Here is a 115343-nt window from a genome sequence, read left to right on the forward strand (position 1 = left end):
GCGTCATTAAAACATAGTGAATATCTTCTGGCTTTAATCCTAGTTTTTCTAATGATTCATAAACCGATGATTCTTCTGTTACACCTTGATTCCGCTTCATCTTCTCATTCAATTTACCGTTTCCTATTCCGGAATCAATGAGCATATTTCCGTCTTTCGTTTGCAAAAGTAACGGATCTGTTCGTAAATAAATATGATTTGTATCATTATGTTTATACTTACGTGACCAAAGTACTTTCGGCACAACACCAAACATCGCTCCCCCGTCTAAATGTGTATTCCCGCCTTTTAACCACGTTACTTTTATATCTCCAATTTGTAACTGTTCCATTACACATCCCCCTTTCAATTAATCTTAACATAAAATTCTGATTATTTTAGATGTAAAAAAACCTATGCATTACTGCATAGGCTCTGTACGATATTTTGCTTCAACTCGGTAAATACGATGACCTTTACTAGAGAATTTCTCTTCGTATTCAGTCATGATGTTACCTTCAAAGTCGCTGTTATGAAGATCTAAGCTTAAGTACGTTAGTAACATACCATACTCAGCCATACTCATAAGAGAATATTCAAATAGACCTTGGTTATCTGTTTTGAAATGAATTTCTCCGCCTTCTACTAACACTTCTTCGTAATTACGTAAAAATGTTTTATACGTTAAACGACGCTTCGTATGACGTTTCTTTGGCCATGGATCTGAGAAGTTTAAATAAACGCGATCAATTTCACCTTTCGCAAAGAAAACTGTTAAATCTTCAGCATCTTTATTAATTAACTTTAAGTTTGGTAATTCTTCTTCAATTAATTTATCAAGTGCATCTACAACAACACTTGTGAATTTTTCAATTCCAATATAATTAATATGTGGATTCGCTTTTGCCATATCATACATGAAGCGGCCACGACCTGTACCTACTTCAATGTGAATTGGTTGTTCGTTTCCAAATACTTCTTTCCAGCTACCAGCGCGCTCCTCTGGGTTTCCGATTACGATATGTGAATATTCATTAATTCGATCCATTGCATACGGTTTGTGTCTTAAACGCATAGATGTTTCCCTCTCTTTACATAGCTATTTTAAAGGAATAATTCCTTCTTTCTTTTTTAATCAATCTACCAAACAAAAAACCAAGTACGTACGAGCACTCGGTCCGTTTCTTTCAAGTATAAGATGTACCATTTTGATAAAAACTACATACAGCATTAAACATTCCATGACGAAACAGCTTTTTCTCTTACATTTGAAGAGAAAAACAATCGAAAGGATGATCCGTTCATGCCAATTAATCAACAACATCAATTAGAAGTGCTGAAAGATATTTTAGTCAACCACCAAAGTGATTGCTGCGGGACAGTTTCAGAATGCGAGCAATTAGAGCGCCTCATTCAATCGTTACTCGCAAACGATAATATAAGTAGTGACGCTAAAACAATGCTAAACGATGTATATTCTTATAGTCAATCGGGTAAATCTTCCTCTAATTTGGACAACCATATTTCCAATAATCAAGAACAACTTACTCAGTGGATTGCTGGAATGGACAATTTTTCTTAAGTATTATTCTGAAGCAAGTAGTTGCTGTAAATATTGATGCCAATATTCAGCTTCTGCTTGCTGTTTTTTTGTTGTATGCCATTGAATAGACAAAATCGTTTGTGCTATCACATACCATCTCATACGCCTAAGCAGCGATTCATCCATTTCAATATCATAATAACCGAGCCACTCACTCCACTCCTGGCGCGGAATGTACCAATATAATAACATACCGAGGTCTAGAGCTGGGTCAGCAATTACAGCTCCATCCCAATCAATTAAAAACAATTCATCTTCATCCGACAATAGCCAGTTGTTATGGTTTACATCACAATGGCATACAACGAATTCATTGTATTCAATAGCTTTTAATGAATCCATTAAATATTGAAGGCCTTGCTGAATTGTTTCATCATCCCTTATATCTCCTCTTAAAACGAGTTGCAGTTGTTGTAATAACTCTTGTGCGTGAAGCGGCTGCTTCCCAAGTCTTTGAATCATCTGTACAAGCGCTTTAGAGGAGTGTATTTTCTTCAAAAGTTTCGCAACACGTTCTAGTTTCATATCCTCTGGCTCTAGCTTCTGTCCCGGAAGCCATTTTTGAGCAGAAATTACATCACCATTCGTTACCCTTCTTGTCCAAAGTAATTTTGGAACAATTCCTTCTGCTGACAATACCGCTAAAAAGGGCGATGTATTCCGCTTTAAAAATAACTTCTGTTGTCCGTTTTGCGCAATATATGCATCGCCCGTTACTCCACCAGCCGGTACAAGACTCCACTCTTTTCCTAATAATTGTTCCAACCATTCCATATTCATTACCCGTTAACAAATCCTTATCTTTTATAGTTATGAAAAGAAAAACCGCAACATTTCTACACATGTTGTGGATTCATATATTTTACTGTAAATGAAAAGAAAAATTAGCCTAAGCCAAAAATTCTCTATTTTATTTTACAAAACCTGTCATAGAATGACAACTTATCAAAATCGTCACCTTTGTCAATTCTACATTTATTACATTCTCATCGTCAAGTAGCGATTTGTCACATTATCGTCAATATATACGTGCTAATTGGAGCGAGCCTAAGTTCCTTTCCTCTAAATGAAGAAATTGGCTCTATTTTCGCTTCGTTTTCGTTTACTAACACATGCCACGTTGCTTCTTTCGGAAGTTGCACAGTTTTAGCTTCTAAACCGCTATTAAATAAGACGATAATCTCTTTCCACGGCCCAAACGATTCTGCATGCTCTAGGTGATATGCAAGTACTTCTGTAGATGTTTGTAAAAAAGTCATATGTTTTTTTATAAGGTCTGCATTTTGTAATCGGAATGCCCCATGCTCTTTACGAATCGCAATTAAACCTTTTATATAGTTAACGGTCTCTATCTCTTTCTCTTTTTGATCCCAATCTAATTGATTGATCTCATCATTTGCATTATAACTATTTTCATTTCCTTTCTTCGTACGATAAAACTCTTGCCCTGCGTGTAAGAAAGGAATGCCTTGTGAAAGAATAACCATTGCGCTCGCTAATAGGTGACGTTTTTTCAAAATCGTTTCTGATTCTTCATTACTGCGCACTAGTTTATCCCACATCGTCATATTATCATGACATTCTACATAGTTAATGCTTTGCGCCGGCTCTAAAAACAGCCCTGTTTCTTTCATACTTAAAAGACTTCCTGCTGCAATATACTGCAAATGATTACAGTCTACATGCCCACCAAATGCAAAACCACGCTTATTTATATGAAATGTACTCCCTTTTATCCCATCACGAAATTGATCATTAAACTGCGCGATATGTGGCATTTTCTTCGCATTATTTAACGTTGCTTTTTCCTCAAGAGGAAGCGGTGTTTGTAAATCCCATCCTTCTCCTAATAACAAAGCATCTCGTTTTATGTTTCGCACTTCTTTCTCTATCATATTCATTGTATCAACATCTAAAATTCCCATTAAGTCGAATCGGAATCCATCGACATTGTATTCAGTAAGCCAATATAAAATAGACTCTACAATGAATTTCCTCATCATTTTCCGTTCAGACGCTACATCATTTCCGACTCCCGTCCCATTAGAAGGCATACCATCTTCACCATGACGAAAATAATATCCTGGAACAAGCTTCTCAAATGATGATAGCTCTCTTTCATAAACATGATTATATACAACATCTATAATCACCCTAATACCTTGTTCATGAAATGTTTCAATTAGTTGTTTGCACTCAACTATCCTGTTATACGGATCAGAGGGGTTTGTAGCATAAAATCCTGTTGGTGCATTGTAATATAATGGATTATATCCCCAATTATAGGCGGACGAAGGATTCGCCTCATCTACACCACCGAAACAATATAAAGGTAATAATTCAACATGCGTAACGCCTAAATCTTTTATATGAGACAAACCTGTCAATGTCCCATTTCGTCCTGTTGTTCCTTCTTCCATTAGCCCTTTATACGTCCCTTTTTTACTCACTCCACTGTTCGGATGAATAGTAGCATCACGAATATGCAATTCATACAATATGGCATCTGTCATTGCTTGTAATGGTGGTAATTGCTCTCGTTTCGTTACAGTCGTCTTTTCTAAATCGATAACAATGCCATACTTTCCATTTACAGTCACTGACTTTGCGTAAGGATCCACCGCTTCGTTCCATATTAAATTAATACAAACAAGAAATGTATAGCGTGCTCCGTCTAAATCACCTTGTAATGTTTGAATCCAAACTCCGTTTTCTCCCCTGTACATTTCATGATCGGTATATTCTTTATCACTCTTATAAATTCTTACTTTCGCAAGCCTTGCAGTTGGGGCCCATACTTTAAATGTCGTTTCTTGTTTTTGATACATAGCACCTAAATCTGTACCTTCGTAATAATACTTTTCATCGAAAATTTTTGTTCGAATAACAGCACCTATTTGTAAATCAGTTTCTTCATTCCGTTCATCTCGTACTGTATAATACTTCCCCACATCTAGCGGCTCTTCTATAAAGCACTCATACTTCGTTGCATCTGGAAGCGCAATAGTATGAGCAATCGGTAAATCTTTCACATTACTTCCTTCTTGCAAACGAAATGTCCGACTTGTTCCATACGCATGTGGGAGCAAAATTGTAATTTTATTCATTTCATCTAAATAGGCATCAAATGGACGTTTTACTTTCAACATAAAAAAATCACCATCATTCTCAAAGTTAAAATAAAGTGAAACTTTAATGAGCGAGAAAATTTTTCCATCCTCACTTATTATTAGCCTTCACCAATTAGGCGAGATAAAATGAGCTGCAAATGATAAGGCTTTTCTTATCAACAAGACTCTATACAGTAACTCCATTCTTCTCTATAGTATATTCACCTGCATAAAAAACGTTTTCAACATTCTATTTTTGTAATTTTATTTCAGCAATCGATTTATACTTCGGGGTTTCTTTCACGTGGGATTCGTATAAAGTAATTGTATCTGCTTGAAATGATATTTCAGGCACTTCTTTTATACTTTCTAAACGAAACTTTTCTTCTCCTATCCATTTACGAGCAACGGTAATATGCGGGTGATACGGGCGTATTTCTAGAGAAAATCCATTTTCTTCACAAATGGCATGTACTTGCTTTTGCAACTGAAACAAATCGTGATTCTCACTTACCTTCGCCCAAAAAATACGGGGCTGATCTTCCCTACCAAACGTTGAAAAACCTTGTAACGTGAACGATAGTTCTTTTGTTTCTGCAACTGTTTGTAATCCATTTTTTATTCCCTCTAATTGTTCCTCCGTTGCACTCCCTAAAAATGAAAGGGTAATATGATAGTCTTCTTTATGTACCCATGAACGAAATTGTAATTCCTCTTGCATGTCCTTTTTATAGTTATACAGCATTTCTTTTATATGATTCGGTAACGTAATTGCGACAAAATAATGCAGTTCCATGTACATCTTCTCCTTCTTTCTATTGTTGCTTTTCTTTCTTATCTCATTCAGGTAAAAAGAAGCCGCTCTCCAAAATAGAGAGCGGACATTATTTATATATCCATTACTTCGCTAATTCATGAATTGCTTGCGCGTAAATTGCTGTTGCTTTTAATAAGTCTTCAATTTCGATATACTCATCTTTTTGATGTGCAAGTTCTTCTTTTCCAGGGAATAGCGGGCCAAATGCCACACCAGCTTTTAATGAACGAGCATAAGTACCGCCGCCGATTGCTAATAGTTCTGCTTTTTCACCTGTTTGTTCTTCATACACACGTTGTAACGTACGGATTAATACGTGATCTTTATCGACGTGATGTGGGCGAGAATTAGAATAGTCAGCCACTTCAAAACCATGCGTACCAACATATTCTTTCAACTTCACAATTGTTTCTTCAAAGTTAGTTGTAACTGGGTAACGTACGTTTAGCCCTAAGTTACCACCGTTTTCTTTCGTATAAGAAATGCGACCGACATTCACTGTTAACGGACCGCTAATTTCATCTTTATAAGCAATAGTAGCTTTTTCACCAAAAATATCACCAGTAAATGTTTCTGTTGCAAATGTCGCAAATGCAGTTGCTTTTCCATCAAGTGAAACTGTAGTTAAGAAGTTTGCTAATAATAAACCTGCATTTTCTCCTTTTTCAGGAGTAGATCCGTGCGCTGAAATTCCTTCTATTTGCAACGTCACTGCATTTCCTTCTATAGTCGATTTCCCTATTTTTTTAGCAGTTTGTAAATACTCTTCATATGCTACTGTAAGTGCATTTACATCTTCTCCTGTAATAACCGCTTCTGCAAAATCAGGAACCATATTTAAACGGCGCCCTGAATCAAATGAAACAAGTTCATATGTACCTTTTTTCTCTTCACTACCATTTTGCACAACTTGTATGTCAGAAATTCCTTTTTCTGCATTAATAATTGGAAAGTCTGCATCTGGTGCAAAACCGATTGTTGGCATTTCTTCATTTTTAAAGTAGTGATCTACACATTTCCAATTACTTTCCTCATCTGTTCCTATAATCATACGAACACGTTTGGAAAGAGGTAAGCCTAATTCTTTCACAATTTTCATCGCATAATATGCTGCCATCGTTGGGCCTTTATCGTCAATTGCACCACGTGCAAAAATCTTTCCATCGCGAATATCCGCACTATATGCAGGAGTCGTCCAGCCATCTCCTTCTGGTACAACATCAACGTGACAAAGAATGCCTACTAACTCTTCTCCTTGTCCCATTTCAAGATGACCTGCATATCCTTCTAAATTTTTAGAAGCAAAACCTTCAGTTTCTCCTTTATGTAACATGAAAGATAAAGCTTTTTCTACACCTTCACCGAATGGTGCGCCCTCTTTCGCCGATTCTTCTTCCCATACACTTTTAATTTGTAAAAATTGTTGTGTATCACGAATTAAATCATCTTTTCGTTTCGCAACTTCTTCTGTCCAATTAATTGCTGACATCACGCATCCATCCTTCACTATATTGTTTCTTTCATCATAACAAACCGAAATCTCTTATGCCATACACGAAAACTAAATACCGAACAATTGTAATATTTCAGATATTTCTTATTAGTTTTTCTTTTATTTTTTCAAAAAAATTTGCAGGAATTTGGCGTTTTACGTAGAATTTTATGTGTTAGTTGACTGACCATATATACAATGTCAACTACCAATATTTTTCTATATGAATATTTGTTAAATTTCTGTAAAATTTAAGTAGATTAAAGCATGAATTTTATCATGTAGAGTACAATGGTAGTAACGACCTTCTTTCCTGAATGGGGTCAAAAAAACTAGTAGAGGAGTGGTTTTCTCTTGAAACCTACAACTACTCGTATGCTAACACGCATTAAATCAATTTATATGTACATCAATGAAAACGGAACGGTAACGACGAAAGACCTTGTAGATGAGTTCGGGATCACACCGCGAACGATACAACGTGATCTAAATGTGTTGCAGTTTAATGAACTCGTGTATAGCCCTTGCCGCGGTAAGTGGACAACAACAGGAAAGAAAGTGAGAATGACCTCATAACGAAAAATAATTGTATGTAAATAAATACATACCCCTTTCTAATTATTAGAAAGGGGTCTTTTCTGCGCCTATAAAGGTACTACTTGTCAGTATCTACTTGATATGTTTTTAACATTTCTACTTCTTCATCTGTTAGCTCTCGGTATTGTCCAAGTTCTAGTTCTTCATCTAATACTAACGGACCCATCTCTGTTCTCTTTAGGTAGACTACTTTTTTTCCTACCGCTTCAAACATACGCTTTACTTGATGGAATTTCCCTTCCGTAATCACAAGCTCAATTTCAGAAATATCATCGCTTTTCAATATTGTAAGTGCACCTGGCTTTGTTTCATAGCCATCATCTAAAATAACACCTTTAGCAAACTCTTTTACATCCTCTTCTGTTACTACTCCTGCAACGTGTGCATAATATTTTTTCGGCACATGCTTTTTCGGAGATAATAATTGATGTGATAACTTCCCATCATTTGTTATCAATAAGAAACCTTCCGTATCGATATCAAGTCGTCCAACTGGGAACGGATCAAAGATTGCATCTTCTAATTCTAATAAATCTATTACTGTTTCATGATTATCATCTTCCGTCGCTGAAATAACACCTTGTGGTTTATGCATCATTAAGTAAACAAATTCTTTGTATTCCACAACTTCACCGTGAATCATAACTTCTTGCTCTTCTACATTTACATGAACTTTCGCATCTTTTACTGGCGTTCCATCAATTTTCACAACGCCGTCTTTCAATAATTTCTTTACTTCTTTTCTACTTCCATATCCCATATTTGCTAATAATTTATCTAATCTCACGTTTTTCACCTTCTTTATTTATCATAGAAAAGGGGACGTAATTACGCCCCTCTTGATTTCAACTTTATTTTAAATCTACTACCAAGTTTACGTTGAATTTTATCTAATGCTTCTCCGCCAAATACTCTTTCAAGTACTCCTGTGCGAATTGCTAACAATCCGTAAACAAGACCGCCAATACCTGCACAAATTGCAACTGTTATAAGAGCACCAATACGGCCATCAGGCGAAATCATGAAGGATAGAAGCCATTGTGATAGTTTTACAGCAACGACCATTATAAGTGTTAGTACTGCAATTTGGAATGTTCTTTTATATACAACACCGAATGAATAGTGTGCGTATTTTTTAATTTGTTGATTTGTGTACCAAACAGAAGCTAAGAAACCAACTGCTGTTGCTAGAATTGCTCCTACTGTACCGAAATAACGAATAAAGATTACGTTACATACAAATTTCAAAATAACGCCCATTATAAGCGCAATAATCGCATGCTTCTGCTGGTTAATACCTTGCAGGATTGCCGCTGTTACTGTAAATAAAGCGAATAACAACGCAACTGGTGCATACCACATTAATACTTGTCCACCTAGTGGATCTGAATCGTAAAACGCAGTATAAATTGGATATGCCAGTGAAGAAATACCGACAACTGCTGGCAATGTTAAAAACATATTCGCCTGGAATGTTTGTGTAATTTGCAATTTCAAATAGCGGTATTGTTTTTCAGTAAATGATTTTGTAATTGCTGGTACAAGCGTTAAACTAAACGCTGTTGCAAGTGATACAGGAATCATAATTAACTTATGCGTCCACATTGTGAAAATACCGAGAGCTCGCTCTGCGATATCACCTTGACCAATCGCCTGCATAATTGAGTTAAATGTCAATGTATCAATTTGTTGATATAAAGGAATTGTTAACCCAATTACAACGTAAGGAATCGCATATGCAAATAACTCTTTAAACAATTGAACGGTGCTTACTGTTGATTCTGGTACAGTTTGTTCAATTAGATATTGATCCAAATATTTTTTACGTTTTAACCAGTACCAAATTAACACACCGAGTGCTCCAACCGCTGAAACGAACGCAGCAAATGTCGCTACTCCAACTGCTGTTGCAACTGTACCGCCAAGTACTTTAATAACGATAAAACTACCTGCTAATAAAAAGACGATACGAATAATTTGTTCAATAATTTGTGAAACGGTAGTTGGTCCCATAGACTGGTGACCTTGGAAATAACCACGAATTAAACTCGCTGCTGGTACAACAATAAGTGCGAAACTTACAAGACGAATAATCGTCGTAACTTCTCCTACATTATTGTGTATACTTTGTTTACCAAGCATCGCTTCTGCAAACAATGGCGCCGTCATGTACAGTACTAGGAACGAAAGAACTCCTGTTACTATCATCATAACCATTCCCGAGCGGAACATTCTCCGGCTCGTTTTATAATCGCCAAGCGCATTATATTTGGAAACAAATTTTGAAACAGCAAGTGGCACACCTGCCGTTGCGATACTTAAAAAGATCGTATATGGAATGTATCCATATGTATAGAGCGTTCCGCCTTCTGTTCCTACTAATGCATGAAACGGAAAGACGTAAATCATGCCTAAGAACTTTACTAAAAATGTCCCTAGCGTAACAATAAGCGTTCCGCGCAGAAATTTCGAATCGGACATACAAAAATCCTCCTACATCTACATAAAGTGAAACTATAATTAGTTGGAGACTTCTCTCCTACTCCTTATTAGTTGAACCATTCGAGCATTTACAGGCTAACAGACTCCCTATTTACTTCTCCTAAATCTTGAGGTTTTAGTCTTATCGCCTACAAATGGCAGGATAGTGCTGAACTCTAACTTTTGTATTGTACCACAATTCTCTCATTAAGCAGTACTTCACTCTATTTTTCTTTTAAGGGAAAACATGCTATTCTTTTAGGCAGGAAATGTAGAAAATGAGGTCGATATATTATGCATTATGATGTTATTGTCATCGGCGGCGGTCCTTCTGGGCTAATGGCTGCAATTGGTGCTGCAGAAGAAGGCGCAAATGTCTTACTTCTTGATAAAGGAAATAAACTTGGGCGTAAACTTGCAATTTCTGGTGGCGGACGCTGTAACGTAACGAACCGTCTACCACTTGATGAAATTGTTAAACATATACCAGGAAACGGTCGCTTCTTATACAGTGCTTTTTCTATTTTTAATAATGAAGATATTATTACATTCTTCGAAAATCTTGGTGTTAAATTGAAAGAAGAAGACCATGGTCGCATGTTCCCTGTGTCAAACAAAGCACAATCTGTTGTAGACGCACTTTTAACACGATTAAAAGACTTAGGTGTAAAAATTCGTACAAATACGCCTGTTGAAACGATTGAATATGAAAATGGTCAAACGAAAGCAGTTATACTGCAAACAGGTGAAGTGTTAGAAACAAATCACGTCGTTATCGCTGTTGGCGGAAAATCAGTTCCTCAAACTGGATCTACTGGAGACGGATATGCTTGGGCTGAAAAAGCGGGTCATACAATCACAGAATTATTCCCAACAGAAGTACCTATCCTTTCAAACGAGCCGTTTATACGTGACCGCTCATTACAAGGCCTTGCTTTACGTGATATAAACTTAAGTGTATTAAACCCGAAAGGAAAAGCTATCATTTCTCACAAAATGGACATGCTCTTCACTCATTTCGGCCTATCCGGACCCGCTGCTCTTCGCTGTAGTCAATTCGTCGTGAAAGCACTGAAAAAGTTTAAAACGAATACAATACAAATGAGTATTGATGCATTGCCAGAGGAAAATAGTGAGCAACTATTTCAGCGCATGCTGAAACAAATGAAAGAAGATCCGAAAAAAGGAATTAAAAACGTTTTAAAAGGTTATGTTCCTGAACGTTACTTCCTATTCTTATTAGAAAAAAATGAAATTGACGGTAGCGAACAAGCTGGACAAGTTTCTCACGAAAAGATTCGTGCACTTGTGAAAGACTTTAAAGAGTTTACTGTGAATGTAAATGGTACGCAGTCAATTGAAAAAGCATTCGTTACTGGCGGCGGTGTATCCGTGAAAGAAATTAACCCGAAAGAAATGTCTTCTAAATTTACGAACGGCTTATATTTCTGCGGAGAAGTTCTTGATATTCACGGTTATACTGGTGGCTATAATATTACATCAGCCCTTGTTACTGGTAGAATTGCCGGAACGACAGCTGGAGAAAACGCGAAAATGCAGTATTAAAAAAAGAAACAGGGATTCCTGTTTCTTTTTTTATAGGTACATGAAATTATATGAGCAATTCCACAAATATATCAGCGATTCCGCAACTTATATCGGCGATTCCCCAAATTTATCAGCGATTCTGCAACTTATATCGGCGATTTTCCAAATTTATCGACTTACCGACAAGAAGCGACAAATATCTGCTCCATGTAACTTTCCATTGCTTTTTTGTTGCTTTATTTACCTTAGTACCTTTATATTTTATATTGTTGAATATTTAAAAAAGGGTAAGGGGAAAACAAATGAGAAAAAAAGTCATGATGTCTTTAATGTTAATGACGTTTCTTTCTGCGGTAGAAGGAACGATTGTTAGTACAGCAATCCCTCGTATAACGAGTGATTTGTCAGGCGTCGAACTTGTTAGTTGGGTATATGCAATTTATATGCTTGCAACAGCTGTTTCGACTCCAATATACGGAAAGCTCGCTGATTTATTTGGCCGTAAAAAAGTTTTACTGATCGGAGCTACAATCTTTTTAGTCGGTTCTGCACTTTGCGGAGTCGTTACATCGATGGAACAATTAATCTTTTTCCGCGCGCTTCAAGGTATCGGTGCTGGTGCTGTTATGCCAATCACAATGACGATTATTGGAGACTTATATAGCGAAGCGAAAGACCGCGCGAAAGCACAAGGTTGGATGAGTGCCGTTTGGGGTGTATCCGGTGTTATCGGACCGTTAGTAGGTGGATTTTTAGTTGATTCCCTTTCTTGGCGCTATATTTTCTTCCTAAACGTTCCATTCGGAATTATCGCTTGCTTAATGATTGCAATTTACTACAAAGAATCTATTAAACCTGCTAAGCATCATATCGATTATCTTGGTGCAACAGTCTTCTCATTAAGTACAATCGCTCTACTATATGCATTATTAACAGGTAGCAGTAAGCAAAACTGGGGAGACATGACAATTATCGGCCTATTAATCTTTGCCGCTATTTCATTTATTATTTTCTTATTCATCGAGAAAAAATCTCCAGAACCATTAATTCCGCTAGCACTTTTCTCTAACCGTACATTATCTACGATAAATATATTAACTCTTATTGCTGGCGCAATGATTATTAGTATTACAATGTACCTTCCAATTTGGAGCCAAGGTGTATTAGGGAAAAATGCTACAGAAGCTGGACTTATTTTAATGCCAATCCCTGTTATGTGGACATTTGGCGCTATTTTCTCTGGTAACTTAGTAGGCAAATTAAAAACGAAACAAATCATTTTACTTGGAGCTAGCATTTTATCAGTCGCTACGTTCTTATTATTTACACTATCAACAAATTCACCATCGTTCCTTATTTATGTAGCAGTCGGATTATTCGGCTTAGGAATGGGGCTTGCGACACCGATTTACATGGTAACAATTCAAGCAGCCGTACCAGCTCATACACGCGGAACAGCCGTTGGTTTAAACACATTTATTAATACATTCAGTCAAACGTTAGGTGCTGCAATCTTTGGAACAATCTTTAATACGATGATTCATGCACGCGGCATTAAAAACCTTGATCTTGTATCTGGTGGACACGGCGGGACTACAGCAAGTGTAGCCACTGAATCACAATCCGCATTAGCTGCAAGTGTACACGTTATTTATATGAGCACTTTCGTATTAGCAGTATGTACATTAATTATCGGTTGGCTTTTATTAAAGCCAGCTACACAAACAAGTGAGCAACAATAAAAAGGATGACCATTTTGGTCATCCTTTTTTTATTCTTCATTCTCCACAATATGTTTCAGCATGGATAATTTATTATCCCAAAAACGTTCATAATATGAGAGCCACTGTTGTAATTCTTCTAATGGTTCTGGATGCAAACGATATATCTTCTCTCTTCCGCTTTTTCTTCCACTTACTAAATTCGCTTCCGAAAGAATATGAAGGTGCTTTACAACCGCAGTACGACTCATCGGAAAATGATCCGTTATTTTGGAAATCGGTAACTCTTTGTCACTTAATAACCGTATTACTTCTCGGCGGGTTGGATCAGCAATTGCTTGAAATACATCATATTTCGCTGCTGACGAGGACACTTAGCCTTCGACAACCTTTTTCAGTTTTTCATTTACAATTGCTACCCAACCACCGCTCATTCTATCGCGAATAATAGAGCTCTTCGCATTTGCTTTCGGAAGAATTTCATCAGGATGTTTCCAGCCGCCGTGAATTAACGTAAATTCTGTTTTGTTATCTCCTAAGTCTTTCAAATTAAATGAAACAACCCAGCCATCTGTATCCCATGAGAAAGATAAATGGTTTGGCTCATCAATTTCTAACACTTTACATGGTGATGGCCCAAATGGTGATTGCACATGAAATTCATGTCCTACCTCTAATACAAAATCATTTGGCATAAACCATGACGCAATCCCTTCTGCAGTTGATACTACACTCCATACCTTTTGAATAGACGCGTTAAAAACGATTGTTTGTTTAATATCATTTAATGTATTTTGTTGTTCCATTTTCATTCTCCTTTACTCGGCGTTATAACATAACACCTTTTGGTTATACTTCGATAATATAACACCTTTTAGTTTCATGTCAACGCTAATTCTTTTACTGTTGAGAAATTCTCAACATTTTTTCAACAGGACAAACACCCTCTTAGCATTTCCTCATAATATACTCACAAAGGCAATACAAAATAAAAACTTCTCTCAACATGAAACTCCATCATTTATCTTGAGAGAAGCGCCTTACTTATATCATCCGTACTTCGTCTCTCCTCCTTCCCTCAAGGGACAATACGCGAGATATGACAAATCAGAAGGAATATGCCCACCATTTGAGTAGGTAGTTATTTCTCTTCTCCTCAACATTTCCTCAGGAGCGAAATGACTACCGACTCACTTTTTTCAAACAAAAATAAAAAGGGGATGAAAGCTATGTTCTATTGCATTAACTGCTCTGATATTCATCATGAAAAACATCCGAATGATAAAGTATTCAAAAACGGTTTTTATATTGATCCATTTTTAGGTGATCGTTATCACCTTGGTATGTGTAAAGATGCCCAAAATCATGAAACAGGGGAGCCTCTTTTAACGACAAAGAAATTAGGCACACCCCAATCTATTATGAACGTATTACCGACACATGTTGTCCCAACATAAAACATAAAAAAGAGCTGGGTGAGCCAGCTCTTTTTTATGCTTTATAAACGATCATTGCTGAAAAACAATAAATTTGGTTTTCATCGTCGTTAATGGAAACACCAACTTGATACTTAATATCTACAAAGTTGCTATCATCAATCTTTTTCAAAAACACATTCACAGCGTCTTCTAAGTCTTTTTCGTGACTTTCATCAAAAACTTTCACACGAATCATGTTAACACCATCCTAGATCGCAGCCCTCCGCCGCTTGATTATTGCCACGGTGCGTATCTATGATGCGATAAAACTTTCCATTCTCATATATATATCCGTCTTCTAACACATATTTTTTATCTTCAGTATAGACATAAAACTTACCTATCATAAATTTACTCGTATATAATTCCAAATAATTTGGTCTAAATTTAGCTACAACTTTATTTGTAATATCAATTTTTATTGTGCGCCCCACCTTCTCTCCCTCCTTTGCAAAGAACGGATTTAGGTATATTGTATTAGCGCTTTTACATTTTATGCTTAAAAATAAGTGGATATGCCTTCTTTCTCACCTGTACTATTTTTCTAAAAAAATCACTATAAAGTGAAACTTTAATCAGCGGAGGGGTTTATTCATCCTCCACTGATTATCAGCCCGCCCCCCCACCTAACTTCTTTGCTTTCGCTGAATTTTGAGGTGGGGGTCTTATTGCCCGTTAATGCGGGATAAATAAGTTCAAAAAAAACATAAAAAAAAAGCACTTCACCTTATTGACTCTAATATAAATGTTATGTTATTATATAAAATTTGACATTTTTACATGCGTATGCTATCATTAAAAGTGGTTACCACATATGGAGGTGGATGATTTGTTTCAAATTGGTGATAAAATCGTTTATCCAATGCACGGTGCAGGAATTATCGAAGCAATTGAAGAGAAAGAAATATTAGGTACTTCACGTCAATATTGTGTGATACGCATCATTAGTAAAGATATGCAAGTAATGCTTCCGATGGAACAATTAAAAAAATCAGGTATTCGTTATATCGTTGATCGAGGTACGTTAGATGATATACTTCTTGAATTTCAAAACGGGGAGTCAGACCCATCACTCTCATGGAAACAAAGATATACAATGAATATGGAAAAAATGAAAAATGGCAATTTACAAGATAGCGCAGAAGTGGTTCGGGATTTACTTCGCCGTAATAAAGAGAGAACATTAAATGCGAGCGAAAAACAAATGCTAGATAATGCACGAAAAATGATGATCAGCGAAGTCGCGCTCGTACAAAATGTTACTGAACATCAAGCAACAGAATTTCTTCAAGATACAATTAATCATTAATTTTAAAATAGCCGAACGCTATTTTTTTTGTAAAAAAGGACAAAGAGATAAAACTCTTTGTCCTTTTCATATTACCCACGCCCAGCTTGAAACGATGGGTATAAAGTCATTCCACCATCTGCAAATAACGTAATTCCAGTTACGTAACTCGCCTCTGATGAAGCAAGCCAAGTTGCTACTGCTGCGATTTCTTCAGGTTTTCCAATATAGCCCATCGGTATCATACTTTCTACGTCAGCCCGTTTTTTAGGATCAGCAAACTTTTCGGCATTAATTGGCGTATTAATTGCACCTGGCCCAATATTATTTACTCGAATACCTTTTGGCGCATATTCTAACGCTAGCGTTTCTGTCATCAGTTTAATGCCACCCTTACTTGCTGCATAGTGCACAAATAGTGGCCACGGAATTTTCTCATGCACACTAGACATATTAATGACAGACCCTTTAATATCATGTTCTATAAAATATTTAATCGCTTCACGACTTCCTAAAAAAGCACCTGTTAAATTTGTATTAATTACCCTATTCCAATCTTCAAGCGGCATTTCATGCGACGGTACCGCGTTTTCTATCCCTGCATTATTAATCATAACGTCAAGCGTACCAAACTCTTTCACAGCAGATTGAATGAGATTCACAACATCTGATTCGACGGTTACATCACCTTTTACAGCAATCGCTTCGCCGCCTACCTTTTTAATTTCTTCTAACACATCATTCGCTTCTGATTCTCGTGAGCGATAATTAATAACCACTTTCGCTTTTTCCTTAGCAAACCTCACTCCCATCGCTCTTCCGAGACCAGTTGCTGATCCTGTAATAACGACAACTTTCCCTGCTAAATCACTATACATTTCCATACCTCCTTTAACTTTTGGCTATACCTAACATAATTCCGGCTGCGATAATAAAAACGATACCGACAACGATACCCGTTAATTGACGTTTCGTTTTCTTTTCACCTAATATAAGGATCCCACCAAGCGTGGAAATAATAATTCCCATTTGCGATAGCGAGAAACTTGTTGCGACTCCAACACGCGGCTGTGAAATGAATAAAAACATATTTCCAGCTGCCCAAATTAATCCTGGAATAATATTGCGAATTGCATATTTATTAAATGGATGATGTTTAAAGGTAAGCAAAATCCCACCTAACACCATACCAACTGCTTGTGGCAACAAAGCCGACCAGCCATCTACGTTAAATAACCTAATTACTACTACGTAAACTAAATAACCGACTGTTGAAATTAATAAAATTACGATACCTCTTTTAAAGTTTGCTGCTTGCTCTGCATTCTTTTCTTCTTCACTTTGAAGCGATGTTAAAATAACACCGATAATAATACAAACGAGCGCTAAAACCCCAAGAACGACCGATATTGTCGTGGACCATTCATGAAATACGATAACGCCAAATAAAGTCGTCGCGACTAATTGAAGTCCTGTTGAAATTGGCATCGTCCTCGAAACACCCATTAAATCAATACTTTTCAATTGATTCGCCTGACCAAGCGCCCAAAATAAACCTGACACAACTCCAACTCCGATAACGGTAGGTGTTAATACTGGCTTCATAAAAATATAAACAACAATTGAAAAAATAAGTGCTCCAAATGTTGTTCCGAGCGTTTGACTATACGGGCCCCCGCCCAGTTTTACGTTAAATAGCACAATACTTCCCCAAAATATAGCTGGTAAAATCGCTAAAAATATATCCATCACTCATTACCTTTCTTTACTAAATGCCATAGATTATCACTCTAAGTCGTTAGAGTGAGCTTTTATTTTTTCTTTTTCCCGTTCACAAACTTTTTCTGCAATAGCGTCAGAAACATTCTTTTCTCGCTCCACTTTCTTTATCTTTACGTGATCTAAATGATCTTCCAAAGTAAGCGTAACTTTATCGTTCGGCGGATTATGCGCTCCTTGAAATGTAAGAAATTGTAGCTTCAATTCGTATCTAGGAACAAATTCATCTTTCTTGCCGAGACGCTTTATATCTATAACTGAAGCACATTCATATTGATCTTCTGTCACTTGTCTAATAACTGAATAGTACCTATTTGATAATGCACTCTCTAAAAGCTGTTCTCTTGATTCTTTCGCGAAAGAATCGCTTGGAGAAGAGAAAAAGGCCACACATAGCATTGTGATAACGACACATATTTTTTTCATAGTTCCCTCCTTGTTCTATAGATTAGTGTTCTCAAAACTGCCATAAAAAAACGACTTTCCCTATGTAGGAAAGTCGTTTTAATAAATCCAATATTAACCACCGCTCACTGGTGGAATTAGTGCAACAACATCACCAGATTGGACCCTGTCATCTTCATTTGCGTATTCTTCATTAATCGCAACCATAATTGGCTCTGAAACTGGTACATTATATTCGTTCGCAACAACATCTTTTAACTGTGCAACCGTAATATTTTCTTTCTCTATTTGTAATTCACTTGTCCCTGCTTCTTCTTGCAAGTGCGCAAATAACAATACTCTAATCATACTTATAGCTCCTTCCCAGGCTCTCCCGCCGGATATGGTGTTTTTTCTAATTGATCACCAATCCATGAGTCACCATCTTCCCAAAACTCCTTTTTCCAAATCGGAACAATTTGTTTTATGCGTTCCATAATATATTCGTTCGCTTCATAAGCCGCTTTACGGTGTGGTGTTGAAACAGCAACAACAACCGCTATATCAGAAATTTGCAACGTACCGATGCGATGTGTAATCGCAACATATGTACCTGGCCATTTCTCTTTCACTTCCAAGCCAATTTTCTCTAGCATCTTTTCTGCCATCGTCTTATAAGCAACATACTCTAAGTATAATGTACGACGCCCTTTCGTAAACTCTCTAACCGTTCCAATAAATGTTGTAACAGCACCGCATTCACGTCGAATTACTTTCTTCGTTACTTCTTCAATTGAGATTTCTGTATCAATTACTTCATAATATGTATTTATCATTTCGCACTCCTAACCGTTTGTAAAAACCAGTCTATGTACAACTCTTCTTCTGTTATATGAAATACTTTATATTCTTCTCGTATATTTGCCGGAACATCATACCACGTAATAACCGCCACTATATTTTCTACTTTATGTAAAAGCTCAATGTCTTCCGCAGAACGAAGTAACACTACTTTCGAGTAATTCTCTTTTTTATAGCCTTCTATTAAAATTGTATCCACTTCAAAAAACTCATATAAGCGAATAATTTCTTGCAAGGACCATTTCTTTCTTAGTGAAGAAAGTGAAAGCAATCCAGCACCTTCTACACTACTTACGACAGCACCAGCTTTACGGTGTCTTTCGCTATCTTTTTGCGCTACTTCTGGAAAGCCTCCGTGCCCGTGATGTTTAATTGTAGCAACTTTCATTTTTCGTTCAGCTAATGCATGCACCACTTTCTCAACAAGTGTTGTTTTCCCGCTATTTTGATATCCTACTATTTGTAAGATTGAAGGGGCTTTGCCCATGGCCAATCACATCCCTCAGAGTGCTCTAACAATAATACGGATACTTTCATTCCGGTCTCAAATCCTCTCGTTCCTCCAGGTAACACGATAAAAGCATTCGCATCTGCAAGTGAAGATACCGCACTCGATTTATCTAAACCAACTGGCATCGCTTGTAACGCCCCGTCCACAATTGTTACGTTCGCTCTTACGAAACGAGTAAATGGATTTGGCTTTGGAAAATCTTTTTGTAAAATAGCATCCGCTCTATATACGTGAGGTTCCTTCGCATACAAATACGTTTTTATAATTGGATGCACAAATAATTCAAAGCCTACATAACAAGCAGACGGATTTCCTGATAAACCAAAGAGTAACTTTCCATCAACTTCAGCTACTGTCGTTACACTTCCGGGCCTCATGGCTATCTTATTAAAGAGTACATTTGCCTGTAACCTTTCATAAATAGCTGGTAAGTAGTCATAATCTCCTACTGATACACCGCCTGTTGTAATTAAAATGTCGACCTCATCCACCGCTGATTGAACAGCTGTAAAACATGCATCTAACTCATCCGCGAGTTGACCATAATAACGAACTTTCCCGCCAGCTTTCATAATTTGAGCTGCGATCATATACGAGTTACTATTTCTAATTTTCCCCGGTTCTAACGGCTCATGTACTTCTAATAATTCACTTCCTGTCGTTACAATACCGACAACAGGCTGTTTTACAACTTTCACAGTGCTATATCCAAACGTTGCTAATAAGGCGGCAACACCTGGATTAATTGCAACGCCTTTCTGAACGAGAACTTGATTTTGTTTTATATCTTCTCCTTTAAACGACACATTGTCACCGTTATTAAAAGGGCGTTTTAACTTCATATATGTTTTCCCGTTCTTCTCAAACCCTTCTGTCAGCTCTAGCATTACGACTGCATTGCAATCTTGTGGAATAGCTGCTCCTGTCATAATACGAACCACCTGAAAAGATCCTACTTCTTCTGTAAAAACAGAACCTGCCCCGATTTCTCCTATTACTTCAAATTCAACTGGATTCTCTTGAGTTGCTTCTTTCGTATCTTCTGCTCGAATGGCGAAACCATCGTAAGGGGAACGATCAAAATGAGGAACGTCATGATCTGAGACAACATCTTCCCCGAGAATTCTCCCGTAACTTTCCGTAATAGAAATTTCTTCTACTTCACCATGCTTTGCATATTTCATTACCCGTTCTACTGCCTCAGCAACTTGAATTGGAATTCGTTTTTCTACCATCGTTTCTCACCTCATATTTGCAATTTTTTTTATCTCGATTAAACTTTATATATTCAATAGAAATTACTTCAAGGAGGAATTCCATGTCTTCATTTACACACTTTAATGACCAAGGACGCGCGAAGATGGTTGATATAAGTGACAAAAAAGCAACCGTTCGAACAGCAATTGCGTGCTCTAGCATTGTCGTTACGAAAGAAATTTACGATAAAATCTCTCACAATGAAATTGGGAAAGGTGACGTATTAGCAGTTGCGCAAATCGCAGGCATTATGGCTGCGAAACGAACTTCTGATATTATCCCAATGTGCCATCCTTTACTATTAAAAGGTGTTGACGTTTCTTTCGATTGGAAACAATCAGAAGAACAATATCGTTTACTCATTGAAGTAAAAGTTAAAACAGAAGGTAGCACCGGTGTTGAAATGGAAGCTTTAACAGCTGCTTCGGCTACCGCTCTTACTGTGTATGATATGTGTAAAGCTGTCGATAAAGGTATGATTATCGGCGAAACCTACTTACTTGAAAAAACAGGCGGAAAAAGTGGAGATTATACGAGAAATTCATAATCCTTTCTCCGTTGAACCTAAAGGATTCCCTTTAGGTTCAACCTATATATCTTGCATATAAACTTTTCGCTACATTTATATCATTCGTCCCATGAATGAAAGCTCTGCCATCTGTAAATAAAACAAAACGATATTCTTCTACCGGAAACGACAATAAATAAGGTGTCGCCTTTATCTCTACGCTTCTTTGTAAGCGCTTTTTAATTTCTTCCAAATTAAAATTCTTCCGCACACCTGGACGAATTTGCACTGTATTTCGCCCACATAACACTTCTGTTTTCGTTTGTGCTTCAAATGTTAAACTCGGATATGTACGTAACCTTCCGCAAGATAAACAAGTATCTTTTTTCTGCCTATTCACTTTAAATGCCATCTGTTGATTATTCCAAAGATCAAATGATAACATCGTTTCACGAAGCGCTCCGTAGTCTTCTACTAATATTTTCAGCGCTTCCGTAGTTTGATGCGCAACTACTAATTGTACTGCCGGTTGTATAATACCAGCTGTGTCACACGTTGCTCCGCTCGCCGGATGCTCCATTAAACAGCGAAAACACGGTGTTTTCCCTGGTAAAATTGTATACGTTACTCCGTAGCTTCCAACGCACCCACCATATATCCACGGAATATTATACTTTTGTGAAATATCATTAATGAGAAGACGCGTTTCAAAATTATCTGTCGCATCTAATATTAAATCTACATCATTCACTAATTCTTCCATTTCTTGCACCGTTACATCTGTCACAACCGGATTTATTTCCACTTCAGAATTAATCGCTCTTAAATGTTCTGCTGCCGCTACCGCCTTCGGTTTATACTGCTTTGCATCTTCTTCTGTATATAGTTGTTGTCTTTGTAAATTACTCCATTCTACATAATCACGATCAGCAATCGTTACTTTTCCAACACCCGCTCTAACAATCGCTTCTGCATTTGCCGCACCGAGAGCACCAGCACCAATAATAAGCACATGCTTCTCTCTTATTTTTCTCTGTCCTTCTTCTCCAACACCAGAAAATAATATTTGTCTTGAATATCGCTCCTGCATGCGATACCCCCCTTTCTTATCCTCCTATATAAGACATTTCGATTTTTGGACGATTTTTTGCACTTTCTTCTGTTCGTTCATCCGAATACCTATCTTTTCTATTCATCCATACATCTTGTATAACACTTAATAACTCCTCATCCGAAAGATTTCCTCTAAGAAGTTCTCTTACATCCAAACCCTCTGTCGCAAATAAGCACGTATAAAACTTTCCATCTGCCGAAATTCTCGCCCTCGTACAAGAGACACAAAATGACTCAGAAACAGATGTAATAAAACCAACTTCAACATTTGTTCCAACGTACCGATATCGCTTCGCAACTTCACCAAAGTAATGCGCTTCAGCTGGCTCAAGCGGATACACCTTATGAATCATCTCAATCAATTCTCGTTTTGTAACGACTTGATCAAAATTCCACCCATTTGTACTACCAACATCCATAAACTCAATAAACCGAAGCGTGATTCCTTGCTCTTTAAAATACGCAGCCATCGGTAGTACTTGATGATCGTTCATCCCTTTTTTCACAACCATATTTACCTTTACTTCCAAGCCCGCCTCTTTAGCTGCTATAATTCCCTTAATTACCGGTTTCGTATTAATATTTCGACCATTAATATTCTTAAATATGTCATCATCTATCGCATCTAAACTAACATTCACTCTATGTAATCCAGCTTCTTTTAATGCCTTCGCTTGTTTCGTTAAATGAATAGCATTTGTCGTTAACCCTATATCTATTAGCCCATCAATTTTCACAAGACGTGCAATAAGTTTTGTTAAATCTTTACGAAGCAGTGGCTCACCGCCAGTAAGTCTAATTTTCCGTACACCGATGCTAACAAATAATTTTGCCAAACGCTCAATTTCATCAAAAGTTAGTAAAAACTCGTCTTTCAAAAAAGCATATTCTGGCCCAAATATTTCCGCTGGCATACAATATGTACATCTAAAATTGCAACGATCAATGACAGATATACGTAAATCTTGAAGTGGGCGTCCAAAAAAATCTTTAACCATCTCCTGCATCGCCACCCTCCCTTTCTGCCAAATTTCTTTCTTTTCATTCTATTATAATATATTTTCGAACTGCGATGTTTTTGCTCAAGTGAATAAAGTGAAACTTTAAATAATTAGAGGGGATTCACTCCCCCTGGTTAACGAGGTTTACTTACAAATACAAAGATAAAAAAACCTTGAAACATAAAAGCTTCAAGGTTCTCTGCTTATTAACTTAATCTAATAATAGTCAGGGTAGCCCCTGGCGTTGCTGTAGATAATGTAGCTATTGCAACTACTCCAAATAACTGTAAGCTAACAGCAGCTCCAGCAGGCAAGTTAGCAATTATTGTTGCACTAAATGAACCAGTAGCAACTGTCGGAGCATTTATCGTTCCCGCAAGCGGACTGCCATTTACAGTTATACGAGAACTTACAAGTAATCCTGCCGTTAGATTAATTGTATAAGCTATATAATAATTCCCTGCATTCGCAACTGTAAATACAGTATTTCCTCCACTAACAGTAATTCCTGGACCAATATTTTGATTGTTCGGTAATGGTACATTCGTGCCACCTAATAAAACAGAAATAGCGGTTCCTGATGTATTATTCGCAAATGCATATGTTGCAGTTGTACTAACTCCAGTCGCCCCGGTCGCTCCAGTGGCTCCAGCTCCGGTTGGACCTGTATCTCCAGTTGGGCCTTGTGAACCGGTTGCTCCTGTAGCCCCCGTTGGACCTTGGATTCCTTGCGGGCCTTGAATTCCTTGTGGGCCTTGAATTCCTTGGAGACCTGTCGCTCCGGTTGCTCCTGTAGCTCCCGTTGGACCTTGAATTCCTTGCGGGCCTTGAATTCCTTGTGGGCCTTGAATTCCTTGGGGACCTGTCGCTCCGGTTGCTCCTGTAGCTCCCGTTGGACCTTGAATTCCTTGCGGGCCTTGAATTCCTTGCGGGCCTTGTGGGCCGGTCGGACCTATGTCACCTTGTGGACCTTGGATTCCCTGTGGGCCTTGTGCTCCTGTTGCTCCTGTCGCTCCTTGGATTCCTTGAGGACCTTGTGGACCTTGAATTCCTTGCGGGCCGGTTGGACCTATGTCGCCTTGTGGGCCTTGAATTCCTTGGGGACCTTGTGCTCCGGTTGCCCCCGTTACTCCTTGGATTCCTTGAGGACCTTGAATACCCTGTGGACCGGTTGGACCTATCTCTCCTTGAACACCTTGGATTCCTTGCGGGCCCTGTAAACCCGTCACTCCGGTTGCTCCCGTTGCTCCTGTCGCTCCTGTCACTCCAGTTGAGCCTGTCGCCCCGTTATCTCCTGTTACTCCTGTCGCACCTGTTGCTCCTGTCGGGCCAGGTGGTCCACCTGATGGACCTGTCACTCCTGTCGGACCTGATGGCCCCGTTGGGCCGGTCGGTCCTGCTGGTCCTCCTGACGGACCAGTCACCCCTGTTGGACCGGTTACTCCTGTTGGACCGGTAGTTCCTTCTCCCGTCGCTCCGGTTGCCCCCGTATCTCCTGTTGCTCCCGTCGGACCTTGTATCCCTTGAATTCCTTGTGGGCCTTGCACTCCTTGTGCACCTGTTGCTCCTTGAATCCCTTGAATTCCTTGCACTCCCTGTGTCCCCATCGGACCGGTTGGACCAATCACCCCTTGTATACCTTGCACTCCTTGGGGGCCCTCTGGACCGGTTGCTCCTATTTCCCCTTGTATCCCTTGAATTCCAGTTGCTCCTTGTGCTCCAGTTGCTCCCGTTATCCCTTGCACACCTTGGATTCCCTGTATTCCTTGTGGACCTTGTGGGCCTGTTGCTCCTACCGGTCCTTGAATGCCTTGTATCCCCTGAGGACCCTCTGGACCCGTTGCTCCAACTGGCCCTTGAACACCTTGTATTCCTTGCGGGCCCTGAAGTCCTTCTGGGCCTTCTGGACCTGTTGGACCTATTTCTCCTTGTATCCCTTGGATTCCAGTTGGACCTTGTGGCCCAGTCGGACCTATGTCACCTTGCGGACCTTGGATTCCCTGTGGACCTTGTGCTCCTGTTCCCCCTGTCGCTCCTTGGATTCCTTGAGAACCTTGTGGGCCTTGAATTCCTTGTGGGCCGGTTGGACCTATGTCGCCTTGTGGGCCTTGAATCCCTTGCGGACCTTGATCTCCAGTGGCCCCCGTTACTCCTTGAATTCCTTGGGGACCTTGAACACCTTGGGGACCCGTCGGACCTATCTCTCCCTGCACACCTTGGATTCCTTGCGGACCTTGCAAACCCGTCACTCCGGTTGCTCCCGTTTCTCCTGTCGCTCCTGTCACTCCAGTTGAGCCTGTCGCCCCAGTATCTCCTGTTACTCCTGTCGCCCCGGTTACTCCTGTCGGGCCAGGTGGTCCACCAGATGGACCTGTTACTCCCGCCGGACCTGATGGCCCCGTTGGGCCGGTCGGTCCTGCTGGTCCTCCAGATGGTCCTGTTACCCCTGTTGGACCGGTTACTCCTGTTGGACCGGTAGTTCCTTCCCCTGTCGCCCCAGTTGCTCCCGTATCTCCTGTTGCCCCCGTCGGACCTTGGATTCCTTGAATTCCCTGTGGACCTTGCACTCCTTGTGCGCCCGTCGCTCCTTGAATTCCTTGTACTCCTTGCACACCTTGGGGACCCATCGGACCTGTTGGACCAATCTCCCCTTGAGCACCTTGCACTCCTTGGGGACCCTCTGGACCCGTTGCTCCTATTTCCCCTTGTATCCCTTGAATTCCAGTTGCTCCTTGTACTCCAGTTGTTCCCGTTATCCCTTGCACACCTTGTATTCCCTGTATTCCTTGTGGACCTTGTGAACCTGTTGCTCCTACCGGTCCTTGAATACCTTGTATCCCCTGAGGACCCTCTGGACCCGTCGCTCCAACTGGACCTGGCACACCTTGAATTCCTTGCGGCCCCTGAAGTCCCTCTGGGCCTTCTGGACCTGTTGGTCCTATATCACCCATCGGACCTTGTATCCCTTGAACTCCCTGTGGCCCTGTTGCTCCTGATGGCCCTGGTACTCCTTGTATTCCTTGTGGACCTTGATCTCCTGTTGCCCCTGTTGCCCCTTGAGGCCCTATAGCCCCCTGTATACCTTGTGGACCTTGATCTCCTGTTGCTCCCGTTGCCCCTTGAATACCTTGAACTCCTTGTATTCCTTGTTCACCAGTTACTCCCGTCGGACCAGGAATACCTTGAATACCCTGCGGACCTTCTGGACCTGTTGGCCCAATTGGCCCTTGAATCCCTTGGATTCCTTGCAAGCCCTGTGCTCCCGTGCTTCCAGTCGGACCTGTACTTCCCGTTGCTCCTGTTACCCCTGTACTTCCTGTAGCTCCAGTATTCCCAGTTGCTCCAGTCGCACCTGTACTTCCACTCGGTCCACCGCCCGGACCTGTCGCACCAGTCGGCCCCGTCGGACCAGGAGGTCCTCCAGATGGTCCAGTTATCCCAGTTGGACCTGTTATTCCAGTCGGGCCTGTTATCCCCTGACCAGTTGCTCCGGTTGCACCTGTATTTCCACTCGGTCCTTGTGTTCCTTGTATCCCTTGTGCTCCTTGTATTCCTTGTGGACCAGTTACACCCGGTAACCCTTGGACGCCTTGTATTCCTTGAGGTCCCTCAGGTCCCGTCGCTCCAATTGGCCCCTGTAATCCCTGTATCCCTTGTATACCTTGTGCCCCAGTCGCTCCCGTTGGACCAATCGGACCTTGTAACCCTTGCACCCCTTGAGGTCCTGTCGCTCCAGTTTCTCCTTGTGGTCCTCTCAATCCTTGTGGGCCCTGCTGTCCTTCTGGTCCAGTTGCACCTATTGGCCCAACTGATCCTTGTATCCCTTGCACACCTTGAGGTCCTGTCGGGCCCATCTCCCCCATCGGACCTTGTAATCCTCTTGGTCCTTGAGGTCCTGTTGGGCCTTGTGGACCGGTTGGACCAGTAATCCCTATACCTGTAAACCCAGTTGGAACAGGGGGGAAAGTAGGCCCAATAAGTTCGGGTGGAATTCTAAAATTAGAGCTTAACGAATTTTGCTTCCGATTATTATCACGATTCTTCACACTTTCACCACCTACAAACCATCTTTTTCATAATAAATAAGCCTCTTCTTAATCTATTTACAAAAATAATTTCCAAGACTATTTTTATTTTAAATAATAAAAACTCCCTTAATTTCTTAAGGGAGTCCTGCAATTGAATCCATATTATCTGTATTAGGGACAGCTTGCGCTATACTCGATGTATTTACATTTTGCCCCATATTTGCTCCTGTTACAGTACCAGCAGGAGTGCCCCTTGTATACGTCGTCGTCACCGAATCTCCCGGCTGTAAACAAAGCTTCGTCTCCGTCCCTATTACTGTAACAACATCAATCCAAGTACACCCCATTGAACCACTATATGATTTCGAAGCAGTAAATGAAGTGTCACTCAAATTATCACCGGTAAATATATTTCCAGTGTTATTCACAATAACAAACTCTTTTATATGAGCAGGCATAATTACACTCTACCTTTCCTCTATGAACCTAACGTACGTGTACTCGTTGCCAAAGGCGGAAGAAATACTGATGTTCTAATGACCGCTTCTGGCTGCCTTTTTCCATTTAAAAAAATAGCCGCACTTGATCCTCCAGCACCTGCATATACTTTTGCTACAGCTAAAGGTGAGAGATCATAACAGTCACCGACATTAACAGCTCCTGTATTATTAATAATTTTTACTTTACGCAAATTAATCCCCATTTACCCCTCCTCCTTTTTTATACTGTATGCAAAAGAAAAAAACTTGAAACAGACTCGTTTCAAGTTTTTTTCAATTAACTATTTCGTTTCACCTTCATATTGAAGCATACCGCCAACCATGTTCACTGTTTTAAACCCTTGTTCATTTAAATAATGACATACATTTTCACTGCGCATTCCTGAACGACAAATAAAGATATATTCATTCTCTTTATTAAAGAAATCTACTTTATGTGGGATATCGCCCATTTTAATATGTACAGCTTCTGGAATCTTTCCTGCCGCTACTTCTTCATCTTCTCTTACATCTACTAAAAATAACGTTTCTCCATTTTCTAAACGCTCTTGCACCTCTTCTGTAGTAATTGTTTTAACTTCTGTCATATGTAGTTCCTCCTTATATACAATAAAACCTTTAGTTTCTTTTTCACAAACATTCTCTACCAATTTTAGCATGCAAAAGAAAGAACGCAAAGAATCGAAAAGCTATTTCTCAATTTTCTCGTAAAACTTATTCTTTACAAACATAACTAGCACATTGTATCCTCAATATACTTGTTTTATGAAAGGAGTCGATTAAAATGACGCTTTTTCTTTTCATTATAGGCATTGTGTTCTTACTCGCTGCAATTATTGTACTTAGTATGAAAAATAATAAAAAGATAAAATCGCCACAAGAAATGTCATTCTTATTTCTATTGCTTAGCATAGCGTTTTTCGGTATAGCAATTGCTACATATATTTTCCGTCTACAAATCATGTGAAAAAAGGTGCCTACTTCAAACACTGCACCTTTTCCCCATCATTTTCCTTCTACACAAAACTAGATACTTTCCGATTCAAAAATTCATAAACTTTCTTTTCGAATAAATGAATATCCAATGCTCCTGCCATATGCCCATTTATACTTTCTATCTCATATACTTCCGCATATTTTCCTTGTTTTTGCAAAATATCAACCATTTTATAATTATAACGAGACGGCTGAAGCAAATCTTGTTTACACGGAATCATAAGTACATTCGCTTCTATGTTAGAAAGAGATTCTTCTAGTGAAGAAAACCCATGTGCAATATCATGCAATAAAACTGCCTTCGCAGTATATATCCATGAATTTGCATCTACTAACTCCATACTTCTATATGTCGCTTTATTTATTTCTTTTTCAAATGATGTTAGTGTAGCAAACTTTTCATAAGGTTCTATCTCTATACTATTACGAGGAAATGCCATTTCATAAAAATGCTCATCAAACGCGTTCATAAACATCATTCTATTTGCTAAATGAAGCCCCTTTATCGGCTGCTGTTCTCCATATTTCCCCTCTTTCCAACTTGGATCCAGTTGAATTGCTTCAATTGCATTTTGCGCTACGTTTACTGACGTAATAATTGGATTTTGTGGGTTCGTAATAACGCCAATCATCCGCTCTACCATATGTGGATAGTGAACCGCCCATTGTTGTGCAATCATCCCCCCCGCCGACGGTCCGATTACAGCGTGTAACCTTGAAATTCCCATACCTTTTATTAACTCATATTGCACACAAGCTACATCAAGAAATGTAAAAATCGGAAAATCCATAGCATATTCTTCTCCAGTTTCTGGATTAATTGATTTCGGTCCTGTTGTAATTACATATGGATTCCTCACCTGCACATTACAAAGATTATCCGTACATATAACAAAATACTTATTTGTATCAATTGCTTTTCCAGGTCCAATTAGCCCATCCCACCAACCAGACTCCTCATCATGCACTGTATATTTTCCTGCCGCATGACTTGTTGCACTAAAATAATGACAAACCAAAATCACATTTGACCTTTCTCTATTTAAAGTGCCATATGTCTCGTATCCCATTTGAACAGGAATTTCTCTGCCATTTTCAAACGTAAACCCTTTTAAAACAAACTTCTCCTTTTTTACAATTTGCACAGACTCTCCCTCTCCCCGTTATAGTATGAACTGCTTACTAAAGTTTTTTTTCTATGCAAACTAATCTCCTTCTTCTTTTCATAAATAAATGAATAATATACAAAATTAGCCACAAAATAGCACTATATTACAAGATTAAAGAGGGCGTACATATGATTTGGAATTGGTTACGTAAGAAAAAAAAATCAAATAAACCAGAAGCAAACGAAACAGATAATCAGGAGCAGCATTCTAACAATCAAGAGGATGATAACAAAGAACAGACTAGAAGTATGAAACATAATAAAGGTAAAAATAACGAGCAAAAAGATTCTTCTCAGAATAAGCAACAAAGTGCTAAACAAGAGGATTCCTCTCAGGATAAGCAACAAAACGCTAAACAAGATGATTCCTCTCAGGATAAGCAACAAAACGCTAAACAAGGTGATTCGTCTCAGGATAAGCAACAAAACGCTAAACAAGATGATTCGTCTCAGGATAAGCAGCAAAGTGCTAAACAAGATGACCCTTCTCAGGATAAGCAACAAAACGCTAAACAGGATGATTCCTCTCAAGATAAGCAGCAAAGTGCTAAACAAAATGACCCTTCTCAGGATAAGCAACAAAACGCTAAACAGGATGATTCCTCTCAAGATAGGCAACAAAGTGCTAAACAAGGTGATTCGTTTCAGGATAAGCAACAAAGCGCTAAACAGGATGATTCCTCTCAAGATAGGCAACAAAGTGCTAAACAAGATGATTCGTCTCAAGATAAGCAACAAAGCGCTAAACAGGATGATTCCTCTCAAGATAGGCAACAAAGTGCTAAACAAGATGATTCCTCTCAAGATAAACAACAAAGTGCTAAACAAGGTGATTCGTTTCAAGATAAACAGCAAAACACTAAGCAAGATGAACCTTCTCAAAGTAAGCAACAAAGCTCTGGAGGTAATAGTATTTATGACTTTACAAAACCAGAAAAAGATCGTATTCATTCTTTACAAAATTTAATAGAGAAGCTGAAAAAGTCTAGTGATTTTGTAAATTATCATACATCCGACGATGAAACGATGCCTTATTGGATTTCTTACTATCGCCCTTCACTTGATGGAGAAAAATTACAAAAGTATTTAATGCCCACTCTTTTAGAACGACCTAACGCATCACTAGAAGAGCTTAAGGAACATATCCCGATGAGCGGCATTACAATTACGAACGACTTACAAAAAATTGAGGATATGGTTTTAAAGGGGCATGCGATTATTCAATTGAATCAGCAAGATCAAAAATGTATGCTTGCAAACATTGCAATTGATAATTATCGTGCACCAACCCCTCCTTTAAACGAATCAACTGTTATTGGTCCGCAAGAAGGTTTCGTAGAGGATATTGATACAAACATTAATTTAGTTCGAAAACGTCTTCCTGTTTTAGATTTACAAACAAAAGAAATGATTATCGGCGAGTTTTCCAAAACAAAAGTTGTCATGATGTATTTAGACAACCTTGCTGAAAAAGATAATGTAGATTTTCTAGAAGAGTCATTACGCGCTCTTGAATATGATCAAATTAATGATAGTGCTTATTTACAAGAATTAATGGGTGAAAAATCGATTTTCCCTCTCTATATCAATACAGAACGTACTGATAGAGTTACAAAAGCACTAATTGATGGAAAAATCGCTATTTTTGTTGATGGTTCTCCAAGTGTTTTACTAACACCCGTATCCTATTTTGATTTTTTCATTTCACCAGAAGACTATAACGTCTCCTGGATGTACGCTACATTTTCAAGGATTTTAAGATTAATTGCCGTTCTATTTTCAATTTGCGCTACACCGTTATACGTTGCAGTTTTAAATTATCATTATGAACTTATTCCAAGTGATTTACTTGAAACCTTAATTTTATCAAGAGCACAAGTACCATTCCCACCTTTAATTGAAGCACTCTTTTTAGAACTTGCGATCGACTTACTGAGAGAAGCTGGCGCGAGGTTACCGATGAAAGTTGGTCAAACGCTCGGTATCGTAGGGGGTATCGTAATCGGACAAGCATCTGTACAAGCAGGTTTAACGAGTAACATTTTATTAATTATCGTTGCACTATCAGCACTCGCTTCCTTTATTACACCTATTTATAAAATGGGTAATGCGGTTCGATTACTACGTTTCCCGTTTCTCATATTTGCAGAAATAGGAGGACTTTTCGGGATTTCACTTGGATTTATCTTTTTATTTACCCATCTATTTAGACTCACTTCTTTACGCAAGCCGTACGCTTTATTTTATCCAACAAGACAACAATCTGTTAAAGATTCTTGGATTCGTTTTCCTTTAACAATGATTGATACAAGAGATGTACAAGCAAGGCCACAACATGTAAAAAAAGCAGCGAAAGGAATTTCAACAAAGCATAGATCAGACTTTGATGATTAAGAAATGAGGTGCATTCGATGAGTAAAGTTCAAGAAAAATATCAAATATCTCCTATCTTTGTTTTCTTCTTAATTCACGGTGCACAGTTCGGTGCTGGCGTTCTCGGCTTCGCTCGAATCATCGCAAAGGCCGCTGGATACGACGGATGGATGGGAGTTATAATCACAGGAATTTTAATCCACATTCTTATATGGATGATGTATGTCTTATTAAAAGAAACAAATGGGAATTTAGTTGATTTACATCGGCAAACATTTGGAAAATGGCTAGGAAATGGCATTAGCATCATCTTTATGGCTTATTTTTTAATCGTTAGTATTTCAGTCATCCGAACATATGTTGAAATTATTCAAGTATGGATGTTTCCTACCGCTTCTACCTTTATGTTAACACTCTTTTTATGCTTAGTTAGCTATTACATTATCTCTTCTGGATTTCGTGTAATTACCGGTATTTGCGTCATCTCTGTTGGTGGTACATTAGGATATTTATTTCTAAGCTTATTCGTTTTGAAATATTCACATTGGGATAATTTACTACCTATATTCACACATTCTTTTTCAGACATTTTAAAATCCGCTCAACTGTCAATCTACAGTATGACCGGTTTTGAGATTTACCTCATGGTGTATCCATTTGTGAAAAAGCCTATGCAATCTCATAAATACGCTCAGTTTGGAGCACTATTTTCAAATCTTCTATATTTATTTAGCACCCTTTTAGCCTTTGCATTTTTTAGTGAAAAACAATTGTTAAAAACGATATGGGCCCAACTTTCTATGACCCAAGTTATTCAATTACCATTTATAGAAAGACTCGAATATATTGCAATTTCAGGCTATGCACTCGTTATTATTTCAAGTTTTATCCTCCCTTTATGGGCGTCAATGAGAGCAACTCATGAAATATTCCGTGTAAAACAAAGGGGTGTTTTAATTGCTTTTATCTTTATCACTCTCATTGTTTCGCAACTTTTAACAAACAGACACGATATTAATAACTTTATTAGTAATGTATCAAAGGTTAGTTTTTGGCTCATTTATGTATACATCCCAATCCTATTTATTATTGTGTGGGTGAAAAGAAAATGGAAAAAATCAAAAGCACAAGCAAATTAATACTTATTTCTTGTATAACATTCTTCAGTCTAATTGGATGTTTACAAAAAAATATTATCGACGATGTACAACTTATTCAAGGATCCGTATTTGACGTTGCAAAAGATAATAAAGTAAAAGTGACATTCGTTTGTCCCATTCAAAAAAAAGGAAATAAAGTTCAAGTTTTTGAAGGCAGTGCAAATGCGGTAAAACAAGTAAAAGCAGACACATCTTTAGAGTCTTCTCAACCTTTTGCTAGTGGACAAATGCGTGTCGCTCTATATACGATAAGACTTGCCAAAACAGGAATGTCTACTTCATTCGATACATTACTCCGAGATGTGAATATAGGGAACGCTTTATATGCTGCTTTATTAGATGGGAATGGTACTGAACTTTTAAAAGGCAAATATTCGACTTCATACAACGTTGCAATTTATATAAAAAAATTGCTAGAACATAACATGGAGACCGGACCTTTACCAGCGGATAATCTACATATAGGAGCATTTCGCTATTATCAAGAAGGAAAAGACTACTATATTCCCATTCTAAAGAAGCATGGTGATAAAATAAAAATTACCGGAATTGGCCTTTTTAAAAAGGATAAATATATCGGTAAAATTGCGGAAAAAGATATGTTCATATTTAAAGGACTATTAGAGAAACATAAATTAGATTCACATGAATTTAAAACAGATTCTGCGTACGTAATGATTAATAATATTCGTTCTGTTCCAACTTACGATATAAAAATTAAAAACGGAAAGCCTTCTTTTTTCATTCACGTTCGTCTTGATGCACGTATTCAAGAACTATCAAAACAAATTAACTTAGAAAATAACAAGAACACAAAAAACATTGAAAAAGATGTACAAAAACAATTAGATAAACAAGCTGCTAAGTTAATTAAGCAATTTAAATCTTTAGGCGTCGATCCTCTCGGGCTAGGTGCAAAGTATAAACAACATTATCGCCCATTCAAATTAGAAGAATGGAGACAAATGTATAAAGATGTTCCGGTTCATATAAAATACATCGTAAATATTACAAATTCTGGTGTTATTGAATGAGAAATGATTGAACTCCTCTCTCCAGCATGATACAACGGAGAGAGGAGTTTTTTATTATCAAATAGAGAGAGAAGATATTTATGGGGGAGCTTATGTCTAAAAAATTAGTAAAGCCTATTTTAAATGGTATTTTATTTCTCGGCGTCTTTTTATTTGCTCATACATACTTAAAAAATGTTTCCTTCACACGTTACTTACTTGTCGTTATACCAATGTTACTCGTCGGTATTTTTGGCATCGATCTTATTTCATCGCTTTTAATAAAAAAAGAAGAATAACGAGCGAACATCTTATTTCGATAAGATGTTCTTTTCATTTCATAATCACCTTATGTTACAATAAACTTCGGCATAACGTAAGAAAGGATGAAACAACATGACAAACGAAAAAGGTTTAGATAAAGGATACGAACTTGTTGCGAAAATGCATGAAGTATTCGGACATCCTGTGACAAATACTCCAACAAAATTAACAGAAGAGCGTGCAAAAATCCGTGCAAGTTTTATGCAGGAAGAACTAGAAGAATTTCTAGAGGCAACGACTGTTGAAGATCAATACGATGCACTGATTGACCTTATTTACTTTGCATTCGGAACGTTTGCAGAAATGGGCGTACGTCCAGATAAAGGATTCGAAATTGTAAACAACGCCAACATGGCAAAACTATTCCCTGATGGGAAGCCTCGATTCCGTGAAGGCGACGGTAAGATTCTAAAGCCAGAAGGCTGGCAAGCACCGGAACCACAACTTCGTGCTGAAATTGAACGTCAGCGTCAAGAAGCTGAAAAAAACTGCTAGGATTTCCTAGCAGTTTTTTATTATGGCTTTTTTTCTGCCAATCATTAATGACCCACGTGCCCTGCGTGTCCTGCTGCTCCACTAATACTAGCTGCTCCTGCTGCTGCCCCTGCTCCTCCTGCTCCAATTCCACCTGTCCAAGGAGAAGATTGTTGTTGTTGATATTGCTGATATTGTTGGTGCTGTTGGTGCTGTTGACCTTGGTGTCCATGATGTTGACCTTGGTGTCCATGATGTTGGCCTTGGTGCCCATGATGACCGTGTTGGCCTTGATGACCTTGGTGATGGTGGTGACCTTGGTGTCCATGATGTTGGCCTTGGTGTCCATGATGTTGGCCTTGGTGGTGATGTCCATGGTGACCATGTTGGCCTTGGTGAGTTTGATAAAGAACAGCTTGCGGATGAATGTGGTGGTGACCGTGGTGATGTACTTGTTGCCCCTGATGACCATGTTGACCTTGATGATGGTGATGACCATGATGGCCGTGTTGACCTTGATGGTGGTGATGACCATGATGGCCGTGTTGACCTTGATGGTGGTGATGTCCATGATGGCCGTGTTGACCTTGATGGTGGTGATGTCCATGATGGCCATGTTGACCTTGATGGTGGTGATGATGACCATGGTAGCCGTGAACTACTTGCGGATATCCACCTACTCCTCCTGCTACAACACCTACTCCCGGTACAGGAAATCCTGTCTGTACTCCTCCAACGAAAGATGGAAATGCAGTTGGTACGCCTACTGGTACTCCTCCCGCTGCTCCGCCAACAAATGTTGGGATTCCAGTTTGCACTCCGGCTACCGATGATGGAAATCCTCCTGTTAATGTTGGAATTCCAGTTTGTACACCCGCTACTGATGTAGAAAACCCTCCAGGTGTTCCGCCCATCCAGCTCGGAATTCCACCGTATCCTTGTTGTCCTCCTCCCATTAACATCATTTGTTCATAACTATCCGATCCACTCCCGAAGAAACCATGTGGTGCATTATTGTCCATCCCTTTCATTCCTTTCACCTCTTCTACTCAATTTAGCCTACCTTTTTTATCATATTTCCTATAGAAGAATAGGTGTTTGTCTGCACTAGAATTCCGCTTCTTTTTCTTCATTCATGATAAAATTAATTAACTGAATATTTTTTCTAGGAGGTATTTATATTGAAGAATGTAACAAAGGCTTCTATCAATGATTTAGATTCAATCGTCCATATAGATATTGACGTAATTGGAAACGATAGTAGACGAAATTATATTAAGCACACTATCCGTGAAGGCAGATGCATCATTGTAACAGAAGAAAATTCTATCTCTGGCTTTCTAACATACGATACAAATTTCTTTGGTTGTACTTTCCTCTCATTAATCATTGTTTCACCAACTAAAAGAAGGCAAGGCTATGCAAGCTCGTTAATCTCATATATGTTAAGTCATTCTCCTACTCAAAAAATATTTTCTTCAACGAACGAATCGAATGAAAGTATGCAGAAAGTATTTAACTCGAATGGTTTTATACGTAGCGGAATAGTTGAAAACTTAGATGAAGGTGACCCTGAGATTATTTTCTATACAAAAAAGCTCAGAACATAAACGCTCTGAGCTTTTTCAAATGATTTAGTTTGCAACAACGTTAACAAGTTTTCCAGGAACAACAATTACTTTACGAACTGTTTTCCCTTCAATTTGGTCTTGAATTGCTTCAAGTGCAAGTTGTTCCATTTCTTCTTTTGATGCGTCTTTACTCATTGTTAGTTTTGCGCGAACTTTCCCCATAACTTGAACAACGATTTCAACTTCATCTTCTACAAGTTTAGACTCATCAAATGTTGGCCAGCTTGCATATGTGATTGTTTCATTGTATCCAAGTTTGCTCCATAGCTCTTCCCCGATATGAGGTGCAACTGGTGCAATCATTTTTACGAAACCTTCTACATATTCTCTTGGAAGTGTTTCAGCTTTGTATGCATCGTTGATGAATACCATCATTTGAGAAATCGCTGTGTTGAAGCGAAGCTCTGCATAGTCTTCTGTTACTTTCTTCACTGTTTGATGGTAAGCTTTTTCAAGCTCTTTATTTGGTGCGTCAGTAATTTTCTCACTTAATTCACCGTTATCTTGAACGAATAGACGCCATACGCGGTCTAGGAAACGACGAGCTCCGTCAAGACCATTTTCAGACCAAGCGATTGAAGCATCTAATGGTCCCATGAACATTTCGTATAGACGAAGTGTATCTGCACCGTGGCTTGCTACGATATCATCAGGGTTTACAACGTTACCTTTTGATTTACTCATTTTCTCGTTGTTTTCACCTAGAATCATACCTTGGTTGAATAATTGTTGGAACGGTTCTTTCGTTGGAACTACACCGATATCGTATAATACTTTATGCCAGAAACGAGCATATAGTAAGTGAAGTACAGCGTGCTCTGCACCACCGATATAAATATCAACTGGAAGCCATTGTTTTACTTTTTCAGGATCTACAAGTGCTTCGCTATTGTTTGGATCGATGTAACGTAGGTAATACCAACAGCTACCAGCCCATTGCGGCATTGTATTTGTTTCACGACGACCTTTTTTACCAGTCTCAGGATCAACAACATTTACCCACTCGTCAATGTTAGCAAGTGGTGATTCACCTGTACCTGAAGGACGGATGTTTTCTGTTTTCGGAAGAACTAATGGTAATTCCTCTTCTTTCACAGCTGTCATTGTACCATCTTCCCAGTGAATTACTGGAATTGGCTCACCCCAGTAACGTTGACGGCTGAATAACCAGTCACGTAGACGGTACGTTACTTTTTGATTTCCTGCGCTCGTTACTTCAAGCCATTCAATCATTTTTGCGATTGCTTCTTCTTTATTTAAACCATCAAGGAATGCTGAGTTTACGTGTGCACCATCACCTGTGTACACTTCTTTCGTAATATCTCCGCCTTTTACAACTTCCTTCATTGGAAGATTAAATACTGATGCGAATTCATAGTCACGCTCATCGTGAGCTGGAACTGCCATTACAGCACCTGTTCCGTAAGTTGCAAGAACATAGTCAGCAATCCAGATTGGTAATTTCTCACCGTTTACTGGGTTAACTGCGTAAGCACCAGTGAATACACCAGTTTTTTCTTTCGCAAGTTCTGTACGCTCTAGATCACTCTTCATTTTTACAGCGTTAATGTAAGCTTCTACCGCTTCTTTTTGTTCTGCTGTTGTAATTTCTGCAACAAGTGCATGTTCTGGAGCTAGTACACAGTATGTTGCACCAAATAATGTATCAGGGCGCGTTGTGAAAACTGTGAATTTCTCGTCTGTACCATCGATGTTGAAGTGTACTTCTGCACCTTCAGAACGACCGATCCAGTTACGTTGCATATCTTTTAAGCTTTCAGGCCAATCAAGCTCATCTAGATCTTCTAATAGACGATCTCCGTAAGCTGTAATTTTTAACATCCACTGTCTCATCGGACGACGCTCAACTGGATGTCCACCACGCTCACTCTTACCGTCAATGATTTCTTCGTTTGCAAGTACTGTACCAAGTGCTGGGCACCAGTTTACAGGTACTTCATCAACGTAAGCTAAGCCTTTTTCAAATAGTTTTAGGAAGATCCATTGCGTCCACTTATAGTAGTTTGGATCTGTTGTATTTACTTCACGGTCCCAATCGTAAGAGAAACCTAATGATTTAATTTGGTTACGGAACGTATTAATATTATGCTCTGTAAATTCAGCTGGGCTGTTTCCAGTATCAAGTGCATATTGCTCTGCTGGAAGACCAAATGCATCCCATCCCATTGGATGAAGAACGTTATATCCTTGCATACGCTTCATACGAGATAAAATATCTGTCGCTGTATAACCTTCTGGATGTCCTACGTGTAAGCCTGCACCTGATGGATATGGGAACATATCTAGTGCATAAAATTTTGGTTTTTCTGTCTCATCTGGCGTACGGAATGTTTTATTCTCTTCCCAGTACCCTTGCCACTTCTTCTCAATTTCTTGATGATTAAAGCTCATGAGATACCCTCCTTGAAATTCTATTTATTTTCACCGCCCAAAATACAAAGAACCTCTCATCCCTAAAAAGGGACGAGAGGTTATAGATTCCCGCGGTACCACCCTAAATTAATGTACAAATATACATTCGCTTAGATCCGTAACGTGGATTAACGGCAATTGCTACTATTAGTTTCACAACTGCAACTCAAAGGCGAGTTCATAACGAAACGTGGATTGACTTGCACCGACCGTCAACTCTCTAAACCAGCTTCTATTACTACTACTCCTTCTCACTGTTATTACACATATAAGTTACGTGAACTATCCTTCACCTAGTATCTCTTAAGAGCTTACTTAAAGCGAGGACTTCTCGGTTAATCGTTACTCTTAATAACTAACGAATTCATCTTAAGACAGCCGAGCTATCTCCCTTGTTCTAAAGGTTGTTTTATTTAAATATATTCTAAAACATGTTACATGTTCCGTCAAACTAAACTGCAATTTTTTCTTCAACTGTTTCTTCTACTTTTACTCGTTTATCATAAATGCTCGTTGCTATAAGCGCTACTACAAGCATTACCATGATTGCTATAAACAATACTTCCATATTGTATAAATCCACAATTGCTCCGCCAACGACCGGCCCGAACATTTTCCCTACAGTCGCCGCACTATTTACAACCCCTTGATAAAACCCTAATTTATCTTTTGGTGCAAGTATATTTGCAATCGTTGGAACCGCAGGCCATACAAATAACTCACCTATTGTTAATGTTACCATCGCAACGAGGAACATCGTAAATTGTTGCGCTTGACTTAACACAATGAATGAAGCTGCAAAAATGAAGATTCCAATCATAATTTGCTGTTTTAAAGAACGCTTCATCCAGCGAATTAGCATACTAACAAGTGGCTGTGCACAAACAATCATTGCTCCGTTTATCGTCCATAATAAACTATAGTGACGAAGGCTAATATTCAATTCTTGCATATGTGTTGCAATCGCTCCTTGCCACTGTACGTATGTAACCCAGCATAAAGCATATGCTACACACACGATAAGAAGTGCTTTAAATCCAGGTGTAAGTGACCAACCTTTTTTCATTTCCACTTCTTTTTGTACTCCTGGCTCCTTCTTGTCTTCCATACCACGAAATCCAATAAAAGCAATTAAGAAGAAAACAAAGTATAAAATAAAGTTCGCTAAGAAAATATAATCAAAACGATACGATGCAACTAATCCACCACATGCTGTTCCAATCGCAATACCAACATTTTGTCCAACGTACATCGCATTAAATGCCCGTCTTCCGCCTTCTGGCCAAACCGTACCAACCATCGCATACATCGATGGGAAGACCATTCCAGAACCGAAGCCGATTAACGCTAGCCATACAACATATAACGGCCAACCGTGGAAGAACACAAGACCTAAAATTGATACAAGTGTAATCACTATCCCTACTAAAGTTGATTTATAACCGCCCCATTTATCAAATAAAACACCGCCGAGCAAGTTTCCGATTACACCAGTAAGCGAGTTGATCATTAATACCATTCCGGCCACAGATAAAGATTTTCCCAAGTGATCATGTAAATAAATTGTATTAAAAGGCCATAAAAAAGAAGCACCCGTGACATTAATAATCATCCCAGCTACTAATAGCCATACTTTCCTTGGCATAGCTTCCCCTCCTATTCTATTTTTTTCGTTCATATATATAACAGTAAAATTGTAGTCGTTTTTAAATAGGAAGGCAACTGATTAATAGTTGATGAAATTCAGATAATAGTTCGTCGGTAAATGAATTTATATTGGTTGCTTCTTGGATTATATCAGCGATTATCAGAATATATCGGCGCAACTACAAATATATCAGCGATTATTAAAATATATCGACTTACCGACAAAAAACGACAACAGTAACAATATATAAAAGGGTAGACTGCATGAAATTTTCATGCAGTCTACCCTTATTTGTACTATCCAACTTCCTTTTCTCGCTTCACACGTTCTTTAGCACTCCATTTAAACACCTTATCTAGTAGCGAGTATATTCTCCCAGATTCTTTCGTTAACAAAGGTCCTAACGATGCTAATATTAAAACATACAAAGCTGAGAACGGTTTAATCGCTGCCATTAAGCCACCCGCAATTCCAATATTCGCGACGATAATAGAAAATTCTCCGCGTGATACAAGTGTTAAACCGATATTCGTAGAAGCCTTATGCGATAACCCAGCTTTACGCCCCGCAACCATTCCAGCAGTAAAATTACCGATAAGAGTAATGAAAACTGCTCCTAATGCCAACCACACTGCTCCGCCAAGTGAAAATGGGTCTATACTTAAACCGAAGCTGAAAAAGAATATAGCTCCAAAGAAATCACGAAACGGAACGACAAGCTGTTCAATTCGATCACTATGCTCTGTTTCAGAAAAAACGAGTCCTAGTAATAATGCTCCAATTGCCTCTGCAACATGAATCGTTTCTGAAAATCCTGCTACAAAGAACAAAATAGCGAATATTACAATAATAAAAATTTCATTGGACGAAATATCTAACATTTTATTTAAAAACCGTGTAGCTTTTCTAGCAACTACAAAGAATAGTAGCATATAACCTACTGCGATTAAAATAGATGTAAGAGCACCTACAAATGATGTTGCCCCTCCAAGTACTAATCCTGAAACGACTGATAAATATACCGCTAAAAAAATATCATCAAACATAATGATTCCTAAAATTAGCTCCGTCTCTTTATTACCAGATCTTCTTAAATCAACAATTACTTTCGCAACAATTGCACTCGATGAAATTGTTATGATCCCAGCAATAATTAATGTTTCTAATAAGGGGAAACCCATTATATATCCGTAAAGTAAACCTAATATAAAATTAAGCGATATATGAACAGTTCCCCCAAAAGCAATTGATTTTCCTGATTTAATTAATTTTTTAATTGAGAATTCTAAACCTAAGTAAAATAGGAGGAATATGACGCCAACACGGCCGAGGAAGGAAATAACTTCTCCACTTTCAATAAATCTTAAATCGATAAGCCCTAAATCTGGGGCATGAGGCCCCACTAGCATACCGAGTATAATAAGAAACGGAATAATCGAGAACTTTAACTTTGCAGCGAGAATAGCTGCAAAAGCGACTAATACTAACGCAGTTCCAACTTCAAAGATTAAAGTATCCATCGATTATGAATCCCCTCCTACTGAAAGCAACTCATTAATAATTCTTTTCACTTCATGTCTTTCACCTGATAATACGAGCATATCGCCAGCTTCAATGATAGAATCTGGGCCTGGATTAAAGAACTTCTTCATATTCTTTTTCAAAATGGCAATAATCGTTACGTTATATGTGTTTCGAACATGTAAACTACCAATTGTTTTTTGTGCAACTGGTGCATTATTTTCCACCTTAAACCACTCAATTGATAATCCCTCAAAAGCCATTTCAATCGTATCTAAAGCTTGTGGCCTATATACCATTCCGCCCAATATAGCTGCAATTTGTCTCGCTTCAGAATCACGAAGAGAGACGCTTGAAATACTCTCTTCATGATCAGCATCAAAATGGTACATTTCTCTTCGGCCATCATCATGAATAACGATAACCATCTTTTCATTACCTTTTGTAATCACTTCAAACTTACATCCAATACCCGGCAGTTCACTCTCTCTAATATTCATATTTTCCGCCTCCTAATTTTTTAGTTACGGCTTTTATAAATCGACATCAATCTCCGTTTTAAAGCTCTCATCCTTTGAGATACCTAAATACTTTAGTGTCTCTGATGGAGTCGCGTGATGAAAATGTTTTTGCAATAGTGCAATCGCTATCCCTCTTTTGTACGCATGAAATCCGAACGTTTTTCGCATTGAATTCGTTCCGATTTTACCAACAACTCCAACTGCTTCTGCAGCATTATGAATTACACGATACGCTTGTTGGCGCGTAATTGAATTTGGCGTTTTATTAGATTGGAATACGTAATTTTCTCTTTTAACGCCAATAGATTGTACGTAATCTAAAAGCGCTTCTTTTACTTTTGTATTTAAATAAATATCTTGTTTAAATTTTTCATCTTTCACAGGAAGAGCATAAAACTCTTTAACAGTCCCGTCTTCATTTAATACATCTTCAAATTTCATGCTAAGTAGTTCTGTAATTTTTAATCCTGTGTTAATTCCAATAACAAATAAAAGATAATCTCGCTGGGAGTGCTCTTTTAAATATTTTTTCATAGCCTCAATTTGGCTTATATCTTTTAATGCCTCTACAACTTCCATACATGTATTCTCCTCATCTTATGAACGGTAATTTTCTCATTATGTTGTCCATTTTACCTTATCATGCTATGAGATTTCCATGTGTTATCCATTATTTTCACAATATACTCAGGTGGTTCTGAAAACTTTCAATGTGGAAACTTACGATTGTATAAATACGTTGCGGTAAAAAAATGTGGGGATAAAAGTTCAGCTTCTTTCTACAGATTGGATTCCTCCTTTCCTTATACAGCTACTTCTACTTTTATATTACGTTACTTACTTACATTATATTATACATTTCAGTAACATTAAAGTGTTTTTTCTGAAAATAATAAAAACCGAGCGTTTTTGCTCGGTTTTTATTATTAATCTTCTTTCGGAAGAACAATTCCTTTATACAATTGAACTGTAATGAAGTAATAAATCGCATAAATAACTACGAAAATTACGATTGGTATCCAAATACGGAAGTACGGATCGATTAAAATAAATCCGAAAATATTCATACCAACTAATACGTGAGCGATACCCACAATTGCTGGGAATAAGAATACTAAGAATAGCTCTTTATAAATCGATTTCGTTAATAACTCACGGCGCACACCGATTTTACGAAGCATTTGATAACGCGTAATATCTTTTGATGCACCAGAAAGAATTTTAAACATAAGACAGCTTGCCATCATTGCTAAGAACGCAATTCCAAGGAAGAATCCCATAAATACTGTTCCAGTCGCAATGCCATAGAACCCACTATAAGCTTGATATTTACTATCCATTTGTTCAGCTTTTACATTTTTATATTTATCTAGCTGCAACTCGTCAAGTTTTTTCCATTCTTTTTTATATGTTAAAAAATCATCTGTTTTTCCGATAAATGCTATACCTTCTTTACCATTTATCCCATCATACATTTTTTGATCTACAATTTTAATTGCATGATCATTGTATAAATAATATGGATGGATTGTACTAAAAGCATCTGTCCATTCCGCTGAAAGTTCTTTAGTATTCGCATCTTTTTGATTCATCTCTCTAGAAACTGCACCTACCGGTAGTTCCTCTGAAACTTTTTTCGTATTTACTAAATCCTTCATAGACTTCATCTTTGCCATATCTTTTACGAAAGGACGATTTTTCTCTAAATCTTCTTTTACATAGTAAACGTATTTATCATCAACTTTGTAACGATATTCGCTTTTCTCTTTAAATGTAATACCATCTAAAATTTTCTTTTCTTCAGCTGTTGGATTATGAACTACTGAATCATATATTACTAAACCATCTACCATTTTTATAACGTTATTTTTAAATGCCATACCACCTGAAATTGCACCAGCTCCAAGTGCAACTAACATTGCCACTGTTGCAAGTACTTTTGTTAAACTATTAATTCGGAAGTTTAATTGTGCAAATGTAAAAGCATTAAGTCCTTTTTCACTACGCTTTTTATTACTTTTTAACTTTTTAATAATGACTGGAAGAAGTGAGCCAAATAGCATGTAAGTACCAGCTGTCGTTGTAATTAATGCAATAAGGATTCCCATCTCTTTTAGTTTTTCCATATAGATCATAGATGCATAACCTATACCTAATAAAATAACAGCAAGGAATGCCACTACAACTGTCTTTTTACCTTTTACTGCAACACGCTCTGTTTGTGCATCTGCATGTACTAGTTGCAATACAGAAATACGTGACAATTTAATACTGTTCATAATTGCTGATAATACAAATAGTGCAAAGAAGAAGATGCAAGTAACAGTCATAGATGGTAGATAAAATGCTTTATACCCTTCACCAGCAAATTCAAGCTGTTTCATTAATAACTGTCCAATACCTTCTGCAAGTCCTACTCCAACTGCAATCCCGATTGCAAGAGACGCAGCACCTAATACGATTGTTTCAATAAACATAAGTAATGTAACTTTATGTTTTTTCGCACCTAACATCATATACATACCGAACTCTTTTTGACGAAGAGATAATAAGAAAGAGTTTGCATATAAAATGTAGAAGAACGTTATAATTGCTAATAAAAATGATCCTGCTTGGAATACGAATCCAATAGATTTAATCACTGAATTAGATTCTAAAAATGCTTTATTCAGTGCTAACGTTTGGAACATGTAAAAAATTGAAATCGACATGACAAGACCGACAAGTAAGACGATATAATCTTTCAGCTTACTTTTCAGCCCCGACATGGAAAGTTTAAATAACATACTGGAACCTCCTTTCTTACGCCTTTTGTGTACCTAAATCTGCAAGTACATCTAAAATTTCTTTGTAGAACTCTTCACGCGTACCACCGCGATGAATTTCTTTATATAGCTCACCATCTTGAATGAATAAAATACGCTGACAGTAACTTGCACTATATGGATCATGCGTAACCATCATAATCGATACGCCTTGATCTTTATTTAAGTTTGTCATCGCATCAAGTAAACTCGTTGCATTTTTAGAATCAAGCGCTCCTGTTGGCTCGTCCCCTAAAATAATTGCCGGCTCATGCACTAAAGCACGCGCTGCTGCTGAACGTTGTTTCTGTCCACCAGATACTTCAGATGGATACTTTTGAAGTATTTCTGTAATCCCTAACATATCCGCTACTTTTTCTACTTTCGGTCCAATATTACGTGATGCGACACCTTGAAGAGAAAGTGGAAGTGCAATGTTTTCATAAATAGATAAGTTCTCTAATAAGTTAAAATCTTGGAAGATAAATCCTAATTTTTGCGAACGGAAATCTGAAAGCTCACCTTGCTTCATTTTTGTAATATCCGTTCCCGCAATTTCAACAACGCCACCTGTTGCCTTATCTAACGTTGAAATTACATTTAATAATGTCGTTTTACCGGAACCAGATGGTCCCATAATTCCAACAAACTCACCCTCTTGAATTGAGAATGAAACACCCTTTAACGCGTGTGATTGGTTCTCACCTTTTTTACCGTACACTTTTTGAACGTTTTTCACGTCTACAACTGGTTTCGTCATATATATCCTCCTACGCTTGTTTTTCCATTACCTATTTTGCGCTTTTTAGAAGTGAACTGCTATTTGTTAACATTACAATTACCTTACACTTTTGTAAGATAGAAAATGGATGCGTGTAAGGTTGGCTTTTCATACTAGTTCACATTTCGACATAGTAAATCGGTAAATGAAATTATATCGGCGATTGTTAAAATATATCAGCGGTTCTTACACTTTTATCAGCGATTTTTCAAATATATCGGCGATTCTTACACTTTTATCAGCGATTACCAAAATATATCGACTTATCGACAAAAGATGACAATAAAAATAGGCTGTTCCGCGAAAGGAACAGCCCACTGATTAAAGTTTCACTTTATTTCTTTAAAGGTGTTACCGTCCAGTACGTAATAACACGCCAAACCCATTCTAATGGACCCATTTTAAAGATTTTCATCCAAATTACACTAAACACAATTTGAATTGCATAAATTGCGATACATACATATAGCGTCTGCATGTATGTTAAGTTACCTGCAAAGTTAAATACACTACCAGCAATTAAAATCATTGCCGTTTGTCCGATATAATTTGTTAAAGCCATACGACCGTAGTATTTCAATGGTGCTAATAATGTTTGAACTGGTTTTAACTGAAGTAATAAAATTAATGCTCCTACATAGAAAGCTGAAATAATTGGTCCAACAGTAATACCAATTTTTAGAAACTGGCTTGCAGCATCCATTGTTCCATCTTCATTCATCAATATCATATTTACAAATGGGCCAGCAGGCACGTGTCCATATTGATACCATACAGCTGCCACACTTAAAACAAACATAATGCCTGTAAAAATAGCGACTTGCTTTATGTTTTTTGAAAGATTTTCAAATACACGATATTGTCCTGCAGCAAGACCTAATAAAATTAAACCAAGTGGTAATAGTTCTTTAACACCCATTACACTAAAGGCTATTGTCAAAATAAGACCAATTACTAAGTTCGCTTGTTTTTTCGCTTTATAAAACGGTAAAACGATTAATCCGCAAATTGCATATAACGTTAACGCTTCTCCAGGCTGAAACATGTAATGAATCAAACCAAAAATAAATAATGCAACTACGCGGCGGAAAAATAGAACATATCCATTTTTCCCTTTCGCAATCGCTCTTGTAATGAAGATATAGAATCCCACTCCAAATAAGAATGAGAAAATCGAGAAGAAACGACCTTCTACAAATAAGTATAGAAACCTTTGATAGCTAGCATCTACTGTATTAGGATCTGGAGTTTTAATATTAAGTAGTGCTAAAATATTTACTAAAATAATCCCCAGTAATGCGAAGCCACGAATGTAATCTAACTCATCAATTCGTTTGTTTGTAATATTGTTCCCCATAAAGCAGCTCCTTGTCCAAAATTTAATCCTCCCTTACTCTACTGGAAAAGGACAATTACAACTATCGGCAAACCTTACAGAAATCTTACACTATTGTCATATAGCAAAATAAAACCAGGTCATATTTCGACCTGGTTTACTCTGATTGTTTTGATTTTTGAGGTTGTCCTTTTTTACTATTACGCTGTTTTACTTGAACAATGGGATCAAGTTCATTCGAAAACTCAGCGTTATGTCCATTTTGTGTTTTTTGCTCTGGGTTATTTTGATCTGAACGTTTCGCCATTACATTCACTCCTTATTAGTGCGGTGTAATAATCATTTGATGTTGCAATTGGCGAATTGCCATACGTGCTCTATTTAATTGCTCACGTTGCTCATCATTCGCATGTTGTTGCATCGTTTGTAAATCGTTATACGCTTGTTCTAATTGTAACTGTGCATCTGAATACTCCATCGTATTGTAATGCTCTTGTCTCATGCCTTGTTCTAATTGTTCTTTTGCATATTCCACCGCTTGTTCCGCTTGTGTAATATACGATTCAAGTGATTGACGCTCTGCCATAATTGTCCCTCCTTGCTTCAATTCCCCTTTAGTGTGTCCCTTCCATCTCTACCTTATGAGTATGTTATAATGGATTTTGTTTCATTTTGACTCGGCTTAGGAGGGAAAATAATGAAGGTTCAAAACCCTTTTCCATATACAAACGACAATAAACGTTATCATACATGGAATTACCATTTACGAAATGAATTTGGTGAAAAAATCTTTAAAGTTTCATTAGATGCTGGCTTCGATTGTCCGAACCGTGATGGTACAGTTGCTTACGGTGGTTGTACATTTTGCAGCGCTGCCGGATCTGGCGACTTCGCTGGTGATCGCCGCGATGATGTTATAACACAATATCATGAAATGAAAGAAAAAATGCGCTCAAAGTGGAAAGATGGAAAATGTATCGCTTATTTCCAAGCGTACACAAATACACACGCACCACTTGAAGTGTTAAAAGAAAAATTCGAACCGCTTCTAGCAGAAAAAGATGTTGTCGGTCTTTCTATCGCAACTCGTCCAGATTGTTTACCAGACGATGTCGTTGAATATTTAGCGGACTTAAATAAACGTACGTATCTTTGGGTTGAACTTGGACTACAAACCGTTCATGAACGCACTGCAAACCTTATTAATCGCGCTCACGATTATCCGTCTTACGTGGAAGGCGTAAATAAATTACGTAAGCACGGCATTAGAGTTTGCTCTCATATTATTAACGGTCTTCCACTTGAAGATTACGACATGATGATGGAAACAGCTCGTGAAGTAGCGAAACTTGATGTACAAGGAATTAAAATCCACTTACTTCACTTATTAAAAGGAACGCCAATGGTGAAGCAATATGAAAAAGGACAACTCGAATTCCTTTCTCTTGAGGATTACGTAAGTCTTGTTGTTGACCAACTTGAAATTATTCCAGAAGACGTAATTGTGCACCGTATCACAGGTGACGGCCCACCTGATTTAATGATTGGTCCAATGTGGAGCTTAAATAAATGGGAAGTATTAAATTCCATCGATGCAGAATTTGTACGCCGCGGAAGCTGGCAAGGAAAATATGCAAATGAGGAGAAACAACAATGAAATTAGAACGTGTATTACCGTTTGCTCGCACACTGCTGCAAACGGCTGTTAAAGAAGGCGACTACGCTGTAGATGCAACACTTGGAAATGGTCATGACACTTGCTTCCTAGCTGAAATTGTTGGGGATAGCGGAAAAGTATTTGGATTTGATATTCAAAAAGAAGCGATTGAAAGCTCAACAACTCGTCTAAAAGAAAAAGAACTTTTTGAACGTACTGTTTTAGTTCACGATAGTCACGATACACTTCTATCCGTACTACCAGAAGACGCAAAAGGAAAAGTAACAGGCGCTATCTTCAACTTAGGTTACCTTCCTGGCGGTGACAAGCATATCGTTACAAAACCAAACTCAACAATTTCGGCAATTGAACAATTACTAGAAGTAATGGCACCTGAAGGTATCATCGTCCTCGTCATTTACCACGGACACCCAGAAGGACAAGTAGAACGCGACGCTGTTCTCAAATTTGCAGAAGAACTAGACCAAAAACAAGCTCACGTACTGCGATATGGCTTCATTAACCAGCAAAATAATCCGCCATTTATTGTGGCGATTGAGAAACGATAAAGTGAAACTTTAATCAGTGGGGGGAATCCCCACTGATTATTAGTTGAACCAATCGGGCATTTATGGGCAGTTTATCTCCCACCTAACATCTTTGCTCCAGGCGAATTTTAAGGTGGGAGTTTTACTGCCCGTTAATGCGGGGTAATATATCAACGATTTTTCAATTATATCTATCGTAACTCGGGATATATAAACGATTTTTTCGATATATCTATCATAACTTACAATATATCAACGATTTCTCGGATATATCGACGATTCGACAAAACATAACAAAAAAAGACGTGCACTCATTGCACGTCTTTTTGTTATTCTCCTATATAATGGATATATACACTATTTAAAGAAAGAAGGATAGAACTTTGCTAGTAGAACTAAGGGGAATTCAAAAGAAGTATAGCAAATCACTTATACTAGACAACATTGATTTATCCATTCCAGAAGGAGAAGCGCTCGCTATTATCGGCGGGAACGGGACTGGAAAAAGTACTCTGCTCAAAATAATTGCAGGATTTATTTCACCTACGGCAGGGACACTCAAAAGAAAAGAACATATACAAATTGGTTATGTACCTGAACATTTTCCTGAAGGAATTCGTTTTACATTAGCGGATTATTTATTTCATCTCGGCTGCATTCACGGCTTATCAACAACATATTTAAGAAATAAAATTCCGATGCTCCTTGAGACTTTTCACTTACATCATGCAAGACATTCCGTTGTACGAAACTTTTCAAAAGGTATGAAACAAAAAACAGGTATTATGCAAGCATTACTTACGGACGTCCATTTATTAATTTTAGATGAACCGCTTTCTGGGCTCGATCCTAACTCTCAGCAAGAATTAGAACATATTTTACTCTCATTAAAACAACAAGGTATATCTATACTCTTCACATGTCACGAAAAACAACTATTAGAAAACTTCGCCGATAGAATTGTGACGTTAGCAAATCATACAATTGTAGAAAATACCTCTGCACAAAAAGTAGCGGAACAGGTCTATATTGAGGCAATCGTTCACGACACATTTTCAGCAATAGAACTACAAAAGCAATCCGGTTTTATACACGTTGCACACAATGCAAATCAAAATCTTATTCAATTACAAATCGAAAAAGAATATACAAACGAAATACTTCAGTTTTTATTACATAAAAAAGCATCTATCACACTGCTACAACCTAACTTTTAAATCGAAAGAAGGTTTATTATGTTTGCGCTTATTCGTTACCATTTTCTCGACTATACAAAATCGTATAAGTATGTCCCTCCTATTGCGATGTACTTTGTGAGCTTGCTTTTTGTATATACATATAAACCGACTCCTATTGTACCGACATATTTAGAAACAGCTCTCGCGCTTTATTTATTATCTGCCTGGATTACGGTCACAATTTTTCATACTGAAGACCCTGTACAAGAACAAATTACTATTTCTCACACAAATAATATTTCCGCATTATATGTTGGTAAATATATTACAGCTCTTCTCATTTGTACTGTATTATCTTTTATATCCGTAATCTATCCAATTATTTTGCAAATGTTTAATGAAAAAATGACAGTTTCTTTATTTCTAGTCGGATTTCTCTCTCACATGTCTTTCTCTATACTAGGAATTTCAATCGCAACATTATTTACTAGAAATATGATTCAAAAAACAGGCACTGCTTGGCTTAGCCTTACCTTTATATTGCTTATAACGATCGCATCTATCCGGTTTAAAAAAGAGTTATTATGGTTTTTACCACCTGTCGAAAGCTTTCTAATGCTTGGCCAATACAAATATAATATACTGACTCACACACTATGGCTCACAGCTTGGGCTATCGTATATTCATTTTTATTATTTACCTTATTTCTTTTTATCGTTCGCAAAAAACGTTTTTAATTACATATTAAAGGAGACGACACAATGATCGGAATACTAGCAGGAATGGGTCCAAAATCAACTGGACCATTCGTCGATACAGTTGTAGCAGGGTGTCAAACAATATACGGAGCAAAGCATGATATGGACTTTCCTCATATGATGATTTATTCATGCCCAACACCGTTTTACATGGATCGCCCTATTGATCACGAAGCGATGAAAAAAGCGATTATTGAAGGAGCACAAAAACTTGAAAGTACTGGCGCAAGCTTTATCGCTATGCCGTGCAATACGGCGCATCTTTATTTTGAAGAATTACAGCGTTCTCTTTCTATCCCGATTTTAAATATAGTCGATGAAACGTTACAAGCAATTCCTGAAAATATAAAAAGAGTCGCTCTTCTCGCAACAGAAGCAACTGTTCAATCTAGGATTTACCAAGATGGGATTACAAAGCGTAATATAGAATACATTCATCATGAAAAATGGCAGGAAAGCATTAATCAAATTATTACTTGCATTAAATCTGGAGAGATTGAAGAAGCTCGCGAATTGTGGAATGCGCTCGTTTTACAATTGAGAGAGGAAGTTGATACGGTAATTATCGCATGTACCGATTTGAATGTGGTGGCGAGTGAGGATTTTGTTGATTCCTCTCAATGTCTTGCGAAAGCGGTTGTTAGGATGTACTTATCAAATATAAAGAGATCTTCATAAACATAGAAAACACTCCTTCTAAAATGTGTTTTATGTTTAATAAAAATCCCACAAACTTTTAACTTTCTTCACAATTCTTTCAAAGTAATCACACTTAATCTCGCTATATTAAATAAGTAGTTATTCATATAGGGAAGGTTAGGGGAACTAAGAGTATGAAAGTAAATCGTTCGCTTCATTACATTTTTTGGCGTTGGCATTTTTATGCTGGGCTTTTTATTACGCCGCTTCTTATTACTTTGTCACTGAGCGGAATTGGGTATTTATTTCGGGAGGAAGTTGAAGATTTCATCTATAAAGATTTATATTTTGGGAAGAGCGCCCAAACAGAGTCTATTTCGATGTCTGATTCTATTTCCTTAACCGAGAAAAAATATCCACATTATAGTGTGGCGAAAATTAGTGAGTTTAATGGGGATTATAATACAAGACTTACGATTACAAATGAATATACAGGGCAACAAAAGTATGTATATTTAGATAGCAATAATCAAATTGTCGGAGATCAAAACGCAAGTGAAACGTTTGCCAATATAATGCGGGAATTACATAGTTCTCTTTTAGTTGGTGGCACTGTCATCAACTATACTGTAGAACTTGCGGCGTGCTGGACAATCTTTTTAATTGTAACTGGTTTGTATATGAGTATACGACAGTTCAAAAACACACCAGTATCCAATAAGCGAGAAAAAGCAAAACGACGTCATTCTATTATCGGTATTATATTTACAATTCCACTCGTTCTGCTAGTCGCATCTGGATTGCCATGGTCAGGATTTATGGGTAACCAAATTTATAAAATTGCGTCGTCGAATGAATCGCTCGGATATCCGAAATTGTATATGGCGCCGCCTGAATCAAAGGTAAAAGAATTGCCATGGGCAACAAGAAAAGAAGCTCCTCCTGAATCGGATTCAAATGAACCGAAAGCTATTTCTGTCGATGAATTACAAAAAGGAATTGAAATAAAGAAGCCATACGTTATCTCACTACCAGCTGATCCGAAAGGTGTATTCACTGTTTCGAAATCGAGCGGTTCTGGTATTACAGGTATGCATGTTGCACCAAATGAAGAGATAACAGCTTACTTTGATCAATATAGCGGAAAGCTTATTTCCAAAACGGACTATCGTGATTATGGATTACTTGCACAATGGTTCACTTACGGCATCCCGCTTCATGAAGGACATTTATTTGGATGGCCAAATAAAATATTATGCTTACTAACAACATTATCTCTACTACTTCTTATTTATTACGGAGTAAAAATGTGGTTAGCAAGAAAGCCGAAAGGAAAATTAGCAGCACCTCCAAAACAAAGAGATAAGAACAGTATATTCGTTTTCTTTATCATGATGGTTATACTGGGCGCTGTCATGCCTTTATTTGGATTATCTGTATTAGTGATTTTTGCGATTGAACTTCTTATATATGTATTTTCAAAAATACAATCATAATGAAAAGAAAACCACTCTACATGAGTGGTTTTCTTCATCACTGCGCTGTTTTCTTTCGGTACATCTTCCCGTTCCAATAGAAGAATCGTGAAGTGAGGCCTCCGTACTTTACAATGCGCCGTGCCATTTTGTGCATATTCTTTTGTGCTGATACTTTTTGATCTGATAAATAAATACCAAGTAACCCTCGGCTTATGAGACGATGAAACTTCGCATGAGGCAAATCACCAATGCTCTTCTCTGCTTCTTCTACAAAGTGTTTCATCCGATCTAATATCGCTTGCTCGTTTTCGTAATAACTACAGAAATTCAAATCTCCGCCTATACGGTCTTCTTCTTGATCAATGAAATAATCAAGCAAAATATGAAGTCCTTGTACGTAAGGGAAGTATCCTTGTCTAATTTTCGCAATATCTTCATCATGTAATTCATCATGAAAGGCATATGCGACAAGACAGAAAATTCCAAGTGTAGAACCGGCACATGCTGAAAATTCAAACCAACTCATCTCTGGTAAGTTTTCTTTATGTGCTTCAAACCAATTTTTCAGTCGCGGCTCTCTTTCTTCTAATTTCACGTGTTTATGAATTTGCAAATCACAATAATAACAAGCAAGTTCATGAAGAACAGGAGCAATTTTGTCATAGTGCTTCGTTTTCTTTAAAACATCTTGGCATGTTTCAACAAGTTCATCTAAATAACCACCATCATCTTGATCATCACGATAACGATAATAATTACCGCCACCTTCTACTTCAGGTGATAATGCCATTAACATCGATTCATGCAGTGCGGCAAAATCATTTGGATCAAGTGATGTACTGCGATCACATAAATTATCTAAATAGTCGCTGATCGTTTGATACGCTACGATAAAACGAATACATTCTTCTCGGTGTTCATTTGCTAGCAGAGCTAAAATGCCACCGCCCTCACAATGAAACGTTTTATGCTCAATACTTGCGATTGCCTGACTATGAAGCTCATCATTCGGAATATGGTAGGCACGCTCTTTCCACATCGCTAGCTCATGGTGTACAACCGGAAACACATCACGGTATACTTTCGCCATGAGCGTTATGGGATTACTCGGTACGTTCACTTCTTCCTTCATCTCCTCTATTAAATGTACAAATAATGATTTATTTATTTGTTTGTTTTTACTATATTATTGACATGCATTTCAGTAAATGACTGAATATAACTCAAAATTTCATCACGCTCATACTCATTTAATAGCTCGTGATAACAATTCGGCCATTCTTTAAAAGCCTTATCACTTATTTTAACATTATCAAACCAAGTGCGGACACGTGTTTTATCTACAAGTTTATCCTCACAAGCTTGCATTAGCAAGAGCGGAACATCTGGAAAATCATCTATTTTTTTATGAGCAATTTCGATAGACTTAATCAATTCACTATACCAACGTACTGATACTTTGCGCAAGAACAAAGAATCATTCTCCATTGCATCTCTCACTTCATGGTTACGTGTTGACATTTCCACCGTAAGATTCGTTGCAAATTGCAATTTTGGAGCCACAACATTTAATATTCTTGAAGCAAATTGAAGCGGAGCAGAGGGTCCAGTCACTACCCCTAAACAAGGCGAACTCAAAATAATACCCTCTACATCTTCTCTCTTCGTTTCTTGCATCATACGAATGACAATAAGACCACCCATACTATGACCGAATAGAAAAATAGGTAACCTATACTTTCTTGCTTCTTTCACCCATAATTTAACTTCCTCTATGTATTCATCAAATGAATCAATATGTCCTCTATTTCTTGAAGTCGTTCCATGTGACGGAAGATCCCCCATCACGACGTGGTAGCCGATATGATTCCACATTTCCGCAACGGCTTCGTAACGTCCGTGATATTCCATTGCGCCGTGCACAATAACAATGACCGCCTTTGCTTCCTCCGCTTCATAATTCCACATACGGCTCTCCTCCATTTCACTCTTTCTCATAATTTGATACACTAAAACTAGTCTCTAGGAAAGGAAGACTTTACATGATATATCCTTACAAAGAAAAAAAACCGAAAATTGCGAGTAGTGCTTTTATCGCTGACTATGTTACGATTACAGGCGATGTTTCCGTTGGCGAGGAATCAAGTATTTGGTTTAATACAGTCATCCGTGGTGATGTGTCACCGACAATCATTGGAGACCGAGTAAATGTACAAGACCAATGTACACTTCATCAAAGCCCGCAGTATCCTCTTATTTTAGAAAACGACGTAACAATTGGGCATCAAGTCATTTTACATAGTTGCCATATTAAGAAAGATGCTTTAATTGGAATGGGATCTATTATATTAGATGGTGCTGAAATTGGCGAAGGAGCTTTTATCGGCGCTGGAAGCCTCGTTTCACAAGGAAAGAAAATTCCGCCGAACACGTTAGCTTTCGGTCGTCCCGCGAAAGTCATTCGTGAATTAACAGAAGAAGACCGTAAAGATATGGAGCGTATTCGCACGCAATACGTTGAAAAAGGTCAATATTATAAATCATTACAGAAGTAAATTTCCGCTGCCATAAGATTGGCAGCTTTTTTTATATAAAATCTAACTTTTTCTTTACAAAACCTTATTACTCCCTCAACAAAATCTTATTAAAATAAAAGCTAATATCTCCATATATATGTAGATGAGGGAGGAGAATTTTCATGAAGGTCAGTGGATTATATAAAATAGAATGTTACATTTTCAGAGGAATTAACCGCTACTTTGATCAAAAAACATTAAATATCTTTTTCAGCAATATTACTCATATCGGTGGCGCGACTTTCTCCATCGGACTCACACTTTTCTTTTTAATTTTCGCAAAGGGAACTTTGCATCAAGCTGCAATTGCAACTGCTATTTCGTTAGCAATTAGCCATATTCCTGTGCAAATATTAAAAAGGTGGTATCCGCGAAAACGTCCTTATTTAACAATTCAGGATGCAAAATATCCAGTCCATCCATTAAAAGACCACTCTTTCCCGTCTGGTCATACAACAGCCGTTTTCTCTGTCTTCATTCCATTTATTTGCTATAATCCAAGCTTACTTGCTTTCCTATTACCGTTAGCATTATGCGTCGGTATTTCACGTATTTATTTAGGACTTCACTATCCGTCAGATGTATTCGTCGGTATGTGCCTTGGCACTTGCTCTGGCATCATCTCTTTTTATCAATTCATCCCACTTTTCACATAAAGGAGTGATATGATGAGAGTCGCCATTTTTACCGATACTTTTACGCCACAAGTTAACGGGGTTGCGAAAACGTTAGAGCGATTAACACAATATTTTCAGAAAGAACAGATCTCCTATTCTGTTTTCGCTCCTCAGCATACAGCTGAAGATAATTTTGTAGCGAATGTGAATAAGATGAGAAGTATCCCGTTAACAATATTATATCCAGAATGTCGTTTTTCTTTTCCTACTCCGCGCATTAAACGAGAACTACTTTCCTTTAAACCTGACATTATTCACATTGCCACACCTTTCAACATGGGACTTTGTGGATTGTATTATGCAAAAAAGTTAAACATCCCAGTTGTCGGTTCTTATCATACTGATTTCGATGCCTATTTACGTTATTACAAAATCGAATTCCTCTCCAATATGCTGTGGAACTATTTAAAATGGTTTCATAGTCATATGCAAAAAAATTTTGTACCTTCCTTTGAAACATTACATCAATTAAAAAACAAAGGCTTTCAGACCCTCTCTATATGGGGACGTGGTGTAGATTGCACACTCTTTCATCCTGCTTACAATACAGACCTATTCCGAAAAAAATATAATATTACAGCGAAGTATGTCCTTTCCTATGTTGGACGAATTGCTCCTGAAAAAGATATTGATACGCTGCAACACCTTATCGTTAAAACAGCACATACTCGAAACGATATTCATTGGCTCATTGCAGGAGACGGTCCTCTAGCAACAAGTTTACGTGAAGCTGTTCCGAAAACAAATATCACTTTTACTGGCTATTTACAAAGTGCAGATTTAGCTGAAGCATATGCTTGTTCTAACATAATGGTGTTTCCATCAGCTACTGAAACATTCGGAAATGTCGTACTTGAATCACTCGCATGCGGTACACCTGTCATTGGTGCAAATAGTGGCGGGGTTAAAAATATTATTACAGATGGAAAAACGGGAGTTCTTTGTCCGCCTAAAAATGAAGATGCATTTCTATCATCCATTTATTTTTTATTACAAAATGAAGAAAAACTTGAGCAGATGGGAATAGCAGCTTCATCTTTTGCGAAATCAAAGAGCTGGGATGAGATCTTTCACGGTTTGCTTAACCAATATGAAGAAGTCCTGCAGCATAACGCATCAGAGTTGCTTGCTTAAATAGAAAAACTCCCTTCAAAAAAACGAAGGGAGTTTATTACATGGTCATAAATTTTAGTTTAATAAATGATACATAAGGTTAAACATTGTTTTATTTCTATATTAATTATATCAAAAATAAACATAACTAAACAGACTTGTAATAAAAACCCATAAAAATTAATATATGGTTATACAGTATTTTAAACTGTATAATGATTTTAAGAATTCCCCTTAAAATCAACTTACTCACATACCTTTATACAGCAATTGTTCCCCAATTCTGTATATCAAAAAACCTTTCATTCATTTGAAAGGTCTTTTTGAGCCTGCACATATTCTTCTTTCGTATTTACATTTATAAACCAATCCGCATTCGCTTGTACATCTTCTCCAGAAACATACTTCACATTACATAGTGATAAAAGCTGGCCCATACTTCTTTTTTCTTCCTGAAGTAAAGCATAAATCTTTTCTTTCACGCGGTTATGATACGCCGCAAGTAGCGGTTGTTTTCTTCCATTAATAATAGGTACAACCGCATCATATTCATTGCTCGTTTGCTCTAGTAAAATGGCAAACCATTGATGCGAAACGTTTGGTGCATCGCAAGGCATAATAGCGTACCAATCTGCTTCTATGTATTCCATACCTGATACAATGCCCGCAAGCGGTCCATTTCCTTTATAGTGCGGGATATCTTCTATAACAGGAACTTGTACGAATTGCTCTACTCGCTCTTTTATATCAGTATGGCTAATTACTACAATGTCTTGCAAAGTAGTTCCCATCACTTTCACAATATGCTCAACAAAAGTAGTTCCCTTCCAAATTGCTAACGCTTTCGGCTCACCAAATCTACTCGACATACCGCCCGCTAATACAATTCCAGCACACTTACTCATTGGCGATGCAGCTCAAATGTAATATGGCCTAATTCCGGTAAAATTAATTTATTCATCGCAAGTCGAACCGCTCCGCTAGACCCTGGCATCGAGAAGACTACTTTGCGCCCAATTGTACCACCAATCGCTCTACTTAACATTGCGCTGCTTCCGATATCTTCTAAATAACTAATCATACGGAACAGCTCACCAAATCCAACAATTTCTTTATCTAATAACGCTGATACTGCTTCAATTGTGACATCACGTTTCGTAATACCAGTACCGCCATTTGTTAATACAACATCTACATCTTCCTTATGATAACCAGCTAACACCGCTTGCTGAATACTTTCTTTATCATCTTTTACAATTTCATAAGAAGTTACTTTATGTCCCGCTTCTTTTAACAATTCATGTAATAGTTGTCCGCTCTTATCTGTTTCTTCCGTACGTGTATCGGAAATCGTAACAATCTTGCAACGCACTTCTTTTGGAGCTTGTTTTTTATGTTCAGTTACACTCATTTTTTATCTTTCCTTTCTTAAAGACTTTTCTTCATTTTATCATACATACCTTTACACAATTATGTATGAAGCCAATCATGCGCCATGATACAATATAAGTATACTAACCCACAAAAAGGAAAGTGTACTTTCTTATACTCCTAGACTACACATCTTTAGCTACTCTTTATATTTTCTACATAATAGAATTCAATTTTAAAACTTGTACTAAAAAATAAATTGGAGGTCTACATAGTATGGAACTTTATAAAAAATTAACAACAACATTTATCCTCTTATTCATCGCTTCAATCACTGTCGGCTTTTCCTTAAAAGGCGCAATTCCATACGCTACATTAGTAAGCATTATATTCGCGACACTATTTTTACTAAGTAGTGCCTTTTGCGCAAGTAAAGCACGTCAAATGAAAGGTTGATTACATATGTTCAAAAAGAAATCAATCTTTTGTAAATCATGTAAAACAGAAATACAAACGTATGAAAAAGCGTGGATTCATATGCCCTTTCCGGCGAATGGCATGACGAATATGAAAAAGTATATTGAATTAGAAGGACAAATTTATTGTAGTTCGTGTGTTGAGATAATGAACAAAAACCAGTAAATACAAAAGGGGTGTTTACATTGTTTGAATCCAACCGTATCCAGTTACGAAAGTTTTCCGAAGATGATATTCTAACATATTATAAATGGCATAATGATATAGACGTTATGAGTTCAACTACACTCACTCTTGATAAATATTCCTTTCAAGACACAGAAAAACTTTGCCGGCAATTTATTCATTCTTCGAACTCTAAGAGCTATATCATTGAAGAAAAAGCTACGCATCTTCCAATTGGTATTACTTCTTTAATTCATATTGATTCGTATAATCGAAATGCTGAATGCATTATTGATATTGGTAAAAAGGATTACTGGGGGCAAGGTTATGGGCAGGAAGCTTTAACCCTATTATTGGATTATGCATTTTTAGAATTAAATTTACATCGCCTTTCTTTACGAGTATTTTCTTTTAACGATAGAGCAGTTAAATTATATAAATCACTTGGTTTTCAACATGAAGGAACTTGTAAAGAAGCTATATTCCGCAACGGCACTTGGCATGACATTGAACTCTTCGCTTTATTCCAACGTAATTATAAATAAAAAAAGCTTTGCGCTCACCGCGCAAAGCTTTTTTTCATATATTATAGACCAGCTTGCTCTTTTAAAGCTGCAGCTTTGTCTGTACGTTCCCATGATAGATCTACATCAGTACGTCCGAAGTGGCCGTAAGCTGCTGTTTGTTTGTAAATTGGGCGACGTAAGTCTAACATTTTAATAATACCAGCCGGGCGAAGATCGAAGTTGTTACGAACTAGTTCTACTAGTACGTCTTCAGATACTTTACCAGTGCCGAATGTATCAACTGAAATTGATACTGGTTGTGCTACACCGATTGCGTATGCAAGTTGTACTTCTGCTTTTTCAGCAAGACCAGCTGCTACGATGTTTTTCGCAACATAACGAGCTGCATATGCTGCAGAACGGTCAACTTTCGTTGCATCTTTACCAGAGAATGCACCGCCACCGTGGCGAGCGTATCCACCGTAAGTATCAACGATGATTTTACGTCCTGTTAAACCAGCATCACCTTGTGGTCCACCAATTACGAAGCGGCCAGTTGGATTAATGAAGAATTTCGTTTCTCCATCCATTAATTCTGCTGGTACTACAGCTTTAATTACGTGCTCTTTTAAGTCGCGATCGATTTCTTCCCATGTAACATCTGGGTGATGTTGTGTAGAAATTACGATAGTATCAACACGTACTGGTTTACCATTTTCATCATACTCAACTGTAACTTGCGTTTTTCCATCTGGACGTAAGTATGATAATGTATCATCTTTACGTACTTCAGTTAAACGGCGAGCTAATTTGTGAGCAAGCGAGATTGGAAGTGGCATTAATTCTTGTGTTTCATTACATGCAAAACCAAACATTAAACCTTGGTCTCCTGCACCAATTGCCTCAATCTCAGCGTCAGTCATTTGACCTTCGCGTGCTTCTAGCGCTTGGTCAACACCCATAGCGATGTCAGCAGACTGCTCATCGATAGATGTTAAAACAGCACAAGTTTCTGCATCGAATCCGTATTTTGCGCGTGTGTAACCAATGCCTTGAATTGTTTCACGAACGATTTTCGGAATATCTACGTAAGTAGAAGTCGTAATTTCCCCCGCTACCAATACTAAACCAGTTGTTACAGTTGTTTCACAAGCTACACGTGCATTTGCGTCTTTTGATAAGATCGCATCTAAAATTGAATCAGAAATTTGGTCACAAATTTTATCTGGATGTCCTTCAGTTACAGACTCAGATGTGAACAGATGACGTTTTTTTGTCATGTGGTAAACCTCCCTACAGTAATTGTATATATTGTACGGAACTCATCCTTAATTTGCCACAAACTGCGACATACATTTATTCTCCCACACAAGCATACAGAAAAACCTTTCCTACTTTACATAGAGGAAAGGTTTAATTTGCTACTTGCATACTGCTTTTTGCCCTTCGCTCTTATCGTTCGAGACCTGTAGCCTCGCACAGGTTTTAGCACCTATTCACCTGCATTTATCAATACAAGTGAGGTTGCTGGGCTTCATCGGGCCTGTCCCTCCGCCAGCTCGGGATAAGAGAGTATCCGTCCCAACCTATACTAAAGAAATGATATTCATTTGTCAATTAATATTCACATTTTCCTGAAAGTTTTTCTCAATACGCCTGAAATGAAATATTAATAGGGAAATAATGCATTCACACAAACAAAAAGAAATAAATAGTATACATTATTTATATAATTGTGTTATACTCTTGTTGGGGATTACGAGAAATATTTCATTAAATGAAAAGGATGGTATATAAATATGAGTACTGTGAATGTCCAAATTGGTTTACACGAATTACTGAACGGAAGCAATGCACAGATTCAACTAAGTGTTCCGCAATTAGTGGAAAAAGTATTAATGCGAAATGAAGGGAAATTAACTTCTACTGGTGCCGTTTCTGCTTCAACAGGAAAATATACAGGACGTTCTCCTAAAGATAAATTTATTGTGAAAGAAGCATCGGTTGCTGACAAAATTGCTTGGGGAGCTGTGAACCAACCGATTTCTGAAGAACATTTTAATAAATTATATACTAAAGTTTTAGAATACTTAAAAGAAAAAGAAGAGTTATTCGTCTTCAAAGGATTTGCAGGCGCTGACCGCAATTACCGCCTACCAATTCAAGTTATTAACGAATATGCATGGCACAATTTATTTGTACATCAATTATTCATTCGTCCAACTGAAGAAGAATTAACGACTCATGAATCAGAGTTCACAATTGTTTCTGCACCGAATTTCAAAGCTGATCCAGCTGTTGACGATACAAACTCTGAAGCATTCATTATGGTTTCATTCGAAAAACGCATCGTATTAATTGGTGGTACAGAATACGCTGGAGAAATGAAAAAATCAATCTTCTCTATTATGAACTTCTTATTACCTGAACAAGATATTCTTTCTATGCACTGTTCTGCAAACGTAGGTGAAGAAGGCGATGTAGCATTATTCTTCGGTTTATCTGGAACAGGTAAAACAACATTATCTGCTGATCCAAACCGTAAATTAATTGGTGATGATGAGCACGGTTGGTCTGATAACGGTGTATTCAATATTGAAGGCGGTTGCTACGCGAAATGTGTAAACCTTTCTCACGAGAAAGAACCACAAATTTTCGATGCAATCACATTTGGATCTGTTTTAGAAAACGTTATCATTAATGACCAAACGCGTATCGCAGACTATAACGATACTACTTTAACAGAAAATACTCGTGCTGCATACCCTATGCATGCGATCGACAATATCGTACTGCCAAGTGTTGCTGGACACCCAAATACAATCATTTTCTTAACTGCTGATGCATCTGGCGTATTGCCTCCAATCAGTAAGTTATCAAAAGAACAAGCTATGTATCATTTCTTAAGTGGTTACACTAGTAAACTAGCAGGAACAGAGCGCGGTGTTACATCTCCGCAAGCAACATTCTCAACTTGCTTCGGTTCACCATTCTTACCACTTGATGCATCTCGCTATGCTGAAATGCTTGGTGAAAAAATTGAGAAACACGATGCGAAAGTATTCTTAGTAAACACTGGCTGGACTGGTGGCGAATACGGCGTTGGTAAACGTATGAACTTAGGTTACACTCGTGCAATGATTCAAGCTGCATTAAACGGTGAACTTGCGAAAACTGAAACAGCTAAACATGACATCTTCGGTCTTGAAGTTCCACTTCACGTACCAGGTGTACCTGACGAAGTGTTAATGCCTGAACAAACTTGGGCTGATAAAGCTGCTTACAAAGCAAAAGCAATCGAACTTGCAAATGAATTCAAAGCTAACTTCAAAAAGTTCGACAGCGTATCTGAAGACATTATTAACTTAGGCGGTCCAATCGCTTAAATTAAAACTTTCTGTTGGAATAACCCTTTACTCATATGAATAAGTGTCGTGTAACCGTAAAGTTTCGCGTACTCACCGACAAAACCCAATGCGGCTTAACGGTTACACACACTTACATAAAAAAGAAGCTTACGTGAAAACGTAAGCTTCTTTCTATATCTTATATAAAGTGAAACGCTAATCTCTTCATCTGTGACCTAGATTATAAAATTACAGCTTCGAATATATACATTATATCCCTACTGGGTTTCACATCGTATGGGGCTAAAAAAGGCCCTGACCGCTTCTATCCGTGGCTGGATCATCTATCCCATCTAAAAAGAAGTCTTTTACCTTTTTTAGCTCTTTGTTAGTTCTTTCTCATCTTTCATGCTATAGTATCCTAAATTAACAACAATTAAGAAATACCCACCCAAAATCCCTACTGCAAATGCCCACATAACCATGTGGTGCTCAATTTCGTACATAATAATAGCACCCAAAATTGCAGCTGCAAAACGGTTAAACATACCGAGTGTCGGTGCTTTCGTCTTCTTTACAATACTATCTCCAAGCTTCTCAATTCGTCTCCCTAAAAGCCAAACGCAATACATACTTACAATAAGCCCAATTCCAGCACCTAGAAAATGAGCTGAAAACGGCGTTAACATCCAGCCTAGTAAAAGAAAACCTAGTAAATAATACGATTGAATTTTAAACGATCTTAATGACATACTAATCATGCTGTTCTCCTCTTCAGTAATTTTTATCTATCCAACAAAAAATTTCTTTCAAATTCATATTCCTTACATCCATTTCACTCAAATTAAAAACAACATAAACAGTATGTTTATGTTGTTTAAATATTTTTAGAAAATAATATTATACAAGATTTCAAACATCATATTCTCATATTTTGTGACGGTTTTTCAAACTTTTTTCGTCCATTTATGAAAAAAATGATATCAATCTATGAACATACGGATATGATGTAATAAGCACACAAATAAAGGGGGCGTCTAATGATTTATTTTTTAATGGCTCTCATTCACCTCATTATCCCTGCACTTATTGGACTTTCATTGTATTGGTACACGAAAAACCATAGCATTTTTTACGCTGTCCTCGGTGTTCTTCTTCCAGGTATTATTCTTATTACACTCTTCCGTATTCCATTTTTAAACTTAATTCCACTTATTACTGCTATCTTATTTCTCATCTTCTTACCAAAAATAAAAAAATAGGAAAGCAGATCATAGGTGATCTGTTTTCCTATTTTGATATAGGTTCCCCTGCAATAGAATGAACTTTTACTTTCTCCGATTTCACAAACCATAGACCGACAAAAATGATAATTCCACCGATGATTTGTTGAAACGATACATATTCATTTGCCCAGACAGCTGCAAATAAAACAGCTACAAGCGGCGTTATATACATATATACCATCGTATGTGACGCCCCAATTTTTTGAACACCAACATACCACATTACTAGACCAAATACTGTTACAAAGAAAATAGAATATAGTAAAGCAAATAGTGTCATTCCGTGAGTAATGTGAAATGGCATGACAAACACATGTGGACCACTTAACAATAATAGCGGAATCGCACCCACTAATGCAGACCATGCTGTAACACGTAATGCTGAATATTTTTTAATTAATGGTCCTGCTAAAACAGGATAAAGCCCCCAGCATATTGATGTAATAAGTCCAATTCCATTGCCATAAAAAGAACTAGTAAGCGAATGTCCTGCTACTAAAACTAATGCTGCACCAACAAAGGCAGTCATAGAACCGATTAACTTTCGAGAAGAAAACTTTTCTTGTTTCAAGAAAATCGCAAATGCAGTTGTAAAAATAGGTGAAATAGAAATGAGTAAAGAGGCATTTGTAGCGGATGTATATTTGACAGTTTCCATAAATAACGTTTGATACAGTACAATACCTACAATGCTAACGATAATTAATCTAGGTATATCCTTTCGCTCCATATAAACCGACTTTTCAATAAAAAAGGTAAGGAGTAACAGAAGCGGTGCCGCCGCCATCATGCGAAGTGCAGTAAACTCAATTGCTGTAAATTCTAAAAGTCCATACTTCGCAATTGTATAGTTAATCCCCCAAATAATAACAACACTTAAAATTAACAACTCAATTCCCCATCTTCTCATGCGTATCCCCTCCGCAAAGAAGATTATACAGAAAATTCAATCGCATGTACATTTCATTATGTGAAAAAATCTTTTTACTATTGAAACGTTTTGGTAAATGAAATTATATCAGCGATTTTCTGAATATATCGGCGCAACTCTATTTATATCGGCGATTTCCCAAATATATCAGCGCAACTCCATTTATATCAGCGATTTCCCAAATATATCGACTTATCAACAAAAATCGACAATAATAGCGACTTATAAAATAAAAAAGGTGATTCCAAAATACATTTTGGAATCACCTTTCCTTTACTATATTCGAACGTGTAACTTCATATTTGGATTATAAAACTGGCTTGGGCTCTTCAACTGAAAAGTTCCTCCACCTTCATGCCAATCAACCGTTAACTTATCGTCCATAAATACAAGCTTTGTACGATCAGCGATAAAGTTCATTGTGCTTGATTCAATATCCACATCGCGCTCATCTTTCTCTGCTACAGCTACTAAATCGATGATTCCGCTCATGACACAACCGCAACCCTCATTATCGTAAAATAACTTTATATATTTCGCTTCACTTGGAATCGTATCCATAATCTTTTTATATGCTGCTTCTGTTACAGTAACGTACATATGTTAATCTTCATCCTCTCTTCTCTTATCATTCATATATTGTATCACCATTTTTCTTAAAAGTTATATACAGAAAATTAAGACTAATATACAATGTATGTGATAAAGTTTCAGCAATCGAGCTTTTATGAGTAGTTCATGCAGGAGAAAGGAGGTTTACTATCCGTGTTCAAACTATAACGATATCCTATGTTATTAGGTCTATTTAGTAGTTTCTTCATTTCTAGCGGAATGCTATTACAGCATGTACTTCCCTATTCTCCTTCTATTAGCTGGATCCTAGGTTTTATTTGTTTCCTATCCGCTTCTTATTTTGCTACGAAGAATACAAACAACTCATAAAGCAAGAATCATCTTAAGGAGGATTATCAAACATGCCAGCCTTAAAAAAAATAGAGCAATCACTCAATCACTTATTCCAAATTGAAAAATACGGAAAAGATAGTGCCTTTAGTCGATTTATCCCAGCCGTATATGATCCTATCAAATTTCCTTGGCAACAATTTTTCGAAGCAAATTTTGTAGATTTATTTAACGGCCTTATGATGCACGGATCTGAAAATGTAAACAAAGTATTTTTAGCTGTATTCCCTACAGATGACGTTCTCGAAACATTCATTTCACAATCCACACCTGGTGATTTACTCTTTATGCACCATCCCCTTGTAATGGAGTGTGGTGATCCGCTTGGAAGATCAGGTCGCGGTTTCATACCAATTCCTGAAAAATATTTGCAAGGAATAAAAGAAAAACAACTTTCTATATATACATGTCATGTACCAATGGATTTTCATCAAACGCATGGAACGAGTATTTCAATTGCAAAAGCATTAAACGCTACTGTAGTGGACGACTTTGCATATGGAGGTCCAGAACAAGAACCAATTGGCCTTATTTGTGAAATAGATGAAACATCAACAGAAGCACTCCAAAAACATCTAAAACAACTCTTCCAGATTCCTTACACAGACTTCGAAGGTAAACGACATGATTCCATTAAAAAAATCGCAATTATCGCTGGGTGTGGCGATGTTGTATCTTTAATGAAGGAAGCAGAAGAAAAAGGTGCTGAAGCATATATTACAGGAGAAATCCACTGCCATATCGACAATGATTACGGCCGACATAAATACTCGCTCATTATGGATTATGTAAAAGAAACGAATATGTCTCTAATTGGTGTGTCACACTCTGCCTCTGAATATTTAGTGAAAGAGACATTGATGTATGAGTGGTTTAAAGAAAATTTTGATGTGGATGTTATTTTGCTTCCGCAGGAGAAATGGTGGCTCTAACGCTATCATTTTTTAAATTTATATACACAATACAATCGACCACAGAAAAATAGAGAAATGTGAAAGCACCACCTGTACCAACGTAAATGCTTTCGTTGTGCCGGAAAACGAACCTACTGGTAGCACCGAGTTTACTGACGCTACCAGTATTACAGCATGAATATATATTCTATTTTTCTAATCACTGACATATAGCAATTCATTTCATAAAAAAAAGACCCGAGATTCGGGTCAACAAATAGAAATATAAATGAACTACAACAAATAACAGACAAAGCCATTATATATTTTTCATAGTAAAACATCCATTATTTTCTTTTTACACTATCAATATATTATTTTTCGTTATCGTCCTCTTTTTTAGAACGTCTACCTAAGAAGAACACAAAAGCATTACTTCCAAATAAGTGATGTTTTTTCTATTTAATGCAGTGGTAACATAACCTCAACCGTTGTTCCAACCCCAACTTCACTTTCAAAACTCATTTTACCATTGTGGTCTTTAATAATTTTTTCTGTAACTACTAAACCTAGACCAGTTCCTGTTTCTTTCGTTGTATAAAAGGCTTCATTTAACTTTGGAATTTTATCTTTTGGAATACCACATCCCTCATCTTTCACTTGAACGATGATTCCATCTTTTACAGTAACTTTAATCGTAATTGTTCCTCCAACTGACATTGCTTCAATTGCATTTTTGATTAAATTAAAAAAGACCTGTTTTAATCGTTTTTCATCACATGTAATGGACGGTAAGTCTTTACTGTAAATACCTTGTATGTGGACTCCTTGTTTTAAAGCAGGCTTTTCCATAACTCGAATAACATAAGAGATAATTTCTTGTATGTTATGAGTTTCTGATTCTAGTGATTTAGATTTCTCAAATCCACTAAGTTCTGTAGCAATTATATGAATCCGATCTACTTCTTGTTTCATAATATCACTATAAATTTTATCCTCTGGATGCTTGTCGGCTTGTTTATTCACAAGTTTTTTTAAGTTTGCTAAAGGTCTTCTAATCTTATAACCAATAACCGTTGCCATTTTTCCAACAGCTGCTAGTTTTTCTGTTTGTTTTATTTCTTTGTCCATCATCTCAAGCGTACGAACGTAAGACTGAACCCTCAAAAATATAATCCAACATATAATAGTAAATACACTATATAATGCCATTGGGATTAAAACGAGAGAAGATTGAATAATGATTCCTGTAAGAGCGTACTTCCCGACAAGTATCGCTGGAACTAACCAGAAATATCTTTTGTTCACAAAGATTGGTGCGAACAAAATAAAAAATACTTCTACTATATTTCCACCGTCAAATTCCGCATCGCTACCATAATAAATCATAATGTTATGGATACAATCTAATACATTATAGCCAATTAGAATAATATACTTTACCACAAAAACATTCTTCCATTTCATAAAGTATATTCCACTGCAAAACAATACTACCGTCAAAAAGTAAAGCCATAAACCTAAACCATCTTCAAACTTTCCTACGCCTTCTTGCTCTCCCGCGATTAAAGGTACGATAAATTCATAGGCAAGATCATACACAAAAAATATAATAAAAAATAAACTTAAAAATACTTTCAATGCCTTTATTTCTTCATTTTTAAATATATAGCCTTTATTCATATGGTAACTCCTAGCTTTTCTTCCACTTGGATTTCAGTATTTCCACACTTCCTTGGGAGAATGATGTCTATTCTCGTTCCAGTATCTCTTTCACTTGAAATATGCAGCTCACCAAGGTGCTCGGCGACAATTCGATTCGCTACCGTAAGTCCCAGACCAATTTTATCTTGTTTCGTTGTATAAAAGGCTTCTGTAACACGGGTTAAGTTTTCTTGCTTAATACCATGACCATTATCGATTACGCTGATTATTACATATTCTTTCCCTTTATTCTCTAATTGCAAATGTAATATGCCACCTTGTTCCATTGCCTCTAAAGCATTTTTTATCGTATATAAAAAGACTCCTCTTATTTTTCGTTCATCACATTCAACTTCTATTGTTTTTTCTTCCACATTAGAAATAAACTGCACGTTTAATTCATTCATTTTTCCGCGAAGACTTGTTATTACTTGTAATACAATTTTTCCTACATCATGTTTCTTATAAATAGAAGGTTTGCATGTAGCAACTTCCATCAACTCACTTATCATATTATTCATATTTTCTATTTCAAAAATCATACGTTTATAAATAGGATCCTCTTCATGCTTCTCTCGTTGTAATTGCGTAAATCCTTTTAATGAAGCCAGTGGATTTTTAATTTCATGTCCAACAGTCGCTGCCATTTTTCCGATTACTGCTAATTTTTGTGATTCACTAGCAATCGCAATACTTTCCTTTACGGCTGAAAGATATTGTAAAAATCGATTTAAAATGATATATGCAACTATTAACATAAGTGTACACATAATAAGGAACATAAATGCTTTTATTTCCTCTAATACAAATAAATAAATTAAATATTTTCCTACAATAGAGGAAAGCAAAAACACATAAAATTTTTTATTTAAAAATATGGGTACAAAGAAAATGAGAATAATTTCTATTATATTTGTCGCATCAAACGCCGCCTTATTATAAAAAATATACGAAACTATATTAGCGATTTCTATCCCTATGTATGCAAATATCCATGCATATTTAACAAGGTTTGCCTTCTCTTTTTTCAGTAAATATATATTCACGCATAGTATTGCTACTCCGCAAATAACTTGCCATATTATGTTGTATCCCTTATCCATTATTGATTTATCTTCTAATACGATTGCATAGAAAATTTGATATACAATAACAATGACATATAACACCCATAAAAGGAGTTTTGCATTCCTTTCTTCTTCTTTATATGATAGAAAACTTTCTTTCACTTCAACACCCCTTCAAAATAACATCTCAAAGAATACCATTTATTATAATAAATGATTTTCATAGACAAACAAAGATAAATCGAACATTTGAGGAAAATCGTACCAAAAATGCAATATATTTAGACTATATACAGAGCATAAAATCTATGATCATTAATACGTATATTATGGAGGATGTTTTATATAGACGGCCTAAAAAGTAAAACAAAGCTTTTAGAATGGAGCCTATTGATAGAACAGGGGGAGTTTTATGTTTGTTACTGTCGAGAAAGATGTGCATATTTTTGTGCAAGACGTTAATCCTGGTCCAGGTAGTAAGACTGTTTTCTTCGTTCACGGATGGCCTTTAAATCATCAAATGTATCAATATCAACTCAATGTTTTACCAGAGCATGGCTTTCGTTGTATCGCCATGGATATACGAGGGAATGGGCAATCTGATAAGCCATGGACTGGTTACACGTATGATCGATTAGCCGATGATATCGCAATTGTTCTAGAAGCACTCCAAGTAGAGAACGCTACATTAGTCGGTTTCTCAGTTGGTGGTGCTCTTTCTATTCGCTATATGTCTCGCTATCATGGGCGCCGCATTTCTAAGCTCGCATTAATTGACGCTGTCTCCCCCTCTTTCGTTAAAAATCAAGAGTCCCCTTACGGTGTACCGAAAGAACAAGCAGATGCTCTCATTAATCAAATGTATGCTAATTTACCAAAATTTTTAAATGACGTATCTTTATCCTTTTTCAATAGAAACTTAGGGGCTGCAACCCTTGAATGGTTTTCTTATCTCGGTATGCAGTCCGCTTCTTATGCCCTTATCAAAATTTTACAAGCAGCTGCAAATGAAGATGTAACGAAAGATTTAAATAAAATTAACGTCCCAACAAAAATCTTCCACGGCGTTCACGACCAACTAATTCCTTACAAAAGTGCTGAGCTTACGCAACAACGAATTAAAAATTCTCAGTTACATGCTCTTACAAATAGTGGTCATGGTTCACCAATCGATCAAGCGGATGAATTAAATAAAGAACTGATAAAATTTTTACATGCATAACAACTGCAATACAAGAACGAAAGTTAATATAATAGATTTTTTCACAAAACATAAAATTCACATATTTCTCACAAATACACAAATAAAACGATTACATTTTCATATATACTAAATGTACAGGTAATACTCCCTAAACCCAGCTTGTCTGGTTACCCCGTTAAATACTATGAAAAAAGAACTTGTATCGTTATACAAGTTCTTTTTGTTTCTTTTATTTAAAGAGGATATCTGTACTATATTGATTTCCAACGAGTAAATCATATTGGAGCATTTTATATTGCTCTAACATTTCTTTTTGTTTCTTTGTTAAATCATTGATTACTTCTCCATTTTTATCAACTTTTAATTCATCTCTAAGCACTGGTATTTCCTTGTAAAGTTCTGATAAAAATTGATAAAATAAGGATTTATTTAATCCTGCATAATCAAAAATAAGATTAGAAAAATGAATTGGGCTTACTAAACCTAAATTATCATTTGGCATATCAAAGTTTGCATACATTAATAGCGGCGTTTGCGCCATCGCTAAACGTTCACTCGGTGTTTTTTCATTCGTTATATACCCGTTTTCTTTATAAAAAGATTTATTTGTTCCTAGTGATGGAAGATGATCTCCAAAGAATACTAATAATGTAGGTCTATCTAAATTATCTAGTTGCTCTATTAAATATTGAAGTGCCTCATCTGAACGTCTTAACCCTTCTGTATACGTCTCTAATTCTCCCTTTGATTCTTCATTTTCTAGCCCGCTAATTTCTATTAGGTTTTCACCAAATCGGCCCTCTGTAAATGGAAAATGATTTTGCATCGTAACTGCATGAATAAATGTAGGCTGTTTTTGTTCCTCTAACTCAGCAATTATCTCTTTACTCATCGCTAAATCACTAATATAATCTCCATCAATATCCACATTTTTCATCGTGTCCTCTGCATTAAACTTATCAAATCCTAACACCTTATATACATCATCACGTTTAAAGAATGTGCGACCAAATGAATGAATTGCACTTGTGTAATACCCTTCTTTTTTCAACGCCGTAGGGATTGATGGAATTTCTTTCTTATTTGTAATAACCTGCTGATATGGTATAGAACCTGGCTTTAACAAACTCATTGAATAACTTGTTAATGCCTCAAATTCAACGTTCGCTGTATTTCCCCCAAATGTAGGAGAAATAGTTTGTCCCCCAGGAAAGTTTTCTATATAATGATGCAAATTTGGTACAGGATCTTCACTAAAAGAAAGGTTGGTTACTTTCGTCGGATCCCAAAACGATTCACTCATTACAAAAATAATATTCGGTTTCTCTTTTTTCTTTTGATTCCCTATATTTCCACTATATTGTTTTTTTATATCGTTTGCTATTTGAAGCATATTTTCTTTAGAATAATTTTTTGGTTTTTCCATAACTGTTGTATCTAAATTGCTAATAAACCCCAGTACAAAACCATTTGAAGCATAGTTCTCATTTTGATTCCACAAAACAAAATCTACACCTGATTTTTGAAATACTTTATTCATAAATGTATTCGCAAAATTACCGTACGCATATAGAACAAAAATAGATCCTACTACTAATAAGGCTCTTATTCCTAGATGAATCTTTACATTTTGAATATACCTTCTCATATATATCCCTGCTACAATACAAGCTACGATACTTACGATAATGACAAAAATATAACTCCAACTAAAATAGTCCATCACCATCGGTATAACAGATTGCATATGCGTAATTTGTGTGAAATCAGAAGGATATAACGGATCACCTCTGAAAATAAGCTTCAAATAATTCACAATACATAAAATGACTAACGTACAGCTCGTTAAAACCATACTTAGAAAAACCTTACCTATTAAATTATATACAAGAATATATATTGCATAAATTACTACAAAACTTAATATAAACTGCATATTATAAAAGTAAATCCAATTCATTGCCTCTATGAAACTCATATTAACTTGCATGACAATATAAAATAACGCTACTGTATGAGCTAATAAAAGTAATATAAAATGCACTCGCAGGGATGCTCTAAGTATAGACATCTCTTTTTTATTGAAATGCGTAATATAAAACGTTATGCCCCATATGAAAATCATCATAACACTTAAAACAAGCTTTTGATTTAAATGATCTTTCATCATGTCTAAATTAAAAACCTTTAAAATCATAAACAGCATAGTTATTACTAATAAAGTCACCATACTACTTATAATGCTAGAAATTAATATATTTCTTTTTGGAAGATGAAAAAGTGTAGAACCATACTTCAATTCATTCCCTCGTTTCTATGTCTTAATTTCCCCCGCATCGAAAGAACTATTTCTATTAAAATAACATATATTACATATTTCGTCTGCATACTTGCTTCTACCATAAATGTATTGTCTTAATATTCCCTTAATCAACAGTTAAATTGTGGTATACAAATTACTCATTCTTGAAAAACTTAATTTCAGCATTCCACTTTATGATATAATAACTATGTTTTGGAAATCCTTAATACTATTAAAGATTTCACATAAAAATACGAAAGAATTAATAAAAAAGGAGTTGCTCATTTTTGCTTACTAAGTTTAAGAGTTTGCCTAAAGCGGTATATGCAATTTTGGCGCTTTCTTTCCTGTTGCACGTTTTTTGTTTAGTAAAACAGCCAGGATTAGATGGAGAGTTAGTCAAAGTAACATATGGTGCAAATGATGCCTTTAACTATTCGTTAACAGCTGAACAACTATTAAAACATGGTGTATTTGGTTATGTGTATTTAGAACCTAGTGAAGTTCCAGGGAAAAATGCATATATTACACCAGGTCAGCCATTACTATTAGCTGGCGCTATGATTATTTCTGATATTACATCAATTCCTTACTATTACGTAGCAACTGTTATTAACATGATCATGAACCTTTGCACAGTGCTATTAGTATTCTTAATAGGAAAAGAATTGTTCGAAAAAAACATTTATGGAATTGTTGCAAGTATTTTATATGCTATTTATCCAAGTAACTATACATACTTCCGTACATTGCTAACAGAAGTTCCATCCATATTCTTATTGGCGTTATGTGTATATGTATTTGTTCTCGCATGGAAATACAATAAAGTGAAATTCCATATATGGTTTGGAATTGTCGTTTCAATTTTACTTATGTTCCGTCCAAATCCAGCTCCAATGATGCTCATTCCTGTTCTTGTTGTGTTATTTACATATGGATTTAAAGAATCCATTCGAATCGGATTGTTATGGTTTATCGGACCTTTCTTTATTATTGGCGCATGGGTTGTTCGTAACTACTTAGCACTCAACCAATTTATTTTATTCTCAACCCAAGGTGCAGATCCACTAATTGCCGGTGCAGATCCATTTAATAAAATTGGATATGAAAATATAGTAAATGAAATGAGAGCTAAAGGCTTAGATGACAAAGGTGCATACGCAAAAGAATTAATTAAGAACGGATTTAAGACGGACTTCACTTATTGGTTCTCTTGGTTCACTGTCGGTAAAACAATTGAATTATTCAAAACAGCTCCTGCTGTAGACCAATATCGTATTCACAACTTTATGCAACTATGTCATAGAGTGTTTATCATCGGTACATTCTTGAGCAGCTTCTGCTTCATGCTAAATTCATTTAAACATAAACGCGTTATGATGCTAGTAGCAAGTTCAATTATTTACATTATCTTCTCAAACTTATTCTTAGCAATTAATCGCTATGGATTTTTCATTAATCCTCTTATGTGCTTAATTCTTGCATACGGATTAATTCACATTGTGCAGAAGCTTCCATTCTTCCGCACTAATCAAGCATAATAAGAAAGAGGTCGTCCACCGTTGGACGACCTCTTTCTTATTCCCCCACACTTTACACACGGCCAATTTGTCCATTCTGTAATCACACTTTAATTCCGTATGTATGTGTGTCTGTATTTGTCAAAATATCTTTCACAACACCACTCACTGTTTTACGTATAAATGCAAGTTTTTTACAACTATTACTATAACGAAAAGAGAAAATGATTAGTATGTGTATTATATAAAAGGAAGCAGCCATATTTTCCATACGATACATACGAGCACTATAACTACAAAATCAAAAAAATCTAATCTCGGTCCTTTTTCATATTCATATGTAGCCACATATGAAACCATTTTATTTTTGTATATTTATGGATGTTTTTCTTTGCAAATCGGTAAATAAGCATTTGCATAATAAAAAATCCGGCCACAAAAATAAATAATAAGATGAGAAATCCAATCACAAAATTCCTCCTATTTTTGTAGCGTTTTTTCTACTATCCGATTTTTCAAAACCCACTCTTCAAACTGGGCACTTCCAAATTCCCAACTAAGATCGCGAGCATGTACAGAAAAAACGTAATAACCGGCATATTCGTCCATAAACCTACCTAACTCTACATCGTCTTTCTGAATACCGTATACTCCAAAATTAAAATACACATCCCATACGTCTTCATTCTTCCTCTTATAAGCGATCGATTCCATATCACATTCTGTCCCGAAATAATCAAGATGTAAATGTACGCTATCATCGTATTCGTACTCCATTTTATCACCCCTTATATTTGTACTTCTTTACCACCCAAAAAATTCCTGCTATCTACACTCACATATGGGCACTTACCTACATATCATGCTTGTAGAGTGACTTCTAGGAGGTGTTATATAGTGAAAAAATTAATCGCGATTTTTTGCATCATGTTACTAGCTGTTTTTACTTTTGCTGCTTGTAGTAGTAAAAAAGAAAGTACGAAAGAACAAACTCAAAACATTCGCGTTGGCGAAGTTACCCATTCTCTCTTCTATGCCCCATTATATGTCGGGATTGAAAAAGGATTTTTTAAAGATGAAGGACTAAATATTGACCTACAAACAACAGCTGGTGGCGATAAAACGATGACCGCCCTATTATCTGGCGGAATTGATATTGCTCTCGTCGGTTCTGAAACGTCTATTTACGTTCATCAACAAGGAGCGAAAGACCCTGTCATTAACTTTGCACAGCTTACACAAACAGATGGGACATTTTTAGTTTCACGTAAAAAACTAGACTCTTTTAATTGGAATGACGTAAAAGGTGTTACATTTTTAGGACAGCGTAAAGGCGGCATGCCGCAAATGGTTGGGGAATACGTTTTAAAGAAAAATGGCATTGATCCTCGGAAAGATACGAACTTAATTCAAAATATCGAATTTGCTAATATTGCAAATGCCTTTGCATCTGGTACAGGAGAGTTTGTGCAGCTCTTTGAACCGACTGCAAGCATATTCGAAAAAGAAGGTAAAGGTTATATCGTCGCTTCATTCGGAAATGAATCTGGTACTGTTCCTTATACAACGTTCATGGCAAAAGAAAGTTTCTTAAAGAAAGATAAAGCTGCTGCTGAAAAGTTCACACGTGCGCTCTATAAAGCACAGCAATGGGTTGATACACATAGTCCAGAAGAGATTGCTGATGCTGTTTCTCCGCTATTTAAAGACACTTCGAAAGACATTACAGTAAAAGTAATTGAACGGTATAAAAAACAACATTCTTATGCGACAAATCCACTACTAGATGCGGAAGAATGGAAACAGCTCCAAACGATTATGAAAGATGCTGGTGAATTACAAAAAGAAGTCCCACATGAAGCGCTCGTCAATACAAAAATTGCCGAAAGCGTTATTAAGAAATAGAGGCGAAGTGTATGAGTTTTTTACAAATACGTAACGTTTCTCACTGTTTTTTCGCAAAAGAGAATGCCAAACTTATTCTCGAAGATATGAGCTTACAAGTGGAAGAAGGCGAATTTATTTCTATACTCGGCCCAAGTGGTTGCGGTAAAACAACGCTCCTCTCAATCATTGCTGGACTACTTGATCCAATTGATGGTATCGTCTTTTTAGATGGTGAACCAATTACAACGAAAACTTCATCTATGGGATATATGTTGCAGCAAGATTACTTATTCCCGTGGAAAACAATTGAAGAAAATATTATGCTTGGACTTCATATTCGAAAGATTTATGATGAACAGATGAAAGAACATACTTTAAATCTTTTAAAACAAGTCGGTCTACATGGGGTAGAAGGACAATATCCTCGTGAACTATCCGGCGGTATGCGTCAACGTGCTGCTCTCGTTCGAACGTTAGCAACTGATCCGAAAATTTTATTACTAGATGAACCATTCTCCGCACTCGATTATCAAACGAAATTAAAACTAGAAGAACTCGTTTTCAACTTACTAAATAAATATAAGAAAACATCACTACTTGTTACTCACGATATTGAAGAGGCGATTGCGATGAGTGATCGTATTTATTTACTGCAAGCGAATCCTGGAAAAATCGCAAAAACCTTTATCGTCCCGGAAAGTATCCGTTCTTTATCACCGTTAGAAGCACGCCATCACTACGATTTCCCAGCCCTCTTTCAAGATATATGGAAGGAGCTGGAACGACTTGGATAATATAAAACAACTACATGAACAATTTCGAAAGAAAGAACGCAGGCGTGCTTGGATTGCTCGCTCATTACAGCTTTTACTACTTATTCTTTTCTTTGCACTATGGGAAATAGCTAGCAAAAAAGAATGGATCGATCCTTTACTCTTTAGTTCTCCTTCGAGTATTTGGGATCTCTTCTTAACGAAATGGATCGACGGTTCACTTTGGGTCCACATATGGACGACATTGCTGGAAACAGGAGTAGGCTTCATTCTCGGAACGGTACTCGGTGCTATTATTGCCACATTTCTTTGGTGGATGCCACTTCTAGCCCGCGTACTTGATCCTTACCTCGTCGTCCTAAATGCAATGCCAAAAGTTGCACTCGGTCCAATCATCATCGTTATTTTCGGTCCAAACATTTCATCTTCTATCGCAATGGGAGTAATCATTTCCATCATCATTACCATTCTCGTTATTTACAGTGCATTTCAAGAAGTCGATTCTAACTATATAAAAGTGATGGACACATTTGGCGCAAATAAATGGCAATGTTATAAGCAAGTCGTTCTCCCTGCATCCTTTCCAGCAATTATCTCAACGTTAAAAGTAAATGTTGGTTTATCCTGGGTCGGTGTTATTTTCGGAGAACTTCTCGTTTCCAAACAAGGACTTGGCTACTTAATTAGCTACGGATTCCAAGTCTTTAACTTCACACTCGTCTTACTTAGCGTACTACTCACATGTGTTCTTGCAACTCTTATGTATGTATTTGTTGAGGCATTTGAAAAAATTCTAATTGGAAAAAGAAAAAGAAGCTGACTCAAAACAGTGCGCTATAGTCAGCTTCTTTCTTTTACCTTTTATCACACATTTTCGTTTCATTTGTAATGTTTCCATCCGCAACCGTAACTGTATGGAAACAGTCTTTCACACGTACTGTAACGACATTATCTTTTCGATCTATCACATGATAATCATTAAACTTTTCATTCAAAGCACTACGAATTTGCTCCCCTTCAAAAATCGGAAAACCGTGAGACATTACCCAAATGAGACCAGCAACAGCAAGAATCGTTTTCATACGTTTCATTACCTCCTCGAGAGTAAACTTATAGTCCCTACAACACGCGCATTATAATTGTGTCTAAATTGTGACATTTTTATACTAATTCTATTTTATACCGCAAGTTCCTTCTTCTTTTTAATAAAAATACAGAATTTTCAATTTTATCAACATAAAAAAACGCAAAGAATTAAAAATTCTTCACGCTTTTCTTTAACGAAACTATATCGAAAGCATACCTCACATTAGTCTCCACTTTGTTGTTCTATCGTTTTTGAAACATCATATAATCCCGACAGCACTTCCGCTCTCATTTTTACAAGCTCAGGGAACTGATAGAAGAAAGCAATTTTTTTATATTTTAACTCTGTTCCTTCTTTCACCTTTTTTGAATCTTGTAAAATGAACGCTGTAAATGTATCTGCGATATCCTCCGTTACATTTGTTGTTCCATACAGCGATACAAAATCATCATGCTTTTCTTTATAAAATTCAATTTGTGCCTCTTCACTTTCTTCTACTTTCTTTTCTGTCCACTCTTGCTCAATTGGTTTCCAAAATTCATTATAAAATTGGTTAATATACGAAGTTTTTCTCGCACATCCATTTTTCAAGAACACCGTGTTACATTTATTTCGATATGATGAAATGTCTTTCTCTTCATCAAACGCCTCTAAATATTTCCTATCCACTGGTACTTGTTTATGCCCAATCGTTAATACGTGAGCCGTTTCATGAATTAATGTTTTCATCACTTCATCTATATTCACCCCAGAATCGAGCACGTCTAAACTAAGCAACCAATCTCTCGGGTCATCCATACTTGGCATGACATGGGCAACAACGCCGTCATAACCATCCGTTATTAAATCCAACCCTGTTATATTCTCACGATATTTCACTGGAATGAGAGTGCGATACATGTCCCATAACGTTTCATGATACTCTCTATCTTGCCGCTGGCTTAACAAATCATCTTTTGCTACTTTGTCATCTGCAAAAACTTTATTCAATCTCTTACGATCCAATTTCTCAAAATAAGGATCTACAATTTCATCATCATCGATATAATAAGAAGCTAAAAAGAAGTAATTGTCATCCTCTTCTTTTTTCTGTTCCGCCTCTTTCATATTCAAACTTTCATACTCTTCTATGTCATAATCCTCTACTTTTTCAAGTTCTGAAAGTCCCTCTATCTTTTTATATACTTTTTGTAATGTTTTATCTCCTATTTGCGTGCACTCTTCTTCTGTTTTACAAATTTCTTTTTCATTCGTAACCTCGATAGCACTCTCGCATCCTGCAACTAAACTGCTTGCTATAATACAACACACTAACTTGCCATACAGTTTCTTCATACAATCCCCCATTATTCCATTCTACAAAATATCATAATCATTTTTTTACGAATATGCGATAATTAATTATAAAAACTGCAAGGAGGCTTCCCATGATTCGTGCAATCTTATTCGACTTAGATGGAACACTATTAGATCGGCGCCAATCTTTAGAACAATTTATTTGTGAGCAATATAATCGCTTCGCCTCACATTTGAAGAGCATAGAGAAATCAAAGTATTGTTCTCGATTTCTTGAACTCGATAATAATGGCTATACGTGGAAGGATAAAGTATATGCTACTCTCCTTTCCGAATACAACATTACTACTTTAACGCAAGAACAACTACTACACGACTATATTACAAACTTCCAACATCATTGTATTCCTTTCAAAAACACGCATGAACTACTTCAACAGTTAAAACAGCGAAACATTAAAATTGGTATTATTACAAATGGTTTTACTGAATTTCAGATGAGCAACCTTCGAGCACTACATATACATACGTATACAAACACCATTCTCGTTTCAGAAGCTGAAGGAATTAAAAAACCTCATCCTGAAATTTTCGAACGTGCTTTGCAAAGACTAGATGTGAAGGCAGAAGAATGTCTTTATGTTGGAGATCATCCAGAAAACGATGTGCTTGGTTCTGAACAAGTAGGGATTCTTGGTGTTTGGAAAAAAGATTCGTTTTGGGGGAATTTTAAGCATTCACGTATCGTAGATGATTTGTTGGAGGTGCTTTCGTTTTTAGAGGTGGAGGTATCAACACAATAATAACAAATAAATTATATCAGCGATTTTCACAATATATCAATTCACCAACCAAAAGTAACAATAATAAGAGGAGGCGTTTTTCACAAACTGGTATTATCCCCTATAGGTAGACAGTAAAAAAAGAGTCCATCTGATATGATGGACTCAATACTGTTTTATCTGGAGGGGATTTTTTTATGGCAAGAAAAGGACAATCATTTCAAAAATATACAGAAGAACTAAAGCGAGAAGCAGTTCGTCTTCGATTAGAAGAGAGAAAATCATTGCGAGAAATTCGTGAACAACTCGGTGTGAAGAGCGATGCCCAGATTATTGAGTGGGTAAAACGTGCGCAACAAGGGGAGTCCTTTGATGATCAACGTGATGTCTGGAATCGAAAGAATTTTAATAGTCTAGAAGAAGAAAATGCTTATTTGAAGGCACAGGTTGAGTATTTAAAAAAGCGCAATCCAAATCTACACGGGAAGGAATGGTCCTAAAGAAAGAACGATTTTCTCTTATCGATTCATTACGCCAAGCCTATCCACTCCGATGGTTGCTTCAAATCGCGGAAGTTTCTAAGGCTGGCTACTATAAATGGCGGAAATATCATAACGTGCAGCGTTTACGTCAGAAAAGGGATATGTGGCATAAAGAACATATTTTATCTATTCATCGTCAGCACCCTTACTATGGGTATAAACGTATGACTCGTGCTTTGGCTCGAGAAGGAATGGTAATGAATCATAAACGTGTTCGTCGTCTTATGAGAGAGCTGGGTATTCAATCTATCATTCGAAAAAAACGTCCGTTTTATGGAAGAAAAACATCTGTGGTATTTAAAAATCATTTGAATCGAGAGTTTCAAGCTGAAAAGCAAAATCAAAAATTCGTAACAGATATTACTTATGTACGAATCGGAGAACAATTTGCCTATTTGTCAGCTGTGTTAGATTTATACAACAATGAAATTGTTGCCTGGAAGCTATCTTCAAGAAATGATTTAGATTTGGTTTTAACTACATTACGTCAATTAGAAGGGAAGTCATTAACTACTAAGCCCCTTTTCCATTCAGATCAAGGGTTTCAATATACATCTAAATCCTACGCAAAACAGTTAGAGAAATTAGGATTTGTCGGTAGTCATTCTAGACGTGGAAACTGTTTTGATAATGCGTGTATCGAATCATTCTTCTCACATTTAAAAACAGAGAAGTTGTATTTAGTGTGCCCAAAAACATATGAAATGGCCTACCGAGCAATTCAAGAATATATTCAGTTTTATAATACAGAAAGATTCCAAGAAAAACTTCACGGCCTTTCCCCGATAGAATATCGGGAAAAGGCCGTGGCATAATACTCTTTTTATTTCTGTCTACTTGACAGGGAGATGACCAAACGCCTCCTCTTATTATTCATACACTGTAAACTGAGGTTTACTCGGATGATCTTTTACTAGCGCATCATCTGGAAACTTTGAAACTTTTTGATATACGGCAATGTCACCGATACAACCTCCTGTTAGTAGAATTCCTAAAAATGAGAGTGGCTCCAGATTCATAGCTAATCCCAATACAATTGGCAAAATTCCAGTTGGTAAAAACGGAAGCATTAACACTTTCTTCATTTGCTTTACTGTAACCGCCTGTTTAGAATGAGCATATGCAACACCTAATTTCCAATTAACGCCCCATTTTAGTTCACTCCACGGAACACCTCCGATATAGCGAAAGCCAATTAAATGTATCGCCTCATGAATACAAACGAGAACAATCATTGCGATAATAAAAAGAAACATCGTTAATAATGTAACTTCAACTTGAACCCCACCTGAAAGAAATATATGCAAATAACCAATTCCAAACGACAAAGCAATTATTATAAAAAATAAAGAAAAGTTTAATTTAACCATCGAAACAGTAACAGTCGTTTCTTTTCTTTTATCCATCTTCCCCTCCTAAAATGTAAATATATCTTTACAAAATTGTATAATATACCCAAAATAAATGTAAAGATATATTTACATTTATTCTTACATACAAAAAAAGAAACCGGCTACTTTACTTCGTAAAACAGCCGATTTCTTCTATATGTTTCATCGTACGCGCTAATACGTCATCGCGCATTATAAAGCTAAATTTTCTATTCGTTTTAATGTTGTCAGGAATGTCTTTTAATAAAACAGACCCTTTCGTTTCTTCGTAATGCGTATGTTCTTCTACCGCACTAATTGTTGCAAAATAAATGTTTTTAATGATTATTTTGTCTTTTCCAGATACTTTGTATTGTCCTAAGTAAGTTAAATCAGAAACTATGCCGCCGGTTTCTTCATGAACCTCTCGAACTGCCGCTTCTTCCGGTGTTTCCCCTAGTTCTACTTTACCACCTGGAAATTCAAGACCGCGACGTAAATGATGCGTTAATAACCATTGATCCCCGTACCGGCATACAACCCAAACATGCTTTGGCTCAGGAGAAAATGGATAACGTTCAAACGATAATTGTACAGTGTTGTGGTAATAATCTTTAAATTTGTACATGCCATTACTCCCCTATTGATGGTTACAAGTTTTTCCTACCACAAATTGTAGCATATTCTCGCTTTTCTGCATAATATTATCCAATTACAATCCATTGATTATTCCCATTTGCGCGACTAATTCTTTCGTCTCATGATTTCCTAAATCGTAAATCATTTTATATGCTTTTTGTAGTTGTTCATCATATCGGTCATTATTTGAATCGTGATGATACTCAACAAATGGAACGTGGGAGCGTACAAATGACCCTAAATCTTCTACATATGCTTGATCAAAGTGCTCTCTTAATTCCGTAATTTCCTCATCATTTGCGGAAATCTCAAAATTATACGTATCCGCCGTCTTCACTTGTGAAATTTGACCATTTCCTATTGATATATAATATGTTTTTTTCGTCTCCATGTAACACCCTTCTTTCATCCTTTTATTTTCTATTGTTTTCATCAATTACAAAATTATGTAAAATAAAGAAAAGGAGGGATTTTATGTTCAAAATATTAATTATCGGTATTATCATCGTCCTAATCATCCTCGTACTCTCCATCATGACAATTAATAAAGGCTATGCTTATAAACATTCCGTCGATAAACTAGAAGACAATCCTTATACAAAAAAGAATAAGGAGAATTCCTAATATGCTTCGTATACTTCGCATCATAGTAGCACTCACTGTGATCGTTATGTCGGCAATTGGATTATATACAGGTCAAAATAATTTTTTACCTCTTTCACAATTTCTATTAGGGGCTTTAATGTTTCTCATCGCATTTGAACAAATAAAGAAAAAGGAGGCAGCAACTGGATTTATTTGTATTATTGCCGGTGCTTTCATTTGGATAGTTCTCATTATTACCTACATAAAATAGAGGAGGTCTTTTATGCTAAAAGGGGGTCGGATTACTTTATCACTTATTGCCTTATCTATAGCAATCTATGGATTTTTTACTGGTAGTAGAGAAATAATGCCTTATATGTTCATCTTTTTAGGAGGTATGGCCCTCACCATAAGTTTAGAGGAAATATTAAAACGACAAACAGGAGGTAGTCTGCTCGCTCTACTAGCAGGGGCCGCTGCTTTATTTATTGGTTTCACAGAAATATTCTAGTAAATGGTCTAAAGGAGGCTATACAATGCTAACTCTAACTATATTACGGAGTTTTTTAGCATTTCTCATGCTTCTCTTACTCATTCTAAGCACTTATATCCATGTTACCGATAATTTTTCACTTCTCCCATACGTACAATTTATTCTCAGTTGTTTCTTTATTCTTCTAGGAATTAATGAATTGAAATCCGGACGAAAATCAATGAGTATCCCGTATTTTTTCGTTTCCAGTCTCATATTCTTCTTTTTAATATCAAACTACTTTCGTTATATGTAGAATGAAATTTTGACCAATTTAGCATTTATAATTATTTTCTCTCAGTAACTATTTCTTTCTACTTAAGGGGGATTCCATGTTAAAAAACATTCAAATTATAATCGCCACTATCGCTCTTTCTCTCGCCCTATTTAGCTTCTTTGCAAACTTCACTATTCTTTTACCTTACGTGTCTATCCTTTTAAGTATTATGTGTATCCTTTTTGGAATCGATGAAATAAAGAAGCAGCAAAAAACGAAAGCATTTGTTTATTTTCTCTGTTCTGCCTTTGTTTTATATGTTGGAGTGTCTAGTATACTTTCATAAAAAAAGAACATGTTCGCTCTTAATAAAATAAAAAACTGCCCTTTCACAGGCAGTTTTTCTTTTTATCCAAAAACTTTCTCAAGTTCATCTTTATCTTGGCTTAACCAGAAGTTCATTAAGCGTTGTGCTCCTTCTAAGTCGTGAAGCTTCGCTTGACCACATTGCGTTTCATTTGCAGCCGGAATTTCTGTAATTTGAACCGCATCTTTTAATGTTAGTTCTAATAAATCAATGATTTCTCGTACTGTCGGTGTTCCGCTTACTACAAGATAATATCCTGTTTGGCAGCCCATCGGTGAAATATCGATAATATCAAAGTGCGGATAACGATCAATATATTTACGTAAATTAAATGCTAATAAATGCTCTAACGTATGAATAACATCTGGTTTCATTGCTTGTTTATTCGGTTGGCAGAAACGAATATCGAATTTATTTACAATACCGTCACTACCTACATTGTGAACTCCGCAATGTCTTACATAAGGTGCCTTTACAATCGTATGATCTAATTCAAAGCTTTCTACTGATGGCATACAACATCTCTCCCGCTTTTAATTTAATTCCGTTATATCCAATATGATATAACGGAAATGCACATTAGTAAAGTATTATGTACAGTCGTGCTATAATACTTTAAGAATATGCTGAAAAGGAGACCGTTATGAAACAGATTTTTATTGGGATTATACGCTTTTATCAAAAGTTCATTTCTCCGATGACGCCACCAACATGTCGTTTTTATCCAACTTGTTCTCATTACGGATTAGAGGCGTTTCAAAAACATGGTGCACTCAAAGGCTTTTGGCTTACTTGTAAGCGTATATTAAAATGTCACCCTTTCCACCCGGGAGGATTTGATCCTGTCCCAGATAAAAAGGATGACAAAGTAAATTCTTAATTGTCGTAACCATTCACAACTAAATCTAATTTTCCTGTATCAGGATCTATAACAAGACCGTGAACAGGTACTTCTTCCGGAAGTAATGGGTGGTTGCGAAGTACTGATACGCTATGTTCTACACTTTCTTCCACACTAGAGAAACCGCGCAAGAATTGTTCTAAATCGATTCCAGAATAACGAAGCATATCTAATTTCTCTTCTGTTATACCGCGTTCTTTCATTCTCTCAATCGTACTGCTTGCTTGAATTTTTGCCATACCACAATCATGGTGACCAACTACACATACTTCATCAGCGCCAAGTTCGTATACAGCGACTAAAATACTACGCATAATACTTCCAAATGGATGTGAAATAACAGCGCCTGCTACTTTAATAATTTTCACATCACCGTTACGCATATTCATCGCTTTCGGTAATAGTTCAACAAGTCGTGTATCCATACAAGAAATAATTACCATTTTTTTGTTTGGAAATTTCCCCGCTACAAACTCTTCATATTTTTTCTCTTCAACAAATTTCTCATTGTACTGCAAAATCTCTTCTAATGACTTCATAGTAAAGGACCCTCTTTTCTCTCGTTTACACTACATAAATAGTGTACCAAAATATGAAAAACTCAAAAAGGATATCGCTTTATAGTAAAAATAAGATATTTTCAGATAATCGACATAATTCTTTCAAAATATACACACATCTTTGTAACAAGTTTCACATACTTTAAACGTATTTTCACTATAAACTGATTGTAGATAATGTAAAAAAGGAGTGAATATTTATTATGTCCGACGTTCTGTTACTGAGTCGTTTTCAATTTGCAATTACTATTTTTTATCACTTTTTATTTGTACCTTTGACAATCGGACTTGTCATTTTAGTAGCATGTATGGAAACTCAATACGCCCGCACATTGAATCCAACATACCGTAAAATGGCAAATTTTTGGGGTAAATTATTTACAATTAACTTCGTAATGGGGATTATAACCGGGATTACGATGGAATTCCAATTTGGAACAAACTGGTCTGAGTACTCCAAATATATGGGAGACATTTTCGGATCCCCTCTCGCAATCGAAGCACTTGTTGCCTTCTTCTTAGAATCTACTTTCATGGGAATATGGTTATTCGGTAAAGACAAAATTTCACCAAAGTTTCGTGCCTTCTGTATGTGGATGGTTGCACTTGGAACAAACATTTCCGCCCTTTGGATTATTACAGCAAACGGCTTTATGCAAAACCCTGTTGGATACGTCGTGCGTAACGGCCGCGCTGAATTAAATGATTTCTGGGCACTCGTTACGAATCCATACGCTTGGAACATGTTCTTCCATACTGTAGTTGGTTGTTATATCGTAGGTGCTTTCTTCGTTATGGCAATTAGTGCTTATCACTTATTACGTAAAAATGAAGTAGAATTCTTCAAAAAATCATTTAAGTTTGGTTTAATGTTAGGCTTATTCGCCGCAACAATTACACCGTTTATGGGACATCAATCTGGTGTATCAGCAGCTAAATATCAACCCGCAAAAGGTGCTGCGATGGAAGCAGTTTGGGAAACTGGAAAAGGACAAGGTTTCTCAATTGTTCAAATTCCTGATGTAAAAAATGAGAAGAACTTTGAATTCCTTACGATTCCAAAACTCGGAAGCTTCTTCTACACAAATTCATTTAATGGCGAAATTGTTGGTTTAAAAGATATTCCGAAAGATGAACGTCCAAATGTTAACCTCGTGTATTATAGCTTCCGCTTAATGGTTGCACTCGGCATGTTCTTTATGGCATTAACTTGGTATGGCTTCTATTTAAACCGAAAAGGAAAACTAGAAAACTCAAAACGTTATTTGAAAATTACAATATGGTCTGTCTTACTTCCTTATATCGCAATTAACGCAGGATGGATTGTCGCTGAAGTAGGTCGTCAACCATGGACAGTATATAAACTAATGCGTACAGCAGAATCTGTATCACCTATATCTGTCCCGCAAATTTGGTTCTCATTAATTAGTTTAATTTTATTCTACACTTTACTTTTAATCGCAGACGTATACTTAATGCTGAAGTTCGCGAAAAAAGGACCTGCCGCATTAGAAGAACCTGCTACTGAGGGAGGTGTAGCTCATGTCTCATGATATGCTTGCAATCATCTGGTTCGGTTTATGGGGCGTGATTTGGACAGTTTACTTCATTCTTGACGGGTATGCACTTGGTAACGGAATGATTTTTCCTTTCGTTACGAAAGATCGACAAGAACGAAATCAATTACAAGAAGCAATTGGCCCGTTCTGGGGCGGTAATGAAGTATGGTTAATTACAGCTGGTGGCGCAACATTTGCTGCCTTCCCAGTCACATATGCTAATATGTTTAGTTATTTATATACACCGTTATTCTTAGTATTACTTGCACTATTTGCTCGTGCCGCTGGACTGGAATTCATGCATAAAGATGATTCACCAATTTGGCAAAAAACTTGTAAATGGGCATTTGCAATTGGCAGTTTCCTAATCGCCTTCTTATTCGGTGTTACGTTCGCTAATCTTTATTACGGACTACAAATCGGAAAAAATGGCTATGAAGGAAATTTACTTAGCTTACTAAACCATTACGGTATATTAGGTGGTCTTTTCTTCACTGCTATATTTGTCGTATCCGGTGCCCTTTGGGTCATGATTAAAACGACTGGTGAAGTATCTGATCGTGCTTATAAAATCGCAAGACCATTTTCAATGGCAGCTGCTATTATTTTAGCTATCTTCTATGTAGCAACTGCTAATCGGACAAACTTATTCCAAAACTTTACGGAATATCCGGTACTATTCATTCTTCCAGTACTTGCAATGCTAATGAGTGTACTCGCACTTATTATGGTGTACAAACATAAAATTGGCCTTGCATTCACATTCGTTTGCCTAACAATCGCAATGTTTATGACAACTGGCTTTGCAGGTATGTTCCCAAGAATGTTACCATCTCGTATTAACGATGCATACAGTACAACGTTATACAACGCAGCTGGTAGTCAATTAAACTTAAAAATTATGTTCTTCGTTGCAATGGTCATGGTACCAATCGTTATTGGATATCAGCTTTGGAGCTACAGTATTTTTAAAAATAAAATTCATAAAGACTCTGCTAAAGGGTATCACTAAGGTAAAAAAAGACACTTCGTTTGAAGTGTCTTTTTTTGTACGTATGATTTTCGATAAGATGTTATATTTCTAATCTAACAACTATAATACAGAAGAATCATTAACAGCTCACAGCTAGAGTGTAACATACAACAAACATGTTACTTTATGCAATTTTGCATTTTAAAATTATAACGTTGATTGAATAACTTGATCATACGCATCATTATCCCTTACATCCGCCGTACTAATCCCGCTAAACGTTTGTACTTTCATTCCTGTATTTGATGATCCCGATCCATTATAAGCTTTCGTCTTTTCAATCGGCTGTACGTTATATTTATCCCCTACATTAATTGTTCCATTGCAGTTTTCAATAATAACACCTTCCACAACTGCCGGCATTTTGTCACCCACTTTCATTTCTTTACTTTTATTTTATGAAAATCGCCTAGAAAAATAGCATGTTTCAATAAGAAAAAGCACTCAATTTGAGTGCTTTTTCTTTAAGCATAAAGACAAGTTTGGAGACAGTTGACTTCTTCAAAATTTTATTAGGGGTAATATTTTGAAAAAGAAAGCCTTTCATATGTAGGTTAACACAACTGGAATATATAGTAAATTGATAATATTTATACGGAAGATTGCTAATGTTTAGTATAGATAGTTTACACTATGCTAACAGTGAAAACTATCTATACTAATAAAAAAAGGTGCCTTCAAAAAAGACACCTTTCAAAAACAGACACTATAAAACAGAATTATTTATTGTTATACGATTGTTAGATACAAAAAGTAGAGGGAAATGTTTGTATTAAATTCTGCTTTATAAAGTCTGTCTACAAATTATATTGTAATCCTCTTCATTTGAAAAAAATATAATATGCACAATTGCATACAAAAAGAAAAAGCACTCTATTGAGTGCCTTTTCAACCATTTTACTTTTAATATATCGCTTTGAATATATTGTAACATATGTATCCATATATTTTATTGAGAAAATTCAAAATCCTTTTTCTTTCATTTTCACTTATAAAATCATGTAATATAAAAGGTATGTCAAATTCTTATACAAATTGAGGTGTACTATATTTATGATGTATTTCGGAATTATTCCTCTTATATTATTTATTATTTTTCTTATCTCATATTTAAAAGATCCGCGAAAAATAATAAACGGCTTTTTATTTAATTCCTTTGTCTGTTTTTTCCTTCTTTTTTGTGTGATTATATCTGTAAATTCAAGTAGTGATGTCCTACGCTATATTATAATTTTACCTATTTTAGCACTTCTTATTATGCTTCCTTTCGGTATTGTTGCTTTAATGTTTGGGCTATTTCTTAATGCTAGAATTTTAATGAAGCGAGAAGGAAGACGGTTCACTAACTGTTTAACACTCCTTGCTGCTTTAGGGATGTTATTCTTTATGTTACTCCCTATTATAAACCCAGCAAGTTTGGTCTCATCGCATTTAGAGCCTATTTTTGCAGCTATTTCTCTTATAAGCTTCTATTTCTTTATACACTTATCTAACTTCTTAAGCGCATATTTTTTATACCAATTCAACAGACCAAGACGTAATCAAGATTTCATTATCGTTCTTGGTAGCGGCTTAATTAATGATAAAGTACCACCATTACTTGCAAGCCGCATTAATAAAGCTATCGACTTCTATTGGAAACAAGCAGCTGTAAATACACCACCAACAATTATTTTCTCTGGTGGTCAAGGTCCAGATGAAGGTCTTCCAGAGGCAGAAGCAATGCAAAATTATGCTGTTGAAAAAGGAATTCCTCTTGAACATACAGTGCAAGAAAATCGCTCTGTAAACACATATCAAAATATGTTGTTCTCTAAAGAAATTATGGATTCTTTAAAACCTGAAGGTAAATATAAAAGTATTTTTACCACAAATAATTTCCACCTTTTCCGCGCTGGCATATACGCTAGACAAGCTGGTCTTAATAGCCAAGGAATCGGGTCAAAAACTGCATTTTATTACTGGCCTAACGCAATGATTCGCGAATATGTTGCGATTGTCGTAATGGGACGTAAGCGCCATATGAAAATATGTGGAACTATTTTAGGTTTCGCTTTATTCGTATCAATACTTAGTTTTATATTTTCTTAATAGCATCCCATCCTTTGAAAGGATGGGATTTCTTATACTGATTTCAAAAATATTTTAAAGATAATATGGTGATAATATTCCCTGCATACATCCATTAAAGGAGAATTTTTTCAAATTAAATGTTAAAATAAAATTTAGGTGTGAATGACGTAACAAATAAGAAACTAGTTTGAAACGAGGAAATTATATGGAGAAAATTATCAAAAACAAGCCCAATAAGCTAAAAATTGCTTCAAAAGCTTTGATGATTATTATTGGGGCATTTATCACAGCGTACGGATTAGAAGCAGTATTAATTCCAAATAACGTATCAGACGGTGGTGTGACTGGTTTAAGTATCGTTAGTTCAAGATTATTTGGATTGCCATTAGGAGCTCTAATCGCAGTTATTAACATTCCTTTCGTTTGGTTAGGGTATAAGCAAATCGGTAAAAGCTTTGCGATTTATTCTATTATCGGAATTGCTTCATTAGCAGTAGGTACCGTTGTCATGCACGGAATACCAGCTATTATTGAAGGCGATACATTATTAGTTACAGTTGTTGGTGGTATTATCATCGGTTTTGGTATGGGACTAGCATTACGTAACGGTGGGGCATTAGATGGAATCGATATGCTTGCTGTATTGCTTTCTCGTAAGTTACCATTTGGAACGAGTGACCTTATTTTATTCTTAAACATGTTCGTATTTATTTTCGTATCAACGGTATTCGGTCTTCAAGGAGCTATCCTTTCGGCAATTGCTTACTTTATCGCTTCGAAAGTGATTCATATCGTTGAAGTTGGTTTAAGTGGTTCAAAAGCATTTAAAATTATTACAAAAGAGCCTGAATTAATGGTAGAAACAATTCGCGATCGTTTAGGCCGAAGTGCAACATATAACGAAGTATACGGTGGTTATTCAAGAGAGAAATTCAAAGAAATTTCTTGCGTAATTAACCGTTTAGAAGAAAGTAAAATGAAAGAACTTATTAATGAAATCGATCCACACGCCTTTATTACAGTTTATGACGTAGCAGAAGTAAAAGGCGGTAATTTCAAGAAACGTGATATTCATTAATCGTTATATAAAAGAGGGTGTGCCAAAATTTTGGCACACCCTCTTTTTATTATTAAGTTGCTATCGTTGTTAGTTTTTGTCGGTAAGTCGATATATTTCAATAATCGCTGATATATTTTGAGTTGTGGTCGATATATTCCAATAATCGCTGATATATTTTTACTTCCCCCTTATGCCTAAATCGTACCAACTGAAAGGGATTAATTCCCATAACAAAAAAAGACCAAAAAGCAATTTACACTTTTCGGTCTCTACACTATCTTCTCTTCGTAATCTTTCCTGAACCACCGACCCTCGTTTTCGGAGGAGATGTATTCCTTGGCGGCGTTTTAATAGATGATTTTGGCTTCACATCTGATCCGCTTGAACCGCCTGGTGTTTTCGTAATTTTCCCCTTGCTTCCAGTAGAAGGTGGGGGCGTCGTATTACTTCCTTTTTCAGTAATACTTCCCTTATCACCTACTGATGGTTTCGAATCTACATTATCGCCTCGCTTAATGATAGATCCTTTCCCTTCCTTCGTAATTGGAGGTGGGGTTTTCTTTTCTTCTTTCGTAGGTGGTCTTTCTGGAATAACTGGTTGATGATTTTGTCTGTCATTATATCCTCGGTAATCACCGGATGATGATCTTTTTGAACCGAATATATCGTTTAATATGCTACCCATAATATATCCTTGCAAGAAGGACGGTTGGTAATTTTGACGGACAAATTCTTTATTACTTATTTCAATTAACGTATCAGATGGTTTCTCTTTATCCTTTTGCAGGTTATAAATCTTATCAGAATAAACGAGGAACATTTGATTTTCGTCTTCTTTAGATGCTTGCTTCGGTTCTCTTTCGTTAATGAGTTCCTTCGCTACTTCAGGAACTGACCGATTGGCGGCCCTATACACGTAAGATTCTTGTTTACCTTCCTTGGCAACAGATTCAAGTGGATAACGGTCTTGAATCGACTTTGTCTGCCCGCCTTGACAACCTGATAAGGCATAACCAGCAACAACAAGTAATATAACGATAGCAAGTATAGGGATTACAAACGATTTAATCATGGTAAACAATCGGTTTGACATGATTACGCCCCTTACGTTGCTCTTATAATTTGTACATCAGCAGGAATGATTGCTTCTCCCTCATACATCATTGTGCGACCATTTTGCCATTCAATACGCAATAATTTTCGATTGTCTGATTGGAATTCCCATACGTACTGTTCTTCTGAAGCTGAGAATGGAGTTTTTCCCATAACAACAACACGTCCGTTATATTGTTCTTCCATATGGTACTCGGTATCATCCATTTCAATTGTCGTCGGAATTTCATCAATTGAATCTAAGCGACCATCAATTGGTGTATATAATTTGTAATACGTATTTTCACGATCTTCAATTTTTAAATAACGAATGTCTTTTCCATCTTGCAATGTCAAAACAATTTCCTTACGCGAATGCATACTCGTTTTCCCAATTAATTCATACATAACTAATGACACTTCAATCATATCGCCAGGAGCTAACGTTAAAAGACTCTTTTCCGGCTTCGGTGGCTCTGGGCTTTTCATTATATTTTTAATTCGTTTAAATAAACTCATGATCTATCCCTCCTTTTCTCTTTATAAACAAGCACCTAAAATTAGTGCACCAACAATATGTAATGATCCGGCTAACATCGCATGTGCAACGCTACCTTCTTTCGTACCTTCTTCTAAATCAAGACCAGACATTTTCTTTAATACAAATTCGATAAACATTTCTACCACTAATAAAATAACGAAAGAAACTGCTGAAGCAAGAAGTGCCTGCCATAAGTCATTTGCTTTCGTAATTGATTGGGATAAAATGTACCCTTGTGCAAATAATTTCATAATAAAACGAGTTGTTACAGCTGTATTTCCATGTTTAATTTCTTTTAAATCATTGTATTTTGTAAAAATTGAATCAACCCACATAATTGCAAATAAAAGTACTGCACTCGCTCCAGTCCATACAAGCATGGCAACTACATTCATCCATGTCATTGCAAAACCTCCTCTAAATATAATAGAAAACCGACATGAATATATTTAGACATGTCGGTTCATTTGTCTTTATTCTATATTATTTCTCATACTGCTTCATAATACGAGCTAATTCATCGTCAACAGCAGAATTTTTGTTTAAGCTTGCGAATTCATCATCTAATGATTTTTCTTTCTTATAAACTTCACCGCTTGCTTCTGCTTCAGCCTCTAATTGAAGAGCTTTCTCTTCCATACGGCTTAAACCAGCTTTTGCTGAGTTTGAATCAAATCCAGACATCGCCTGATTAATATTCTTTTGTGCTTTCGCCGCATTTACACGCGCTACAAGTGTCTCACGTTTATTTTTCAGCTCATTTAATTGCTTACGCATTTCTTCTAGCTTTAGGCGCAGGTTATCAGCAGCAGCTTTATTTTGCTCATAGCTTGCTTTATACTCATTCATCTTTTGCTCCGCATTTTGTTTTTCTTCTAGTGCACGGCGCGCAAGATCTAAGTTATTAGCTTGAACAGCCATATGAGCTTGCTCTTCACGTTTTTTCACAAGTGCTTCTTGCTCTTCAAATAATATTTTGAATTTCTTCTCAAGCGCGATTTGAGCTGCTACACTTTTCTCAGCTTCTTGTACATCCGCTTGCATATCGCGTAAATATTGATCCGTCATCTTAACTGGATCTTCCGCTTTTTCAATTAATGAATATACATTCGACATTGTTAAATCTCTTAATCGTTTGAATACAGACATCTAAATTCCTCCTATGATATACCTCATATTTCAAATTCACTACTTGGAAAACTGAAAAATCTCCCTTTACAGTAAAGAATATTCATTTTTACAGCCTATGTGTTTATTATAACAAAACTAATATGTCCTTACATGTTATTTCCAAAATACATCCATTATAATATGACATTCTATATACAATATTGTATTTCTAATATATTCTCATTATCCCTTTTTGAAATTAACTTACTTTTATGCAATTTCACTAAATTACATAAGTGTAATGTTACTGTAAGCTAACTCGATAGTTGCATTCTAATATTTCTTATACACTAATACCAGAAGCAACAAACAAGCTTCTTCACTTGTAAGCAATAATACAAAAATTGTATTTAATATAAAACATATAAAAGGAGAAATCATCATGAAAAAATTAGTAGGAATCGGATTAGCAGCAGCAATTTCACTTGGAGCATTATCAGGTTGTTCTTTATTAGGAGAGAAAGCGAACGGTTTTGTACTGTACGGCTCAGAAGAACAAGTTCAGCAAATTACAGATAAAAACAAAAAAGAAGTGAAAGAAAAAGACTTCTATAAAATGAAAATGACAACATTAGATGGTAAAAAAGTTCTTGTAATGGATAAGAAAACTGGTGAGGAACTAGTGAAAAAAGAGTTACTTAGCAAAGTTGATGAAAAAGACAACACGAAACCACTTGATAAATTACCAGCTGTAACAACAGAACAAGGTGTATTATTTGCAAAAGAAAAAGTAGAAAATGCTACACTTGATGGAGCGAAATTAAAATATGAAGGCAACACAATTATCGGAAGTGGCCGTGCATATACAGATATGTATGCGATTGTCGATGACGCAACTTACAACAATGTAAAAGGTGATGAAAAATCTGTAGGTGTATTAAAATTTGATAAAGACCCAAGTAAAGAATTCCCTGGTTACAACGGCGTCGAAGCTTCTCAACTTGTAAAAATTAAAAAGTAAAACAAAAAAGCTTTGCGAAATTCGCAAAGCTTTTTTCTATTTATTATGAGCAACTTGTTCCATATCTGGACTACAAGTTTTCGACTGACATGACTTATTTAAAGAACATGCTGCGCATTTTCCTTTTTTACTTCTCTTTACAAAATTAACTAACGTGTATGCTGCATAACCAAAAATGATAGCTCCAATTATAATATTGACCATCATTATACATCTCCTTTTAGAATCCTAGTAAAGATCCAACTTGGTATATAATAAGCGTTAATACATAAGCAACAACAAGCGGGTAAACGACTGAGAAAATCGTCCATTTCGCTGATCCTGTTTCACGTTTAATAACAGCCACCGTCGCTAAACATGGAACGTATAATAAAATAAAGAACATAAATGCATAAGCTGATAATGCTGTATAATGTGCTCCCATTACGTTTCCAAGCACATCTTCTTTAACTGCATAAATAATTGCCATTGTTGAAACGACAACTTCCTTCGCTAAAAATCCTGTTAAAAGGGATGCTGCAGCTTGCCACGTTCCGAAGCCGAGCGGTGCAAATAGTGGTGCGATAAATCCACCAATCATCGCTAAGTAACTGTCTCCCATATCAACACCAAATCCTGATGGACCTGCATAGTTTAATAACCAAATGACAACCGAACCACCAAAGATGAATGTACCAGCTTTACGAACAAATCCTTTTCCTTTCTCCCACGTGCTCAGCCATAATGTTTTCGCTTGTGGCACACGGTAAGGCGGTAATTCAATTACGAAAATAGACTTTTCCGCTTTCAAAATCGTAAGAGACATAATTTTTGTAACTAATAACGCAAGAACAATCCCTGCAACATATAAAGAAAATACAACAGTCGCCTGACTATGCGGGAAGAATACGCCCGCAAATAATGCATATACAGGTAATCGTGCTGAACAAGACATAAATGGTGTTACTAAAATGGTAAGTAAACGTTCTTTCTCCTGTTCAATCGTTCTCGCAGCCATAATACCTGGAACGTTACATCCAAAACCGATAATCATCGGAATAAAAGCTTTTCCGTTTAAGCCGAAAAACTCCATAATTCTATCCATAACAACTGCAATTCGCGCCATATACCCTGAGTCTTCTAATAATGAAATGAAAAAGAATAGTGCAAAGATTTGTGGTACGAATACTAATACAGCACCAACACCGGCAATAATACCTTCTGTAACGAGTGCTTGAATAAAATGAGAAGCTCCAATACTTGTAAGTCCAGCCGTCACCCAATCCGTAAGCTGGCCACCAAAAAACTCATCTAACATATCAGATAAAGGTGTACCAATCCACGTAAACGTAACCTGAAAAATAAAAAACATAACTGCTAAAAAGATTGGAAGTCCTAAAATTTTATGTGTAATTAATCTATCAATTTTTTCTGAAAAAGGAATTTTTCCTTCTTTCTCATGCTTCATAACATTTGTTTTTAACTTTTCAATATACGCTTCACGAGTTTTGTAAATGTGCTCTTCTAACGTACAATCAAGTTTTCCTTCTAAGCGAGATCGAATGGCTATGAGTTCCTTATAAATTGGTAATGCTTTCATTTCTTTTTCTACTACTTCGTTATTGCTTAAAAATTGAAGTGCTAACCATCTCGGATGCTCGTAATTCACTGTCTCTAAAAGAGCAATTACTTCTCCAATTCCTTCATCCATTTGTACACCATATGAAATAAGGAATGGCTTTTTCTCTTTTTTGTCATTTTCTTTAAGAGTCGTAAGCAGTTCTTCACAGCCTTTTCCACTCCTTGCAACAACAGGAACGACTGTTACACCTAATAGTTCTGATAATCGTTTTACATCAATGACAATTCCTCTTTGCTTCGCCACATCAACCATGTTTAAACCAATTGAGACTGGCTTACCAAATTCAAGTAACTGCAACGTTAAATGCATATTTCTTTCAAACTGCGAGGAATCTACGATATTTAACATATGATTAAATTCTTCTGTTAATAGAAAGTTTGTTACAACACCTTCATCACGTGAAACTGGATTTAAATCATAAACACCTGGTAAATCAATTAATGTTCCTTGTCTATCTTTTAATTTACCAACCTTCTTTTCTACTGTTACACCGCTCCAGTTTCCTACATACTCATAAGAACCAGTAAGTGCATTAAATAATGATGTCTTCCCTGTATTCGGATTCCCTAGCAAAGCTACCTTATTCACGCTAATTCCACCTTTATCATTTTCGCGTCACAATGACGAATACTAATTAACTGTCCACGACACTCCAATGTACAAGGACCTTTAAACATCGCTTTCTGTTTCAGGCGAAGTTCGCTTCCTTCAGCAAGACCGAAAGCAGCTAGTCTACGCTTTAATAGCTGATCTAAAGACTGAATACTTTTTACTAACACTTTCTCTCCAATTTTAATATCTACTAAACTCATAACCTTCCCCCTCAGAAGAGAATGATAATTATTTTCAAAAAAATTATACCACACCCAATTTCTCTTGTACTATACCCTTTTGCTTCATATTTATTAACATTTCGCTACAATTCTATTTCAATTATTGTCATACTGTATTCGTTTGCCATTCTCATCCATTTCGCTTACAATAAACAATAGCAAATAAAGAATCTCGTTATCACTGGGGGAGCCATGCCGCTGAGAGGGAACACTTCGTTCCGACCCTTCGAACCTGTTAGTTAATGCTAACGCAGGGATTGTGCAAACGTCCGAAATACATACCTCATTTTTATTTACGTATTTCGTATCCTCCTATGATATCTATTCTTTTTTGTACAACTTGGATTTAGGGGGAGACAACATGCGTAACACTAATTTACAAGCGATGATCGAATCTGCTATTCTTGCAGCCTTCGCCATGATTATCGATATTTTACCATTATCACTTAAACTTCCAACAGGCGGTTCTATCTCATTCGCTATGATTCCTATTTTTATTATTGCTTACCGCTGGGGCTTTAAATCAGCTTTCTTAGGTGGTTTAGTTTGGGGACTATTACAAATAGTCGTGGGGGATGCTTACATTTTAACACCTGTTCAAGCATTCATTGAGTACTTCATTGCCTTTGCTTTTATCGGATTTGCTGGCTTATTCTATCGTCCAATTCAAAAAGCACTTTTAACGTCTAATGAAAATAGTGAAGAACATTCAAGTTTAGGTAGTCGCAATGAAAAACCTTCAGCAAAACAAAACCATGGTAAGAAAATCCTTGTTTACATTATCCTTGCTACATTTGTCGGTAGCTTTGCTCGCTATTTCTGTCACTTTATTGCCGGTATTATTTTCTGGGGACAATATGCGCCGAAAGGTCAATCAGCTGTGTTATATTCATTAATCGTAAATGGAAGTACAATGCTTGGTTCTTTTATTTTATGTACAGTTTTACTTATATTTTTATTCCTCACTTCCCCACGCTTATTCAAAAGCATCAGTGCTTATCAAATGAATACACAAAAAAAGGGCGCTTAATGAGCGCTCTTTTTTCATATCGTAATATTAATTAAAAATACAATAAATGCGCAAAAGAAAATAAATACCATTATACTTAGCCAATTGCTATGCACGGTTCATCGACTCCTTACATAACCTCATTTTCTAACCAGATTATATCGCTTAAAAATAAAGATTAGGTAAAGATAATATGAAAATAAATTAAAAAAAGCGTAGCATGCATTATCTACGCTTTTTTCGGTAAGTAAAAGTAAAATAATACACCGTCTTCTGTATTTTTCACTCCATATTCAGCATCGTGTAATTCTAAAATATTTTTAGAAATGGCAAGCCCAAGCCCCGTCCCACCTTGTGAACGCTGACGAGCTGTATCCACTCGATAAAAACGATCCCAAATTTTATCTAATTGTTCTTCTTCAATGTGAGTACCTTTATTTTCAATGCACACTTTTATACGATCCTTCTCATCTATTGTAGAAATAATAATATCCTCTTTATTTGGTGTATAACGTATGGCATTCGTAATGAAGTTAACGATGACTTGTTCAATCCGGCCTTGATTTGCAATCACTTCAAATGAACATATATTTTTATGAACATGAAGTTCTTTTTCTCTATTTCCACAGATAGATGTTCACATATATCTTCAATTACTGTATCAATATAAAACGAATCCTTTTTCATTTTATATGTACCAGATTCAAATTTAGCTAGCTCAAGCATATCCAAAATTAAAGTATCCATTTTGTCTACTTCTCTCTCCATCGCTTGAAAATAATACTCTTTTTTATGCTCAGCTACCCCGTCTTTTAAAATGGAAATACAACTTTTCATAATACTTAGCGGTGTTTTTAATTCATGCGAAACACCAGAAATGAATTCTTTCCGTGTATTTTCTAACTTTCTTTCCTTTTCAATATCTTCTTCTAACTGTCCAATATGTGAATGGAGTTTATTTGATAGCACATTAATATTTTTCGACAAATCTCCAATTTCATCTTTTGAAGTAATCGGTATTTTTTCTGTAAAATCTAATTGTGCTATTTTCTTCGTCGTATCATTTATTTTTAATAACGGTTTGGCAATTTGTTTTGAGTAATAGAACGAAGCTAAAAAATAAGAACAACTACAAATGCAATGATATAGATATAGTAATCTTGCACCATTTGTACAGCTTCATCTACGGGCTGTAAAGAAGCCATCGCATAAATATATGTTACTGATCCGTCTTTTTCTATTGGCTTGATTAATAATTTATATTTAATATCATTTTTTTCATAGTCCATTGTTTGTGTTGTATATTTTATGGGCTTGCTCTCTTTTAATAATAAATTAGTTTGAAATTCTTTTATGCTATCTAAGAAGATGCCATTTTTATAAATTGGATTCACAGGACCTTTTACATCTGGTAACTGTACTTTTGTAACACGTCCTCCTATGTAAACGCCTAATTCCTGAGCAGCTTGCTCCTGAACAGCTGGTTTCTTTTCCTTAACAAGTTGTTCCTCAGCTGCTCTCTTTTTCTCCTCATTTAATTTACTCATTTTCTCATTAAATGCTTTTTCTAACGGTTTATTAGATCCACTTAAATTCTGCTTAGATAAAGAAAAAGAGAATGGAATAAAACTATCTTCTTTTCTCACTCCAGAAAAATAAATTTCTTGCCCTAAAAACTGCTCTGATAATTTATTATCAATTTCCTCTATATTGACGAGATTACCTAAGGGAATTTTAAATATTTGTTGTCCAAAGCTCTTTTGTTGCCTACGATCTATCGTTACTTCAAAATAAAAATCATCTGTATGTTTTAAATTCCCGTTCTTATCTAATGTCGTAATCCACGTATTATTTTCTCTTAAAAAGTCTTGCTCTAGTTTCTGAATTTCTTCTGCATTTCCTGCATAATTTAAATAATTCTTCTCAAAGGAATTTAAATTCACTTTAATATCTTCCACTTTTCGATTCGCATAATATTGTTTAAAAAATATCGTTTGTCCAATAAATATCGTCGCTAAAATCAACATACATAATGCTGTTGTAAGAGTAAATAATTTTAGTACAATTCCTTTCTTCATACATTCCCCTCAAATTTATAACCAGTTCGTACTACAGTTGTAATATACTTTGCTTTCTCTCCTAATTTATTTCTTAAATTACGAATATGGCTATTCACCGTTCGATCATCGCCAGCAAATTCATATCCCCAAATTCTTGAAATGAGTTGCTCTCGCGTTAAAACGATTCCTTGATTTTTCATGAAATACACCAATATTTCAAACTCCGTATGCGTTAAACTAACATCTGCCTCATCAACAGTAACAGTACGCGACGGAAAATGGACATGGATGCCATGAATCGATAACGTATCATCTTCGTTCTCTAAAGGTTTCTTCGATGCTTTTCTACTTTCTAATAATCGTTTCGCTCTTGCTAATAAAATTGGAGGACTATACGGCTTCGTCACATAGTCATCTGCTCCAAGTTCAAAACCAAGTAATGTATCGTCTTCATCTACACGCGCCGTCAGCATAATAATAGGCACCTCGGACGTCTTCCTAATCCTTCGGCAAACAGACCATCCATCGAGTTCTGGCAACATGATATCTAAAATAACTAAATCAACCTCTTCTTCTTCAAATACAACTAAAGCCTCTTTCCCGTCCCTCGCTTCAAACACTACATATTGTTCACTTAAAAAATAATCTTTTAATATTTCACGTAATATGTCTTCATCTTCAACAATTAAAATGTTTTTTGACATAACTTATATATCCCCCTCTCGCTTTCAGAAACTATAATTTCACTTTGAATAACTGCCAGTTAACTTCGCCTCGATAATATATCTATCTGGTGCATCCCCTATATAATCAAATGGGTAACAAGTTGTCAGTGTTAATATCGGTTCTTCTTTTTTTATAATAACAGTACGATCATCCGCATGAGTAATCCATGTCTTTTGAATTTCATATGTGTACGTTTTATTATCATACTCTAAAACAAGGGTATCCTTTTCTTTCAACTCTTCTAAATCTGTAAATACAGTATCTCGATGTCCACTCAGTACAGTATGTCCCCCTCCAGATGGAGTTGTCGTTAAATCACTAACGAACATACCCACTCCTTTTTCAAAGTCGTATCATCTGCTCCCCAATATATAGAAAACTTCTTCTTTATTTTCGGTATGTTTAACATCGCTACCTTTTCTCCTTCTTTATGTTCTGTTTGAGAAGAAGGCACTTGAGAAGTTACAGGTGTTTCATGAGAAAGTTGAGTATCTTGTATATTTTTAAGGCTCTTTATTTCTTCTGCCGTTAATTGCCCGGCAGAGCTTCTTCCTTTATACCATTCCACAGCATAATAGGATCCCATGAATAGCCCTATAGCCATCAATATGATACCGATATAATTGAGTAACTTCATTCTTCATTCCTCCATGCCAAAAATGGTAGGAGTAACCTACCATTTTTAATATATGAAATTATCCCATTCTTTATAGGAAAATATTTTATTTACGCTTGAATCTTATTGCGACGATTCAAACCAAATAATGTACCTACCGCTACAAGACATGCACTTAATCCCATCATTGCTACATTATTTGATGCTGTATTTGGTAATTTTTCACCTTGTACAACTGGCTTTGCTTCTTCTTTTTTAGCTACTTCATTCTTTTGCTCGGCTTTTATCGCTGCTTCTTTTTTAGCCATATCGTTTTTTAACTGTTCTTGCGCTATTCTCTTTTTCTCTTCTTCACTTTTTTCTCAGCTTTTATTGTTTCCTCTTTTTTAGCCATATCATTTTTTTCTTGTACTTGTGCTGCTTGCTTTTTCTCTATTTCACTTTTTTGCTGTTCCTTAATTGCTTCTTCTTTTTTAGCTTTATCCTGTTGTACTTGCGCTTCTTCTTCCTTTGTTACTGTTCCAGTATCCGCACTCGCTACTGAAGAATATCCTACTGTTAAAAGTGCCATTGCACAAATTGGTAATAGTTTCTTTTTCATTTTCACTCTCTCCTTATATTTTATTCACATCTACTCGCATCGGATGTATTACTAGAATAAGCAAGAGATATAAATATAAGATGCAGATGAAATATATTTCATTTAAAGATTTCATTGTAGAAAAAGAAAAAAACATCGCAATATGTACGATGTTTTTTTCGGGTGTGTGTCTCAATTATTTACATGTTACTTTCGCGTGATTTGGAAGTAGAACGGGCCGGAGCGATAACTAATTGTCTCGGCTCAGTTTTCTTGAAGTGATTTTTGACGTTACACTTACGACGTTGAACAACCCACGCTTTAATAGGGTTTGTTAAAATAATCTTTTGCTCTTCGTTAGGGGCCTCTTCTTCAATCTTACAACTCTCGCTCCATTTATTCCATTTCATTGTAAATTTAGAAGAAGAATGATCATTTTCACGATCAAACAAGTGCAAAAAATCCATTTTTCCATCTAGCATTACGGTGTTACTAGTCGCTAAAAAAGAAAAGGTCGTCCAACGTTTCTCCATGCCCTCCTACTCCTTTTTCACATATAGAGTGCCTAAAACTTAATTTACCTAAAATATGCTTGCCTTTTACCTTACACCCATAGTTTATCCAAAATGCTCTTATGCAACTATCGATTTGCCTTACAACTACCTTACATTTTTGTAAGAAACAAAAAAACCTTCACTCTATATAATGAAGGTTTCTCACTTTTTATCTATATGATCTCTCATATCATCAAGTCCAGCTTCTTTTAGCTGCGACATCATACCATGCGAAATTGCTCCTAACACTAAAGTCATTCCAATTAATGAAATACGAATCGCAGGTACATCAATTACGTAAGCCAACAGGCCAAGAACAATTGTTAAAAGTAATGCTTTTATAAATGTTACACTTGTGTACTGTTTCTTCTTCATCATATTCACCCTTCATGGAAGCGTTTCCTTAATACACTTAGTATATCATATCATCAGATGATTTTGTCATTATCTTTGTAAAAAATTACTATCTCCTTTGACTTTTTCTATTCTATCCTTTACAGTCGAAATGTTCATAAGTTTTACACTGTAGGAGGATTACAATGAATATTGAAATAAAAGACACTTTAATTTCTGAAGAACAATTACAAGCAAAAGTTAAAGAATTAGCACTTCAAATCGAACGTGACTTTGAAGGAGAAGAAATCGTAGTTATCGCAGTATTAAAAGGTTCATTCGTATTTGCTGCTGATTTAATTCGTAACATCAAAAATGATGTAACAATTGACTTTATTTCTGCATCTAGCTACGGAAATCAAACAGAAACAACAGGAAAAGTGAAACTACTAAAAGATATCGACGTAAACATTACTGGGAAAAACGTAATTGTTGTAGAAGATATTATCGATTCTGGTTTAACACTTCATTTCCTAAAAGATCACTTCTTTATGCATAAACCAAAAGCACTCAAGTTCTGTACATTACTTGATAAACCAGAACGTCGTAAAGTAGACTTAACAGCTGAATATGTTGGCTTCCAAATTCCAGACGAATTCATCGTTGGATACGGTATCGACTGTGCGGAAAAATATCGTAACTTACCATTCATTGCTTCAGTTGTAACGGAATAATCGTATAACTTAAAAAATCGATAGTACATAAAATGTATATCGGCGATTTTTTAAATATATCGCCTTACCGACAATAACTGACAATCTTAGCACCCAATTAATAGGGAGAAGCTGTTCTAAAATACATGGGAACAGCTCCTTTCTTTCCATTACAAACTACAGGGAGAGATGAAATATGACAAAGACAAAATTTGAAAAAGTACTCCTCATCGTAAATCCGAAAGCTGGTCAAGGTGACTTACATACAAATTTAACGAAAATCGTACCACCTCTTGCCGCAGCTTTTCCTGATCTACATATCCTTCATACGAAAAAACAAGGTGATGCAACAAAATATTGCCAAGAGTTTGCTAGTAAAGTAGATTTAATTATCGTCTTTGGTGGTGATGGAACAGTATTTGAATGCACAAATGGCTTAGCACCTCTCGAAACTAGACCTACACTTGCAATCATTCCAGGCGGAACTTGCAACGACTTCTCTCGCACACTTGGTGTTCCGCAAAACATTGCAGAAGCGGCAAAACTTATTACAAAAGAACACATAAAACCAGTTGACGTTGCAAAAGCAAATGAACAACATTTCTTAAACTTCTGGGGAATTGGTCTCGTATCTGAAGTATCAAACAATATCGATGCAGAAGAAAAAGCAAAGCTTGGTAAAATCGGTTACTATTTAAGCACAATTCGAACTGTAAAGAATGCTGAAACATTCCCGGTAAAAATTACTTATGACGGACAAGTATATGAAGACGAAGCTGTCCTTGTCATGGTTGGAAATGGTGAATATCTTGGTGGTATTCCATCCTTTATTCCGAACGTAAAATGTGATGACGGAACACTTGATATTTTCGTAGTCAAATCAACAGGTATTCAAGCATTTAAAGATTACATCGGAAAGAAACTATTTGAAGACTCAAATGAAAATGACATCTTCCACGTAAAAGCGAAATCCATTCATATTGAAACGAAAGAAGAAAAAGAAGTAGATACAGATGGAGAAAGCTCGCTTCATACACCTTGTCACATTGAATTATTACCAGGACACTTTACGATGATTTATAATCCTGCGGTTGTGTAATAAAAAAACGAGTGCTAGCACTCGTTTTTTCTCTTCTAATCTAGTTATATTGTTGGATCATTTCCTCTATTTCTTTAACTCTCTCTAAAGTAATTCCATTTCTTTGTTCGATCGCTAAAGGATGCTCGGTTGGCTCTAATTCAACATACGGTGCCATTCCAACTTCTCTTATATGTACATTTGTTTTTAAATTTAATGTTTCTGGATAAACTGGTATTTCTACAGATAACCAACCAAAATAAGGATCACTATTTTCTCGGCCTCTCTCATCCCACTTTTCTAATACTTCATCATAACTTTCTTTACTAAGTGATACCCACACAGTCCATATGAAATTTTCGTGGTAGTCAATTATAGGAATCTCTAAACATCCTCTAATAAAATAATGTTCACCATCCATTACACAAAGATCTGATGTTAAATGGAAGCGTTCCTCTCTTTCATGGGGCGCTACCTCGTAATAATAATATGGTGCTTCACTTCCGTAGCATAGAGGTAGTGCAAAACGATGCATTTGTACTTTTTCTCCGGATTTTCTTCTTCTTTTCATTTGTCATTCTTTCTCCTATCCTTTTCAGTCACAATCAAACTCTACCCAATTTCTCCAATGCGTATTAGCATTTTCATTCACAATAACACTTGGATCTTTCTTCTCTATTGCAGCGGCTACTGATTGGAAGAATTCATTTTCACTTACTTTTTCGTCTTCAACATGTTTCCATTCTTCCGTTTCATACGCTACTTCCCAGTCGCCTTCTAAACCGAACTCTTCTAAAATTTCTCCTTTATCCCACCACAATAATTTTTGAGCTTCCTCATTAGTAGCAAGCATACGCATAAAGTATGTTGGATAATGCTCTGTCGTTTGTACTTCTATTCCATTATTTATATAATCCTCTTCTGTAAATTCATATTCAAAATGATGCTCGCGAATTTTTAAACTGCCGTTATAAATATTCGGTATAAATTCACCTTCATCATCAAACAACTCATAATCGCCATTATTTAATTGTAAAATGCAATCATCACCCATTGAATGAGTAATTCTATCGCCATATACTTGAATATCATTACATACACCTAATGAACCTACACCCACAATTTGAAACACCATTAGCCAATCCTTAGCATCTTTAAAGAAAAGAGAGAATTTCACTTGTGAAATATCCATATATTCATTATCAAAGGCAGGAAATTCATAGTTACTTTGCTTTTTATCTAATAACCTTAAAATCTCTTTTTGCACATGTATCACCTTTTCATTAATATTATCTAACGTTTACCGTGCTCTCATGTAGCTAGAAAAATTCCTCTTTCATTACTATTCGTATACTCAATCTATCTTAACAAAAATGCTTTTCCTACTTCCATCATATATAGGCCGTACACCGATTCCATTTCTCTTACTTACGCATATATTGGAATATTGTTGCTTCTAATGCAGTGTGTTTTATTTTTGCTCGGAGGTGTTATAAATCGTGTTCGAATGTAAGAACGAACTAAGTCTCTCTAATATAGAAAACTTAAAATATAATTCAAACATTCCTATAATAGTAATAGCCTTCAATAACCTTACTTATGTGAAAAATATGTTAAAACAATTAGAAAACAAAAAGATAAAAAGTGAAGATATATGGATTTGGGACAATAATTCAACCGCTCCCGCTTTGCTTGCTTTTTATGAGCAAATATCAACTAAATATAATTTAGTGAAAAATAATGCCAACTATGGACCACGTTTTTTTGCCGTTCCTTATATTTTCGATTTACTTCCAGATTTTTTTGCTGTAACTGATCCTGATTTATCTTTTAATGAAAAAATGCCAGATAACTTTTTAGAGTATTTAAAGCAGTTAACAATCGAGCTTTCACTCTTTAAAGCCGGCCTTGCTTTAGACATTATACCTACTTCTAATTTCAACAGAGAGCTCATGTCAAATGAAAAATGTACAGTAACAGAATGGGAAATGCAGTATTGGCTTTTTCCTATAACTAAATACAATAACCCTAAAGTTTTCAACGCTGGAATTGATACAACTTTTGCTGTTTACAATAAAAAATTTATTAGTAACGGTTTTTATAATGCTGTAAGGGTAGCTGATAATTTCACCTGTAAACATTTACCCTGGTATAAAGACAATATAATTTCAGAAGAAGAAAAAATATGCTAAATACGAAATGGGCTAACTGGCACTAATAAAACGAAACGTTATTCAGTAGCAGATATTACTACAAATCGAAAACCTACTTTACAGCATATGTAATAATTCAAAAATAGCTTGAATGGTTTCAAGCTATTTTTTATCAAATTTCCTCAATACTATCCAATTGAGTCTTATAACATTCATCACACTCTGGCCTAGTAGGAAGAATCCCCCTGTCATCAGGTAATAAAACCCTCAAAACTTCTCAATCCATCTCTATGAAAGACTTCATAATAATGGGATATCCTTCAATAATATTCGTATACTCAATCCCTTGTTCATATATATCGATTTCAAAGCCAATCTCTTTCTCCTTATGGTGCATAACATTTCCCGCTAATATATAGTTACTTTTACTCACAACTTCTTGTATTAATTCTGTTCTATCTTTCCATAAACCAGGTACTCCAATAACGATTTGTGTCTCCATCATATGCACTCCACTTCTCATCTATTTTCAATCTATTCTTTCAATCTTCCAAACTAAATTAGCTGGGATATCTTTCTCTAAAAAGGTTAACATCCATACAGTTTAGGCATCCTACTATGATTAAAATCTCCAAATATAACACTCCATGTGTACATTTATATTTATTTTCGTTTACATACTATTGTTATTCATAATCCATTTTAGCTAATAAACAAACGAAAGAGAACTAGGTGGATTAATGTTTACTTAAGAATAAAAAGTCCGAAACTATATAAAGTGATTTCGGACTTTTTATTTTTAAAATATTAAATTACATTTCGAACAAAAAGGAGCTGAATTTCCTCTTCTAATTTTCGTATCACATTTTGGACAATATACATATCGTTCCTCTACCTTTTGTCGTTCTATCATGTGTAAGGATACTATTTTCATACTGCACATAATTCCAATTAAGATAAGGCTAAAAATGAGTAGCACAACGCTCTTCCTCCCTTAACTACTTACCTATATTTTACCATTAAATAAAGATAATTTTATACTTATAATCCTATCTTGTCCTTCATACTGGAAGAAACTTTCTTTACTTCTATTTACTCATCAGTGTGATTCTTTTTTTCTATATAAATAAAGAATACCTGTAACTATAAAAACAATCACGCCAAAATACACACCATATTCTATCGCGATCGCTACAATACTTTCAATATGTTGTCCAAATAAAGCACCGAGCACAAAGTAAACGAGTGTCCAAACAAATCCTGTCATATAAGAATACAAAGCATACGTCTTAAATGACATGTTATTCATTCCAACTAAATACGGTACGATATGTCTTACAACTGGTATGAAGTAACTTGTGACTAACGCATAATGACCATACTTCTCTACCATTTGTTGAGATTTCAAAAGATATTTCGCCTTTTTCTTTTTCATTAGCTTATCAAGTACTTTCGTACCAAATATTTTCCCTAATATATAACCTAAAGAAAGCCCAGATACAACACCTAAATATGTTAATAAAAATGCAGGAATGACACTTAATATCCCTAGTGAAGATACAAAGCCACCACTCATTACGATCATTTCGTCTGGAATTGGCATACCAATAATACCTAACCATAAACAGAAAAATAATGCCCAATAACCGTATTGTTCAATATAAGATAATAATTCATGTAATTCCATTATGCATATGCTCTCCTTAGCTCTTTTTTACAGCTAAAGACATACGCTGGTGGGAAATTGAGCCACACTTTCTCTAGCGTAATTTCAGGAAAGAAGTGCTGTATAAATCCTTTTTTCACAAGTGAATATTGAAATGTAATAAATTCACCATTCTCATGTATCCCTTCCATTACATTGTTTAAAATACGCTTTGAAACTTCTTCTGGTAAAGAGGTAAAAGGTAATCCCGATAAAACGTAATCCACGCATTCTATATTGAGATCTTCTATATACTTTTTTATATTTTCGGCTGAACCGTGTACAACAATGACGTTCTGCTCATCTTTAAATTTTCTCTTTAGTTCCTTGCAAAACACTTCATTAATTTCAATAAGAAGAAATATTGTTTCCTTCTTCTTTCTCTTCATAATTTCTTTCGTAAAGACTCCTGTACCAGGACCTAACTCTACAATGCATTTCGCTTTATTAAAATCAATTACATCTACCATTTTCTTTGCTAATATTTTTGAACTTGGCGCAATTGCACCAGTATGTTTCGGATGTTTAATAAATTCATGTAAGAATGTTATGAGTTGCATATAAACCTCTCCTCATTCGTTCAATAGTTTTTAACTTGTTTCTAAGTATAACTATTATTTCTTAACAAAAATTGAGGAGATTTCTTAAGATTTTATGAAGAATAAAAAAACAGCTATCGCCTCTAGCGATAGCTGTCCCTTATTACTTCGCACTCACGATCTTATAATAAGAACGAACCGTTAAGAAGTAATATCCAATATAAATCGCGCCGTATACTCCGATACTAATTAGAAGCGGAATCATAATTTCAAATGGTAATATATTTGATAAACCTTTTAGTGCAAATAGGCTGTGTAAAATACCAATTACTAACGGAATAGCAAAGATAAAGCTCACTTGTTTTGCGATAGCTCTCTTCATCTCTTGCTTCGTTACACCAATTTTATGAAGAACAACGTAGCGATCACGGTCAGCACTTGCTTCTGTTAATTGTTTAAAGTAAATGATTGAGCCTGTTGCTAATAGGAATACTAATCCTAAGAATAACCCAATAAACATCATTAAGCCTGTTGTTTCAAGCCCCATTTGGAATCCTGTATAGAAATCGTTAAATGGTTTTAAAACTTCTGATTCTCCAGCCGGCATAATGCTTGCTAATTTTGCTGTTAACTCTTTACTATTTCGCTCACCTTTTACATCAATATTTTTTACAGTACGCGTTTCGTTTACTTGTTTCACTTGCTCATATGTTTTATCAGGAACGATTACAAATAGTTCATTTAAATTTGTAAGGCTTCTATTATTTACACCTTTAATTTTTAATTCTTTTGACTCGTTTCCAACAGGGAATACAGCTGTATTTCCTGTATAAAGAGGACCAAAATCAAGTTTCTCAATATATAAGCTATCATATACGAAAGCTTCATTCGCACTTAAATTTACAGGTTCTACATCTAAATGTTTCACAAGTGTATTAAAGCTTGATTGAGAAATAAGCTGGTACTGATTCGTAACATTATAGTGTGTGTTCAGAACTTGATCAGCTCTTTCACCTTTAAATGTTCCCTTCACAGGAATCATTTCAACTTCTGATTCATATGTGACTGGGTGATTATTCTTCTCTCCAGCAAGTATTTCATTTACTTTTTTATCTAATGCTGCATCTTTTTTCTCATAGGAATAACTATACGGCGCAGCAACTTTTGATTGCGTAAATGTGTTGTAATACATCGTAACTGACGTACCAACCGCTGTTAATGTTACCGCACTTAAAATAGCGATTGTCGCCAGTGATTTCGCATTTCCTTTAATACGATATAGTAACTGTGATGTCGTTACCATATTCATACCATTATAAAATGCTGACTTATTATTTCTTGCACGTTTCAATACAAATACTGTGAAGAACATGAACAGTAAATAAGTCCCTGCTACTGTCGCTAATAAAATATATAATGCAACGACCATAAAGTCTGCATACATAACTGCTTTCATGTACATTAATGCTAAAAAATAACCTGAACCGATTAAGAAAACTGAAATTAATGCCATAATGACAGATCCTTTTGGCATTGCTTCTCCTTCACGTTCTGCACGGAAAAGTTCAATTAACTTAAAGCGATAAATTAAACGATATCCTTGAAGTGATGTATATAAAATAATCACAAAGAAAATAATTGCTGTATCAATAATGGCAGCCACCGGTACTTCAAAATGAACGTTTAAATTTAATCCCATCATATTTACTAATAACTCAAGGAATAATTTTGAAAGGACACTACCGATCGCAATCCCAATTACTAATGACATTAATCCCATTAACATATTTTCATAAAAGAGCATTTTACCAATTTGTCTTTTACGAATACCTAATAAGGAATAGAGTCCAACTTCTTTTTTACGTTTACGTGTAAAGAATCCGTTCGAATATATAATAAACACTGCTACGAAGATGATAAGCATCACACTTGAAACTTGGAACGCTCCGCTAATTTTTTTGAAGCTTCTGCTGCTTTTTCCATTTGTGAATTATATTGCAGTGCTTTAAATGTAAAATAAATAACGATACTAAAAATCATAGATGCAAAATATACAAAGTAGTCTTTAAAGTTCCGCTGTATGTTGCGGAGGGCAATGCTAGATAAGGTCATCAGCCATACCTCCAGAAATAGAAGACATTACGTCAACAATTTTTTGGAAGAACTGTTTACGCGTCGATTCACCGCGGTGTAATTCTTTATATAGTTCACCATCTTTAATGAAAATAACTCGTTTACAATAACTTGCTGCAAATGCATCGTGCGTTACCATTAAAATTGTTGAGTTATCATATTCATTTAACGACTTCATACTTTCAAGTAAATCTGTTGCAGATTTAGAATCAAGTGCTCCAGTTGGCTCGTCTCCGAAAATCATACTTGGATTCGTAACAATTGCACGCGATGCTGCACAGCGCTGCTTCTGTCCACCAGATACTTGATATGGGAACTGACTTAAAATATGATCAATACCGAATTTCTTTGAGATTTCAAGAACGCGGCGATCAATCTCACTCGCTTTCACCTTTGATAACGCAAGTGGTAAAGCGATATTCTCTTTCACCGTTAACGTATCTAATAAGTTATAATCTTGGAAAATGAAACCTAAATGATCACGGCGGAATAACGCTAACTTATCATCATTCATCTTTACAATATCTTTTCCATCAATTAAAATTTCACCGTTCGTCGCATTATCAATTGTAGAAAGAACATTTAGTAAAGTCGTCTTACCAGAACCAGAAGGTCCCATAATTCCAACGAACTCACCTTCTTTTACTTGTAAGTTAATACCTTTTAACGCTGCAAATTTATTCCCACCCGTGTCGTACACTTTTTCAATATTTTTTGCTTCTAACACTGTTTTCATCTCGACATCCCTCATTTCTTCTATTCTCTATTTTCAACTATATACACTCTCTACTCTTGCCACTATCGATGTTTCTTACACAAACATGACAGTTATGTAAGACGCATAAGTAAAGATATAAAAATTTAACCTACTGAACAAAAGTACTTTGTTACTATAACATTGGGATATCATACCATCCATTCATTCTCCTTACAGGAACATTACAATTTTGTAAGGTTAAAAATGTCCCCTACAAAGTTGTGCACGAAATGTCGGATGGAGCTATTTCGTTCCTGCTATTCTATGTACAGAGGAGGTCATAATATGGATTCACTTAAAAATATG

At 36.2% G+C, this 115343-nt stretch carries 124 protein-coding genes, 7 pseudogenes, 2 riboswitches and 1 other annotated feature (2 of these 134 only partly in view); of the genes and pseudogenes, 51 read left to right on the forward strand and 80 right to left on the reverse strand.

Features of this window, described 5'->3' with window-relative positions; translation table 11 throughout:
* Both N2V80_RS23440 and trmB read right to left on the reverse strand, forming a co-directional pair.
* A protein-coding gene (locus N2V80_RS23440; protein WP_061654602.1) for a YtnP family quorum-quenching lactonase crosses the window boundary here: on the reverse strand, positions 1–331 show its 5' end (the start). It extends 524 nt beyond the left edge of the window; the window shows 331 of its 855 coding nt (coding positions 1–331); the start codon lies at positions 329–331; the stop codon falls past the left edge of the window.
* Between the two features lie 69 nt (positions 332–400).
* A complete protein-coding gene (trmB, locus tag N2V80_RS23445; protein ID WP_001239385.1) occupies positions 401–1054 on the reverse strand; it encodes a tRNA (guanosine(46)-N7)-methyltransferase TrmB in 654 nt (217 codons plus the stop codon).
* 228 nt (positions 1055–1282) lie between these two features.
* Here trmB and N2V80_RS23450 point away from each other — a divergent pair, with 228 nt between their 5' ends.
* Positions 1283–1561, forward strand: a complete 279-nt coding sequence (locus N2V80_RS23450) for a YtzH-like family protein (protein WP_001122235.1) — start codon at positions 1283–1285, stop codon at positions 1559–1561.
* Positions 1562–1564: 3 nt separating this feature from the next.
* On the opposite strand, the gene N2V80_RS23455 is transcribed toward N2V80_RS23450, so the two are convergent.
* From N2V80_RS23455 to pepV, 4 genes are all read right to left on the reverse strand, one after another.
* Positions 1565–2362: a phosphotransferase family protein gene (locus N2V80_RS23455; protein WP_001986674.1), complete on the reverse strand. Its 798-nt coding sequence runs from the start codon at positions 2360–2362 to the stop codon at positions 1565–1567.
* A 227-nt stretch (positions 2363–2589) separates the two neighbouring features.
* Positions 2590–4731 (reverse strand): type I pullulanase, encoded by a 2142-nt coding sequence (pulA, locus tag N2V80_RS23460; RefSeq protein WP_061654603.1) that lies wholly within the window; start codon positions 4729–4731, stop codon positions 2590–2592.
* A gap of 211 nt (positions 4732–4942) precedes the next feature.
* Positions 4943–5488, reverse strand: a complete 546-nt coding sequence (thpR, locus tag N2V80_RS23465; protein WP_000418996.1) for an RNA 2',3'-cyclic phosphodiesterase — start codon at positions 5486–5488, stop codon at positions 4943–4945.
* Between the two features lie 103 nt (positions 5489–5591).
* Entirely contained in the window at positions 5592–6998 is a 1407-nt protein-coding gene (gene pepV, locus N2V80_RS23470) for a dipeptidase PepV (protein ID WP_001274251.1), read from the reverse strand.
* A gap of 357 nt (positions 6999–7355) precedes the next feature.
* On the opposite strand from pepV, the gene N2V80_RS23475 reads away from it, so the two are divergent.
* The gene (locus N2V80_RS23475; RefSeq protein ID WP_000805512.1) at positions 7356–7577 is read left to right on the forward strand and encodes a DeoR family transcriptional regulator; all 222 of its coding nucleotides are present in this window, start codon (positions 7356–7358) and stop codon (positions 7575–7577) included.
* 79 nt (positions 7578–7656) lie between these two features.
* Here N2V80_RS23475 and N2V80_RS23480 read toward each other — a convergent pair whose 3' ends face one another.
* Entirely contained in the window at positions 7657–8385 is a 729-nt protein-coding gene (locus N2V80_RS23480; RefSeq protein WP_001234946.1) for a pseudouridine synthase, read from the reverse strand.
* A gap of 41 nt (positions 8386–8426) precedes the next feature.
* Positions 8427–10079, reverse strand: coding sequence for a putative polysaccharide biosynthesis protein (locus N2V80_RS23485; protein ID WP_001284029.1), 1653 nt, complete (start codon positions 10077–10079; stop codon positions 8427–8429).
* A 294-nt stretch (positions 10080–10373) separates the two neighbouring features.
* Between N2V80_RS23485 and N2V80_RS23490 the strand changes: the two genes are divergently transcribed.
* Complete coding sequence (locus tag N2V80_RS23490) at positions 10374–11645, forward strand: BaiN/RdsA family NAD(P)/FAD-dependent oxidoreductase (RefSeq protein WP_000558859.1); 1272 nt, start codon at positions 10374–10376, stop codon at positions 11643–11645.
* 284 nt (positions 11646–11929) lie between these two features.
* Positions 11930–13369, forward strand: a complete 1440-nt coding sequence (locus N2V80_RS23495; RefSeq protein WP_061654604.1) for an MDR family MFS transporter — start codon at positions 11930–11932, stop codon at positions 13367–13369.
* Positions 13370–13398: 29 nt separating this feature from the next.
* Here N2V80_RS23495 and N2V80_RS23500 read toward each other — a convergent pair whose 3' ends face one another.
* Together N2V80_RS23500 and N2V80_RS23505 are read right to left on the reverse strand one after the other, a co-directional pair.
* On the reverse strand, positions 13399–13722 hold the full coding sequence (locus tag N2V80_RS23500) for an ArsR/SmtB family transcription factor (protein WP_000098837.1): 324 nt from the start codon (positions 13720–13722) through the stop codon (positions 13399–13401).
* On the reverse strand, positions 13723–14154 hold the full coding sequence (locus N2V80_RS23505; RefSeq protein ID WP_000437769.1) for an SRPBCC family protein: 432 nt from the start codon (positions 14152–14154) through the stop codon (positions 13723–13725). It lies immediately after the preceding gene.
* 423 nt (positions 14155–14577) lie between these two features.
* On the opposite strand from N2V80_RS23505, the gene N2V80_RS23510 reads away from it, so the two are divergent.
* Positions 14578–14805: a DUF3973 domain-containing protein gene (locus N2V80_RS23510; RefSeq protein ID WP_000498988.1), complete on the forward strand. Its 228-nt coding sequence runs from the start codon at positions 14578–14580 to the stop codon at positions 14803–14805.
* 34 nt (positions 14806–14839) lie between these two features.
* Here the strand turns inward: N2V80_RS23510 and N2V80_RS23515 are convergent, their stop codons facing one another.
* The gene (locus N2V80_RS23515; RefSeq protein WP_000621751.1) at positions 14840–15022 is read right to left on the reverse strand and encodes a sporulation protein Cse60; all 183 of its coding nucleotides are present in this window, start codon (positions 15020–15022) and stop codon (positions 14840–14842) included.
* Between the two features lies 1 nt (position 15023).
* Positions 15024–15260 carry a DUF2553 family protein gene (locus N2V80_RS23520; protein WP_000533804.1) on the reverse strand — a complete coding sequence of 79 codons (237 nt, stop codon included), beginning with the start codon at positions 15258–15260 and terminating at the stop codon, positions 15024–15026.
* A gap of 380 nt (positions 15261–15640) precedes the next feature.
* Here N2V80_RS23520 and N2V80_RS23525 point away from each other — a divergent pair, with 380 nt between their 5' ends.
* A complete protein-coding gene (locus tag N2V80_RS23525; protein ID WP_000451446.1) occupies positions 15641–16135 on the forward strand; it encodes a CarD family transcriptional regulator in 495 nt (164 codons plus the stop codon).
* Between the two features lie 71 nt (positions 16136–16206).
* On the opposite strand, the gene N2V80_RS23530 is transcribed toward N2V80_RS23525, so the two are convergent.
* The 7 genes from N2V80_RS23530 to moeA all read right to left on the reverse strand — a co-directional run bounded on the left by N2V80_RS23530 (position 16207) and on the right by moeA (position 20884).
* On the reverse strand, positions 16207–16992 hold the full coding sequence (locus N2V80_RS23530; RefSeq protein ID WP_061654605.1) for a glucose 1-dehydrogenase: 786 nt from the start codon (positions 16990–16992) through the stop codon (positions 16207–16209).
* Positions 16993–17005: 13 nt separating this feature from the next.
* Positions 17006–17863, reverse strand: coding sequence for a glucose uptake protein GlcU (glcU, locus tag N2V80_RS23535; protein WP_000350867.1), 858 nt, complete (start codon positions 17861–17863; stop codon positions 17006–17008).
* 36 nt (positions 17864–17899) lie between these two features.
* Positions 17900–18319 (reverse strand): DUF3888 domain-containing protein, encoded by a 420-nt coding sequence (locus N2V80_RS23540; protein WP_000717677.1) that lies wholly within the window; start codon positions 18317–18319, stop codon positions 17900–17902.
* A gap of 93 nt (positions 18320–18412) precedes the next feature.
* A complete protein-coding gene (gene moaD, locus N2V80_RS23545; protein ID WP_000621778.1) occupies positions 18413–18646 on the reverse strand; it encodes a molybdopterin converting factor subunit 1 in 234 nt (77 codons plus the stop codon).
* A gap of 2 nt (positions 18647–18648) precedes the next feature.
* The gene (moaE, locus tag N2V80_RS23550) at positions 18649–19113 is read right to left on the reverse strand and encodes a molybdopterin synthase catalytic subunit MoaE (RefSeq protein WP_000611226.1); all 465 of its coding nucleotides are present in this window, start codon (positions 19111–19113) and stop codon (positions 18649–18651) included.
* A complete protein-coding gene (gene mobB, locus N2V80_RS23555) occupies positions 19110–19625 on the reverse strand; it encodes a molybdopterin-guanine dinucleotide biosynthesis protein B (protein WP_000513645.1) in 516 nt (171 codons plus the stop codon). The genes moaE and mobB overlap by 4 nt, the downstream gene beginning before the upstream one ends.
* Positions 19595–20884, reverse strand: a complete 1290-nt coding sequence (moeA, locus tag N2V80_RS23560; RefSeq protein WP_000229698.1) for a molybdopterin molybdotransferase MoeA — start codon at positions 20882–20884, stop codon at positions 19595–19597. Before moeA ends, mobB begins: the two co-directional genes overlap by 31 nt.
* Before the next feature lie 83 nt (positions 20885–20967).
* On the opposite strand from moeA, the gene moaC reads away from it, so the two are divergent.
* A complete protein-coding gene (gene moaC / locus N2V80_RS23565; RefSeq protein WP_000094146.1) occupies positions 20968–21453 on the forward strand; it encodes a cyclic pyranopterin monophosphate synthase MoaC in 486 nt (161 codons plus the stop codon).
* 37 nt (positions 21454–21490) lie between these two features.
* Here moaC and N2V80_RS23570 read toward each other — a convergent pair whose 3' ends face one another.
* The 6 genes from N2V80_RS23570 to N2V80_RS23595 form a co-directional block, all read right to left on the reverse strand.
* Positions 21491–22504 carry a molybdopterin-synthase adenylyltransferase MoeB gene (locus N2V80_RS23570; protein WP_001158103.1) on the reverse strand — a complete coding sequence of 338 codons (1014 nt, stop codon included), beginning with the start codon at positions 22502–22504 and terminating at the stop codon, positions 21491–21493.
* A 16-nt stretch (positions 22505–22520) separates the two neighbouring features.
* On the reverse strand, positions 22521–23534 hold the full coding sequence (gene moaA, locus N2V80_RS23575; RefSeq protein WP_001157117.1) for a GTP 3',8-cyclase MoaA: 1014 nt from the start codon (positions 23532–23534) through the stop codon (positions 22521–22523).
* 200 nt (positions 23535–23734) lie between these two features.
* A complete protein-coding gene (locus tag N2V80_RS23580) occupies positions 23735–27574 on the reverse strand; it encodes a BclA-related collagen-like exosporium protein (protein WP_061654606.1) in 3840 nt (1279 codons plus the stop codon).
* A 116-nt stretch (positions 27575–27690) separates the two neighbouring features.
* Entirely contained in the window at positions 27691–28014 is a 324-nt protein-coding gene (locus tag N2V80_RS23585) for a hypothetical protein (protein WP_001110848.1), read from the reverse strand.
* A gap of 20 nt (positions 28015–28034) precedes the next feature.
* Positions 28035–28259 carry a spore germination protein gene (locus N2V80_RS23590; RefSeq protein WP_000512465.1) on the reverse strand — a complete coding sequence of 75 codons (225 nt, stop codon included), beginning with the start codon at positions 28257–28259 and terminating at the stop codon, positions 28035–28037.
* A 78-nt stretch (positions 28260–28337) separates the two neighbouring features.
* Entirely contained in the window at positions 28338–28643 is a 306-nt protein-coding gene (locus N2V80_RS23595; RefSeq protein WP_000141207.1) for a rhodanese-like domain-containing protein, read from the reverse strand.
* A 197-nt stretch (positions 28644–28840) separates the two neighbouring features.
* Between N2V80_RS23595 and N2V80_RS23600 the strand changes: the two genes are divergently transcribed.
* The gene (locus N2V80_RS23600; protein ID WP_000171881.1) at positions 28841–29023 is read left to right on the forward strand and encodes a hypothetical protein; all 183 of its coding nucleotides are present in this window, start codon (positions 28841–28843) and stop codon (positions 29021–29023) included.
* A 49-nt stretch (positions 29024–29072) separates the two neighbouring features.
* On the opposite strand, the gene N2V80_RS23605 is transcribed toward N2V80_RS23600, so the two are convergent.
* Entirely contained in the window at positions 29073–30197 is a 1125-nt protein-coding gene (locus N2V80_RS23605; protein ID WP_001167634.1) for an alpha/beta fold hydrolase, read from the reverse strand.
* A gap of 152 nt (positions 30198–30349) precedes the next feature.
* Between N2V80_RS23605 and N2V80_RS23610 the strand changes: the two genes are divergently transcribed.
* The 5 genes from N2V80_RS23610 to N2V80_RS23630 all read left to right on the forward strand — a co-directional run bounded on the left by N2V80_RS23610 (position 30350) and on the right by N2V80_RS23630 (position 35585).
* Positions 30350–32614: a spore germination protein gene (locus N2V80_RS23610; RefSeq protein WP_080450823.1), complete on the forward strand. Its 2265-nt coding sequence runs from the start codon at positions 30350–30352 to the stop codon at positions 32612–32614.
* 17 nt (positions 32615–32631) lie between these two features.
* On the forward strand, positions 32632–33732 hold the full coding sequence (locus N2V80_RS23615; RefSeq protein WP_000049056.1) for a spore germination protein: 1101 nt from the start codon (positions 32632–32634) through the stop codon (positions 33730–33732).
* Positions 33702–34787, forward strand: a complete 1086-nt coding sequence (gerHC, locus tag N2V80_RS23620) for a spore germination protein GerHC (protein WP_061654607.1) — start codon at positions 33702–33704, stop codon at positions 34785–34787. Before N2V80_RS23615 ends, gerHC begins: the two co-directional genes overlap by 31 nt.
* Before the next feature lie 92 nt (positions 34788–34879).
* Positions 34880–35065: a hypothetical protein gene (locus N2V80_RS23625; protein ID WP_000038781.1), complete on the forward strand. Its 186-nt coding sequence runs from the start codon at positions 34880–34882 to the stop codon at positions 35063–35065.
* Positions 35066–35162: 97 nt separating this feature from the next.
* Complete coding sequence (locus N2V80_RS23630) at positions 35163–35585, forward strand: hypothetical protein (RefSeq protein ID WP_000180554.1); 423 nt, start codon at positions 35163–35165, stop codon at positions 35583–35585.
* Between the two features lie 44 nt (positions 35586–35629).
* Here the strand turns inward: N2V80_RS23630 and N2V80_RS23635 are convergent, their stop codons facing one another.
* Positions 35630–36595 carry a hypothetical protein gene (locus N2V80_RS23635; protein ID WP_061654608.1) on the reverse strand — a complete coding sequence of 322 codons (966 nt, stop codon included), beginning with the start codon at positions 36593–36595 and terminating at the stop codon, positions 35630–35632.
* Positions 36596–36745: 150 nt separating this feature from the next.
* On the opposite strand from N2V80_RS23635, the gene N2V80_RS23640 reads away from it, so the two are divergent.
* Entirely contained in the window at positions 36746–37174 is a 429-nt protein-coding gene (locus N2V80_RS23640; RefSeq protein WP_000800325.1) for a GNAT family N-acetyltransferase, read from the forward strand.
* A gap of 24 nt (positions 37175–37198) precedes the next feature.
* On the opposite strand, the gene leuS is transcribed toward N2V80_RS23640, so the two are convergent.
* The 10 genes from leuS to N2V80_RS23690 form a co-directional block, all read right to left on the reverse strand.
* Entirely contained in the window at positions 37199–39607 is a 2409-nt protein-coding gene (gene leuS / locus N2V80_RS23645; RefSeq protein ID WP_000009466.1) for a leucine--tRNA ligase, read from the reverse strand.
* Between the two features lie 65 nt (positions 39608–39672).
* Positions 39673–39892: a binding site (T-box leader), on the reverse strand.
* 187 nt (positions 39893–40079) lie between these two features.
* Positions 40080–41273: an MDR family MFS transporter gene (locus tag N2V80_RS23650; RefSeq protein WP_001137554.1), complete on the reverse strand. Its 1194-nt coding sequence runs from the start codon at positions 41271–41273 to the stop codon at positions 40080–40082.
* A gap of 299 nt (positions 41274–41572) precedes the next feature.
* A complete protein-coding gene (locus N2V80_RS23655; protein WP_000380174.1) occupies positions 41573–42796 on the reverse strand; it encodes a cation:proton antiporter in 1224 nt (407 codons plus the stop codon).
* A gap of 3 nt (positions 42797–42799) precedes the next feature.
* Entirely contained in the window at positions 42800–43297 is a 498-nt protein-coding gene (locus N2V80_RS23660) for a cation:proton antiporter regulatory subunit (RefSeq protein ID WP_061654609.1), read from the reverse strand.
* 33 nt (positions 43298–43330) lie between these two features.
* Positions 43331–43897, reverse strand: coding sequence for a tyrosine-type recombinase/integrase (locus N2V80_RS23665; RefSeq protein WP_000454205.1), 567 nt, complete (start codon positions 43895–43897; stop codon positions 43331–43333).
* A 347-nt stretch (positions 43898–44244) separates the two neighbouring features.
* Positions 44245–46104: an FtsX-like permease family protein gene (locus N2V80_RS23670; protein ID WP_061654610.1), complete on the reverse strand. Its 1860-nt coding sequence runs from the start codon at positions 46102–46104 to the stop codon at positions 44245–44247.
* Positions 46105–46120: 16 nt separating this feature from the next.
* On the reverse strand, positions 46121–46882 hold the full coding sequence (locus N2V80_RS23675; protein ID WP_000165837.1) for an ABC transporter ATP-binding protein: 762 nt from the start codon (positions 46880–46882) through the stop codon (positions 46121–46123).
* A gap of 355 nt (positions 46883–47237) precedes the next feature.
* Positions 47238–48260, reverse strand: a complete 1023-nt coding sequence (locus N2V80_RS23680; RefSeq protein WP_000527734.1) for a DUF418 domain-containing protein — start codon at positions 48258–48260, stop codon at positions 47238–47240.
* 136 nt (positions 48261–48396) lie between these two features.
* Positions 48397–48546 carry a hypothetical protein gene (locus N2V80_RS23685; protein WP_001129340.1) on the reverse strand — a complete coding sequence of 50 codons (150 nt, stop codon included), beginning with the start codon at positions 48544–48546 and terminating at the stop codon, positions 48397–48399.
* Between the two features lie 15 nt (positions 48547–48561).
* Positions 48562–48825 (reverse strand): YtzC family protein, encoded by a 264-nt coding sequence (locus N2V80_RS23690; protein WP_000840871.1) that lies wholly within the window; start codon positions 48823–48825, stop codon positions 48562–48564.
* A 111-nt stretch (positions 48826–48936) separates the two neighbouring features.
* Here N2V80_RS23690 and N2V80_RS23695 point away from each other — a divergent pair, with 111 nt between their 5' ends.
* The 6 genes from N2V80_RS23695 to N2V80_RS23720 all read left to right on the forward strand — a co-directional run bounded on the left by N2V80_RS23695 (position 48937) and on the right by N2V80_RS23720 (position 54516).
* Positions 48937–49896 (forward strand): TIGR01212 family radical SAM protein, encoded by a 960-nt coding sequence (locus N2V80_RS23695; protein WP_000868034.1) that lies wholly within the window; start codon positions 48937–48939, stop codon positions 49894–49896.
* The gene (locus N2V80_RS23700; RefSeq protein ID WP_000764497.1) at positions 49893–50465 is read left to right on the forward strand and encodes a class I SAM-dependent methyltransferase; all 573 of its coding nucleotides are present in this window, start codon (positions 49893–49895) and stop codon (positions 50463–50465) included. The genes N2V80_RS23695 and N2V80_RS23700 overlap by 4 nt, the downstream gene beginning before the upstream one ends.
* 362 nt (positions 50466–50827) lie before the next feature.
* Positions 50828–51661 carry an ABC transporter ATP-binding protein gene (locus N2V80_RS23705; RefSeq protein ID WP_061654611.1) on the forward strand — a complete coding sequence of 278 codons (834 nt, stop codon included), beginning with the start codon at positions 50828–50830 and terminating at the stop codon, positions 51659–51661.
* Between the two features lie 18 nt (positions 51662–51679).
* Complete coding sequence (locus tag N2V80_RS23710; protein WP_000457775.1) at positions 51680–52360, forward strand: hypothetical protein; 681 nt, start codon at positions 51680–51682, stop codon at positions 52358–52360.
* Between the two features lie 24 nt (positions 52361–52384).
* Entirely contained in the window at positions 52385–53059 is a 675-nt protein-coding gene (locus N2V80_RS23715) for an aspartate/glutamate racemase family protein (RefSeq protein WP_061654612.1), read from the forward strand.
* A gap of 155 nt (positions 53060–53214) precedes the next feature.
* The gene (locus N2V80_RS23720) at positions 53215–54516 is read left to right on the forward strand and encodes a PepSY-associated TM helix domain-containing protein (protein WP_061654613.1); all 1302 of its coding nucleotides are present in this window, start codon (positions 53215–53217) and stop codon (positions 54514–54516) included.
* Positions 54517–54553: 37 nt separating this feature from the next.
* On the opposite strand, the gene N2V80_RS23725 is transcribed toward N2V80_RS23720, so the two are convergent.
* Both N2V80_RS23725 and N2V80_RS23730 read right to left on the reverse strand, forming a co-directional pair.
* Positions 54554–55618 (reverse strand): tetraprenyl-beta-curcumene synthase family protein, encoded by a 1065-nt coding sequence (locus N2V80_RS23725; protein ID WP_001102461.1) that lies wholly within the window; start codon positions 55616–55618, stop codon positions 54554–54556.
* Positions 55619–55662: 44 nt separating this feature from the next.
* A complete protein-coding gene (locus N2V80_RS23730) occupies positions 55663–56466 on the reverse strand; it encodes an alpha/beta hydrolase (protein WP_000267424.1) in 804 nt (267 codons plus the stop codon).
* 74 nt (positions 56467–56540) lie between these two features.
* On the opposite strand from N2V80_RS23730, the gene N2V80_RS23735 reads away from it, so the two are divergent.
* From N2V80_RS23735 to N2V80_RS23745, 3 genes are all read left to right on the forward strand, one after another.
* A complete protein-coding gene (locus N2V80_RS23735) occupies positions 56541–57053 on the forward strand; it encodes a gamma carbonic anhydrase (RefSeq protein ID WP_000640186.1) in 513 nt (170 codons plus the stop codon).
* 143 nt (positions 57054–57196) lie between these two features.
* Complete coding sequence (locus N2V80_RS23740; protein ID WP_000868595.1) at positions 57197–57730, forward strand: phosphatase PAP2 family protein; 534 nt, start codon at positions 57197–57199, stop codon at positions 57728–57730.
* 12 nt (positions 57731–57742) lie between these two features.
* Entirely contained in the window at positions 57743–58885 is a 1143-nt protein-coding gene (locus tag N2V80_RS23745; protein ID WP_061654614.1) for a glycosyltransferase family 4 protein, read from the forward strand.
* 281 nt (positions 58886–59166) lie between these two features.
* Here N2V80_RS23745 and N2V80_RS23750 read toward each other — a convergent pair whose 3' ends face one another.
* Both N2V80_RS23750 and N2V80_RS23755 read right to left on the reverse strand, forming a co-directional pair.
* Positions 59167–59769 carry a molybdenum cofactor guanylyltransferase gene (locus N2V80_RS23750; RefSeq protein WP_000030834.1) on the reverse strand — a complete coding sequence of 201 codons (603 nt, stop codon included), beginning with the start codon at positions 59767–59769 and terminating at the stop codon, positions 59167–59169.
* Entirely contained in the window at positions 59766–60275 is a 510-nt protein-coding gene (locus N2V80_RS23755; RefSeq protein ID WP_000117124.1) for a MogA/MoaB family molybdenum cofactor biosynthesis protein, read from the reverse strand. The genes N2V80_RS23750 and N2V80_RS23755 overlap by 4 nt, the downstream gene beginning before the upstream one ends.
* A 236-nt stretch (positions 60276–60511) precedes the next feature.
* Here N2V80_RS23755 and N2V80_RS23760 point away from each other — a divergent pair, with 236 nt between their 5' ends.
* Genes N2V80_RS23760 through N2V80_RS23770 form a run of 3 tightly spaced genes read left to right on the forward strand, consistent with a single transcriptional unit; the run spans position 60512 to position 61422 of the window.
* Entirely contained in the window at positions 60512–60691 is a 180-nt protein-coding gene (locus N2V80_RS23760) for a hypothetical protein (RefSeq protein WP_000424800.1), read from the forward strand.
* A gap of 6 nt (positions 60692–60697) precedes the next feature.
* On the forward strand, positions 60698–60877 hold the full coding sequence (locus tag N2V80_RS23765; protein WP_000473617.1) for a hypothetical protein: 180 nt from the start codon (positions 60698–60700) through the stop codon (positions 60875–60877).
* Positions 60878–60897: 20 nt separating this feature from the next.
* Positions 60898–61422 (forward strand): GNAT family N-acetyltransferase, encoded by a 525-nt coding sequence (locus N2V80_RS23770; protein WP_000464120.1) that lies wholly within the window; start codon positions 60898–60900, stop codon positions 61420–61422.
* 41 nt (positions 61423–61463) lie between these two features.
* Here the strand turns inward: N2V80_RS23770 and metK are convergent, their stop codons facing one another.
* A complete protein-coding gene (gene metK / locus N2V80_RS23775; RefSeq protein ID WP_000163123.1) occupies positions 61464–62663 on the reverse strand; it encodes a methionine adenosyltransferase in 1200 nt (399 codons plus the stop codon).
* 169 nt (positions 62664–62832) lie between these two features.
* A riboswitch (SAM riboswitch) is annotated at positions 62833–62954 on the reverse strand.
* Positions 62955–63182: 228 nt separating this feature from the next.
* Between metK and pckA the strand changes: the two genes are divergently transcribed.
* Positions 63183–64769 (forward strand): phosphoenolpyruvate carboxykinase (ATP), encoded by a 1587-nt coding sequence (gene pckA / locus N2V80_RS23780; protein ID WP_061654615.1) that lies wholly within the window; start codon positions 63183–63185, stop codon positions 64767–64769.
* A 338-nt stretch (positions 64770–65107) separates the two neighbouring features.
* On the opposite strand, the gene N2V80_RS23785 is transcribed toward pckA, so the two are convergent.
* On the reverse strand, positions 65108–65491 hold the full coding sequence (locus tag N2V80_RS23785) for an ATP synthase subunit I (RefSeq protein ID WP_000624933.1): 384 nt from the start codon (positions 65489–65491) through the stop codon (positions 65108–65110).
* A 279-nt stretch (positions 65492–65770) separates the two neighbouring features.
* Here N2V80_RS23785 and N2V80_RS23790 point away from each other — a divergent pair, with 279 nt between their 5' ends.
* A complete protein-coding gene (locus tag N2V80_RS23790; RefSeq protein ID WP_000639042.1) occupies positions 65771–65992 on the forward strand; it encodes a hypothetical protein in 222 nt (73 codons plus the stop codon).
* A gap of 28 nt (positions 65993–66020) precedes the next feature.
* Here the strand turns inward: N2V80_RS23790 and N2V80_RS23795 are convergent, their stop codons facing one another.
* Positions 66021–66926, reverse strand: a complete 906-nt coding sequence (locus N2V80_RS23795; protein ID WP_001255414.1) for a DMT family transporter — start codon at positions 66924–66926, stop codon at positions 66021–66023.
* A 297-nt stretch (positions 66927–67223) separates the two neighbouring features.
* Entirely contained in the window at positions 67224–67547 is a 324-nt protein-coding gene (locus N2V80_RS23800; RefSeq protein WP_000289569.1) for an iron-sulfur cluster biosynthesis family protein, read from the reverse strand.
* Positions 67548–67921: 374 nt separating this feature from the next.
* Between N2V80_RS23800 and N2V80_RS23805 the strand changes: the two genes are divergently transcribed.
* The gene (locus N2V80_RS23805; RefSeq protein WP_061654616.1) at positions 67922–68842 is read left to right on the forward strand and encodes a Nif3-like dinuclear metal center hexameric protein; all 921 of its coding nucleotides are present in this window, start codon (positions 67922–67924) and stop codon (positions 68840–68842) included.
* Between the two features lie 423 nt (positions 68843–69265).
* On the opposite strand, the gene N2V80_RS23810 is transcribed toward N2V80_RS23805, so the two are convergent.
* Together N2V80_RS23810 and N2V80_RS23815 are read right to left on the reverse strand one after the other, a co-directional pair.
* Positions 69266–70486 (reverse strand): ATP-binding protein, encoded by a 1221-nt coding sequence (locus N2V80_RS23810; RefSeq protein ID WP_001032637.1) that lies wholly within the window; start codon positions 70484–70486, stop codon positions 69266–69268.
* Positions 70483–71736, reverse strand: coding sequence for an ATP-binding protein (locus N2V80_RS23815; protein ID WP_061654617.1), 1254 nt, complete (start codon positions 71734–71736; stop codon positions 70483–70485). Before N2V80_RS23815 ends, N2V80_RS23810 begins: the two co-directional genes overlap by 4 nt.
* 250 nt (positions 71737–71986) lie before the next feature.
* On the opposite strand from N2V80_RS23815, the gene N2V80_RS23820 reads away from it, so the two are divergent.
* On the forward strand, positions 71987–72796 hold the full coding sequence (locus N2V80_RS23820; RefSeq protein WP_000498275.1) for an alpha/beta fold hydrolase: 810 nt from the start codon (positions 71987–71989) through the stop codon (positions 72794–72796).
* Positions 72797–73007: 211 nt separating this feature from the next.
* Here N2V80_RS23820 and N2V80_RS23825 read toward each other — a convergent pair whose 3' ends face one another.
* The gene (locus N2V80_RS23825) at positions 73008–75077 is read right to left on the reverse strand and encodes an LTA synthase family protein (protein ID WP_061654618.1); all 2070 of its coding nucleotides are present in this window, start codon (positions 75075–75077) and stop codon (positions 73008–73010) included.
* A 290-nt stretch (positions 75078–75367) separates the two neighbouring features.
* Between N2V80_RS23825 and N2V80_RS23830 the strand changes: the two genes are divergently transcribed.
* On the forward strand, positions 75368–76621 hold the full coding sequence (locus N2V80_RS23830) for a glycosyltransferase family 39 protein (protein ID WP_000956220.1): 1254 nt from the start codon (positions 75368–75370) through the stop codon (positions 76619–76621).
* A gap of 82 nt (positions 76622–76703) precedes the next feature.
* On the opposite strand, the pseudogene N2V80_RS23835 reads toward N2V80_RS23830, so the two are convergent.
* The 3 genes and pseudogenes from N2V80_RS23835 to N2V80_RS23845 form a co-directional block, all read right to left on the reverse strand.
* Positions 76704–76775, reverse strand: a pseudogene (locus N2V80_RS23835) (DUF2196 domain-containing protein); the annotation flags it as partial.
* 65 nt (positions 76776–76840) lie between these two features.
* A pseudogene (locus N2V80_RS23840) lies at positions 76841–77070 on the reverse strand (hypothetical protein).
* Between the two features lie 10 nt (positions 77071–77080).
* On the reverse strand, positions 77081–77377 hold the full coding sequence (locus tag N2V80_RS23845) for a DUF3986 family protein (RefSeq protein ID WP_000455580.1): 297 nt from the start codon (positions 77375–77377) through the stop codon (positions 77081–77083).
* A gap of 120 nt (positions 77378–77497) precedes the next feature.
* On the opposite strand from N2V80_RS23845, the gene N2V80_RS23850 reads away from it, so the two are divergent.
* From N2V80_RS23850 to N2V80_RS23860, 3 genes are read left to right on the forward strand one after another with little or no spacing between them, the layout of a single operon-like run.
* Complete coding sequence (locus tag N2V80_RS23850) at positions 77498–78505, forward strand: ABC transporter substrate-binding protein (RefSeq protein WP_000733151.1); 1008 nt, start codon at positions 77498–77500, stop codon at positions 78503–78505.
* An 11-nt stretch (positions 78506–78516) separates the two neighbouring features.
* Entirely contained in the window at positions 78517–79281 is a 765-nt protein-coding gene (locus N2V80_RS23855; protein ID WP_000009025.1) for an ABC transporter ATP-binding protein, read from the forward strand.
* Positions 79274–80080, forward strand: coding sequence for an ABC transporter permease (locus N2V80_RS23860; protein ID WP_000368771.1), 807 nt, complete (start codon positions 79274–79276; stop codon positions 80078–80080). Before N2V80_RS23855 ends, N2V80_RS23860 begins: the two co-directional genes overlap by 8 nt.
* 34 nt (positions 80081–80114) lie before the next feature.
* Here the strand turns inward: N2V80_RS23860 and N2V80_RS23865 are convergent, their stop codons facing one another.
* Entirely contained in the window at positions 80115–80342 is a 228-nt protein-coding gene (locus N2V80_RS23865) for a hypothetical protein (protein WP_000849112.1), read from the reverse strand.
* A gap of 227 nt (positions 80343–80569) precedes the next feature.
* Positions 80570–81682, reverse strand: a complete 1113-nt coding sequence (locus N2V80_RS23870; protein ID WP_061654619.1) for a hypothetical protein — start codon at positions 81680–81682, stop codon at positions 80570–80572.
* Between the two features lie 92 nt (positions 81683–81774).
* Between N2V80_RS23870 and N2V80_RS23875 the strand changes: the two genes are divergently transcribed.
* Entirely contained in the window at positions 81775–82446 is a 672-nt protein-coding gene (locus N2V80_RS23875) for an HAD family hydrolase (protein ID WP_000617256.1), read from the forward strand.
* A 176-nt stretch (positions 82447–82622) separates the two neighbouring features.
* A protein-coding gene (locus N2V80_RS23880) for an IS3-like element ISBth8 family transposase (RefSeq protein ID WP_340980746.1) occupies positions 82623–83782 on the forward strand; the annotation gives its coding sequence in 2 pieces (ribosomal slippage) (positions 82623–82881 and positions 82881–83782; 1161 coding nt in all).
* Positions 83783–83836: 54 nt separating this feature from the next.
* On the opposite strand, the gene N2V80_RS23885 is transcribed toward N2V80_RS23880, so the two are convergent.
* The 3 genes from N2V80_RS23885 to N2V80_RS23895 form a co-directional block, all read right to left on the reverse strand.
* On the reverse strand, positions 83837–84373 hold the full coding sequence (locus tag N2V80_RS23885) for a DUF3267 domain-containing protein (RefSeq protein WP_000361289.1): 537 nt from the start codon (positions 84371–84373) through the stop codon (positions 83837–83839).
* 112 nt (positions 84374–84485) lie between these two features.
* Positions 84486–84965 carry an antimutator 8-oxo-(dGTP/GTP)ase gene (gene mutTA / locus N2V80_RS23890; protein ID WP_000276385.1) on the reverse strand — a complete coding sequence of 160 codons (480 nt, stop codon included), beginning with the start codon at positions 84963–84965 and terminating at the stop codon, positions 84486–84488.
* Positions 84966–85049: 84 nt separating this feature from the next.
* A complete protein-coding gene (locus N2V80_RS23895) occupies positions 85050–85367 on the reverse strand; it encodes a hypothetical protein (RefSeq protein ID WP_000448409.1) in 318 nt (105 codons plus the stop codon).
* An 83-nt stretch (positions 85368–85450) separates the two neighbouring features.
* On the opposite strand from N2V80_RS23895, the gene ytzI reads away from it, so the two are divergent.
* From ytzI to N2V80_RS23915, 4 genes are all read left to right on the forward strand, one after another.
* On the forward strand, positions 85451–85600 hold the full coding sequence (gene ytzI, locus N2V80_RS23900) for a YtzI protein (protein ID WP_000472791.1): 150 nt from the start codon (positions 85451–85453) through the stop codon (positions 85598–85600).
* A 1-nt stretch (position 85601) separates the two neighbouring features.
* Entirely contained in the window at positions 85602–85832 is a 231-nt protein-coding gene (locus tag N2V80_RS23905) for a DUF3953 domain-containing protein (RefSeq protein WP_000944456.1), read from the forward strand.
* A gap of 12 nt (positions 85833–85844) precedes the next feature.
* Positions 85845–86072, forward strand: coding sequence for a DUF3953 domain-containing protein (locus N2V80_RS23910; RefSeq protein WP_000911652.1), 228 nt, complete (start codon positions 85845–85847; stop codon positions 86070–86072).
* 353 nt (positions 86073–86425) lie between these two features.
* Complete coding sequence (locus N2V80_RS23915) at positions 86426–86656, forward strand: YczI family protein (protein WP_000916673.1); 231 nt, start codon at positions 86426–86428, stop codon at positions 86654–86656.
* Positions 86657–86718: 62 nt separating this feature from the next.
* Here the strand turns inward: N2V80_RS23915 and luxS are convergent, their stop codons facing one another.
* On the reverse strand, positions 86719–87192 hold the full coding sequence (gene luxS, locus N2V80_RS23920) for an S-ribosylhomocysteine lyase LuxS (RefSeq protein ID WP_001141371.1): 474 nt from the start codon (positions 87190–87192) through the stop codon (positions 86719–86721).
* A 128-nt stretch (positions 87193–87320) separates the two neighbouring features.
* Here luxS and yidD point away from each other — a divergent pair, with 128 nt between their 5' ends.
* Positions 87321–87557 carry a membrane protein insertion efficiency factor YidD gene (gene yidD, locus N2V80_RS23925; protein ID WP_000809334.1) on the forward strand — a complete coding sequence of 79 codons (237 nt, stop codon included), beginning with the start codon at positions 87321–87323 and terminating at the stop codon, positions 87555–87557.
* Here the strand turns inward: yidD and N2V80_RS23930 are convergent.
* Positions 87554–88117 carry a beta-class carbonic anhydrase gene (locus N2V80_RS23930; protein ID WP_000838164.1) on the reverse strand — a complete coding sequence of 188 codons (564 nt, stop codon included), beginning with the start codon at positions 88115–88117 and terminating at the stop codon, positions 87554–87556. The genes yidD and N2V80_RS23930 overlap by 4 nt on opposite strands.
* Before the next feature lie 224 nt (positions 88118–88341).
* Between N2V80_RS23930 and cydA the strand changes: the two genes are divergently transcribed.
* Both cydA and cydB read left to right on the forward strand, forming a co-directional pair.
* Complete coding sequence (gene cydA / locus N2V80_RS23935) at positions 88342–89691, forward strand: cytochrome ubiquinol oxidase subunit I (protein WP_001286194.1); 1350 nt, start codon at positions 88342–88344, stop codon at positions 89689–89691.
* Positions 89681–90709, forward strand: coding sequence for a cytochrome d ubiquinol oxidase subunit II (gene cydB / locus N2V80_RS23940; protein ID WP_000017662.1), 1029 nt, complete (start codon positions 89681–89683; stop codon positions 90707–90709). Before cydA ends, cydB begins: the two co-directional genes overlap by 11 nt.
* Positions 90710–90877: 168 nt before the next feature.
* Here the strand turns inward: cydB and N2V80_RS23945 are convergent, their stop codons facing one another.
* Positions 90878–91111 carry a spore germination protein gene (locus N2V80_RS23945; RefSeq protein WP_002062565.1) on the reverse strand — a complete coding sequence of 78 codons (234 nt, stop codon included), beginning with the start codon at positions 91109–91111 and terminating at the stop codon, positions 90878–90880.
* Positions 91112–91783: 672 nt separating this feature from the next.
* On the opposite strand from N2V80_RS23945, the gene N2V80_RS23950 reads away from it, so the two are divergent.
* Positions 91784–92821, forward strand: a complete 1038-nt coding sequence (locus N2V80_RS23950; protein ID WP_000990101.1) for a YdcF family protein — start codon at positions 91784–91786, stop codon at positions 92819–92821.
* A gap of 187 nt (positions 92822–93008) precedes the next feature.
* Positions 93009–93881, forward strand: a complete 873-nt coding sequence (locus N2V80_RS23955; RefSeq protein ID WP_000411244.1) for a YitT family protein — start codon at positions 93009–93011, stop codon at positions 93879–93881.
* Positions 93882–94137: 256 nt separating this feature from the next.
* Here N2V80_RS23955 and N2V80_RS23960 read toward each other — a convergent pair whose 3' ends face one another.
* The 4 genes from N2V80_RS23960 to N2V80_RS23975 form a co-directional block, all read right to left on the reverse strand.
* Complete coding sequence (locus tag N2V80_RS23960) at positions 94138–94956, reverse strand: DUF4247 domain-containing protein (protein ID WP_000071185.1); 819 nt, start codon at positions 94954–94956, stop codon at positions 94138–94140.
* An 11-nt stretch (positions 94957–94967) separates the two neighbouring features.
* A complete protein-coding gene (locus N2V80_RS23965) occupies positions 94968–95474 on the reverse strand; it encodes a DUF4178 domain-containing protein (RefSeq protein WP_000051746.1) in 507 nt (168 codons plus the stop codon).
* Between the two features lie 21 nt (positions 95475–95495).
* Entirely contained in the window at positions 95496–95900 is a 405-nt protein-coding gene (locus tag N2V80_RS23970) for a DUF350 domain-containing protein (RefSeq protein WP_061654851.1), read from the reverse strand.
* 79 nt (positions 95901–95979) lie between these two features.
* A complete protein-coding gene (locus tag N2V80_RS23975; protein ID WP_000110280.1) occupies positions 95980–96645 on the reverse strand; it encodes a PspA/IM30 family protein in 666 nt (221 codons plus the stop codon).
* A 403-nt stretch (positions 96646–97048) separates the two neighbouring features.
* Between N2V80_RS23975 and N2V80_RS23980 the strand changes: the two genes are divergently transcribed.
* Entirely contained in the window at positions 97049–97627 is a 579-nt protein-coding gene (locus N2V80_RS23980; RefSeq protein WP_000737502.1) for a lipoprotein BA_5634 family protein, read from the forward strand.
* 36 nt (positions 97628–97663) lie between these two features.
* Here the strand turns inward: N2V80_RS23980 and N2V80_RS23985 are convergent, their stop codons facing one another.
* Genes N2V80_RS23985 through N2V80_RS23995 form a run of 3 tightly spaced genes read right to left on the reverse strand, consistent with a single transcriptional unit; the run spans position 97664 to position 100060 of the window.
* Positions 97664–97834 carry a FeoB-associated Cys-rich membrane protein gene (locus tag N2V80_RS23985; RefSeq protein ID WP_000989593.1) on the reverse strand — a complete coding sequence of 57 codons (171 nt, stop codon included), beginning with the start codon at positions 97832–97834 and terminating at the stop codon, positions 97664–97666.
* A gap of 13 nt (positions 97835–97847) precedes the next feature.
* Entirely contained in the window at positions 97848–99836 is a 1989-nt protein-coding gene (gene feoB / locus N2V80_RS23990; protein ID WP_001044842.1) for a ferrous iron transport protein B, read from the reverse strand.
* Positions 99833–100060 carry a FeoA family protein gene (locus N2V80_RS23995; RefSeq protein ID WP_000060512.1) on the reverse strand — a complete coding sequence of 76 codons (228 nt, stop codon included), beginning with the start codon at positions 100058–100060 and terminating at the stop codon, positions 99833–99835. Before N2V80_RS23995 ends, feoB begins: the two co-directional genes overlap by 4 nt.
* Positions 100061–100254: 194 nt before the next feature.
* Positions 100255–100356: riboswitch (TPP riboswitch) on the forward strand.
* A gap of 86 nt (positions 100357–100442) precedes the next feature.
* Between N2V80_RS23995 and thiT the strand changes: the two genes are divergently transcribed.
* A complete protein-coding gene (gene thiT, locus N2V80_RS24000; RefSeq protein ID WP_001246585.1) occupies positions 100443–101111 on the forward strand; it encodes an energy-coupled thiamine transporter ThiT in 669 nt (222 codons plus the stop codon).
* A gap of 208 nt (positions 101112–101319) precedes the next feature.
* On the opposite strand, the pseudogene N2V80_RS24005 reads toward thiT, so the two are convergent.
* From N2V80_RS24005 to N2V80_RS24030, 6 genes and pseudogenes are all read right to left on the reverse strand, one after another.
* Positions 101320–103168, reverse strand: a pseudogene (locus N2V80_RS24005) (ATP-binding protein).
* Positions 103165–103854: a response regulator transcription factor gene (locus N2V80_RS24010; RefSeq protein ID WP_000041848.1), complete on the reverse strand. Its 690-nt coding sequence runs from the start codon at positions 103852–103854 to the stop codon at positions 103165–103167. Before N2V80_RS24010 ends, N2V80_RS24005 begins: the two are co-directional and overlap by 4 nt.
* Positions 103855–103893: 39 nt before the next feature.
* Positions 103894–104513: pseudogene (locus N2V80_RS24015) on the reverse strand (class D sortase).
* An 89-nt stretch (positions 104514–104602) separates the two neighbouring features.
* Positions 104603–105093: pseudogene (locus N2V80_RS24020) on the reverse strand (LPXTG cell wall anchor domain-containing protein).
* 179 nt (positions 105094–105272) lie between these two features.
* Positions 105273–105605, reverse strand: coding sequence for a hypothetical protein (locus N2V80_RS24025; protein ID WP_000415619.1), 333 nt, complete (start codon positions 105603–105605; stop codon positions 105273–105275).
* Between the two features lie 183 nt (positions 105606–105788).
* Positions 105789–106004: a hypothetical protein gene (locus N2V80_RS24030; RefSeq protein WP_002001286.1), complete on the reverse strand. Its 216-nt coding sequence runs from the start codon at positions 106002–106004 to the stop codon at positions 105789–105791.
* 161 nt (positions 106005–106165) lie between these two features.
* Here N2V80_RS24030 and hpt point away from each other — a divergent pair, with 161 nt between their 5' ends.
* Both hpt and N2V80_RS24040 read left to right on the forward strand, forming a co-directional pair.
* On the forward strand, positions 106166–106693 hold the full coding sequence (gene hpt, locus N2V80_RS24035; protein WP_001019298.1) for a hypoxanthine phosphoribosyltransferase: 528 nt from the start codon (positions 106166–106168) through the stop codon (positions 106691–106693).
* A 175-nt stretch (positions 106694–106868) separates the two neighbouring features.
* Positions 106869–107771, forward strand: a complete 903-nt coding sequence (locus N2V80_RS24040) for a diacylglycerol/lipid kinase family protein (protein ID WP_000167895.1) — start codon at positions 106869–106871, stop codon at positions 107769–107771.
* 40 nt (positions 107772–107811) lie between these two features.
* On the opposite strand, the gene N2V80_RS24045 is transcribed toward N2V80_RS24040, so the two are convergent.
* Together N2V80_RS24045 and N2V80_RS24050 are read right to left on the reverse strand one after the other, a co-directional pair.
* Positions 107812–108321: a DUF2199 domain-containing protein gene (locus N2V80_RS24045; protein ID WP_000830212.1), complete on the reverse strand. Its 510-nt coding sequence runs from the start codon at positions 108319–108321 to the stop codon at positions 107812–107814.
* Positions 108322–108345: 24 nt separating this feature from the next.
* Complete coding sequence (locus tag N2V80_RS24050) at positions 108346–109017, reverse strand: DUF7003 family protein (protein ID WP_001168352.1); 672 nt, start codon at positions 109015–109017, stop codon at positions 108346–108348.
* Between the two features lie 232 nt (positions 109018–109249).
* Between N2V80_RS24050 and N2V80_RS24055 the strand changes: the two are divergent.
* Positions 109250–109968 (forward strand): annotated as a pseudogene (locus tag N2V80_RS24055) (hypothetical protein).
* A gap of 212 nt (positions 109969–110180) precedes the next feature.
* Here N2V80_RS24055 and N2V80_RS24060 read toward each other — a convergent pair.
* The 6 genes and pseudogenes from N2V80_RS24060 to N2V80_RS24085 form a co-directional block, all read right to left on the reverse strand.
* Positions 110181–110408, reverse strand: a complete 228-nt coding sequence (locus tag N2V80_RS24060; RefSeq protein ID WP_061654853.1) for a hypothetical protein — start codon at positions 110406–110408, stop codon at positions 110181–110183.
* Between the two features lie 294 nt (positions 110409–110702).
* Positions 110703–110882 (reverse strand): hypothetical protein, encoded by a 180-nt coding sequence (locus N2V80_RS24065; RefSeq protein ID WP_001986677.1) that lies wholly within the window; start codon positions 110880–110882, stop codon positions 110703–110705.
* Between the two features lie 120 nt (positions 110883–111002).
* Positions 111003–111590: a DedA family protein gene (locus tag N2V80_RS24070; protein ID WP_087967180.1), complete on the reverse strand. Its 588-nt coding sequence runs from the start codon at positions 111588–111590 to the stop codon at positions 111003–111005.
* Positions 111590–112168, reverse strand: a complete 579-nt coding sequence (locus N2V80_RS24075) for a class I SAM-dependent methyltransferase (protein WP_001176053.1) — start codon at positions 112166–112168, stop codon at positions 111590–111592. The genes N2V80_RS24070 and N2V80_RS24075 overlap by 1 nt, the downstream gene beginning before the upstream one ends.
* 142 nt (positions 112169–112310) lie before the next feature.
* A pseudogene (locus tag N2V80_RS24080) lies at positions 112311–114259 on the reverse strand (ABC transporter permease).
* Positions 114246–115016, reverse strand: coding sequence for an ABC transporter ATP-binding protein (locus N2V80_RS24085; protein WP_000859655.1), 771 nt, complete (start codon positions 115014–115016; stop codon positions 114246–114248). Before N2V80_RS24085 ends, N2V80_RS24080 begins: the two are co-directional and overlap by 14 nt.
* Positions 115017–115322: 306 nt before the next feature.
* On the opposite strand from N2V80_RS24085, the gene N2V80_RS24090 reads away from it, so the two are divergent.
* Positions 115323–115343 carry the start of an AraC family transcriptional regulator gene (locus tag N2V80_RS24090; RefSeq protein ID WP_000377728.1) on the forward strand. It continues 852 nt past the right edge of the window, so 21 of the gene's 873 nt are visible here — the first part of the coding sequence; it begins with the start codon at positions 115323–115325; its stop codon lies beyond the right edge, outside the window.

The organism is Bacillus sp. FSL W8-0640 (assembly GCF_038007725.1).
GTDB lineage: Bacteria > Bacillota > Bacilli > Bacillales > Bacillaceae_G > Bacillus_A > Bacillus_A cereus.

Excerpts from the sequence above, each read along its gene's own strand:
- N2V80_RS23870 (WP_061654619.1), bottom strand. The coding sequence starts at position 81,682 with ATGAAGAAACTGTATGGCAAGTTAGTGTGTTGTATTATAGCAAGCAGT.
- N2V80_RS23635 (WP_061654608.1), bottom strand. The coding sequence starts at position 36,595 with ATGAAAGGGATGGACAATAATGCACCACATGGTTTCTTCGGGAGTGGA.
- N2V80_RS23630 (WP_000180554.1), top strand. The coding sequence starts at position 35,163 with ATGACAAACGAAAAAGGTTTAGATAAAGGATACGAACTTGTTGCGAAA.
- metK (WP_000163123.1), bottom strand. The coding sequence starts at position 62,663 with ATGACAAAAAAACGTCATCTGTTCACATCTGAGTCTGTAACTGAAGGA.
- N2V80_RS24010 (WP_000041848.1), bottom strand. The coding sequence starts at position 103,854 with ATGTCAAAAAACATTTTAATTGTTGAAGATGAAGACATATTACGTGAA.
- moaC (WP_000094146.1), top strand. The coding sequence starts at position 20,968 with ATGTCTTCATTTACACACTTTAATGACCAAGGACGCGCGAAGATGGTT.
- N2V80_RS23525 (WP_000451446.1), top strand. The coding sequence starts at position 15,641 with ATGGAGGTGGATGATTTGTTTCAAATTGGTGATAAAATCGTTTATCCA.
- cydB (WP_000017662.1), top strand. The coding sequence starts at position 89,681 with ATGTCTCATGATATGCTTGCAATCATCTGGTTCGGTTTATGGGGCGTG.
- N2V80_RS23885 (WP_000361289.1), bottom strand. The coding sequence starts at position 84,373 with ATGGATAAAAGAAAAGAAACGACTGTTACTGTTTCGATGGTTAAATTA.
- N2V80_RS23855 (WP_000009025.1), top strand. The coding sequence starts at position 78,517 with ATGAGTTTTTTACAAATACGTAACGTTTCTCACTGTTTTTTCGCAAAA.
- N2V80_RS23955 (WP_000411244.1), top strand. The coding sequence starts at position 93,009 with ATGGAGAAAATTATCAAAAACAAGCCCAATAAGCTAAAAATTGCTTCA.
- N2V80_RS23585 (WP_001110848.1), bottom strand. The coding sequence starts at position 28,014 with ATGCCTGCTCATATAAAAGAGTTTGTTATTGTGAATAACACTGGAAAT.
- N2V80_RS23805 (WP_061654616.1), top strand. The coding sequence starts at position 67,922 with ATGCCAGCCTTAAAAAAAATAGAGCAATCACTCAATCACTTATTCCAA.
- N2V80_RS23510 (WP_000498988.1), top strand. The coding sequence starts at position 14,578 with ATGTTCTATTGCATTAACTGCTCTGATATTCATCATGAAAAACATCCG.
- N2V80_RS24075 (WP_001176053.1), bottom strand. The coding sequence starts at position 112,168 with ATGCAACTCATAACATTCTTACATGAATTTATTAAACATCCGAAACAT.
- N2V80_RS23485 (WP_001284029.1), bottom strand. The coding sequence starts at position 10,079 with ATGTCCGATTCGAAATTTCTGCGCGGAACGCTTATTGTTACGCTAGGG.
- N2V80_RS23495 (WP_061654604.1), top strand. The coding sequence starts at position 11,930 with ATGAGAAAAAAAGTCATGATGTCTTTAATGTTAATGACGTTTCTTTCT.
- N2V80_RS23930 (WP_000838164.1), bottom strand. The coding sequence starts at position 88,117 with ATGAAGTCATTAGAAGAGATTTTGCAGTACAATGAGAAATTTGTTGAA.
- moaE (WP_000611226.1), bottom strand. The coding sequence starts at position 19,113 with ATGATAAATACATATTATGAAGTAATTGATACAGAAATCTCAATTGAA.
- pepV (WP_001274251.1), bottom strand. The coding sequence starts at position 6,998 with ATGTCAGCAATTAATTGGACAGAAGAAGTTGCGAAACGAAAAGATGAT.
- yidD (WP_000809334.1), top strand. The coding sequence starts at position 87,321 with ATGAAACAGATTTTTATTGGGATTATACGCTTTTATCAAAAGTTCATT.
- trmB (WP_001239385.1), bottom strand. The coding sequence starts at position 1,054 with ATGCGTTTAAGACACAAACCGTATGCAATGGATCGAATTAATGAATAT.
- N2V80_RS23675 (WP_000165837.1), bottom strand. The coding sequence starts at position 46,882 with ATGACGAAACCAGTTGTAGACGTGAAAAACGTTCAAAAAGTGTACGGT.
- N2V80_RS24040 (WP_000167895.1), top strand. The coding sequence starts at position 106,869 with ATGACAAAGACAAAATTTGAAAAAGTACTCCTCATCGTAAATCCGAAA.
- N2V80_RS23720 (WP_061654613.1), top strand. The coding sequence starts at position 53,215 with ATGAAAGTAAATCGTTCGCTTCATTACATTTTTTGGCGTTGGCATTTT.
- N2V80_RS23980 (WP_000737502.1), top strand. The coding sequence starts at position 97,049 with ATGAAAAAATTAGTAGGAATCGGATTAGCAGCAGCAATTTCACTTGGA.
- N2V80_RS23590 (WP_000512465.1), bottom strand. The coding sequence starts at position 28,259 with ATGGGGATTAATTTGCGTAAAGTAAAAATTATTAATAATACAGGAGCT.
- N2V80_RS23570 (WP_001158103.1), bottom strand. The coding sequence starts at position 22,504 with ATGCAGGAGCGATATTCAAGACAAATATTATTTTCTGGTGTTGGAGAA.
- N2V80_RS23915 (WP_000916673.1), top strand. The coding sequence starts at position 86,426 with ATGTTAAAAAACATTCAAATTATAATCGCCACTATCGCTCTTTCTCTC.
- N2V80_RS24070 (WP_087967180.1), bottom strand. The coding sequence starts at position 111,590 with ATGGAATTACATGAATTATTATCTTATATTGAACAATACGGTTATTGG.
- hpt (WP_001019298.1), top strand. The coding sequence starts at position 106,166 with ATGAATATTGAAATAAAAGACACTTTAATTTCTGAAGAACAATTACAA.
- N2V80_RS23945 (WP_002062565.1), bottom strand. The coding sequence starts at position 91,111 with ATGAAAGTGGGTGACAAAATGCCGGCAGTTGTGGAAGGTGTTATTATT.
- glcU (WP_000350867.1), bottom strand. The coding sequence starts at position 17,863 with ATGGATATATTTTTAGCGATTTTACCAGCTATATTTTGGGGAAGTATT.
- N2V80_RS23680 (WP_000527734.1), bottom strand. The coding sequence starts at position 48,260 with ATGGGGAACAATATTACAAACAAACGAATTGATGAGTTAGATTACATT.
- N2V80_RS23660 (WP_061654609.1), bottom strand. The coding sequence starts at position 43,297 with ATGAATATTAGAGAGAGTGAACTGCCGGGTATTGGATGTAAGTTTGAA.
- N2V80_RS23895 (WP_000448409.1), bottom strand. The coding sequence starts at position 85,367 with ATGGAGACGAAAAAAACATATTATATATCAATAGGAAATGGTCAAATT.
- thpR (WP_000418996.1), bottom strand. The coding sequence starts at position 5,488 with ATGGAACTGCATTATTTTGTCGCAATTACGTTACCGAATCATATAAAA.
- N2V80_RS23760 (WP_000424800.1), top strand. The coding sequence starts at position 60,512 with ATGGAACTTTATAAAAAATTAACAACAACATTTATCCTCTTATTCATC.
- N2V80_RS23505 (WP_000437769.1), bottom strand. The coding sequence starts at position 14,154 with ATGGAACAACAAAATACATTAAATGATATTAAACAAACAATCGTTTTT.
- N2V80_RS23820 (WP_000498275.1), top strand. The coding sequence starts at position 71,987 with ATGTTTGTTACTGTCGAGAAAGATGTGCATATTTTTGTGCAAGACGTT.
- N2V80_RS23490 (WP_000558859.1), top strand. The coding sequence starts at position 10,374 with ATGCATTATGATGTTATTGTCATCGGCGGCGGTCCTTCTGGGCTAATG.
- N2V80_RS23970 (WP_061654851.1), bottom strand. The coding sequence starts at position 95,900 with ATGACATGGATGAATGTAGTTGCCATGCTTGTATGGACTGGAGCGAGT.
- N2V80_RS23455 (WP_001986674.1), bottom strand. The coding sequence starts at position 2,362 with ATGAATATGGAATGGTTGGAACAATTATTAGGAAAAGAGTGGAGTCTT.
- N2V80_RS23745 (WP_061654614.1), top strand. The coding sequence starts at position 57,743 with ATGAGAGTCGCCATTTTTACCGATACTTTTACGCCACAAGTTAACGGG.
- N2V80_RS23595 (WP_000141207.1), bottom strand. The coding sequence starts at position 28,643 with ATGACAGAAGTTAAAACAATTACTACAGAAGAGGTGCAAGAGCGTTTA.
- N2V80_RS24045 (WP_000830212.1), bottom strand. The coding sequence starts at position 108,321 with ATGAAAAGAAGAAGAAAATCCGGAGAAAAAGTACAAATGCATCGTTTT.
- pulA (WP_061654603.1), bottom strand. The coding sequence starts at position 4,731 with ATGTTGAAAGTAAAACGTCCATTTGATGCCTATTTAGATGAAATGAAT.
- N2V80_RS23975 (WP_000110280.1), bottom strand. The coding sequence starts at position 96,645 with ATGTCTGTATTCAAACGATTAAGAGATTTAACAATGTCGAATGTATAT.
- N2V80_RS23905 (WP_000944456.1), top strand. The coding sequence starts at position 85,602 with ATGCTTCGTATACTTCGCATCATAGTAGCACTCACTGTGATCGTTATG.
- N2V80_RS23625 (WP_000038781.1), top strand. The coding sequence starts at position 34,880 with ATGTCTAAAAAATTAGTAAAGCCTATTTTAAATGGTATTTTATTTCTC.
- N2V80_RS24030 (WP_002001286.1), bottom strand. The coding sequence starts at position 106,004 with ATGATGAAGAAGAAACAGTACACAAGTGTAACATTTATAAAAGCATTA.
- N2V80_RS23965 (WP_000051746.1), bottom strand. The coding sequence starts at position 95,474 with ATGAGTTTATTTAAACGAATTAAAAATATAATGAAAAGCCCAGAGCCA.
- ytzI (WP_000472791.1), top strand. The coding sequence starts at position 85,451 with ATGTTCAAAATATTAATTATCGGTATTATCATCGTCCTAATCATCCTC.
- mutTA (WP_000276385.1), bottom strand. The coding sequence starts at position 84,965 with ATGTACAAATTTAAAGATTATTACCACAACACTGTACAATTATCGTTT.
- N2V80_RS23785 (WP_000624933.1), bottom strand. The coding sequence starts at position 65,491 with ATGATTAGTATGTCATTAAGATCGTTTAAAATTCAATCGTATTATTTA.
- N2V80_RS23985 (WP_000989593.1), bottom strand. The coding sequence starts at position 97,834 with ATGATGGTCAATATTATAATTGGAGCTATCATTTTTGGTTATGCAGCA.
- N2V80_RS23690 (WP_000840871.1), bottom strand. The coding sequence starts at position 48,825 with ATGGCAGAGCGTCAATCACTTGAATCGTATATTACACAAGCGGAACAA.
- gerHC (WP_061654607.1), top strand. The coding sequence starts at position 33,702 with ATGGAAAAAATCAAAAGCACAAGCAAATTAATACTTATTTCTTGTATA.
- N2V80_RS23995 (WP_000060512.1), bottom strand. The coding sequence starts at position 100,060 with ATGAGTTTAGTAGATATTAAAATTGGAGAGAAAGTGTTAGTAAAAAGT.
- N2V80_RS24060 (WP_061654853.1), bottom strand. The coding sequence starts at position 110,408 with ATGATGGAGACACAAATCGTTATTGGAGTACCTGGTTTATGGAAAGAT.
- N2V80_RS23910 (WP_000911652.1), top strand. The coding sequence starts at position 85,845 with ATGCTAAAAGGGGGTCGGATTACTTTATCACTTATTGCCTTATCTATA.
- N2V80_RS23710 (WP_000457775.1), top strand. The coding sequence starts at position 51,680 with ATGTTTGCGCTTATTCGTTACCATTTTCTCGACTATACAAAATCGTAT.
- pckA (WP_061654615.1), top strand. The coding sequence starts at position 63,183 with ATGAGTACTGTGAATGTCCAAATTGGTTTACACGAATTACTGAACGGA.
- N2V80_RS23650 (WP_001137554.1), bottom strand. The coding sequence starts at position 41,273 with ATGCCAAGGAAAGTATGGCTATTAGTAGCTGGGATGATTATTAATGTC.
- mobB (WP_000513645.1), bottom strand. The coding sequence starts at position 19,625 with ATGGGCAAAGCCCCTTCAATCTTACAAATAGTAGGATATCAAAATAGC.
- N2V80_RS23810 (WP_001032637.1), bottom strand. The coding sequence starts at position 70,486 with ATGAATAAAGGCTATATATTTAAAAATGAAGAAATAAAGGCATTGAAA.
- N2V80_RS23765 (WP_000473617.1), top strand. The coding sequence starts at position 60,698 with ATGTTCAAAAAGAAATCAATCTTTTGTAAATCATGTAAAACAGAAATA.
- N2V80_RS23610 (WP_080450823.1), top strand. The coding sequence starts at position 30,350 with ATGATTTGGAATTGGTTACGTAAGAAAAAAAAATCAAATAAACCAGAA.
- N2V80_RS23530 (WP_061654605.1), bottom strand. The coding sequence starts at position 16,992 with ATGTATAGTGATTTAGCAGGGAAAGTTGTCGTTATTACAGGATCAGCA.
- thiT (WP_001246585.1), top strand. The coding sequence starts at position 100,443 with ATGCGTAACACTAATTTACAAGCGATGATCGAATCTGCTATTCTTGCA.
- moeA (WP_000229698.1), bottom strand. The coding sequence starts at position 20,884 with ATGGTAGAAAAACGAATTCCAATTCAAGTTGCTGAGGCAGTAGAACGG.
- luxS (WP_001141371.1), bottom strand. The coding sequence starts at position 87,192 with ATGCCATCAGTAGAAAGCTTTGAATTAGATCATACGATTGTAAAGGCA.
- N2V80_RS23865 (WP_000849112.1), bottom strand. The coding sequence starts at position 80,342 with ATGAAAACGATTCTTGCTGTTGCTGGTCTCATTTGGGTAATGTCTCAC.
- N2V80_RS23540 (WP_000717677.1), bottom strand. The coding sequence starts at position 18,319 with ATGAAAAAAATATGTGTCGTTATCACAATGCTATGTGTGGCCTTTTTC.
- N2V80_RS23665 (WP_000454205.1), bottom strand. The coding sequence starts at position 43,897 with ATGGAAGTTGTAGAGGCATTAAAAGATATAAGCCAAATTGAGGCTATG.
- N2V80_RS23700 (WP_000764497.1), top strand. The coding sequence starts at position 49,893 with ATGAAATTAGAACGTGTATTACCGTTTGCTCGCACACTGCTGCAAACG.
- N2V80_RS23960 (WP_000071185.1), bottom strand. The coding sequence starts at position 94,956 with ATGTCAAACCGATTGTTTACCATGATTAAATCGTTTGTAATCCCTATA.
- N2V80_RS23615 (WP_000049056.1), top strand. The coding sequence starts at position 32,632 with ATGAGTAAAGTTCAAGAAAAATATCAAATATCTCCTATCTTTGTTTTC.
- leuS (WP_000009466.1), bottom strand. The coding sequence starts at position 39,607 with ATGAGCTTTAATCATCAAGAAATTGAGAAGAAGTGGCAAGGGTACTGG.
- N2V80_RS23655 (WP_000380174.1), bottom strand. The coding sequence starts at position 42,796 with ATGGATACTTTAATCTTTGAAGTTGGAACTGCGTTAGTATTAGTCGCT.
- N2V80_RS23740 (WP_000868595.1), top strand. The coding sequence starts at position 57,197 with ATGAAGGTCAGTGGATTATATAAAATAGAATGTTACATTTTCAGAGGA.
- N2V80_RS23515 (WP_000621751.1), bottom strand. The coding sequence starts at position 15,022 with ATGATTCGTGTGAAAGTTTTTGATGAAAGTCACGAAAAAGACTTAGAA.
- N2V80_RS23790 (WP_000639042.1), top strand. The coding sequence starts at position 65,771 with ATGATTTATTTTTTAATGGCTCTCATTCACCTCATTATCCCTGCACTT.
- N2V80_RS23755 (WP_000117124.1), bottom strand. The coding sequence starts at position 60,275 with ATGAGTGTAACTGAACATAAAAAACAAGCTCCAAAAGAAGTGCGTTGC.
- cydA (WP_001286194.1), top strand. The coding sequence starts at position 88,342 with ATGTCCGACGTTCTGTTACTGAGTCGTTTTCAATTTGCAATTACTATT.
- N2V80_RS23600 (WP_000171881.1), top strand. The coding sequence starts at position 28,841 with ATGACGCTTTTTCTTTTCATTATAGGCATTGTGTTCTTACTCGCTGCA.
- N2V80_RS24025 (WP_000415619.1), bottom strand. The coding sequence starts at position 105,605 with ATGGAGAAACGTTGGACGACCTTTTCTTTTTTAGCGACTAGTAACACC.
- N2V80_RS23845 (WP_000455580.1), bottom strand. The coding sequence starts at position 77,377 with ATGGAGTACGAATACGATGATAGCGTACATTTACATCTTGATTATTTC.
- N2V80_RS23875 (WP_000617256.1), top strand. The coding sequence starts at position 81,775 with ATGATTCGTGCAATCTTATTCGACTTAGATGGAACACTATTAGATCGG.
- N2V80_RS23800 (WP_000289569.1), bottom strand. The coding sequence starts at position 67,547 with ATGTACGTTACTGTAACAGAAGCAGCATATAAAAAGATTATGGATACG.
- N2V80_RS23750 (WP_000030834.1), bottom strand. The coding sequence starts at position 59,769 with ATGAGTAAGTGTGCTGGAATTGTATTAGCGGGCGGTATGTCGAGTAGA.
- N2V80_RS23730 (WP_000267424.1), bottom strand. The coding sequence starts at position 56,466 with ATGTGGAATTATGAAGCGGAGGAAGCAAAGGCGGTCATTGTTATTGTG.
- N2V80_RS23715 (WP_061654612.1), top strand. The coding sequence starts at position 52,385 with ATGATCGGAATACTAGCAGGAATGGGTCCAAAATCAACTGGACCATTC.
- N2V80_RS23950 (WP_000990101.1), top strand. The coding sequence starts at position 91,784 with ATGATGTATTTCGGAATTATTCCTCTTATATTATTTATTATTTTTCTT.
- N2V80_RS23450 (WP_001122235.1), top strand. The coding sequence starts at position 1,283 with ATGCCAATTAATCAACAACATCAATTAGAAGTGCTGAAAGATATTTTA.
- moaA (WP_001157117.1), bottom strand. The coding sequence starts at position 23,534 with ATGCAGGAGATGGTTAAAGATTTTTTTGGACGCCCACTTCAAGATTTA.
- N2V80_RS23735 (WP_000640186.1), top strand. The coding sequence starts at position 56,541 with ATGATATATCCTTACAAAGAAAAAAAACCGAAAATTGCGAGTAGTGCT.
- N2V80_RS24085 (WP_000859655.1), bottom strand. The coding sequence starts at position 115,016 with ATGAAAACAGTGTTAGAAGCAAAAAATATTGAAAAAGTGTACGACACG.
- N2V80_RS23795 (WP_001255414.1), bottom strand. The coding sequence starts at position 66,926 with ATGAGAAGATGGGGAATTGAGTTGTTAATTTTAAGTGTTGTTATTATT.
- N2V80_RS23685 (WP_001129340.1), bottom strand. The coding sequence starts at position 48,546 with ATGGCGAAACGTTCAGATCAAAATAACCCAGAGCAAAAAACACAAAAT.
- N2V80_RS23695 (WP_000868034.1), top strand. The coding sequence starts at position 48,937 with ATGAAGGTTCAAAACCCTTTTCCATATACAAACGACAATAAACGTTAT.
- moaD (WP_000621778.1), bottom strand. The coding sequence starts at position 18,646 with ATGATTAGAGTATTGTTATTTGCGCACTTGCAAGAAGAAGCAGGGACA.
- N2V80_RS23670 (WP_061654610.1), bottom strand. The coding sequence starts at position 46,104 with ATGTTATTTAAACTTTCCATGTCGGGGCTGAAAAGTAAGCTGAAAGAT.